The organism is Erwinia persicina, from assembly GCF_019844095.1.
Taxonomy (GTDB): Bacteria; Pseudomonadota; Gammaproteobacteria; order Enterobacterales; family Enterobacteriaceae; genus Erwinia; species Erwinia persicina.
In genome coordinates, this window is record NZ_CP082141.1 from 4,540,630 (window position 1) to 4,655,972 (window position 115,343).

103 protein-coding genes, 1 tRNA gene and 3 rRNA genes (1 of these 107 running past the window's edge) are annotated in these 115,343 nt (G+C 53.7%); 65 read left to right on the top strand and 42 right to left on the bottom strand.

Going from position 1 to position 115,343, the window contains the following annotated elements:
- The 3 genes in view from rfaQ to K6L24_RS20980 are tightly spaced (each overlapping or abutting the next) and all read left to right on the top strand, a layout consistent with a single transcriptional unit that may run on beyond the window.
- Positions 1 to 735, top strand: partial view of a putative lipopolysaccharide heptosyltransferase III gene (rfaQ, locus tag K6L24_RS20970; RefSeq protein ID WP_222681805.1) — the 3' portion only. Its footprint begins 333 nt before the window's first position; 735 of the gene's 1,068 nt are visible here — the last part of the coding sequence; its start codon lies off the left edge, out of view; the stop codon is at positions 733 to 735.
- Positions 732 to 1,862, top strand: a complete 1,131-nt coding sequence (locus K6L24_RS20975; RefSeq protein ID WP_191928190.1) for a glycosyltransferase family 4 protein — start codon at positions 732 to 734, stop codon at positions 1,860 to 1,862. The genes rfaQ and K6L24_RS20975 overlap by 4 nt, the downstream gene beginning before the upstream one ends.
- Entirely contained in the window at positions 1,859 to 2,962 is a 1,104-nt protein-coding gene (locus tag K6L24_RS20980) for a glycosyltransferase (protein ID WP_062746907.1), read from the top strand. The genes K6L24_RS20975 and K6L24_RS20980 overlap by 4 nt, the downstream gene beginning before the upstream one ends.
- A 42-nt stretch (positions 2,963 to 3,004) precedes the next feature.
- Here K6L24_RS20980 and K6L24_RS20985 read toward each other — a convergent pair whose 3' ends face one another.
- Entirely contained in the window at positions 3,005 to 4,021 is a 1,017-nt protein-coding gene (locus K6L24_RS20985) for a glycosyltransferase family 9 protein (RefSeq protein WP_191928191.1), read from the bottom strand.
- Between the two features lie 288 nt (positions 4,022 to 4,309).
- Between K6L24_RS20985 and K6L24_RS20990 the strand changes: the two genes are divergently transcribed.
- From K6L24_RS20990 to coaD, 4 genes are all read left to right on the top strand, one after another.
- Positions 4,310 to 5,311, top strand: coding sequence for a glycosyltransferase (locus K6L24_RS20990; RefSeq protein WP_222681806.1), 1,002 nt, complete (start codon positions 4,310 to 4,312; stop codon positions 5,309 to 5,311).
- 161 nt (positions 5,312 to 5,472) lie between these two features.
- Positions 5,473 to 6,747 (top strand): lipid IV(A) 3-deoxy-D-manno-octulosonic acid transferase, encoded by a 1,275-nt coding sequence (waaA, locus tag K6L24_RS20995; protein ID WP_222682350.1) that lies wholly within the window; start codon positions 5,473 to 5,475, stop codon positions 6,745 to 6,747.
- The gene (locus tag K6L24_RS21000) at positions 6,748 to 7,524 is read left to right on the top strand and encodes a glycosyltransferase family 2 protein (RefSeq protein ID WP_118665096.1); all 777 of its coding nucleotides are present in this window, start codon (positions 6,748 to 6,750) and stop codon (positions 7,522 to 7,524) included.
- The gene (gene coaD / locus K6L24_RS21005) at positions 7,521 to 8,000 is read left to right on the top strand and encodes a pantetheine-phosphate adenylyltransferase (RefSeq protein WP_062746918.1); all 480 of its coding nucleotides are present in this window, start codon (positions 7,521 to 7,523) and stop codon (positions 7,998 to 8,000) included. Before K6L24_RS21000 ends, coaD begins: the two co-directional genes overlap by 4 nt.
- Positions 8,001 to 8,008: 8 nt before the next feature.
- On the opposite strand, the gene mutM is transcribed toward coaD, so the two are convergent.
- The 4 genes from mutM to radC all read right to left on the bottom strand — a co-directional run bounded on the left by mutM (position 8,009) and on the right by radC (position 10,322).
- Positions 8,009 to 8,818 (bottom strand): bifunctional DNA-formamidopyrimidine glycosylase/DNA-(apurinic or apyrimidinic site) lyase, encoded by an 810-nt coding sequence (mutM, locus tag K6L24_RS21010; protein ID WP_062746920.1) that lies wholly within the window; start codon positions 8,816 to 8,818, stop codon positions 8,009 to 8,011.
- Between the two features lie 115 nt (positions 8,819 to 8,933).
- Positions 8,934 to 9,101, bottom strand: coding sequence for a 50S ribosomal protein L33 (gene rpmG / locus K6L24_RS21015; RefSeq protein WP_001051798.1), 168 nt, complete (start codon positions 9,099 to 9,101; stop codon positions 8,934 to 8,936).
- Positions 9,102 to 9,117: 16 nt separating this feature from the next.
- The gene (gene rpmB, locus K6L24_RS21020; protein ID WP_062746922.1) at positions 9,118 to 9,354 is read right to left on the bottom strand and encodes a 50S ribosomal protein L28; all 237 of its coding nucleotides are present in this window, start codon (positions 9,352 to 9,354) and stop codon (positions 9,118 to 9,120) included.
- Positions 9,355 to 9,650: 296 nt separating this feature from the next.
- Positions 9,651 to 10,322 (bottom strand): RadC family protein, encoded by a 672-nt coding sequence (gene radC, locus K6L24_RS21025; protein WP_062746925.1) that lies wholly within the window; start codon positions 10,320 to 10,322, stop codon positions 9,651 to 9,653.
- A gap of 191 nt (positions 10,323 to 10,513) precedes the next feature.
- On the opposite strand from radC, the gene coaBC reads away from it, so the two are divergent.
- The 3 genes from coaBC to slmA all read left to right on the top strand — a co-directional run bounded on the left by coaBC (position 10,514) and on the right by slmA (position 12,876).
- Complete coding sequence (gene coaBC / locus K6L24_RS21030; RefSeq protein WP_222682351.1) at positions 10,514 to 11,725, top strand: bifunctional phosphopantothenoylcysteine decarboxylase/phosphopantothenate--cysteine ligase CoaBC; 1,212 nt, start codon at positions 10,514 to 10,516, stop codon at positions 11,723 to 11,725.
- On the top strand, positions 11,703 to 12,161 hold the full coding sequence (gene dut / locus K6L24_RS21035; protein ID WP_062746929.1) for a dUTP diphosphatase: 459 nt from the start codon (positions 11,703 to 11,705) through the stop codon (positions 12,159 to 12,161). Before coaBC ends, dut begins: the two co-directional genes overlap by 23 nt.
- Before the next feature lie 118 nt (positions 12,162 to 12,279).
- A complete protein-coding gene (gene slmA, locus K6L24_RS21040) occupies positions 12,280 to 12,876 on the top strand; it encodes a nucleoid occlusion factor SlmA (RefSeq protein WP_062746931.1) in 597 nt (198 codons plus the stop codon).
- Between the two features lie 101 nt (positions 12,877 to 12,977).
- Here the strand turns inward: slmA and pyrE are convergent, their stop codons facing one another.
- Together pyrE and rph are read right to left on the bottom strand one after the other, a co-directional pair.
- A complete protein-coding gene (gene pyrE, locus K6L24_RS21045) occupies positions 12,978 to 13,619 on the bottom strand; it encodes an orotate phosphoribosyltransferase (protein ID WP_062747037.1) in 642 nt (213 codons plus the stop codon).
- A 57-nt stretch (positions 13,620 to 13,676) separates the two neighbouring features.
- Positions 13,677 to 14,393, bottom strand: a complete 717-nt coding sequence (rph, locus tag K6L24_RS21050) for a ribonuclease PH (RefSeq protein ID WP_062746934.1) — start codon at positions 14,391 to 14,393, stop codon at positions 13,677 to 13,679.
- Positions 14,394 to 14,604: 211 nt separating this feature from the next.
- Here rph and K6L24_RS21055 point away from each other — a divergent pair, with 211 nt between their 5' ends.
- Positions 14,605 to 15,789 (top strand): NupC/NupG family nucleoside CNT transporter, encoded by a 1,185-nt coding sequence (locus K6L24_RS21055; protein ID WP_062746936.1) that lies wholly within the window; start codon positions 14,605 to 14,607, stop codon positions 15,787 to 15,789.
- 48 nt (positions 15,790 to 15,837) lie between these two features.
- Here K6L24_RS21055 and K6L24_RS21060 read toward each other — a convergent pair whose 3' ends face one another.
- Positions 15,838 to 16,266 carry a DUF3574 domain-containing protein gene (locus K6L24_RS21060; protein WP_062746937.1) on the bottom strand — a complete coding sequence of 143 codons (429 nt, stop codon included), beginning with the start codon at positions 16,264 to 16,266 and terminating at the stop codon, positions 15,838 to 15,840.
- A 155-nt stretch (positions 16,267 to 16,421) separates the two neighbouring features.
- On the opposite strand from K6L24_RS21060, the gene K6L24_RS21065 reads away from it, so the two are divergent.
- The gene (locus tag K6L24_RS21065; protein ID WP_062746939.1) at positions 16,422 to 17,285 is read left to right on the top strand and encodes a YicC/YloC family endoribonuclease; all 864 of its coding nucleotides are present in this window, start codon (positions 16,422 to 16,424) and stop codon (positions 17,283 to 17,285) included.
- A gap of 30 nt (positions 17,286 to 17,315) precedes the next feature.
- Here K6L24_RS21065 and K6L24_RS21070 read toward each other — a convergent pair whose 3' ends face one another.
- Positions 17,316 to 18,239: a LysR family transcriptional regulator gene (locus tag K6L24_RS21070; RefSeq protein WP_118665100.1), complete on the bottom strand. Its 924-nt coding sequence runs from the start codon at positions 18,237 to 18,239 to the stop codon at positions 17,316 to 17,318.
- Between the two features lie 213 nt (positions 18,240 to 18,452).
- Here K6L24_RS21070 and K6L24_RS21075 point away from each other — a divergent pair, with 213 nt between their 5' ends.
- From K6L24_RS21075 to K6L24_RS21110, 8 genes are read left to right on the top strand one after another with little or no spacing between them, the layout of a single operon-like run.
- Positions 18,453 to 19,064: a hypothetical protein gene (locus K6L24_RS21075; RefSeq protein WP_118665102.1), complete on the top strand. Its 612-nt coding sequence runs from the start codon at positions 18,453 to 18,455 to the stop codon at positions 19,062 to 19,064.
- A 12-nt stretch (positions 19,065 to 19,076) separates the two neighbouring features.
- A complete protein-coding gene (locus K6L24_RS21080; RefSeq protein WP_118665104.1) occupies positions 19,077 to 19,853 on the top strand; it encodes an AfsA-related hotdog domain-containing protein in 777 nt (258 codons plus the stop codon).
- Complete coding sequence (locus K6L24_RS21085; protein ID WP_222681807.1) at positions 19,846 to 20,676, top strand: hypothetical protein; 831 nt, start codon at positions 19,846 to 19,848, stop codon at positions 20,674 to 20,676. The genes K6L24_RS21080 and K6L24_RS21085 overlap by 8 nt, the downstream gene beginning before the upstream one ends.
- A 10-nt stretch (positions 20,677 to 20,686) precedes the next feature.
- Entirely contained in the window at positions 20,687 to 20,917 is a 231-nt protein-coding gene (locus K6L24_RS21090) for a tautomerase family protein (RefSeq protein WP_062746952.1), read from the top strand.
- Positions 20,914 to 21,564 (top strand): HAD family hydrolase, encoded by a 651-nt coding sequence (locus tag K6L24_RS21095; protein WP_222681808.1) that lies wholly within the window; start codon positions 20,914 to 20,916, stop codon positions 21,562 to 21,564. Before K6L24_RS21090 ends, K6L24_RS21095 begins: the two co-directional genes overlap by 4 nt.
- Positions 21,565 to 21,584: 20 nt before the next feature.
- The gene (locus tag K6L24_RS21100; RefSeq protein ID WP_062746955.1) at positions 21,585 to 22,796 is read left to right on the top strand and encodes an MFS transporter; all 1,212 of its coding nucleotides are present in this window, start codon (positions 21,585 to 21,587) and stop codon (positions 22,794 to 22,796) included.
- Positions 22,793 to 23,200: a carboxymuconolactone decarboxylase family protein gene (locus K6L24_RS21105; protein ID WP_187510341.1), complete on the top strand. Its 408-nt coding sequence runs from the start codon at positions 22,793 to 22,795 to the stop codon at positions 23,198 to 23,200. The genes K6L24_RS21100 and K6L24_RS21105 overlap by 4 nt, the downstream gene beginning before the upstream one ends.
- The gene (locus K6L24_RS21110; RefSeq protein WP_062746960.1) at positions 23,193 to 24,368 is read left to right on the top strand and encodes an acetyl-CoA C-acetyltransferase; all 1,176 of its coding nucleotides are present in this window, start codon (positions 23,193 to 23,195) and stop codon (positions 24,366 to 24,368) included. Before K6L24_RS21105 ends, K6L24_RS21110 begins: the two co-directional genes overlap by 8 nt.
- Before the next feature lie 74 nt (positions 24,369 to 24,442).
- On the opposite strand, the gene K6L24_RS21115 is transcribed toward K6L24_RS21110, so the two are convergent.
- Positions 24,443 to 25,441 carry an aldo/keto reductase gene (locus tag K6L24_RS21115; RefSeq protein ID WP_062746962.1) on the bottom strand — a complete coding sequence of 333 codons (999 nt, stop codon included), beginning with the start codon at positions 25,439 to 25,441 and terminating at the stop codon, positions 24,443 to 24,445.
- A 171-nt stretch (positions 25,442 to 25,612) separates the two neighbouring features.
- Here K6L24_RS21115 and K6L24_RS21120 point away from each other — a divergent pair, with 171 nt between their 5' ends.
- Together K6L24_RS21120 and K6L24_RS21125 are read left to right on the top strand one after the other, a co-directional pair.
- Positions 25,613 to 25,951, top strand: a complete 339-nt coding sequence (locus tag K6L24_RS21120) for a zinc ribbon domain-containing protein YjdM (RefSeq protein WP_062746964.1) — start codon at positions 25,613 to 25,615, stop codon at positions 25,949 to 25,951.
- A 153-nt stretch (positions 25,952 to 26,104) separates the two neighbouring features.
- Positions 26,105 to 27,472 (top strand): MFS transporter, encoded by a 1,368-nt coding sequence (locus K6L24_RS21125; protein ID WP_118665110.1) that lies wholly within the window; start codon positions 26,105 to 26,107, stop codon positions 27,470 to 27,472.
- A gap of 302 nt (positions 27,473 to 27,774) precedes the next feature.
- Here K6L24_RS21125 and K6L24_RS21130 read toward each other — a convergent pair whose 3' ends face one another.
- Positions 27,775 to 28,419 carry a response regulator gene (locus K6L24_RS21130; RefSeq protein WP_062746969.1) on the bottom strand — a complete coding sequence of 215 codons (645 nt, stop codon included), beginning with the start codon at positions 28,417 to 28,419 and terminating at the stop codon, positions 27,775 to 27,777.
- Positions 28,420 to 28,831: 412 nt separating this feature from the next.
- Between K6L24_RS21130 and K6L24_RS21135 the strand changes: the two genes are divergently transcribed.
- Positions 28,832 to 29,449, top strand: coding sequence for a trimeric intracellular cation channel family protein (locus K6L24_RS21135; RefSeq protein WP_062746971.1), 618 nt, complete (start codon positions 28,832 to 28,834; stop codon positions 29,447 to 29,449).
- Here the strand turns inward: K6L24_RS21135 and ligB are convergent, their stop codons facing one another.
- Positions 29,450 to 31,114, bottom strand: a complete 1,665-nt coding sequence (gene ligB, locus K6L24_RS21140; RefSeq protein ID WP_118665112.1) for an NAD-dependent DNA ligase LigB — start codon at positions 31,112 to 31,114, stop codon at positions 29,450 to 29,452.
- Positions 31,115 to 31,371: 257 nt separating this feature from the next.
- Here ligB and gmk point away from each other — a divergent pair, with 257 nt between their 5' ends.
- From gmk to recG, 5 genes are all read left to right on the top strand, one after another.
- Complete coding sequence (gene gmk, locus K6L24_RS21145) at positions 31,372 to 31,995, top strand: guanylate kinase (protein WP_062746974.1); 624 nt, start codon at positions 31,372 to 31,374, stop codon at positions 31,993 to 31,995.
- A 56-nt stretch (positions 31,996 to 32,051) separates the two neighbouring features.
- Positions 32,052 to 32,327 (top strand): DNA-directed RNA polymerase subunit omega, encoded by a 276-nt coding sequence (gene rpoZ / locus K6L24_RS21150; protein ID WP_062746976.1) that lies wholly within the window; start codon positions 32,052 to 32,054, stop codon positions 32,325 to 32,327.
- Between the two features lie 19 nt (positions 32,328 to 32,346).
- The gene (gene spoT / locus K6L24_RS21155; protein ID WP_062746978.1) at positions 32,347 to 34,473 is read left to right on the top strand and encodes a bifunctional GTP diphosphokinase/guanosine-3',5'-bis pyrophosphate 3'-pyrophosphohydrolase; all 2,127 of its coding nucleotides are present in this window, start codon (positions 32,347 to 32,349) and stop codon (positions 34,471 to 34,473) included.
- 86 nt (positions 34,474 to 34,559) lie between these two features.
- Complete coding sequence (gene trmH / locus K6L24_RS21160; protein WP_062746979.1) at positions 34,560 to 35,255, top strand: tRNA (guanosine(18)-2'-O)-methyltransferase TrmH; 696 nt, start codon at positions 34,560 to 34,562, stop codon at positions 35,253 to 35,255.
- Positions 35,255 to 37,336 (top strand): ATP-dependent DNA helicase RecG, encoded by a 2,082-nt coding sequence (recG, locus tag K6L24_RS21165; protein WP_222681809.1) that lies wholly within the window; start codon positions 35,255 to 35,257, stop codon positions 37,334 to 37,336. Before trmH ends, recG begins: the two co-directional genes overlap by 1 nt.
- A gap of 13 nt (positions 37,337 to 37,349) precedes the next feature.
- Here the strand turns inward: recG and K6L24_RS21170 are convergent, their stop codons facing one another.
- On the bottom strand, positions 37,350 to 37,517 hold the full coding sequence (locus tag K6L24_RS21170) for a hypothetical protein (RefSeq protein WP_162900998.1): 168 nt from the start codon (positions 37,515 to 37,517) through the stop codon (positions 37,350 to 37,352).
- Between the two features lie 166 nt (positions 37,518 to 37,683).
- Between K6L24_RS21170 and K6L24_RS21175 the strand changes: the two genes are divergently transcribed.
- From K6L24_RS21175 to rluF, 3 genes are all read left to right on the top strand, one after another.
- Positions 37,684 to 39,072: a nucleobase:cation symporter-2 family protein gene (locus tag K6L24_RS21175; RefSeq protein ID WP_062746985.1), complete on the top strand. Its 1,389-nt coding sequence runs from the start codon at positions 37,684 to 37,686 to the stop codon at positions 39,070 to 39,072.
- A gap of 119 nt (positions 39,073 to 39,191) precedes the next feature.
- Positions 39,192 to 40,874, top strand: coding sequence for an AsmA family protein (locus K6L24_RS21180; RefSeq protein ID WP_062747040.1), 1,683 nt, complete (start codon positions 39,192 to 39,194; stop codon positions 40,872 to 40,874).
- An 84-nt stretch (positions 40,875 to 40,958) separates the two neighbouring features.
- Positions 40,959 to 41,831, top strand: a complete 873-nt coding sequence (gene rluF, locus K6L24_RS21185; protein ID WP_062746988.1) for a 23S rRNA pseudouridine(2604) synthase RluF — start codon at positions 40,959 to 40,961, stop codon at positions 41,829 to 41,831.
- 10 nt (positions 41,832 to 41,841) lie between these two features.
- On the opposite strand, the gene fabY is transcribed toward rluF, so the two are convergent.
- The 5 genes from fabY to typA all read right to left on the bottom strand — a co-directional run bounded on the left by fabY (position 41,842) and on the right by typA (position 46,710).
- Entirely contained in the window at positions 41,842 to 42,783 is a 942-nt protein-coding gene (gene fabY / locus K6L24_RS21190; RefSeq protein ID WP_062746990.1) for a fatty acid biosynthesis protein FabY, read from the bottom strand.
- Positions 42,784 to 42,842: 59 nt separating this feature from the next.
- Positions 42,843 to 43,280: a D-aminoacyl-tRNA deacylase gene (gene dtd, locus K6L24_RS21195; protein WP_062746993.1), complete on the bottom strand. Its 438-nt coding sequence runs from the start codon at positions 43,278 to 43,280 to the stop codon at positions 42,843 to 42,845.
- Positions 43,277 to 44,149, bottom strand: coding sequence for a virulence factor BrkB family protein (locus K6L24_RS21200; RefSeq protein WP_062746994.1), 873 nt, complete (start codon positions 44,147 to 44,149; stop codon positions 43,277 to 43,279). Before K6L24_RS21200 ends, dtd begins: the two co-directional genes overlap by 4 nt.
- On the bottom strand, positions 44,150 to 44,746 hold the full coding sequence (gene yihX / locus K6L24_RS21205) for a glucose-1-phosphatase (protein WP_062746996.1): 597 nt from the start codon (positions 44,744 to 44,746) through the stop codon (positions 44,150 to 44,152). It abuts the gene before it with no gap.
- 140 nt (positions 44,747 to 44,886) lie between these two features.
- Entirely contained in the window at positions 44,887 to 46,710 is a 1,824-nt protein-coding gene (typA, locus tag K6L24_RS21210) for a ribosome-dependent GTPase TypA (RefSeq protein WP_062746998.1), read from the bottom strand.
- Positions 46,711 to 47,145: 435 nt separating this feature from the next.
- Here typA and glnA point away from each other — a divergent pair, with 435 nt between their 5' ends.
- The 3 genes from glnA to glnG all read left to right on the top strand — a co-directional run bounded on the left by glnA (position 47,146) and on the right by glnG (position 51,304).
- Positions 47,146 to 48,555, top strand: coding sequence for a glutamate--ammonia ligase (glnA, locus tag K6L24_RS21215; RefSeq protein WP_062747000.1), 1,410 nt, complete (start codon positions 47,146 to 47,148; stop codon positions 48,553 to 48,555).
- A 282-nt stretch (positions 48,556 to 48,837) separates the two neighbouring features.
- Positions 48,838 to 49,887, top strand: a complete 1,050-nt coding sequence (glnL, locus tag K6L24_RS21220; RefSeq protein ID WP_062747002.1) for a nitrogen regulation protein NR(II) — start codon at positions 48,838 to 48,840, stop codon at positions 49,885 to 49,887.
- A 7-nt stretch (positions 49,888 to 49,894) separates the two neighbouring features.
- Positions 49,895 to 51,304, top strand: coding sequence for a nitrogen regulation protein NR(I) (gene glnG, locus K6L24_RS21225; protein ID WP_062747003.1), 1,410 nt, complete (start codon positions 49,895 to 49,897; stop codon positions 51,302 to 51,304).
- Between the two features lie 116 nt (positions 51,305 to 51,420).
- On the opposite strand, the gene hemN is transcribed toward glnG, so the two are convergent.
- The gene (hemN, locus tag K6L24_RS21230; protein WP_187510346.1) at positions 51,421 to 52,794 is read right to left on the bottom strand and encodes an oxygen-independent coproporphyrinogen III oxidase; all 1,374 of its coding nucleotides are present in this window, start codon (positions 52,792 to 52,794) and stop codon (positions 51,421 to 51,423) included.
- 250 nt (positions 52,795 to 53,044) lie between these two features.
- Positions 53,045 to 53,572, bottom strand: coding sequence for a Der GTPase-activating protein YihI (yihI, locus tag K6L24_RS21235; RefSeq protein WP_062747005.1), 528 nt, complete (start codon positions 53,570 to 53,572; stop codon positions 53,045 to 53,047).
- Positions 53,573 to 54,122: 550 nt separating this feature from the next.
- On the opposite strand from yihI, the gene yihA reads away from it, so the two are divergent.
- On the top strand, positions 54,123 to 54,755 hold the full coding sequence (gene yihA / locus K6L24_RS21240) for a ribosome biogenesis GTP-binding protein YihA/YsxC (protein ID WP_062747008.1): 633 nt from the start codon (positions 54,123 to 54,125) through the stop codon (positions 54,753 to 54,755).
- 187 nt (positions 54,756 to 54,942) lie between these two features.
- On the opposite strand, the gene spfP is transcribed toward yihA, so the two are convergent.
- The 5 genes from spfP to K6L24_RS21260 form a co-directional block, all read right to left on the bottom strand.
- On the bottom strand, positions 54,943 to 54,990 hold the full coding sequence (gene spfP, locus K6L24_RS22555) for a small protein SpfP (protein ID WP_071892919.1): 48 nt from the start codon (positions 54,988 to 54,990) through the stop codon (positions 54,943 to 54,945).
- 269 nt (positions 54,991 to 55,259) lie between these two features.
- On the bottom strand, positions 55,260 to 58,049 hold the full coding sequence (gene polA / locus K6L24_RS21245; protein ID WP_191928199.1) for a DNA polymerase I: 2,790 nt from the start codon (positions 58,047 to 58,049) through the stop codon (positions 55,260 to 55,262).
- Positions 58,050 to 58,451: 402 nt separating this feature from the next.
- Positions 58,452 to 59,081 (bottom strand): thiol:disulfide interchange protein DsbA, encoded by a 630-nt coding sequence (gene dsbA / locus K6L24_RS21250; RefSeq protein ID WP_062747013.1) that lies wholly within the window; start codon positions 59,079 to 59,081, stop codon positions 58,452 to 58,454.
- Positions 59,082 to 59,129: 48 nt separating this feature from the next.
- Positions 59,130 to 60,122: a serine/threonine protein kinase gene (locus K6L24_RS21255; RefSeq protein WP_062747016.1), complete on the bottom strand. Its 993-nt coding sequence runs from the start codon at positions 60,120 to 60,122 to the stop codon at positions 59,130 to 59,132.
- A gap of 82 nt (positions 60,123 to 60,204) precedes the next feature.
- Positions 60,205 to 60,474: a YihD family protein gene (locus K6L24_RS21260; protein ID WP_222681810.1), complete on the bottom strand. Its 270-nt coding sequence runs from the start codon at positions 60,472 to 60,474 to the stop codon at positions 60,205 to 60,207.
- Between the two features lie 52 nt (positions 60,475 to 60,526).
- Between K6L24_RS21260 and mobA the strand changes: the two genes are divergently transcribed.
- The gene (gene mobA, locus K6L24_RS21265) at positions 60,527 to 61,108 is read left to right on the top strand and encodes a molybdenum cofactor guanylyltransferase MobA (protein ID WP_222681811.1); all 582 of its coding nucleotides are present in this window, start codon (positions 60,527 to 60,529) and stop codon (positions 61,106 to 61,108) included.
- Positions 61,109 to 61,224: 116 nt separating this feature from the next.
- Here the strand turns inward: mobA and rrf are convergent.
- The 4 genes from rrf to K6L24_RS21285 form a co-directional block, all read right to left on the bottom strand.
- Positions 61,225 to 61,340, bottom strand: a 5S ribosomal RNA gene (gene rrf / locus K6L24_RS21270).
- Between the two features lie 206 nt (positions 61,341 to 61,546).
- Positions 61,547 to 64,452 (bottom strand): 23S ribosomal RNA (locus K6L24_RS21275).
- A gap of 221 nt (positions 64,453 to 64,673) precedes the next feature.
- Positions 64,674 to 64,749, bottom strand: a tRNA-Glu gene (locus K6L24_RS21280).
- 72 nt (positions 64,750 to 64,821) lie between these two features.
- Positions 64,822 to 66,362 (bottom strand): 16S ribosomal RNA (locus K6L24_RS21285).
- Together the 16S, 23S and 5S rRNA genes with 1 tRNA gene alongside form the textbook arrangement of a ribosomal RNA operon.
- 551 nt (positions 66,363 to 66,913) lie before the next feature.
- On the opposite strand from K6L24_RS21285, the gene mdtD reads away from it, so the two are divergent.
- A complete protein-coding gene (gene mdtD, locus K6L24_RS21290) occupies positions 66,914 to 68,326 on the top strand; it encodes a multidrug transporter subunit MdtD (RefSeq protein WP_187510228.1) in 1,413 nt (470 codons plus the stop codon).
- Positions 68,327 to 68,330: 4 nt separating this feature from the next.
- Here the strand turns inward: mdtD and rbsR are convergent, their stop codons facing one another.
- The 9 genes from rbsR to budA all read right to left on the bottom strand — a co-directional run bounded on the left by rbsR (position 68,331) and on the right by budA (position 77,607).
- Positions 68,331 to 69,341: a ribose operon transcriptional repressor RbsR gene (gene rbsR / locus K6L24_RS21295; RefSeq protein WP_369414859.1), complete on the bottom strand. Its 1,011-nt coding sequence runs from the start codon at positions 69,339 to 69,341 to the stop codon at positions 68,331 to 68,333.
- A gap of 2 nt (positions 69,342 to 69,343) precedes the next feature.
- The gene (gene rbsK, locus K6L24_RS21300) at positions 69,344 to 70,273 is read right to left on the bottom strand and encodes a ribokinase (protein WP_222681812.1); all 930 of its coding nucleotides are present in this window, start codon (positions 70,271 to 70,273) and stop codon (positions 69,344 to 69,346) included.
- 61 nt (positions 70,274 to 70,334) lie between these two features.
- Entirely contained in the window at positions 70,335 to 71,216 is an 882-nt protein-coding gene (rbsB, locus tag K6L24_RS21305) for a ribose ABC transporter substrate-binding protein RbsB (RefSeq protein ID WP_062744125.1), read from the bottom strand.
- Between the two features lie 21 nt (positions 71,217 to 71,237).
- Positions 71,238 to 72,206: a ribose ABC transporter permease gene (rbsC, locus tag K6L24_RS21310; protein ID WP_062744124.1), complete on the bottom strand. Its 969-nt coding sequence runs from the start codon at positions 72,204 to 72,206 to the stop codon at positions 71,238 to 71,240.
- Positions 72,203 to 73,714, bottom strand: coding sequence for a ribose ABC transporter ATP-binding protein RbsA (gene rbsA / locus K6L24_RS21315; RefSeq protein WP_062744123.1), 1,512 nt, complete (start codon positions 73,712 to 73,714; stop codon positions 72,203 to 72,205). The genes rbsC and rbsA overlap by 4 nt, the downstream gene beginning before the upstream one ends.
- Before the next feature lie 7 nt (positions 73,715 to 73,721).
- Entirely contained in the window at positions 73,722 to 74,141 is a 420-nt protein-coding gene (gene rbsD / locus K6L24_RS21320; protein WP_062744122.1) for a D-ribose pyranase, read from the bottom strand.
- 178 nt (positions 74,142 to 74,319) lie between these two features.
- Positions 74,320 to 75,093, bottom strand: a complete 774-nt coding sequence (locus K6L24_RS21325; RefSeq protein ID WP_062744121.1) for a (S)-acetoin forming diacetyl reductase — start codon at positions 75,091 to 75,093, stop codon at positions 74,320 to 74,322.
- Positions 75,094 to 75,125: 32 nt separating this feature from the next.
- Positions 75,126 to 76,805, bottom strand: a complete 1,680-nt coding sequence (gene alsS, locus K6L24_RS21330) for an acetolactate synthase AlsS (RefSeq protein ID WP_062744120.1) — start codon at positions 76,803 to 76,805, stop codon at positions 75,126 to 75,128.
- Positions 76,806 to 76,824: 19 nt separating this feature from the next.
- Entirely contained in the window at positions 76,825 to 77,607 is a 783-nt protein-coding gene (budA, locus tag K6L24_RS21335) for an acetolactate decarboxylase (protein WP_062744119.1), read from the bottom strand.
- Between the two features lie 104 nt (positions 77,608 to 77,711).
- On the opposite strand from budA, the gene K6L24_RS21340 reads away from it, so the two are divergent.
- Complete coding sequence (locus K6L24_RS21340) at positions 77,712 to 78,593, top strand: LysR family transcriptional regulator (protein ID WP_062744118.1); 882 nt, start codon at positions 77,712 to 77,714, stop codon at positions 78,591 to 78,593.
- Here K6L24_RS21340 and K6L24_RS21345 read toward each other — a convergent pair.
- The gene (locus tag K6L24_RS21345; protein ID WP_274598514.1) at positions 78,590 to 78,991 is read right to left on the bottom strand and encodes a YgiW/YdeI family stress tolerance OB fold protein; all 402 of its coding nucleotides are present in this window, start codon (positions 78,989 to 78,991) and stop codon (positions 78,590 to 78,592) included. The two genes, K6L24_RS21340 and K6L24_RS21345, sit on opposite strands and share 4 nt — an antisense overlap.
- Before the next feature lie 213 nt (positions 78,992 to 79,204).
- On the opposite strand from K6L24_RS21345, the gene qseB reads away from it, so the two are divergent.
- Together qseB and qseC are read left to right on the top strand one after the other, a co-directional pair.
- A complete protein-coding gene (gene qseB, locus K6L24_RS21350; protein WP_062744117.1) occupies positions 79,205 to 79,867 on the top strand; it encodes a quorum sensing response regulator transcription factor QseB in 663 nt (220 codons plus the stop codon).
- Positions 79,864 to 81,207: a quorum sensing histidine kinase QseC gene (gene qseC / locus K6L24_RS21355; protein WP_222681813.1), complete on the top strand. Its 1,344-nt coding sequence runs from the start codon at positions 79,864 to 79,866 to the stop codon at positions 81,205 to 81,207. The genes qseB and qseC overlap by 4 nt, the downstream gene beginning before the upstream one ends.
- Positions 81,208 to 81,327: 120 nt before the next feature.
- Here qseC and kup read toward each other — a convergent pair whose 3' ends face one another.
- Entirely contained in the window at positions 81,328 to 83,196 is a 1,869-nt protein-coding gene (gene kup, locus K6L24_RS21360; protein ID WP_062744115.1) for a low affinity potassium transporter Kup, read from the bottom strand.
- Positions 83,197 to 83,455: 259 nt separating this feature from the next.
- Between kup and ravA the strand changes: the two genes are divergently transcribed.
- From ravA to K6L24_RS21455, 19 genes are all read left to right on the top strand, one after another.
- Positions 83,456 to 84,949: an ATPase RavA gene (ravA, locus tag K6L24_RS21365; protein WP_062744141.1), complete on the top strand. Its 1,494-nt coding sequence runs from the start codon at positions 83,456 to 83,458 to the stop codon at positions 84,947 to 84,949.
- Complete coding sequence (gene viaA / locus K6L24_RS21370) at positions 84,946 to 86,406, top strand: ATPase RavA stimulator ViaA (RefSeq protein ID WP_222681814.1); 1,461 nt, start codon at positions 84,946 to 84,948, stop codon at positions 86,404 to 86,406. The genes ravA and viaA overlap by 4 nt, the downstream gene beginning before the upstream one ends.
- Positions 86,407 to 86,468: 62 nt before the next feature.
- Entirely contained in the window at positions 86,469 to 88,628 is a 2,160-nt protein-coding gene (gene ovoA, locus K6L24_RS21375; RefSeq protein WP_062744113.1) for a 5-histidylcysteine sulfoxide synthase, read from the top strand.
- 123 nt (positions 88,629 to 88,751) lie between these two features.
- Positions 88,752 to 89,213: a transcriptional regulator AsnC gene (gene asnC / locus K6L24_RS21380; protein WP_062744112.1), complete on the top strand. Its 462-nt coding sequence runs from the start codon at positions 88,752 to 88,754 to the stop codon at positions 89,211 to 89,213.
- A gap of 258 nt (positions 89,214 to 89,471) precedes the next feature.
- Positions 89,472 to 89,912 (top strand): FMN-binding protein MioC, encoded by a 441-nt coding sequence (gene mioC / locus K6L24_RS21385; protein WP_062744111.1) that lies wholly within the window; start codon positions 89,472 to 89,474, stop codon positions 89,910 to 89,912.
- A 466-nt stretch (positions 89,913 to 90,378) separates the two neighbouring features.
- On the top strand, positions 90,379 to 92,268 hold the full coding sequence (mnmG, locus tag K6L24_RS21390) for a tRNA uridine-5-carboxymethylaminomethyl(34) synthesis enzyme MnmG (RefSeq protein WP_118665135.1): 1,890 nt from the start codon (positions 90,379 to 90,381) through the stop codon (positions 92,266 to 92,268).
- A gap of 44 nt (positions 92,269 to 92,312) precedes the next feature.
- Entirely contained in the window at positions 92,313 to 92,933 is a 621-nt protein-coding gene (rsmG, locus tag K6L24_RS21395; RefSeq protein WP_062744109.1) for a 16S rRNA (guanine(527)-N(7))-methyltransferase RsmG, read from the top strand.
- An 824-nt stretch (positions 92,934 to 93,757) separates the two neighbouring features.
- Positions 93,758 to 94,138: a F0F1 ATP synthase subunit I gene (gene atpI / locus K6L24_RS21400; protein ID WP_062744108.1), complete on the top strand. Its 381-nt coding sequence runs from the start codon at positions 93,758 to 93,760 to the stop codon at positions 94,136 to 94,138.
- Positions 94,139 to 94,146: 8 nt separating this feature from the next.
- Positions 94,147 to 94,962 carry a F0F1 ATP synthase subunit A gene (atpB, locus tag K6L24_RS21405; RefSeq protein WP_062744107.1) on the top strand — a complete coding sequence of 272 codons (816 nt, stop codon included), beginning with the start codon at positions 94,147 to 94,149 and terminating at the stop codon, positions 94,960 to 94,962.
- 49 nt (positions 94,963 to 95,011) lie between these two features.
- On the top strand, positions 95,012 to 95,251 hold the full coding sequence (gene atpE, locus K6L24_RS21410) for a F0F1 ATP synthase subunit C (RefSeq protein ID WP_003849523.1): 240 nt from the start codon (positions 95,012 to 95,014) through the stop codon (positions 95,249 to 95,251).
- 102 nt (positions 95,252 to 95,353) lie between these two features.
- On the top strand, positions 95,354 to 95,824 hold the full coding sequence (atpF, locus tag K6L24_RS21415; protein WP_062744106.1) for a F0F1 ATP synthase subunit B: 471 nt from the start codon (positions 95,354 to 95,356) through the stop codon (positions 95,822 to 95,824).
- Between the two features lie 11 nt (positions 95,825 to 95,835).
- On the top strand, positions 95,836 to 96,369 hold the full coding sequence (gene atpH / locus K6L24_RS21420; protein WP_062744105.1) for a F0F1 ATP synthase subunit delta: 534 nt from the start codon (positions 95,836 to 95,838) through the stop codon (positions 96,367 to 96,369).
- A gap of 14 nt (positions 96,370 to 96,383) precedes the next feature.
- Positions 96,384 to 97,925 carry a F0F1 ATP synthase subunit alpha gene (gene atpA, locus K6L24_RS21425; protein ID WP_062744104.1) on the top strand — a complete coding sequence of 514 codons (1,542 nt, stop codon included), beginning with the start codon at positions 96,384 to 96,386 and terminating at the stop codon, positions 97,923 to 97,925.
- A 54-nt stretch (positions 97,926 to 97,979) separates the two neighbouring features.
- Complete coding sequence (atpG, locus tag K6L24_RS21430; RefSeq protein WP_062744103.1) at positions 97,980 to 98,849, top strand: F0F1 ATP synthase subunit gamma; 870 nt, start codon at positions 97,980 to 97,982, stop codon at positions 98,847 to 98,849.
- A gap of 63 nt (positions 98,850 to 98,912) precedes the next feature.
- Entirely contained in the window at positions 98,913 to 100,295 is a 1,383-nt protein-coding gene (atpD, locus tag K6L24_RS21435) for a F0F1 ATP synthase subunit beta (RefSeq protein ID WP_062744102.1), read from the top strand.
- A 24-nt stretch (positions 100,296 to 100,319) separates the two neighbouring features.
- On the top strand, positions 100,320 to 100,739 hold the full coding sequence (locus K6L24_RS21440) for a F0F1 ATP synthase subunit epsilon (RefSeq protein ID WP_062744101.1): 420 nt from the start codon (positions 100,320 to 100,322) through the stop codon (positions 100,737 to 100,739).
- A 374-nt stretch (positions 100,740 to 101,113) separates the two neighbouring features.
- Positions 101,114 to 102,484 carry a bifunctional UDP-N-acetylglucosamine diphosphorylase/glucosamine-1-phosphate N-acetyltransferase GlmU gene (glmU, locus tag K6L24_RS21445; protein WP_062744100.1) on the top strand — a complete coding sequence of 457 codons (1,371 nt, stop codon included), beginning with the start codon at positions 101,114 to 101,116 and terminating at the stop codon, positions 102,482 to 102,484.
- A 268-nt stretch (positions 102,485 to 102,752) separates the two neighbouring features.
- Positions 102,753 to 104,582: a glutamine--fructose-6-phosphate transaminase (isomerizing) gene (gene glmS, locus K6L24_RS21450; RefSeq protein ID WP_222681815.1), complete on the top strand. Its 1,830-nt coding sequence runs from the start codon at positions 102,753 to 102,755 to the stop codon at positions 104,580 to 104,582.
- Between the two features lie 136 nt (positions 104,583 to 104,718).
- Positions 104,719 to 106,038 (top strand): serine hydrolase domain-containing protein, encoded by a 1,320-nt coding sequence (locus tag K6L24_RS21455; protein ID WP_118665137.1) that lies wholly within the window; start codon positions 104,719 to 104,721, stop codon positions 106,036 to 106,038.
- A gap of 104 nt (positions 106,039 to 106,142) precedes the next feature.
- On the opposite strand, the gene mdlD is transcribed toward K6L24_RS21455, so the two are convergent.
- On the bottom strand, positions 106,143 to 107,459 hold the full coding sequence (mdlD, locus tag K6L24_RS21460) for an NAD(P)-dependent benzaldehyde dehydrogenase MdlD (protein WP_222681816.1): 1,317 nt from the start codon (positions 107,457 to 107,459) through the stop codon (positions 106,143 to 106,145).
- Between the two features lie 13 nt (positions 107,460 to 107,472).
- Positions 107,473 to 108,588, bottom strand: coding sequence for an NAD(P)-dependent alcohol dehydrogenase (locus tag K6L24_RS21465; protein ID WP_062744096.1), 1,116 nt, complete (start codon positions 108,586 to 108,588; stop codon positions 107,473 to 107,475).
- Between the two features lie 387 nt (positions 108,589 to 108,975).
- Between K6L24_RS21465 and pstS the strand changes: the two genes are divergently transcribed.
- From pstS to K6L24_RS21495, 6 genes are all read left to right on the top strand, one after another.
- A complete protein-coding gene (gene pstS, locus K6L24_RS21470; protein ID WP_062744095.1) occupies positions 108,976 to 110,016 on the top strand; it encodes a phosphate ABC transporter substrate-binding protein PstS in 1,041 nt (346 codons plus the stop codon).
- A gap of 99 nt (positions 110,017 to 110,115) precedes the next feature.
- Entirely contained in the window at positions 110,116 to 111,078 is a 963-nt protein-coding gene (gene pstC / locus K6L24_RS21475; protein WP_062744094.1) for a phosphate ABC transporter permease PstC, read from the top strand.
- A complete protein-coding gene (gene pstA / locus K6L24_RS21480; protein WP_062744093.1) occupies positions 111,075 to 111,962 on the top strand; it encodes a phosphate ABC transporter permease PstA in 888 nt (295 codons plus the stop codon). The genes pstC and pstA overlap by 4 nt, the downstream gene beginning before the upstream one ends.
- A 43-nt stretch (positions 111,963 to 112,005) precedes the next feature.
- Positions 112,006 to 112,773, top strand: a complete 768-nt coding sequence (pstB, locus tag K6L24_RS21485) for a phosphate ABC transporter ATP-binding protein PstB (protein ID WP_062744092.1) — start codon at positions 112,006 to 112,008, stop codon at positions 112,771 to 112,773.
- 17 nt (positions 112,774 to 112,790) lie between these two features.
- Positions 112,791 to 113,528, top strand: coding sequence for a phosphate signaling complex protein PhoU (gene phoU / locus K6L24_RS21490; protein ID WP_062744091.1), 738 nt, complete (start codon positions 112,791 to 112,793; stop codon positions 113,526 to 113,528).
- A gap of 135 nt (positions 113,529 to 113,663) precedes the next feature.
- Positions 113,664 to 114,902: an MFS transporter gene (locus K6L24_RS21495; RefSeq protein WP_222681817.1), complete on the top strand. Its 1,239-nt coding sequence runs from the start codon at positions 113,664 to 113,666 to the stop codon at positions 114,900 to 114,902.
- The last annotated feature ends 441 nt before the right edge of the window (positions 114,903 to 115,343 follow it).

Genomic DNA, 115,343 nt, shown 5'->3' on the forward strand with positions numbered 1-115,343 from the left:
TGGACCGGTGCAAGGATCAGACTCGGCTTTGATTTCCCCAAACGGCAGGGAGCATTATGGCGCTTCTGCCATACAAAGCGGGTCACGGTTGCCGGACATGGTCAGTTGCATACCGTTGAGCAAAACCTTTCGCTGCTTAAACCCTTGGGCGACCTGGCGTACACCACTCAGGTCACAATGAGTTATGAGGCCCGCGACTGGCAGCACGTTGAAAAATTACTTCATCAACACGCTGTTGTGGATCATTTCATTGTGGTTCAGCCGACTTCGCGGTGGTTCTTTAAATGCTGGACGGAAGCTAAAATGGCGGCCACTATCACCGCTCTGCAAAAAGAAGGCTATACGTTGGTGATCACATCAGGCCCTGACAAGCGAGAGCAGGAAATGGTCGCGGCCATTATGGATAATTGTCCGAAAGAACGGGTGATTTCACTGGCAGGCCAACTCACTTTACGCCAGCTCGCAGCGCTCATTGATCATGCACGTCTTTTCCTTGGGGTAGACTCTGTTCCGATGCACATGGCCGCTGCGCTAAACACGCCTTACGTGGCCCTTTTCGGCCCAAGCAAACTGACGCTATGGCACCCGTGGCAGGGAAAAGGGAAAACCATATGGGCAGGTGACTATGGCACCCTGCCCGACCCGGATAATGTGGATACAAAAACCAGTGAACGTTATCTTGATTTAATCCCCACTGAAGCCGTAATCAATGCAACAAGGGAGCTCCTGAAATGAAGCCGTTTCGTCTGGCGCTGGTACGCCAAAAATATCGTCCGGATGGGGGCGCCGAACGCTTTATTTCTCGTGCGTTACTCGCGCTGGAAAAAAAAGACCTTGAGCTTAATGTGATTACGCGCGAATGGCAGGGTGACATTCATCCTGACTGGCATATCCATTTATGTAACCCGCTGAAGCTGGGCCGCATCAGCCGGGAACGGGGCTTTGCCTCAGCAGCAAGAGCGATCTGGCAGCGTGAGAATTTTGATCTGGTACAGAGTCATGAGCGTATCGCTGGCTGTGATATCTATCGTGCAGGGGATGGGGTACACCGCAACTGGCTTCTTCAGCGGGCGCGTCAGCTTCCCGCCTGGCGTCGTACTCTTATGTTTAACAGTCCCTATCATCGTTTCGTGATGCAGGCAGAAAAAGACATGTATTCAGCCCCAGAGTTGAAAGCAGTGATCTGTAACGCGGAGATGATTAAACGCGAGATAGTTGAGCAGTTTCAGGTGGCGCCAGAAAAAATCACCGTTATCTACAACGCTATCGATCACCACACCTTTCAGCCTGCAGATATCGCCCTTAAGCGTCAGTTGCGCCAGGCATATCAGTTACCAGAACAGGCGCATTGCCTGATTTTTGTCGGCTCTGGTTTTGAAAGAAAGGGACTGGAAGCCGCTATTCGTGCGATTGCACCGACAGAGAGTTACCTGATGGTGATCGGGCGGGATAAAAATCAAAAAGCCTATCAGGCGCTTGCCGGATCTCTGGGCTGCCAGTCGCGGGTTCGTTTTATGGGCGTTCAGAAAAGCACCCTGCCATTTTATCAGGCCGCAGATGCCCTGTTATTACCCACCCTTTATGATCCTTTTCCCAATGTCATTCTCGAAGCCATGGCCTGCGGTTTACCCGTTATTACCAGCGATACCTGCGGTGGTGCTGAATTTATCAACGAGGGCATCAATGGTTTTGTCACCGATGCGCTGGACGTTCCCTCGCTGACGGCGGCAATTCGGCAGTTGCCACTTGAGGCGCTTGGCTCTGCAATGGGCCACTCTGCGCGGGAGAAAATTCTGCCTTACCATCCTGCGAGCCTTTCGTCACAATTGATCGACCTTTATCAAAGAGTATTAACTCAATGAAAAGCCATATTTTGTTTATCATCGATGGGCTGCCCGGTGGCGGCGCAGAAAATGTCACCCTCACGCTGGCAAAAGGTATAGCGCAGCGCGGCCACACCGTCACGCTTCTCTCTTTAAGTGACCGACTTGACTATGAAATACCAAAAGAAATCAATTATATAGTTGATAAAGATGCCGGAGGGAAAGGGCCATTACGTAAACTTTGTGAATTGAGAAGGCGTGCTGCTTCAGTGGACCGTTTATTACCTGCGCTTTTTCTTCAATATGGCAAACCCAGCCTGGTGATCAGCAGCCTGCACAAAACAGATCGCATTGTGGTGCGCTCTCGCGTACTCAGAGCCTGTAATCTGTGGTTATGTGTTCACGGCATGTTCTCACGATCGTATCTGGGTAATAAAACCGGTTTCAGCCGCTGGCTAAAAACAAACAAAATAAAAAAAGTATATAAAAACCGCAATGTTATCTCTGTCTCAGATGCCGTTGGTGAAGATTTAGTCAGCAATATAGGACTGAAGCCCAACACGATAATGACTATATACAATCCGTTCCATCTTGATGAAATTACTGCGCGTGCGGCTTTAAGCAATCCCTATGAACACGAATCCTATATTACTCATGTGGGCCGATTTCATCAGGTGAAAAGGCACGATCGTTTATTAGAAGCTTTTTCGCTGGCCAATCTGCCCTGCAAGTTAATTATCATTGGCCAGGGAGAAGCTGACGTCACCCAAAAAATTCAGGACAAGGTATTACAACTCAATTTGCAGGATAACGTTATTTTCACCGGCTTTATCAGCAATCCGCTACCGGTGATTAAAGGGGCTAAAATGGTCGCCCTGAGTTCAGATAGCGAGGGATTACCATCTGTACTTATTGAAGCACTCATTTGCCATACGCCGGTCGTCAGTACAGCCTGTCCGGGTGGCGCTTCTGAGATTATGACCGGTGAACTTCAACCTTTCCTGGCAGAGTTAACCAGTTCCTCACTGGCAGAGAAAATGCGCCAGGCATGGTATTCGCCTCCGGTTATTCGCGAAGAGATGTACAATAAATTCAGTTATGACATCATTATTGATCGATACTTATCACTACAAAAATGATAAGTATCGTTTACTGATGACAGCCGTTCAGCATGCTGATTTTTAATGCTGCAACTGGATTTTATCCCACACTTCGTCAACAGATATATCGCTGCAGTTCCCTGAGTCTGTTTGCATGATCTCATATCGACCAGACCAGGGATGCCACGCGTTGCGGTCGGTATCACCAAAGAAGACGACCTGCTTTTTATTCATCGCGGCCGCAAGATGCATCTGACCGCCATCACTGCACAGTATCAGGTCGCAATGCTCGTAGGCGGCAAGCAGTTCACGCACTGAAGCGGTAGGGTAAAGTGATACGCGGGGATCCTGACATGCCGCCAATAGCTGCTCGGCACGATGCTGGTCACCGACATCATCCGGGGCCAGCGTGCCCTGAGGTGACCAGAAAATGCAGACGCTGCTGTGGCTGTTTTCCTGCAGATAACGTTGGATGATTGCCGCGTAGCGCTCCAGCGGCCATCGACGCTTTTCACTCCGGCTACTGATATGGACCGCTAATCCGATCGGGTAATCTGATGGTCGATTTTTCAGCCGGCTGACAGCCTGTTGCTGTTCATCCAGGGTCAGCCAGACACGTACCGGAGGAATGGCGATCTGCCTGTCGGTCAGTGCCGATAAATAACTGAATGTCCGCTCCACCTGGTGCTGGCCCTGGAAATCTTCCGGGCTGAAAGGGATGGTTATGCCGCGATCGCCCTTCGAAGCGCCAATGATATTTTTCGCCCCAATCATTTTTGCCATTCTCAGGCTGTATTTACAGGGTTCCGGATTAGCCAGAATCACCGCATCAAACGCAATCCGCCGCAGTTGCAAAATGATTTTTACCCTTTCGACATAGATGCCGAGTTTCGTTTCATTTTCTGTTCGGTGTTTGGCTTTACGGTAAATAAAAACCTGCTTAATAAAAGGGTTATTTTTTACCACATCGTGGCTGACGGTATTAATCAAAAGGTAGATGTTAGCATCCGGAAAGGCGGTTTTTGCCCCCTCAATCAACGGGGTGGTACACACCAAATCGCCAATATTGTCACGGCGTATAATTAAAATATTCTTCATTACCAACCTGCTAACAAACAGTCTGCTTATGTCTACTGGAGTTCCGTCCTGCTGAACGAGACTCGCCTGATAACACTCCATGTCCTGATCAAAACCACCTTTACAGCTCACTTTTCCTGAGGGATGGCAAAGTCATGCCTGTAACGCGGTGACGTCCTGTCATGCTCTGACACTCTTAGGGTATGAATTGCACACTTAAAGTTAATAAAAATCCAGCAAATCATTTAAAATTAATTAACTTATTGAATTTCAATGGATTGTTATTTTTTTGGATGAAAGGAATCTGTCATGCCGACCGCTCCACTGCTTAGTGTTGTTGTTCCTCTCTATAACGCAGGTGCATTATTTGCCCCTTTTATGACCTCCCTGCTAACACAGACCTTTCGCGATCTGGAAATCATTATTGTGGATGATGGGTCGACGGATGGTTCAGCAGTCAAAGCAGATGAGTATGCCAGCAGGGCTTCTCATATCAGGGTTATCCATCAGGAGAATGGTGGTGTTTCGCGGGCGCGTAACACCGGGATGAAGTACATCAGGGGAAAATATGTCACTTTCCCCGATGCGGACGATATCCTTGAACCGGAGATGTACAGCACGTTAGTGGCCATGGCCACCGCCGACGATTTGGATGCCGCACAGTGTAATGCCTGGCGAACCAGTACCCCCGGGAGCAAGGAACAGGTGCTCATTCCTGCCAGCCGGCTACATTCCACACCGGTCCTCAGTGGTGCCACCTGGTTAAATCGGGCGCTGAAAACGCATCGCTATCTGCACGTCGTGTGGCTGGGTATATACCGTACCTCTCTCATCCGGCAGCGTGACCTGACCTTTATACCCGGGCTTCATCATCAGGATATCCTGTGGACCACTGAGTTTATGCTGAATGCACGCCGGGTCAGGTATAACGAGCGTCCCCTTTACAGCTATCTGTCACACGAACAATCCATCAGCCATCGCCCAAGAACAGGTCTGTCAAATGTTGAGTACCAACGACATTACCTGAGGATTTGCCAAAAACTGGAGGAGATCAATCAGCAATATAGTCGCTGTGTTAACATTCACCGCTCATTTTATGCACAGATCACCCGGGAAGCACTTACTGTCTGTCACGCCATACGTCGTGAGCCCGATGAAGCCGCCAGACAAGCGATGATTGCAGATTTTTGGGCGGCTGAGATGCCCCTCCGAATGCAACGCAATGCACGGGGTTTGCAGCAAAAGTATCATTTATTGCTCTGGATGAGCCGCCTGCGCCGCTGGCGAAAATCTGCGCCAGCGCAGACCTGAACGGATAAGCACTCCTTAATCGCGTTGTACATTCAGTAAACCCACCGGGATGGCTATGAAGTAGCGTGAGAGAGCCAGACTTATCTGCTAACATGCCCCATTATTTCTCTTTTTTCGGCCATCTCTGGACGTAAGTCTCTGTTCACCTGAAAAACAATGTGATGATTACCATTTATACCGCTCTGCTCTATCTCATTCAGCCTCTTATCTGGCTGCGTCTCTGGCTGCGCGGCAGGAAGGCACCCGCCTACCGAAAACGCTGGGCGGAACGTTATGGTTTTTGTGCGGGGAAAGTGAAACCAGACGGTATTCTGCTGCACTCCGTATCTGTGGGCGAAACACTGGCCGCGATCCCCCTGGTTCGCGCACTGCGTCATCGTTATCCTCATCTGCCCATCGTGGTTACCACCATGACTCCGACAGGGTCAGAACGTGCCAGCTCCGCCTTTGGAAAAGATGTCCACCACGTTTACCTGCCCTACGATCTGCCGGGAGCCATGAATCGTTTCTTCGATACCGTGCGCCCTCGCCTGGTGATCATCATGGAGACCGAACTGTGGCCGAATATGATCACCCAGTTGCATACGCGCAAAATCCCGCTGGTGATTGCCAATGCCCGTTTGTCAGAGCGCTCGGCGAAGGGCTATGCGAAAATTGGCAAATTCATGAAACGTCTGTTGCAGCGCATCACTCTGATTGCCGCACAGAACCAGGAGGATGGTGAGCGGTTTATCAGCCTGGGAGTAAAACGCTCGCAGCTGGCCGTCACCGGCAGCCTGAAATTCGATATCTCCGTCACACCAGAGCTGGCGGCACGAGCCATCACACTTCGTCGCCAGTGGGCGCCGCGCCGTCCGGTATGGATTGCCACCAGTACGCATGAAGGCGAAGAGAGTATTATTCTGGATGCCCACCGCAAGCTGCTGGTCCGGTTCCCTAACCTGCTGCTGATTCTGGTGCCCCGCCATCCGGAACGTTTTGATGTGGCACGAACGCTGACCCAGAAAGCCGGGTTCAGCTTTACCCTTCGAAGCAGCGGCGAGATCCCGTCTGGCAGTACTCAGGTCGTGATTGGCGATACCATGGGCGAGCTGATGCTGCTGTATGGTATTGCTGATCTGGCCTTCGTTGGTGGTAGCCTCGTCGAACGCGGCGGCCACAATCCGCTGGAGCCCGCTGCCCATGCCATTCCGGTGCTGATGGGACCACATATCTTTAACTTCAAAGATATCTGTGCCCGCCTGCAACAGGCCGATGGTCTGATCACCGTAACCGACGCCGACTCGCTGGACAAAGAGATCGGTACATTGCTGACGGATGAAGACTATCGCCTCTATTACGGCCGCCATGCCGTAGACGTACTGCATCAAAATCAGGGCGCACTTCAGCGCCTGCTGCATTTACTTGAACCTCACCTGCCACAGCGGAATCATTAAATGAGCGTACGCCAGAAAATATCGGTCGTGATGATAGCGAAAGATGCAGCTGACGTGCTGCCCGAATGCCTGGCGTCGGTGAACTGGGCGGATGAGATAGTCCTGCTCGACTCCGGCAGTAGCGATGGTACGCCGGACATTGCCCTGCGTCACGGCGCACAGGTTTTTCACTCAGACCAGTGGCACGGGTATGGTAAACAGCGCCAGCTGGCGCAGAGTTATGCCACTCACCCGATGATTTTGATGATCGACAGCGACGAGCGCGTCACACCCGAGTTAAAGCAGGCCATTGAAGTCATACTGTGCCAGCCGCCGTCGGAAAAAATCTACAGCATTGCACGACGTAACCTTTTTCTTGGGCGTTTTATGCGCCACAGCGGCTGGTATCCTGATCGCGTCACACGCCTCTATCCCCGGCAATATCAGTACAACAATCATCAGGTGCATGAATCACTGGAAACGGGTCCGGTGAAAGCCACTCCGTTAAGCGGCGACCTGCTGCACCTGACCTGCCGTGACTTCTCCGCCTTTCAGTGGAAACAGTTTGCCTACGCAGAAGCCTGGGCAAAGCAGCGTCATCAGCAGGGAAAGCGCTGTGGTATCGCCGCTATTTTTGGCCATACCGCTGGGGCGTTCCTGAAAACGCTGGTGCTGCGGGCAGGATTTCTGGATGGCAAACAGGGCTGGCTACTGGCCGTGGTCAACGCGCAGTATACTTTCAATAAATACACGGCCCTCTGGGCTCTGAATCACGCATCCAGGAGCGGCAGACTATGAGTACCAAAGCCATCTACCCCGGTACCTTTGACCCGATGACCAATGGCCATCTCGATATCGTTACGCGCGCCGCGTTGATGTTTGATCATATCGTTCTGGCTGTCGCAGCCAGTCCGAGCAAGAAACCGCTGTTCTCGTTAGACGAGCGTGTCGCCCTGGCCTGTGAGGTGGTGGCACATCTGCCCAATGTAGAGGTCGTAGGCTTCAGTGACCTGATGGCTAACTTTGCGAAAGCGCAACAGGCCAACGTACTGGTGCGTGGCCTGAGGGCAGTTTCCGACTTTGAATACGAGCTCCAGCTGGCGCATATGAACCGCCACTTACTGCCTACGCTTGAAAGCGTATTCCTGATGCCCTCTGAAGCTTATTCCTTTATTTCATCATCCCTGATGAAAGAGGTGGCCCGCCATGGCGGAGAAGTTCAGGCATTCCTGCCAGCCCCGGTTTACAAGGCGCTGAAAGAAAAGCTCGGATAAAACGCGGTTTACTTCTGGCAGTGCCGACAGAAAAAGGTGCTGCGCTGCGCGTGTTTACTGCTTTCTATCGGCATCCCGCACTGGCGGCAAGGTTCACCCGCACGGCCATATACCTGCAATTCCTGCGCAAAATATCCCGGCTTACCGTCGCTTTGTAAAAAATCGCGCAGCGTTGTGCCGCCCTGTTCAATAGAGCGCAGCAGTACCGCTTTGATGGTGGCGACCAGCAGCCCGCAATCTGATTCGGTCAGCGCCATGGCAGGCCGATCGGGCAGGATCCCTGCGACAAACAGTGATTCACTGGCATAAATATTTCCGACGCCGACCACCACTTTGTTATCCATCAGCCAGGGTTTCACGGGCGTGCGTTTACCCCGCGATTTTTCAAACAGATACTGCGCACAGAACCCTTCACTGAGTGGTTCTGGCCCAAGATGCGACAATACGGAACTGGCAGCAAGGTCGGGCGCCCACAGCCAGGCACCGAAACGGCGGGGATCGGTATAGCGCAGCACCTTGCCATTACTCATCACCAGATCAACATGATCGTGCTTTGCCGCAGGAAGATCTTCCGGTAACACTCGCAGGCTGCCCGACATCCCCAGGTGAATGATGATCCATCCCGTTGGCAGTTCCAGCAGCAGGTATTTAGCCCGACGCTGCACGCTCAGTACGGGCTGATCGCTCAGGGCATGGATTTCCTGAGATACCGGCCAGCGCAGGCGGGAATTACGCACCACAGCATGTAAAATCGTCGCCCCGACCAGATGCGGCTCAATGCCGCGTCGACTGGTTTCAACCTCTGGTAACTCTGGCATTGCCCTGTCTCCGTCTCGCGCTGTCAGCGCTTCGCTTTAACCACGTATTCTATAAGAAAAGCTGAAAACAAAAAAACCCGGCCGGGGCCGGGTTTTTTTTATCCACTCAGATTAATTACTTAATCTTAGCTTCTTTATAGATCACGTGCTGGCGGACAACTGGATCGAATTTCTTCAGTTCCAGTTTCTCCGGCTTAGTACGCTTGTTCTTCGTGGTGGTATAGAAGTGACCTGTACCAGCAGAAGAAACCAGCTTGATCTTCTCACGAATACCTTTAGCCATGTTTCAGTTCCTTACCTTAGTACTTCTCACCGCGGGCACGGAGATCGGCCAAGACCGTATCAATACCCTTTTTATCAATTACACGCATGCCATTGGCAGATACGCGCAGTGTAACGAAGCGCTTTTCGCTCTCAATCCAAAAACGATGAGAGTGCAGGTTCGGCAGGAAACGGCGTTTCGTCGCGTTCATTGCGTGGGAACGGTTGTTACCCGTTACCGGACGCTTGCCAGTTACTTGGCAGACTCGTGACATGTCTATTCTCCAAAAATCAAATCAGCTCGAGCTTTAAAAATAAGGTTCTGGCCGCCTCGTCAGGCTTATAGCCCATCCAGGCGAGTTCTATGTGAACCCGCTGAGTAGGCTCAACGCCAAACCCGAGATTCTCAAAGGTGGCGTAGTATACGCCCTGTAGCGCGAGTGCTCAAGTCCCGAACAGATAAAGATCCCTCAGGATCGCGTACTATTGTCTCTTTTGTACGGGAATTGCACTGTTCAGACGGTAAAAAAGTGAAATTAAACCGCAACATGGTTAAATAGCACCCAATCCGTTATAGCCAACTTCGCTCCGCAAAAGAGACATATTCACCCCGGCCAATCACAATATGGTCAAGTACCCGAATATTCATCAGGGAACAGGCACGCACGATTTGTTGCGTAATATGGCGATCGGCACGGCTGGGTTCAGCCAGTCCAGACGGATGATTATGCGCCAGAATGAGCGCCGCTGCATTCCGTTTTAGCGCTTCACGTACAATCTCACGCGGATGCACCTCTACGCTGTTGAAAGTGCCGCTGAACATTTCGCTGGTATGAATAATCCGATGCTGATTATCAAAAAAAACCACCTGAAAGATTTCCCGTTCCCGATGCGCCAGCGAACTGTTGAAGTAATCCAGCATCTGTCCCGTACTGCTGACCACGCGATTTTCCAGCGCTTCCCGACAGGTAAAGCAGCGCCGCGCCAGTTCCGCCACCGCATTCAGCTGTGCATACTTTGCGGTGCCCATCCCGTAGATCGCTTTTAAATCCTCAGGCGGCGCGGTCAGCAGTCGATGGAGTGAACCAAACTTATCCAGTAACTGCTCCGCCAGTGCCATCACATGGACCCCGCGAGAACCAATGCGCAGGAAAATAGCGAGTAGCTCAACATCACTTAACGCTTGTGCGCCGCATTCTGACAATTTTTCTCGCGGGGGGAGACCCAGCCAATGCTCGTTCATTTTTTCTTCTCCTTCCTGAATGAGAAAAAGCATGTCATTATATACAGTAGTTTCCTATCAGAACGTGCCAGCTTTACGTGCTGGCTCGCAAATATTGTGCAGTACTCACCCCAACGTAGGAGTGTGATAAAATACGGGGATGACGGCGCTACGGCACCGGGCGGGCTTAACAGAAGGCGAACAGCAAAATGATGGGATTAACCGGAAAGCGTATTGTCCTTGGCGTCAGCGGCGGCATTGCGGCCTATAAAACACCGGAACTGGTACGCCGTCTGCGCGACCGCGGTGCGGATGTTCGGGTCGTGATGACCGATGCAGCAAAAGCCTTTATTACCCCGCTCAGTCTGCAGGCGGTATCGGGTTATCCGGTATCCGACGATTTGCTCGACCCGGCGGCCGAAGCCGCAATGGGTCATATCGAACTGGGGAAATGGGCTGATCTGATCATACTCGCCCCGGCAACCGCCGACCTGATTGCGCGCGTCGCCGCCGGTATGGCCAACGACCTGTTGACCACCGTCTGCCTCGCAACACCGGCGCCTGTGGCCATTGTCCCGGCAATGAATCAGCAGATGTATCGCGCCCTGCCAACACAGCACAATATCAACCTGCTGGCACAGCGTGGCATGTTGATCTGGGGCCCGGACAGCGGGAGCCAGGCCTGTGGCGATATCGGGCCGGGGCGAATGCTTGATCCGCTGGCGATAGTGGACCTGGCCGTAGGCTGGGCGACCCCGATCAACGATCTGCAACATCTCAATATTATGATCACCGCTGGCCCGACCCGGGAAGCCCTCGACCCGGTGCGTTTTATCAGTAACCACAGCAGTGGAAAAATGGGATTTTCCCTTGCTGCCGCCGCTGCAAAGCGCGGCGCAAAAGTGACGCTTATCGCCGGCCCGGTAGGGTTAACGACACCCTCAGGTGTTGATCGCATTGATGTGATCACGGCGCTGGAGATGGAGCAGGCGGTGATGGCACAGGCCAGGAACCAGCACATTTTTATTGGCTGTGCTGCGGTTGCAGACTACCGGGCGGCGGCTGTGGCGGAAGAAAAAATCAAAAAGCAGGGGGATGAAATCACTCTGCGAATGATAAAAAATCCGGATATTGTGGCCGGTGTAGCAGCAATGCAGCAGGGCAGGCCCTATGTGGTAGGATTTGCCGCTGAAACCCAGAATGTGGAAGAATACGCGCAAGAAAAACGGACACGTAAAAACCTGGACGTGATCTGCGCTAACGATGTTTCCAAAACCGGGCAGGGTTTCAATAGTGATACCAATGCTCTCCACCTTTTTTGGCAAAAGGGAGATAAGGTCTTACCGCTGTGCGATAAGTCACTCCTTGGCCAACAGTTATTAGACGAGATTGTCAGCCTTTATGATGAAAAAAATCGACGTTAAAATCCTTGATGCGCGTGTCGGTACAGCTTTTCCCTTACCGACCTATGCCACATCGGGATCGGCCGGGCTCGATCTGCGCGCCTGCCTGGATGAAGCTTTCGTCCTCGAGCCCGGCGTGACCACGTTGGTACCAACGGGTTTAGCGATTCATATTGCTGACCCACAGCTCGCTGCCGTTATCCTGCCACGTTCGGGATTGGGCCATAAACATGGCGTTGTGCTTGGTAACCTGGTGGGCCTGATCGACTCCGATTATCAGGGCCAGCTGATGGTTTCCGTCTGGAACCGTGGGCAGGACTCCTTTACTATCGAACCGGGCGAACGTATTGCACAAATGGTTTTCGTGCCCGTCGTCCAGGCAGAGTTCAATCTGGTCAACGACTTTGATTCCAGCGTACGCGGCGAAGGTGGTTTCGGCCATTCTGGTCGCCAGTAGCTCTCCACTGCTCTCACAATGACGATAAACTGCATTTTACGTCCGTGAACCTCGTGCTCACGGACGTTGAGTGGGCCTTTGCCCGTTTATGGTGATGTTTTCAGGGGTCTTTTAAGACATGGTTGAAAAAAAGAGTGCGAAACGGAATCGCCGTGAAGAAATCCTGCAGGCGCTGGCACAAATGCTGGAATCCAGCGATGGAAGTCAGCGAATTACTACGGCCAAACTGGCGGCCAGTGTTGGGGTTTCTGAAGCGGCGCTTTACCGGCATTTTCCCAGTAAAACCAAGATGTTTGACAGCCTTATCGAGTTTATCGAAGATAGCCTGATTACGCGCATCAATCTGATTCTGAAAGACGAAAAAGAGACGCTGCCGCGCTTACGTATGATCACTCAGTTAATTCTGGGCTTTGGTGAGCGTAATCCGGGTTTAACACGCATTTTGACCGGGCATGCGCTGATGTTCGAACAGGATCGCCTGCAGGGACGTATCAACCAGCTTTTTGAGCGCATCGAAGTTCAGCTACGCCAGGTGATGCGTGAAAAGAAAATGCGCGAAGGTGAAGGGTTCATTACGGATGAAACCCTGCTGGCCAGTCAGCTACTGGCCTTCTGCGAAGGGCTGCTGTCACGCTTTGTTCGTTCAGAGTTTCGTTATCGCCCTACCGTTGATTTCGATGTGCGCTGGCCGCTACTGGCCGCTCAGCTCGTCTGACATTACGCATCAATCGTCAAAGGGCAGTCCGGAGAAAAGGATCAGCCCCTACGTTATGGCGGGCTTATTTTCCGGCCCGCCCGCATCATCGGGAATGCTTCTTAAATGCCAAATTCGCTGCGATAAGCACGTACCGCCACGAGATGATCGGCCATTTCGGGCTTTTCTTCGAGGTAAGCAATCAGCTCTTTAAGCGTAATGATCGAAATCACTTTGCAGCCGTAGTCCCGTTCCACTTCCTGAATCGCAGAAATATCCCCCTGTCCCCGCTCCTGACGATCGAGAGAAATCAGCACGCCGGCCAGCGTCGCCTGATGGGCCGCGATAATTTCCATTGATTCCCGGATCGCCGTTCCCGCCGTAATCACATCGTCCACCAGCATAATCTTACCCTGCAGTGGGCTGCCCACCAGCGTGCCGCCCTCGCCATGGGTTTTGGCTTCTTTGCGGTTGAAGCAGTAAGGCACATCACGATCGTGGTGATCGGCCAGCGCCACCACGGTGGTTGTGGCAATCGGGATGCCTTTGTAAGCCGGACCAAAGACCAGATCGAAATCAATACCTGAATCCACCAGCGCCTGGGCATAGAAACGCCCCAGCAGGGCGAGGTCACGCCCGGTATTGAACAGTCCGGCGTTAAAGAAATAAGGGCTTTTACGCCCTGATTTCAGCGTGAACTCACCAAACTTCAGCACCTGCTTGTTGATGGCGAATTCGATAAATTGGCGCTGCCAGGCTTTCATGTCATCTTCCTCAAAATAATGGCGTAAAAAAGGCGACTTCATCGTCGCCTGATATAATCAGTTGGCCAGCGCCGCTTTTTGCGCTGCAACCAGCGTATCAATACCGCCCCGCGCCAGCGCCAGCAGTTTCAGCAACTCGTCGTGGCTGAACGGCTCACCCTCTGCCGTACCCTGTACCTCTATCATGCGGCCATCTTCAGTCATCACCACATTCATATCGGTTTCTGCAGCAGCATCTTCCACATACTCGAGATCGCAGAGTGCTTCACCCTTAACGATACCCACAGAGATAGCGGCTACCATGCCTTTCATCGGGTTGGCTTTCAGTTTGCCGATAGAGACCAGGTGGTTCAGCGCGTCGGTCAGCGCCACACAGGCACCGGTAATGGAGGCTGTGCGGGTACCGCCGTCGGCCTGCAGCACGTCGCAGTCGAGGGTGATGGTGAACTCCCCCAGGGCTTTAAGATCGATGGCAGCACGCAGTGAACGGGCAATCAGACGCTGGATCTCCAGGGTACGTCCGCCCTGCTTCCCTTTGGCCGCTTCACGCGCGTTACGGCTGTGAGTGGCTCGGGGCAGCATACCGTATTCCGCAGTGACCCACCCCTGGCCCTGGCCTTTCAGAAAGCGTGGTACACCTTCTTCGATGGTGGCGGTGCACAGGACTTTGGTATCACCGAATTCAACCAGCACAGAGCCTTCTGCGTGTTTGGTGTAATGACGGGTCAGGGTGACGGGACGCACCTGTTGTGCGCTACGACCTGATGGACGCATAATTTCTCTCCGGCTAGCTAAACATAATTGGCTGCGCATTATACGGATTTCGCCGCGGATTGCCTATCACAGGTGGCCATCTGAGCAGGTTGTTATGCGAATGCCGTCTGTTTAAACGTTAAAACAGCAAGATAGCCTGCTACAGGGTGTAAAGCATACCGAAATATGGCTAAATGCTCCTCTTCGATAATTCCTCATGCCGGACCTGTGTATGACTTCTGTTTTCCATTTTATTCTGGCGCTGGCCATTATCTTCGGCCTGGCGTTACTGTTCAGTAATGACCGTAAAAAAATTCGCCCGCGCGTACTGCTGCAGCTGGTGGTAATTGAAGGCGCTCTGGCCTGGTTCTTCCTGCACGCCTCTGCCGGACTGACCATTGTTACCGCATTTTCCGGTTTCTTTGAAGTGCTGCTTAAGTACGCGGCGAAGGGCACCGACTTTGTCTTTGGCGGCATGGCGGCACAGGGAATGGCCTTTATCTTCCTCGGCGTGCTCTGCCCGATCGTGTTTATCTCCGCGCTTATCGGCATCCTGCAGCATGTCAAAATTCTGCCAGTGCTGATCAGAATCGTCGGTACCGTGCTGTCGAAAATCAACGGCATGGGCAAGCTGGAGTCATTTAACGCCGTCAGTACCCTGATCCTCGGGCAGTCAGAAAACTTTATTGCCTACAAAGGCATCCTGGCCGATATTTCTCCGCGCCGCCTCTATTCGATGGCCGCAGCGGCGATGTCCACCGTCTCGCTGTCAATTGTCGGTGCCTATATGTCGATGATCGAGCCACGCTACGTCGTGGCCGCGCTGATCCTCAACATGTTCAGTACCTTTATCATCCTGTCGATCATCAACCCGACGCCGGTGGGTGATGAGCCGGAAATCCGCCTGGAAAAGCTGCATGAAGACCAGAGCTTCTTTGAAATGCTCGGTGAATACATCCTGGCAGGCTTCAAAGTAGCGATGATTATCCTGGCGATGCTGATTGGCTTTATCGCCCTGATTTCCGCCGTCAATGCGGTGTTCCTGGCCGTATTTGGCATCAGTTTCCAGCAGATCCTGGGTTATGTGTTCTGGCCATTTGCCTGGCTGATTGGCATCCCGACCGCGGACGCGCTGTCTGCGGCCAGTATTATGGCGACCAAGCTGGTCACCAACGAGTTTGTTGCGATGATTGAGCTGAAGAAAATCGCCGCGGAACTGACACCGCGTGGTCTGGGTATTCTGTCGGTGTTCCTGGTTTCCTTCGCCAACTTTGCCTCCATCGGCATCGTTGCCGGGGCGATCAAAGGGCTGAATGAGCAGCAGGGGAATGTCGTCTCACGCTATGGCCTGAAGCTGATTTACGGATCCACGCTGGTCAGCCTGCTGTCTGCAGCTTTCGCCGGGCTGGTACTGTAATCACTGAACCCGGCGCCGTCGCGCCGGGTCTCTTGACGGGCAAACACCTCAGAATGCCACGCACACCGGGGCATCCACCCGCATCACCGAATCCTGGGCAAAACGCTGCTTATAGCGCGCACGCAATGCTTCGATTCCCTGTTCGCTCGCCTGATTAACTGGATGAATCAGTAACAACGCCTTACTGTTTTCTCGCGCCAGCTTGCCGTCATCTCCCTGCCATTGTCCTTTCGCCGCGAACACGGTCAGGCCCTGTTTAAAGCGCGGGGTAACCTCATTATCGATGAATGCCTGCCATTCCCCTTCGGTGATCGCGGTTCCCTGGGGACGATTAAGACCGAAATAGAGCGTGGTCTGGCTCATGGCGTCACCTACCGCGCAGACCGGCTGCACAGCGGGAGGGGACGGCCGATCTGTCACGGTACAGCCTGACAGCGCCAGTAGTACTAAAGAAAAAGTGAGGGCACGCGAGGTCATGTTTACTCCTGAAGGTATGGTTGTACTGACGTTCAGCATCTTAAGCTGCTGACCACAAAACGTCAGCCAAAACACCGCCTTTTGACCGAATTCCTGTTAAGCCGCCGTCAGCACCGCTATAATCGCAGCTACTTTTCTTTAAAACGGTACGCAAAATGATCCGCAGTATGACCGCCTACGCCCGGCGCGAGACCAAAGGCGAATGGGGCAGCGCAGCCTGGGAGCTGCGTTCCGTCAACCAACGCTATCTCGAAACCTACATCCGCCTGCCAGAACAGTTCCGGGGTCTGGAACCGGTGATCCGTGAACGCATCCGCAATCGCCTGACGCGCGGCAAAATCGAAGTCAATCTGCGGTTCGACGCAGATCCAAGCGCTCAGAGCTCGCTGGTCCTGAACGAAAAGCTGGCCATCCAGCTGGTGCAGGCGGCCAACTGGGTGAAAATGCAGAGCGATGAGGGTGAGATCAATCCCGTCGATATTCTGCGCTGGCCAGGCGTCATGTCGGCTGAAGAACAGGATCTGGACACCATTTCTGCCCAGTTGCTGACCGCACTGGATGCCGCTATCGACGAATTTATTATCGCCCGGGAAAGCGAAGGTGCCGCCCTGAAGACGCTGATTGAACAGCGCCTGGAGGGGGTCAGCGCCGAAGTGATTAAAGTGCGCACGCACATGCCAGACGTGCTGAAATGGCAGCGTGAACGTCTGCTTACGCGTCTGGAAGAGGCGCAGGTGCAGCTGGAAAATAACCGCCTGGAACAGGAACTGGTGATGCTGGCACAGCGGGTCGACGTGGCAGAGGAGCTGGACCGCCTGGAAGCGCACGTGAAAGAGACCTACAACATCCTGAAGAAGAAAGAAGCGGTCGGCCGCCGTCTCGACTTTATGATGCAGGAGTTCAACCGTGAGTCGAACACCCTGGGGTCTAAATCCATTAATGCTGAAATCACCGCCTCAGCGATAGAGCTGAAAGTGCTGATTGAGCAGATGAGAGAACAGATTCAGAACATCGAATAACACTCTTCTCATGGCACTAAAAAGCCCTGTTTACAGGGCTTTTTTTTCACTATTTTTCTCTGTCAGAGCCTCAACGCCGTTAATGACCGGCTGCCGTCGTTCATGCTTCCGCGTTGCCACGTAAACATCAATATTCAGCGACGACTGTGCATCGTCGTCCAGCGCGCGATAACATAATCCCTGCTGATTAAACGTACACATCGACTGCGGCATCAGCGTCATTCCTTTACCCCGTGCAATGCTGGCAAGCAGTACAAGAGAGTCGTCCGGCTCTTTTATGCGCCTGAGCGCCAACGGCAGGCGCTGAAAATAAGCCTCACATTTATCGTAATAGACGGGGTTAGCATGGCGGGGGAACCAGAACAGCGGCAGATCAGCAATGTCAGCCAGCGCCACCTTCTCTTTTAAACTGGCCGGGTGAGAGGACGGCATTGCCAGCAGGAGTGGTTCGCGGTAGATCCAGTGAAAACTAAAATCCTGATCGCTGTGCAAACTCTTTTCACCGATGATGACCATATCCATCTGCCCCTTAGAGAGGGACTGCAGAAGCTGACTGGATGTCTGATTCTGTATCTCGATCTCTTCGGCGCACATCAGTTTTTTTATTTTGTCATTCACCGAAGGAATGTTATCGAAACTGAGCGTGCGGGTCAGACCAATTCGAAGATGGGATGGCTCTTTATTCATTTCACGAACGAATTTGGTGAATTCATTAATCAGGTGCGTTGCTTTATCCACCAGCAGGGCGCCGGCTTCTGTCAGGCGAACTTCATGAGTATTACGGGTAAACAGCTCACACCCCAGCGCATCTTCCAGGGATTTAATCTGCCGGGTTAACGGTGGCTGAGTCATTCGCAGCCGTTCAGCGGCCCGTCTGAAGTTAAGCTCCTGAGCAACCACAAGAAAGCATTGCAACTGCTTTATGCTGGGTAACTTACTATTAATGCTGTCCACAAATTCTCCGCAGCTGTTGGGGCATTATTCAGTTTTTTGGCATCGATTTAATGGTTAACATATTATCTCACCATGAAGTCTTTGTAAATTAATCAATATGTTACAGATAAAACCTTCTTGTGATACCTAAATCGTATTACAAAATTAACAATTCTCATAAAAAATCCAGATGATATTTTTATTCCCGAAATTCACCTACTAAGGATAAATATCATGTCTGCTAAATACGTTTTGATTTCCCGCTTTCCACTCAAAAACAACGTAACCCCTTCTTCAATTACCGGACTAAAATCCACCTCAGAGAAAAAATATTTTTTCTCTGAAGAAAATGATATCCATGAACTTCTTGAACTTCGTTCATTTAACGATATAAAAGAGATCCCGTGGGTAGAAGGTGAGCTTGAGGCAGCCTTCCATAATATGGCATCGCTTCTTTCAGGTGATATTCGCCGCGAGTTGGTGAAATACGTAGAAGCCCCTATCGAAACTGATAAGTCGCTACCTGACACTAAATATATTCAACTTCGTCACGTTGAAGTTCCTGCTGATAATTATGCGCAATATCGCCACTGGCGTGAAGAGACCATTTTTAATGTTGTTCGCGACAACAGAGATAAGATCTCCAGCTTTGAGGCTTTTCACTCTCTCATTAGTGGTCTGCCCGGCGTTATGTTTATCTCATCATTTAATGGTGACAAAGATGAGTATAAAGACGCATTCACAAACGCTCGTTATCAGAACATTATCCAACAAGCCGGTGATAATTACATTACCGGAGGTAATGAAGGTCTTTACACTCGTATCTACAGCGCCTTTTCTTGTTGAAAGTGAGATTATATGAAAATTAAGAAAATTTTTGTTGTCGGTGATAAATTCAGTGAATTTACAAATGGTAAAAACGTTTTAACCATTTCACAACTGGAACTGCTTACACAAATACCGGCAAAAATAATCGATACTGAACATGAAATCATTGTTGGCCAGGGGGTCAGAGATGACTTTGCAAGAAAAGTCATCAAAAACCAGAAGCGTAATGAGATACATGATAACAAATTAAACATCATCTCATTAGAAAAACTGGCAGAGGCAAAGAAGAACTGTTACGCACATAAAAAAATAAAACACAATGTGCTGATTGGTGCTGCTGAAAAAGTAGAACATAACGATAAGTTATACGCGCTTCCCTTATTGATTGATGAGCGCTGCGAACTGATGGCTGACCATCAAACCGGGCAACATATTCAGGGCATGCTTTTAGTGGAAGCATGCAGGCAAACCTTTATTGCCGTAACAGAAGAGTTCTTCTTTAGCGGCAATAAAAACCGCTATTACGTGATAAACGGCATGGCTATTAATTTCAGCAATTTCCTTTTTCCGCTGCCCGCAGTGATGCATTACGAAATTCTGGATCAGGATATTAATGATCGCCGCGCGCGTTTTAAAGCGCAAATTCGTGTCACTCAACACGAGACGCCATGCGCGACGATGGATGTATCATTTACTGTTTATCCTTCCGAGGTGATCAGCAGCAAAGAGAGTGAACTGGCAATGACAGCGACACAAAACGCCTTCATTGCTGCACAGCAGACTCCGGTAGAGGCTATCCATGCCTGAAAACAGCCGGAAGTATGAACTGGCTGCCACCACGCAGGGGCCGCTTTACCCCCCTGCGGAGGTGATGGATAGTCAGGGTAACTTTGTTGTAGAGGGTATGATACCCGGTCAACACGGTGTTCGATGGGGTCGCGCCCTCGTGTCACCACAGAGCCCGCTACCCGCTTTTGGCCAGGTCGCACCCTACACGATAGTGCGCTTTCTGGAAAAAGTAACGCCTCAAGAACTTGAAGAGATTGTGTTATTCACACTGCCTTTACCGATCCCTTTAAATAACTACAATATGTTATTCGCACCTGACCAGCGACCAAAGGCCAACTCAGAGCAGCGTGATAGTCTTCCGCTGCATCAGGGACATATCTCTGATTACCGCGACAGCGATGGCAGGCGGAAAATCTCTCCAGTCACATTACGTCACTGGCTGGCTGCCAGAGGAGAACTGGTTGTCCGTGTCGCTGGCGACAGGAAAAGTGCCCGGTTCGAGTTTGTGTTCCATCATCTGGTACCGAACAGTCTGTATACCATAATGAGTCTGCGCGAGCGCGACCTGGACCCGGAAAATACCAGCAGACCTGGCCCACTAGGCATACCGAATGTATTTATTACCGATGAATTGGGCCACGCAAGTTTCTGGGCAGAGTTGCCTAATCCATTTCCAAAACGTCACCACCACAGCAATCGTATTATTAATGTCGTGGTGCTTTATATGAGTACTCAACAAAGTTATGGCGGCGCTATCGGTCTTTATGGACTGGGCGGTGATATACACGCTCAACTAAAACTTAAATTTCGCTCATTTGATGAATTTACAACAACCCCGTAAGGAAAAAACAATGCCTTTTATTCAAATTTCAACCTGGAAAATGAGTAATGAAGCACAGGTACAAAATATGATGGAAGCCGTCACACTCGCCGTTCACCAAACCAGTGGGGCACCACTGGATAAAATATCTGTAGTTATCAATGAAATTTTACCTTCACGTTGGAGTGATGCCGGCATTTGCGGCAATGACCCTCAATTTCCCATAAAAAGCAGAAGAAAAAATTACAAGGAGTCAGTGTGAATGAAGTCGCTGCTTTCTTTGATGTTGATGAAACCATCATAAATTTTAAAAGCATGTTTATTTTTTATGAATACTGGTGTAAAGAAAAAGGACTTTTAACTCAATATAGTGAATATACCTCCAGGCTTAAGCAAGACATTCAAAGTGGAAAACGAAGAGAGCTGTTAAATAAGGATTATTACCAGCAATTTACTCATGTCCATCTCGATGCGCTGAAGAAGTCTGGTCAGGAATGGTTCCAACAGTGCCTTAATAAAAATATATTTATTAGCGAGACGATTTCTGAGCTACGTTTTCATCAGAAAAATGGAATAACACCCGTTTTTGTTTCCGGATCGATGTTGCCTGTTCTGCAGCCTATTGCCGATCATTTAGGTGTTAAAAATATTATTTGCGCCCCCTTAATAATCAATGAAGAGGGTGTGCTAACAGGGAAGATTGGCACGCCACAAACAATTGGAAGCGGAAAAAAAGAGGCATTACTTTCCTTCTGCGATGAGAACGATATTCGGGCTGAAGATTGCTATGCCTATGGTGATGATATCTCCGACATACCGATGCTGGAAGCAACAGGACATCCTGTTTGCGTAGGGAAGAACATCAGGCTAATGGATTATGCAGCACTGAAAGGCTGGCGCAACATTTAAACATTCACAAGGAAATTATCATGGTCTCTGATATCAAAGAGTCAACGATGTCCATCAGGACATGGGTGGCATTATTTATTCTGGCTTTATCCACTTTTACCATTGTAACGACAGAGCTGGCGCCGGTAGGTTTACTCACGCCTATCGCCAACGGGCTTCATGCCTCTGAATCTGAGATTGGTATGACCGTATCACTCTATGCCTGGATTGGCGCATTGAGTGCACTCTTTGCCTCGGTATTTTTGGGTAATTTCCCTAAAAAGATCCTCCTCCTGTCACTCACCGTCGTCCTGTTCATTTCGAACGTATGGTCTGCAACAGTGGGCTCTTATGAGGTATTGCTGGCGGCTCGTGTCGTCGGCGCACTGGCCCATGGCGCCTTCTGGGCGATGATTGGAGCCACGGCGGTGGCCATGGTTCCAACTAAGTACCTCGGAGTAGCCACTTCCATTGTGTTTGGCGGTGTTTCGGCCGCCAGCGTGTTTGGCGTGCCTCTCTCAAACTATATTGGTCTGAACTTCGGTTGGCGTCAGGCCTTCTGGCTGATGTCAATTCTGAGCATGGTTGCCTTTGTTGGCATGATGTGGGTTGTCCCGAATATCAGCGTCAAAAGTACGATTGGTCTGGGCGCACTGAAAAATGTTTTACGCTCCTCCACATTGTGGAAAATCTACTCCGCGACGTTGCTGGCTATTACCGCGCACTTTGCTGCCTTCACCTTTATTGAACCCTGGCTGCAAACCCAGCCAGCACTCTCCGCAGCTTTCATACCGGTCGTGTTATTCATTTACGGCATCGCTGGTCTGGCCGGAAACTTCCTCACCGGTATGCTGATCGATAAATACCTTAAAATGACCGTCTCTCTCTCCGTTCTGCTGATTGGTATCGTACTGGTCGCGCTGGGTCTTGAGGCTCAGTCATTGTCCCGACCTTTGGTACTGGCCGCGGTCATGCTATGGGGAATTGCCGTTTCAGGCATCTTTGTTGGTTTCCAGACATGGGTACTCCGTGTGGCTGGAGAAGAAGCGTTTCCTGCCTCAGCAATTTATGTCTCTTTCTTTAACGCCGCAATCGGTATCGGGGCCTCTGTTGGTGCCTGGATGGTTTCTGCCCTGTCACTTCCGGCACTTTTTGTGACCGCAGGCGTGGCTATCGCTCTTTCCTTCCTCCTCGTTGTGTTCATTCCGTCCGACAAGCTTGTTACGAAAAAAATGATGGAGAATATTGCATGAAACACGATGCTGAACTGACCCGCTATGGCCGTGAAATTATGGACCGCCTCGAAGACGGGCTCGCCGATTCGGTGACATCCCGGCTGGCAGAACTGGATGCAGACCTGCCAAATCTGATTACCGATTATGCTTTTGGGGCCATCGTTGGGCGCCCCGGTCTGGACCTCAAAACACGCGAAATGTTAACGGTGGCCTCGCTGATAACATCCGGTAATGCGCAGCCTCAGCTTGAGTTGCACATGCGTGGCGCACTGAATGTCGGTGTCACACCGCAAGAGTTGCTTGAGATAGTCATCCAGATGGCGGTGTACGCCGGTGTTCCTGCCTGTATGAATGGCTTGACGGCCTATCGCGCAGCAACTGCACGCTTCTCTTCTCAGAAGAGTGGAGAAAGAAATGAATGAGATTGTGGTTGTTTCGGCGAAAAGAACGGCAACAGGCGCATTTATGGGCGGTTTGGCCGAACATTCGGCCACGTCGTTGGGTAGCGTAGTGATTCAAGCGCTGCTGGCCGACAGTAAATTACCCGCAGAGGATGTGGACCAGGTCATTATGGGTCAGGTTCTGACTGCTGGTTGCGGCCAGAATCCCGCCAGGCAGTCAGCATTAAATGCCGGCCTTCCTGTCGCGGTCGCTGCGCTAACAATTAACAAAGTGTGTGGTTCAGGATTGAAAGCCGTACACCTTGGCATGCAGGCACTCATCTGTGGGGAGGCCGAGTTTGTGATTGCCGGGGGCCAGGAAAGCATGTCGAATGCCCCACATATCCTGTCAGGCTCCAGGCAGGGCATTCGGCTGGGTGACGGTGCGCTACAGGACAGTCTGATTGCTGACGGTCTGTGGGATGCGTTCCATCATTACCATATGGGCGTGACCGCTGAGAATGTCGCTGCTGACTATAATATTTCCCGTTCAATGCAAGATGAGTTCGCCCTGAGCTCTCACCGCAAGGCGTTAAAAGCTCAGGAAGCAGGACTGTTCTTTGAAGAAATTGTTCCCGTAAAATGGGTGACCAGGAAAGGCGAACCACGGAGTGTGATTCAGGATGAATGTCCTCGTCATACCAGCATTGAAAAGCTGTCTGGCTTAAAAACCGTATTTAAAAAAGAGGGAACAGTGACAGCGGGTAACGCTTCGTCTCTGAATGATGGTGCAGCTGCAGTGCTGCTTTGTCGTCGGGAAACTGCAGAAAAACGGGGAATGGCTGTTCTCGCCTCACTCGGTGCCTTCTCCAATGCCGGTATTGAGCCCGAACTGATGGGGGCTGCACCGATTAAAGCTATTGAAATGAATATCAAGAGCATGAAGTGGTCACCTCAGGAGGTCGATATTCTGGAGTCAAATGAGGCTTTTGCTGCCCAGGCATTGGCTGTAGCACACGCTTGTGGCGTCCCCTCAGAGCGTATTAACCCACACGGTGGCGCGATCGCTCTGGGACATGCCATTGGTGCGTCCGGCTGCCGTATTCTGGTCACGTTAATTCATGGCTTAATTCGTGAAGACCTTCATAAAGGTATCGCTGCGCTATGTATCGGCGGGGGGGAAGGTGTCGCGCTCAGCGTAACGCGTTAACATGCGCACAGAACAAATACTCAAAAAAAAACCGCCGGATAGTTGGCGGTTTTTTTTACTGGCTCATTAGATGGTTAAGCATTAACGCCTTTCATCCCTTCTTCGGAATAACGGCTACCTTTAATCGAAATCGTTCTGTGAATATTATTCAGCGCCACGACATCTGACGCTTCCAGTACCAGATCGGCAGCGGCAGCATTCTCTGCCAGATAATTTACATTCTTGGTTCCGGGGACAGGCACCGTTTTATCATACTGCGCCAGTAACCATGCCAGCGCAATCTGCCCCGACGTGCAGTGGTACTTTTGCGTGAGCGGTGCAATAGCGTCTAACAGCTTAAGATTATGATCGATATTATCCTGCTGAAAACGCGCGTTGTTCCGGCGGAAGTCCCCTTCCGGGAAGTCCGCGTTCTTCAGATATTTACCCGTCAGAAAACCCCGGCCCAGCGGCGAATAGGGCACTAACCCAATCCCCAGCGACTTCACCATCGGCAAAATGCTCTCTTCAATATCGCGCGTCCACAGCGAGTATTCGGTTTGCAGCGCCGTCACTGGAAACACGGCGTGCGCTTTTTGCAGGGTGGCAGCAGAGACTTCGCACAGCCCGATATGACCAATTTTCCCTTCCTGCACCAGGCGGGACAAACAGTGCATACTCTCTTCAATGTCTGCCTCTTTATCCACGCGGTGAAGATAGAAAAGGTCTATTTTTTCCACGCCCAGACGCTGTAAAGATTCATGGCAGCAGCGAACAATATAATCCGGGTGATTATTTATTTTTCGCGCATAGGCAGCATCAGGATCGCGGTCGATGCCACATTTAGTGGCCACTTTAAACTGACTGCGCGTATGAGGATCAAGCTGGGCTAAAAAATGGCCGATAAGCCGCTCGTTATGACCCCGCCCGTATAAATTTGCACTATCAATGAAGTTCACGCCCGCATTCGCCAGTTGGCCGAGCAGTGCCAGAGACTGACTGTCGTCTGTTTCACCGTAAAATTCACTCAGCCCCATCGCACCGTAGCCGATAGCACTTACGCTCAGATCCTGACCCAGCTGTCTTGTTTTCATAACCCCTCCATAAAATGAAATCGTATTCTTTCATGGTTGAGTGATGCGCTGAATTTCAAACCAGGCGATACCTTTTAGGTATCATCGCTGCGGGCAAACAGCGGTAGGAAGAAAGTCGCTGACAGGGTAAACTATTCCCTTACTTTATTATGGATTTACTTGAGGATGATAATGGAAACTTTACCTCCCTGCCCAAAATGTCACTCAGAATACAGCTGGCAGGATGGCGCAATGCTGAACTGCCCCGAGTGCGGACATGTCTGGGCTGACGGCGCAGATGCAGCCACCGAGGATATGCTGATGGTGAAAGATGCCAACGGTAATCTGCTGGCCGATGGCGACAGCGTCACGGTGATTAAAGACCTCAAGGTCAAAGGCAGTTCCACGCCGCTGAAGATGGGCACGAAAGTGAAGAGTATTCGCCTGGTGGAAGGCGACCATAACATCGACTGCAAAATCGATGGCTTTGGTCCCATGAAGCTGAAGTCTGAGTTTGTGAAAAAGAACTGATCCCGGCCAGTAGCCGCCGCGCTACTGGCACTCTCTTTGCCCACCTGATTTGCCCTCACGTCTGAAACTGCTAGTATCACAAGGCACAATCTTCATGTGTTAAGGGCGTGCGGCGCTCAACGGACCGGCTCAATATTTCCCCAGGGGGGCAGAGTGAATAAGACGTTAGGCGTGTTTTTCCCGCTTTATACCACGACGCTGTTAATGCTGCTCGGCTCCGGGCTGCTGACCACCTACGTATCGCTACGACTGACCTCGGCCCATGTGTCCGGAGGGTTGATCGGGGCGATTATTGCTGCCAACTACATTGGCCTGGTCATCGGTGGCAAAGTCGGCCACTTTCTGATTGCCCGCGTCGGCCACATTCGCACCTATGTCTCCTGTGCCGGCATCATTACCGCCGCGGTGCTGTGCCACGGGTTAACCGGGTTTATCCCGGTCTGGGTCGGCCTGCGGTTGATTATCGGCCTGTGTATGATGTGCCAGTATATGGTGCTGGAAAGCTGGCTCAACGATCAGTCTGAATCGGAACAGCGCGGCAAAGTCTTTGGCTGCTATATGGTAGCGACCTATCTTGGCATGTCACTCGGGCAGGTGGTGCTGATGCTGCAAACCGACCTTGGCCTGAGTACATTACTGCTGATCGCACTCTGCTTTTCACTCTGCCTGGTGCCTATTGCGCTGACTACACGTACGCACGCCCGTCAGCTTTCTCCCGCCCCGATGGAGCTGCGTTATTTCGTTGGCGCTATCCCGAAGGTGCTGGCTACCACGCTGGCCATTGGAATGCTGGTCGGCTCTTTTTACGGCCTTGCGCCCGTATACGCCAGCCAGCAACAGCTCACAACCGGGCAAACCGGTCTCTTTATGGCTATCGCTATTTTTGCCGGGCTGGTGGCGCAGTTCCCGCTCAGCTGGCTGTCTGACCGCTATAACCGAACCCTGTTGATGCGCCTGAATGCCATTGTGCTGATTGTTGCCGCGCTGCCGCTGGCGATCCTGCCGCAGATCAGTTTTTCGCTGCTGCTGGTGCTCGGCTTCGTTGTCAGTATGCTGCAATTTTCACTCTACCCGCTGGCGGTAGCACTGGCCAATGACCTGGTTGAACCGGAACGACGTGTATCACTGGCCGCGTGTCTGCTGATGGCCTTTGGCGTGGGAGCCAGTATCGGACCGTTAGTGGTGGGGCTGCTGATGGAACCGCTGGGCGGCAATACCCTGTACGCCTTTTTTGCCCTGTGCGGACTGATGATTGTGGGTCTGAGCAGAACAGTGAAAGAAGATGCGGCACAGTTCGTGGAGGATGCACCGGTTCCCCATATTGCGATGCCAGACAGCCTGATGAGTTCTCCGCTGTCTCCTGCACTGAATCCCGCATTCGATGAGCAGATGATCGAGGAAACCATGCCGTCATTTGACAGTGAGACTGAAAGTGAGGCGGAAGAGGAAGAAACCCCGCCAGTACAGGGTGCCGACCCCGATGAAGAGACCGGTCTGAAGAAAGCCTGGGAAAGGCTGTAAGCGATCAGGCTTAACGAACGCCTTCTCTGAAAATTCCGGTTGCAGCTAAGTCGGTTGGAACGCAGCAAACCTGCGATTCCCCCGACTTAGGCTCACTTTTCCAGTTTTACGTATTTATACTTAAGAAATTCAGCAAGATAACGGCATGTCGAGGAACGATGTCACCCACAAGCTGTGCGGGCGGGCAAAAAAACGAGCAAACAGGGAAGCCCCTTATGTCACGTCTTATTAGCCAGTATCAACATAACACGCTGTTGTGCAGATATTAATGACTTCAGCGAGCCCTGTTAGTCCTTCAGAACTTAAATTAAACCCTGCGCATAAGCATAACGAATCAACTCAATGTTTGATGAAACACCCAGCCGTCGCATTGCATTATATTTTTGCGTGGAAATGGTGCTTATCGTTCTGTTCTGTCGCTGTGCAATTTCAGACAAGGTATATCCGGAAGAAAACAGCCTAATTACCTCTAACTCTTTTGGGGTAAGTGGACTTCCTTTCTCCTGACCTTTTACCAGGTAGTTCTTAATGTATCTTAAAGAGGATGAAAAATAATATCCAGACTGAGTAGTAATATGTTGACACGCCTGTAAAGTTTCTTCCACCGGGTCAGCTTTGCTAATAATTGACTTAACACCATAATCACAGGCACCTCTGAGAATTGCCGTATTATTTTGTGATGTCAAAAGAATCACTTTCACATCAGGAAAGCGCCCCTGTAACGCGCGAAGCTTGGTAAAACCATCCATTGCTGAACGATCGGAGCTCAATGAAAAATCAGTAATGACGATATCCGTTGGTGCAGAAGCCAAAACCGCAAGCAAACTCTTTCCACAAACCGTCTCACTGGTTATGGAAAAGCGATCGCTATTTGCTAAAAGCATTTTTATTGAATTAATGATATGCGGGTGGTCGTCAGAGATAGCCACTGTGTATCTGTTGTACATACATCCTCCATGTGGGTTTTCATCCCGAATCAATAAACGAACTATTAAAGATCGAATACGAAAATTATCTTAATTGCGAGATATACGTCATGGCAAGCATTTGCGTCAAATAAACAAACATGACACTTGCATGGGGCTATAAAAGAATGAAAAAACCCTAAAAAAGAGTCGCCAATCATCACAACTCATAAAATTACGATAATTTTAAATTAATATTGACTAATAAACGATTTCAAAAACACTTATCATTTATTTACGCAATTAAAATTCACAGAAAGAACCATCACGTTAAGAAGACACGTACGAATACCTTTTGAAGAAAATTTGTCATCAAAATCCCCCCTGCGAAAATTTCAGTCGCCGTTTGGGCCTGAACCCCTTAGCATTGCCGCCAGGTTTTGAGGAGAAGGCTATGCTACTCACTGTACTTTACATCATCGGTATCACCGCAGAGTCCATGACCGGGGCGCTGGCCGCTGGCCGCCGTAAGATGGATATGTTTGGCGTTATCATCATCGCATCTGTTACTGCAATTGGTGGGGGATCGGTACGCGACATGCTGCTGGGCCATTATCCGCTTGGCTGGGTCAGGCACCCCGAATACATTATCATTGTGGCCGCTGCCGCCGTGATAACCACGCTGGCTGCCCCGTTGATGCCGCACCTGCGCAAAGTTTTTCTGGTGCTGGATGCATTAGGTCTGGTGGTATTTTCCATCATTGGGGCTCAGGTTGCACTGGATATGGGACATGCCGGGATCATTGCGGCTATCAGCGCGGTCGTCACCGGGGTCTTTGGCGGCGTACTTCGCGATATGTTCTGTAATCGCATTCCTCTGGTTTTTCAGAAGGAGCTTTACGCCGGGATCGCCTTCGCCTCCGGCTGGGTCTATATCCTTCTGCTGAAAACGACGATGGCAACCGAAACCGTTATTATCATCACGTTATTCGCCGGGTTTAGCGCGCGTCTTTTAGCACTGCGTTTCAAACTGGGGCTACCGGTATTCAATTACCCCCACGGTGACCACTAGTTACGGGCTGGCTGATGCTTCCAGCCATTTGATTAGCCATTCCACTTCCTGATGATGCAGATAAGCATAAATTTTCTCCGCCCGTCCGGGACCCACGCCAGGCTGCTGCTGCCACTCCTGCACGCTGCGTGACAGTAAAGGGGCCCAGCTATCGTCTAAGATCGAATGCATTGCCCGGACGGGTATGGGCACGCCCAGTGCCCTGACCCAACGTTTAAAAGGAAGCTGACGGCTTAAACGAAACTGTTGCCTGAAAGCCTGCGCTTTTGCCTTGCCGATTCCCGCAATAGCCTGTAGCTGCTCCTCTGACAACGTCAGCCATGAAAACAGGTGACTCAGGCTTCCTGACTGCATTAACTGCTGCCAGCGCTGTCGCCCCATCCCCGTCAGGTTAAGTACTGATTTTCCGCTTAACCACTCCAGCCTTGCCAGAAACTGCTGACGGCAATCCGGTGTGGGATGAAAACAGCTCAGTGCATGGAACAGGGTGCTATCAGGCGGGCGGGGCGGGTCGCGCTGCGCAACGCGCCAGAGTACGCTATCCAGTCGCGGGATCCCCTGTCCGGCCAGGCTGATACGAACCTGATCGCCTGCGATGACGTCACGTTGCCGCCAGCGGGCCACTGACCCCACGCTCACCCGGGTGATACGTTTATCATCCAGTTGTACCGGCTGAAGCGTTAACACCACACTGATTTTTCCCGTGCGACCTACGGAAAATGATACTGACTGCACTTCGCCGGACACCTGCGGCGGGGGATATTTCCATGCCACCGCCCAGTCTCCGGCATCTGGCATCCAGCTATTGCCTTTCAGATCGGGAATGGCGTGTACAACAACCCCATCGGTGACGAACGGCAGTGCCTGATGAAACCAGCGCTCACGCCACGCCTCCACCTCTTCCGCATCCTTCACCCTGCGTGTCCAGTCGCTGATATCAGGGAAGCCAGCGTTACGCAGCCCGGACAGCCGTTGTGCCAGCGTTTTGGGTCCGTCCGGCCAGGCCCAGACAAACAGCCCGATGTTGCGCAGCACGCCGCCCGGGTTTTTGGCTCTCATTGCTCCAGCCACGATGGCGCGGGCATTTTTTCCCCCATCAGCAGCCTGGTGGTGATCGTTCATCATCAGATACAGCTCCCCCTGAAAAACCTGTTGCCCGGAGGAAAGCGGTATAACGCCGGGAATAGCCCCGATCGCCCTGGCGCTGGCCGTCCAGTCTTCGCCGGTAATCCCATCCCCCCTGCTGATCATTTTCGCCAGAATACCGTCCCGATAAACCAGCGTGACCGCCACACCATCCACTTTTGGCTGTACCACCAGGTCCTGCTTATTCTCCATCCATTTCGCCACCGCCGCTTTTCCCGCCAGCTTCCTGACGCCAACGTGGGCAACAGGGTGCAGCACGTGTCCATCGGTGCTCAACTGCGGCCGACGGTCACTGGCAGGATGAAAACAGCGCTGCCACTGCTCCATTTTGCCCTGCAACGCATCGTAATCAGCATCACTTATCTGACTTTTTCCCTGCCGGTAATAAGCGTCATCCCACTGCGTTAACTGCGCACCCAGTGCGCTGATCTCCGCCTCTGCACGTGCAGGCGTCCAGACCGGGCATCCGGCAATGGCCGCAGAACTGAACATCCACACCAGCCCTATGACGTAATGCATCCTTTGCTCCTGCTTTCCTGTTGGTAAGGACAGCAGTACAACGCAGCTCCGGACGTATAGCGAGGAGGGAAATGGTCATCTGGGAAACGGCTTCAGAACTTCCGCTTTCAGCCCACATCAGCTGGCAATAATTTGCGGGATGCTGTCTGTTTTTTAGAAAAAACGGGTTAACACACCCTAAACGCTGCATGACAGGCTGCACCTGTGTATACTGTGCAGGAAGTAGACTCCGCTTTATTGGCATATCAAGAATAATCATGGCTCAAGGCACACTTTTTATTATTTCCGCCCCCAGCGGCGCGGGTAAATCCAGCCTGATTCAGGCACTGTTAAAAACGCAACCGCTGTACGATACCCAGGTCTCTATCTCACACACCACGCGTGGCGTCCGGCCCGGTGAAAATCATGGAGAGCATTACTACTTCGTCAATCACGACGAGTTCCGCTCCATGATCAGTGAAGATGCGTTTCTCGAACATGCTGAAGTGTTCGGTAATTATTACGGAACCTCGCGTAAGGCGATTGAGCAGGTGCTGTCGACCGGCGTTGATGTGTTTCTTGATATCGACTGGCAGGGTGCAAAACAGATTCGTGAGAAAATGCCGTCCGCACGTAGCATTTTTGTGCTGCCACCGTCGAAGGACGAACTGGACCGCCGCCTGCGAGGGCGCGGCCAGGACAGCGAAGAAGTGATCGCTAAACGTATGGCGCAGGCCGTTGCAGAAATGAGTCATTACGCAGAGTACGACTATCTGATTGTGAATGATGATTTCGACCTGGCGCTGTCCGACCTGAAAAATATTATTCGCGCAGAGCGTTTGCGCATGGCTCGTCAAAAAGCCCGTCATGATGCTTTAATCAGCAAACTATTGGCAGACTGAGGACAACTCAGTATGATGCCCAGTCATTTCGTCACCACCCGTGGAGTATCACACTTATGGCACGCGTAACCGTACAGGACGCAGTAGAAAAAATTGGTAACCGTTTTGACCTGGTTCTGGTAGCAGCACGTCGCGCACGTCAGATGCAGGTTGGCGGCAAAGACCCACTGGTTCCGGAAGAGAACGACAAATCTACCGTTATCGCGCTGCGTGAAATCGAAGAAGGCCTGATCACTAATCAGATCCTCGACGTTCGCGATCGCCAGGAGCAGCAAGAGCAGGAAGCCGCTGAAATGCAGGCTGTTACCGCTATTGCTGAAGGTCGTCGTTAATTCGCTTTGAAGGCCCGCCTTGTATCTGTTTGAAAGCCTCAATCAGCTGATTGAAAGATACTTGCCTGAGGAGCAAATAAAGCGCCTCAAGCAAGCTTACCTTGTCGCACGTGATGCTCACGAGGGACAGTCACGCTCCAGCGGTGAGCCTTACATCACCCATCCGGTTGCCGTAGCCTGTATCCTGGCTGAAATGAAGCTCGACCATGAAACACTGATGGCCGCCCTTCTGCACGACGTTATCGAAGACACCCCTGCCACCTACCAGGATATGGAACAGCTGTTTGGTCAGACTGTTGCGGAACTGGTAGAAGGGGTTTCCAAACTCGATAAGCTGAAATTCCGCGACAAAAAAGAAGCGCAGGCTGAAAACTTCCGCAAGATGATCATGGCGATGGTGCAGGATATCCGCGTCATTTTGATCAAGCTGGCTGACCGTACGCATAACATGCGTACTCTGGGTGCGTTGCGTCCCGATAAAAAGCGCCGCATTGCCCAGGAAACCCTCGAAATTTACAGCCCGCTGGCACATCGTCTGGGTATTCACCACCTTAAAACCGAGCTGGAAGAACTGGGCTTTGAAGCTCTGTATCCGAACCGCTATCGCGTGATTAAGGAAGTGGTGAAAGCGGCACGCGGCAACCGTAAGGAGATGATTCAAAAAATCCTTTCCGAAATTGACGGTCGTCTCGAAGAAGCCGGCATTACCCGTCGCGTCAGCGGACGTGAGAAGCACCTCTACTCCATCTACTGCAAAATGCACCTGAAAGAGCAGCGATTCCATTCCATTATGGATATCTACGCTTTCCGGGTCATTGTGCGTGATGTCGATACCTGCTACCGCGTACTGGGCCAGATGCACAGTCTGTACAAGCCGCGCCCTGGCCGGGTCAAAGACTATATTGCGATCCCCAAGGCCAACGGCTATCAGTCCCTGCACACCTCAATGATCGGCCCGCACGGCGTGCCGGTTGAGGTACAGATCCGTACCGAAGATATGGATCAAATGGCAGAGATGGGGGTCGCCGCGCACTGGGCTTATAAAGAGCAGGGCGAAAGCAGCACCACGGCACAGATCCGCGCCCAACGCTGGTTACAGAGCCTGCTTGAGCTGCAACAGAGCGCCGGCAGTTCGTTTGAATTTATCGAAAGCGTTAAATCCGACCTGTTCCCGGATGAAATTTACGTCTTCACTCCGGAAGGGCGTATTGTCGAACTCCCTGCCGGTGCGACACCGGTGGACTTCGCCTATGCCGTCCATACCGATATCGGTCATGCCTGCGTCGGCGCACGCGTCGATCGCCAGCCTTATCCGCTGTCGCAGTCGCTGACCAGTGGCCAGACCGTAGAAATTATTACCGCACCGGGTGCCCGCCCGAATGCGGCGTGGCTGAACTTTGTTGTCAGTTCCAAAGCGCGCGCCAAGATCCGCCAACTGCTGAAAAATCTCAAACGCGATGACTCGGTCAGCCTGGGCCGTCGCCTGCTCAATCACGCTCTGGGCGGCAGCCGCAAGCTGGCCGAAATTCCAGAAGCTAACGTTCAGCATGAGCTGGAGCGTATGAAGCTGGCCACGCTGGACGATCTGCTGGCTGAAATTGGCCTTGGCAATGCGATGAGCGTGGTGGTGGCGAAAAACCTGCAGCAGAGTGACCAGAGTACGGCGCCAGCAACGGGCACATCCCCTGCCAGCGGGGCACGCAGCAAGCTGCCAATCAAAGGTGCCGATGGCGTCCTGATCACTTTCGCCAAATGTTGCCGTCCCATCCCCGGTGACCCGATTGTGGCGCACGTCAGCCCGGGCAAAGGCCTGGTGGTACACCATGAATCCTGTCGTAATATCCGCGGTTACCAGAAAGAGCCTGAGAAATACATGGCGGTAGAGTGGGATAAGGTGACCGAGCAGGAGTTCGTGGCTGAAATTAAGGTGGATATGTTTAACCACCAGGGCGCGCTGGCTAACCTGACGGCGGCCATCAACACCGCGGGTTCCAATATTCAGAGCCTGAACACCGAAGAGAAAGACGGTCGTGTGTACAGCGCCTTTATCCGTCTGACGGCACGCGATCGCGTTCATCTGGCAAATATCATGCGTAAAATTCGCGTGATGCCGGATGTGATCAAGGTGCACCGCAACCGCAATTAAGTCAGAGACGGCGCACCGCTCCGTCTCTTGCTGCTCCCCGATCGCCGGTCTGACGGAATGACTAATTTTTAGGGAGTCTGCTTCTCATGAATGCTCAACGTTATGCCCGCATCCGCGCAATGCTTGCCGCCCGTCAGCATGACCTGACGGTCTGTATGGAGCAGGTGCACAAACCTCATAACGTTTCCGCAGTGATCCGCACCGCTGACGCCGTTGGCGTGCATGAAGTCCACGCCGTATGGCCAGGCAGCCGTATGCGCACCATGGTCTCTTCCGCCGCAGGCAGCAACAGCTGGGTACAGGTGAAAACTCACCGGACCATATCGGATGCCGTTACCCATCTCAAAGATCAGAACATGCAGATTCTGGCTACCCACCTCTCTGACAAGGCCGTTGATTTTCGTGAAATCGACTACACCCGCCCCACCTGTATCTTAATGGGGCAGGAAAAAACCGGGATCACCCAGGAGGCGCTCGACCTCGCCGATCAGGATATTATCATTCCGATGATCGGGATGGTGCAGTCGCTGAATGTCTCTGTGGCGTCAGCACTGATCCTCTATGAAGCCCAGCGCCAGCGGCAAAATGCCGGCATGTACCTGCGTGAGGAAAGCACACTGGACTATGCAGAGCAGCAGCGCCTGCTGTTCGAAGGGGGTTATCCGGTTCTGGCCCGCGTGGCCAGGCATAAGGGACTGCCCTACCCGGAAATTAACGATCGGGGTGAAGTGGTGGCGGCGCCGGAATGGTGGGCCACCATGCAGTCGAAGGCGCATAAATAATGCAGGGCCGTCTGCTCGATGCCGTCCCGCTGAACACGCTGTCCGGCGTGGGTGCCAGTCAGGCGGCAAAGCTGGCTAAACTCGGCCTGCTGACGGTACAGGATCTGCTGCTGCACCTGCCGATGCGCTACGAAGACCGTACTCAGCTGTATGCCATCAACGACCTGCTGCCGGGTATTTACGCCACAGTAGAAGGGGAAGTGCTGCATTGCGACATCTCGTTTGGCCGTCGTCGTATGCTCACCTGTCAGATCAGCGACGGTAGCGGCATACTGACCCTGCGCTTCTTTAACTTCAATGCGGGAATGAAAAACAGCCTTGCCGCCGGCCGCCGCGTTACCGCTTATGGCGAGATTAAACGCGGTCAGCGTGGCGCAGAGATTATTCATCCCGAATATAAGGTTCAGGGTGAAAGCAGCGTGACAGCGCTCCAGGAGACGCTGACGCCCGTCTATTCCACCACGGAAGGTGTCCGCCAGGCCACGCTGCGGAATCTCACTGACCAGGCGTTAACCCTGCTGGACACCTGCGCCATTGCCGAACTGCTGCCGCCGGAGTTAAGTCAGGGCCTGATCAGCCTGCCCGCGGCCCTGCGCACCCTGCACCGGCCACCGCCGGATATGGCCCTGGCCGATCTGGATAGCGGCACCCATCCGGCACAGCGACGCCTGATTATGGAAGAGCTGCTGGCGCACAATCTCAGCATGCTGGCGGTGCGTGCTGGTGCCCAGCGCTATCACGCCCTGCCGATGGAGGCCCGCCACAGTCTGAGTGACAAGCTGCTGGCTGCCCTGCCCTTCAAACCGACTCATGCCCAGGCACGCGTGGTGCGTGAGATCGAAACCGATCTTGCCCGCGACTACCCGATGATGCGTCTGGTTCAGGGTGATGTGGGCTCAGGGAAAACGCTGGTTGCGGCGCTGGCCGCGCTGAATGTCATTGCCTTTGGCAAACAGGTGGCGCTGATGGCCCCCACTGAGCTGCTGGCCGAACAGCACGCGAATAACTTTCGTCAGTGGTTCGCTCCGCTGGGGCTGGAAGTCGGCTGGCTGGCGGGTAAGCAAAAAGGCAAAGCCCGTATCGCTCAGCAGGAGGCCATTGCCAGCGGCCAGGTTTCGATGATTGTTGGCACTCATGCAATTTTCCAGGAGCAGGTGCAGTTTAACGGCCTGGCGCTGGTCATTATCGATGAGCAGCACCGCTTTGGCGTCCACCAGCGTCTGGCGCTGTGGGAAAAAGGCGAGGAGCAGGGTTTCCATCCGCATCAGCTGATTATGACTGCGACGCCCATCCCCCGTACCCTGGCGATGACCGCCTATGCAGACCTGGATACCTCCACCATCGATGAAATGCCGCCGGGCCGCACGCCAGTGACTACCGTGGCGATCCCGGATACGCGCCGGGCCGATATCATTGCCAGAGTGAAACAGGCCTGTGGCAGCGAAGGCCGCCAGGCCTACTGGGTGTGTACGCTGATTGAGGAGTCTGAGTTGCTGGAAGCGCAGGCGGCAGAGGCCACCTGGGAAGAGCTGAAACTGGCCCTGCCCGAGCTGAATATCGGGCTGGTACATGGCCGCATGAAACCACAGGAAAAACAGGCCGTGATGCAGGCCTTTAAACAGGGTGATATTCACCTGTTAATTGCCACCACGGTTATTGAAGTCGGCGTGGATGTTCCCAATGCCAGCCTGATGATTATTGAGAACCCGGAGCGCCTGGGCCTGGCACAGCTGCACCAGCTGCGCGGCCGCGTCGGCCGCGGGGCGATCGCCTCTCACTGCGTGCTGCTGTATAAAGCACCGCTGAGTAAAACGGCTCAGAAGCGCTTACAGGTACTGCGCGACAGCAACGATGGTTTCGTGATTGCCCAGTGCGATCTTGAAATTCGCGGTCCGGGCGAGCTGCTCGGCACCCGACAGACCGGGAATGCCGAGTTCAAAGTGGCCGATCTGCTGCGCGACCAGGCGATGATCCCTGAAGTCCAGCGCGTGGCGCGTCATATCCACCAGCACTATCCTGAGCAGGCCGTCGCACTGATTGAACGCTGGCTGCCGGAAACCGAACGCTACACCAACGCCTGATCCGACGGGTTGTTCACGTCGCGCGAATAAAGTCGGCAGCAAAGCGCTGCACCAGACGGATCAGCTCGTCTTTATCCTGCCGTGGCCACTGGCTGAGATACCGCTGACAGTGGCGTTCACGCACCACATCCACACGCTGAATTATCTCTTTTTCCGCAGGGGCGACGACGGTTTCCTGCACGCACCGATCTTTTTCGCCTTTCTGGCGTACAACCAGCCCAGTCCGATCCGTTTTGCCACCGGTACAGGCTGCCGGTACAGGGAAAAAGGCCAGACGATGGCAAACGATTGCTTTTGCGCTAAAGAAGATTAAAATCGCCCCTTTATTGCCCCCGGGAAACCTGAAGATGTCCGTTAAAACCCAAGATGCTGCCACCGACCGTAGCCCTGTTGCTACCGCCAAAAGCGAACTGATTTACCGCCTCGAAGATCGCCCGCCATTACCACAAACCCTGTTTGCAGCCTGTCAGCATCTGCTGGCGATGTTTGTGGCGGTCATCACCCCTGCCCTGCTGATTTGTCAGGCCCTGGGTCTGCCCGCGCAGGACACGCAGCACATTATCAGCATGTCGCTTTTTGCCTCCGGCGTGGCGTCGGTTTTGCAGATAAAAACCTGGGGGCCGGTGGGTTCCGGCCTGCTGTCGATTCAGGGTACCAGCTTCAACTTTGTCACCCCGCTAATCATGGGTGGCCTGGCGCTGAAAAATGGCGGCGCAGACGTACCCACCATGATGGCGGCCCTGTTCGGCACGCTGATGCTGGCTTCCTGCACGGAAATGGCGCTGTCGCGCGTGCTGCATCTGGCGCGCCGGGTCATTACCCCGCTGGTGTCCGGGATTGTAGTAATGATCATCGGTCTGTCACTGATTCAGGTCGGCCTGACGTCCATCGGCGGTGGCTTTGCCGCGATGAACGATCACACCTTCGGGGCGCCAAAAAACCTGCTGCTGGCCGGTGTGGTGCTGGCGGTGATCATTCTGCTGAACCGCCAGCGTAATGCTTACCTGCGCGTGGCCTCCCTGGTGATCGCGATGGCGGTAGGATACCTGCTGGCCTGGGCCATGGGCATGCTGCCGGAAAATACGTCACCCGCGAATACCGCGCTGATCACCCTTCCTGTGCCCTTTTATTACGGACTGGGCATCGACTGGAACCTGCTGATCCCTCTGATGCTGGTGTTTATGGTCACCTCGCTGGAAACCATTGGTGATATCACTGCCACCTCTGATGTCTCCGAGCAGCCGGTCAGCGGCCCGGTTTATATGAAACGCCTGAAAGGCGGCGTGCTGGCCAACGGCCTGAATTCGTTTGTTTCCGCACTGTTTAATACCTTCCCTAACTCCTGCTTCGGCCAGAACAACGGTGTGATCCAGTTAACCGGCGTGGCCAGCCGCTACGTGGGCTTTGTTGTCTCGCTGATGCTGATTGTGCTGGGGCTGTTCCCGGCGGTGAGTGGCTTCGTGCAACATATTCCTGAACCGGTACTCGGCGGTGCAACGATTGTCATGTTCGGTACCATCGCCGCGTCCGGCGTGCGAATTGTGTCGCGTGAGCCGCTTAACCGCCGCGCCATCATGATTATTGCGCTGTCACTGGCCGTCGGCCTTGGCGTGTCGCAGCAGCCGCTGATACTGCAATTTGCCCCTGACTGGCTTAAAACGCTGCTCTCCTCCGGCATTGCCGCCGGGGGTATCACTGCGATCATTCTGAATCTGGTGTTCCCGCAGGAAAAATAAACCGGTTCCTGCCATTCTGGAGACGTGTGGAAATTTCACCCGGTCGCCGCATGCAGGTTGAGATGCGGCGATAAATCAGGCATAACAAGCCATTACCAGAATTCATAGGGATGGATACGATGAAGTTTCTCGGAAAAGTTTTGCTCACGCTGCTGCTGTTTCTACTGCTGGTGGTCGTGGCCCTGTATGTTTTGCTGCAGACTCAGTGGGGCGCGGGCTGGATCGGTCGCCAGGTCAGCGCCGACAGCGATTATCAGCTGTCACTCAGTAAAATGGAGCATAACTTTTCTGATCCCAGTCATCTGCTGTTGAATAACGTTTCCTTTGGCCGTAAAGGTCAGCCCGCCACGCTGGTCGCTAAGCGCGTTAACCTGGGCCTGGGTCTGGTCCAGTTCAGCAATCCCCTGCACTTTGCCAGCATCCGCCTTGAGCAGGGGACGCTGAATCTTAGTGAAAAAAGTGCGCCGCTCTCATTACAGGCTGACCGCCTGCAACTCAGCCAGATGGCGCTGAACCGCAACGAGGGTCAATGGCCACTGCAGGCACAACGCGTCGATGGCGGCGTCATGCCGTGGAAGCCGGAGGCCGGTAAGCTTCTCGGCAATGAGGCCCGCTTCCAGATGAGTGCCGGTTCGCTGACGCTTAATGGCGTTCCGGCCGCTAACGTGCTGATCCAGGGAGATCTGAAGGGACAACAGCTGCAGTTCAGTAATCTGGGTGCCGATATGGCGCTGGGCTCCGTGACCGCCAGCGCGCAGCGCGATGCAAACGGCACGTGGCAGGTTTCTACTCTGCGACTGAACAGCATCCGCCTGCAAACGGATAAAACACTACGCGATTTCCTGCAGCCGCTGGGTGAGCTGCCGCCGGTGCATTTTGATCGCATCGATGTGACCGATGCCCGCCTTGAAGGCCAGGACTGGGCGGTGACCGATCTCGACCTGAATTTAAAAGATCTGAGCCTGAGTCAGGGTGACTGGCAGAGCGATAACGGTTCGTTGTCAATGAACGCCAGCAGTTTTGTGAATGGCAGCCTGCAGTTGAACGATCCGATTGCCAATATGGACTTCTCCCCCCAGGGCATCGCCATTACGCAGTTCAGCTCACGCTGGGTCAACGGTCTGGTGCGGGCGCAGGGTAACTGGACCCGCAGTGACAGGAAACTGACGCTGGACGAACTGGTAATTGCCGGGCTGGAATATACCGTGCCGCTCAACTGGCGCGATCGCTGGATGCAGCCGCTGCCCGCCTGGCTTGACAGCGTGGAGGTAACGAAATTTAGCGCCAACCGTAATCTGATCATCGATATCAATCCGGATTTCCCTTTCCAGATGACCGCCCTGGACGGCACCGGCAGCCGTCTGCTGATGGCGCGTGAGCATCAGTGGGGTTTCTGGGCAGGGAATCTCAGCGTCAATGCCGCCGAGGCGACGTTTAATCGCGTCGACCTGCGTCACCCGTCGCTGACCCTGAATGCGGATGATAACCATATCAACGTGACGGAAATGAGCGCCTTCAGCCATGAGGGAATGCTGGAGGGACTGGCAACCGTGTCGCAACAGCCCCAGCGCGCCCTCTCCCTGACGCTCACTGGCCGTCAGGTGCCGGTTAATCTGCTGAATGACTGGGGCTGGCCACAAGTCCCCTTACAGGGCAAAGGTAATCTCCAGTTAAAACTGCAGGGGGCGTTGACGGCAGATCGGACCTTGAGATCCTCGGCTAACGGGACGCTGGCAGTCAGCACCGGAGACAGAACCGTTCAGCAAACCATGCAGGCAGGCCAGGTGCCCGGCGCGCAGTAAATTCCGATCGGGGCATTATCTGCCCCGTCCGGGCTTCGCAACCTCACGCGGGTAAGGTATAGTCCGTTTTTTTACGGGGGAACCATGCTGACCAATTCATCCATTCGTCTGAACAAATACATTGGCGAGAGCGGTATCTGCTCACGCCGCGATGCCGACCGGTATATCGAACAGGGAAACGTTTTTATCAACGGCAAGCGTGCCTCCGTCGGCGACCAGGTATTTGCCGGCGACGTGGTAAAGGTCAACGGTCAGCTGATAGAGCCACGTAACGAAGATGATCTGGTACTGATTGCGCTGAATAAGCCAGTCGGCATCGTCAGCACGACGGAAGACGGTGAGCGGGATAACATTGTCGATTTCGTTAACCACAGTAAGCGGGTGTTCCCTATCGGACGCCTGGATAAAGACTCGCAGGGGCTGATCCTGTTGACCAACCACGGCGATCTGGTGAACAAGATCCTGCGGGCCGGGAACGATCACGAAAAAGAGTATATCGTGACCGTTAACAAGCCAGTGACCGAAGAGTTTATTCGCGGGCTGGGCGCAGGTGTACCGATGCTGGGCACGGTGACCAAAAAATGCAAAGTGAAGAAAGAAGCGCCCTTTGTGTTTCGCATTACGCTGGTGCAGGGGCTGAACCGTCAGATCCGCCGTATGGCAGAACACTTTGGCTATGAAGTCACAAAGCTGGAGCGGGTTCGAATTATGAACATCAGCCTGAAAGGCGTGCCGCCGGGGGAATGGCGGGATTTGACCGATGATGAGCTGATCGCACTCTTTAAGCTGATTGAGGACTCCTCCTCCGAAGATAAGTCCGCGAAGAAGGCCCCGGCGAAAAAACCCGCGGTGAAAAAGCCCGCCAGCAGTGGAGCGAAAACGCCGGATAAAGTAGCTGCCAGCCCGGCGGGTCGTAAACGCTTTAACCAGCCGGGTCGCAAGAAAAAGGGCCGCTAAGGCACTTTTTTTATTGCCCGCTGCCCACGCCCGGCTCTAACGGGCCGTCCGGGTCGGCGGGCAGTACAATGTACACCCCTTCAAACACCGCACCCGACTCATCGTTACCAAACAGCTCCACTTCAAGCTGTACCCGTGCCTTGCGGCCTCGCGCCAGCCGATCAAGATCGCCACTCAGAGAACCCAGGTCAGCAATCGCGCCCGGCCTGCCGCTGATCGGTTTGCTGTAGCGAATATGAGCATCAGCCAGAATGATCGTCCCGCCCAGATGCCGCTCACGCAGCAGCAGCCAGATCAGTCCCCAACCGGTCAGCGTCGCCAGCGAAAACAGGCTGCCCGCGAACAGGGTGTGGTGAGGATTCTGATTGCCGGTTTCCGGCATGGTCGTGATAAATTTCTGGCCGGTATACTGCAGTATGCGCACACCCATTTTTTCACTGAGCGGGATGTGCTGATACCATGCCTGCTGGAGCTGGCCACACCAGTCAGCGCGATGCAGAATATCATCCAGCGTCACCACTGGCTTAATCATCAGGAAATGGCGTACCGGCGTGGTCTGCGGTGCGGTGATCTCCCCCTGATTGAGGTAGCCGAGCTTGGAAAAGAACTCAACGGCATCTTCACGCGCACTGCAGACGACGCGCTTAACCCCTTCCTGACGCGCTACCGACTCCAGGGTCATCGCCACCAGCGTACCCAGGCCTTTGCCCTGCACAGAGGGATGGACCGCCAGAAAACGGATAGCAGCTTCGTTGTCGGCATTAATATACAGACGCCCGATGGCCACCGGGTCCCCTTTCTCATCCACCACCATCTGATGGTGGGCCAGCGCATCCCAGGCGTCACGCTCCGACCCCATCGGCTGATGCAACGGCTTGCGCAGCATTTCCCAGCGGAACTGGTAATAGATATCTAACTCTTCTGCAGTTTCTGGCACACGGAGGTGATACATAAAATGGTTCTCTCTTTCAGGTCCCGCAAGGTCACTTCTGTGCCGTCCGGCTAATGACTTCACACCTGCAGCCAGAAGGTTACGGGGCCATCATTAATCAGCGCCACTTTCATATCAGCGGCGAAACGCCCGGTTTCCGTGGCGATCCCTTTATCACGACAGCAGGCGGCGAAATACTCATACAGCTCTTCAGCGTCGGCCGGCGCGGCACCGCCAGAAAAACTCGGACGCATCCCTTTTTTCGTGTCGGCCGCCAGCGTGAACTGGGACACCACCAGCACGCTGCCTCCCGCCTGCTGCACGTTCAGATTCATTTTGTCGTTGTCATCGGCAAAAATACGGTAACCCAGCACCTTATCCGCTAACTTTTGTGCGGTCTCCGGGGTATCCCCTTTCTCTACGCCCAGCAAAATCAGCAAACCTGGCCCGATTTCGCCGAGGGTTTCCCCCGCCACGGTAACGCTGGCGGAAAGCGCCCGTTGAATTAAGGCAATCATGATCCCTCGTTTTCTCTTTCTTGTTCTTCTTGTTTAAGCCGGCGGTAGTCGCCCAGCGTGGCGGTCACTTCCGCCCCTAATAAAACGATACACCATGTCCAGTACACCCATAAAAAAAGAATGGGGATAACGGCAAGCACGCCGTAAATCAACTGGTACGAGGGGAACATCGTAACATACAGCGCAAAGCCCTTTTTACCGAGTTCGAACAGGGCGCCTGCCACGACAGCCCCCACCAGTGCATCGCGTCCTGCTACCTGCGTGGTGGGGACAATGCTGTACAGCAGCCAGAACGACAGGCAGGAGAGCAGGAGCGGGAAAATACGCAGCCCGATGTCGACCAGCATGCTGACACCACTGACGGTTGCCCAGTGCAGCGACAGCAGATAAGAGCTGATCGCCAGACTTGCCCCCGCCAGCAGCGGCCCCAGCGTTAAAATCATCCAGTAGACCGCAAAGGAGTAAACCAGCGGCCGCTTACGTTTACTGCGCCAGATAACGTTGAGCGCGGTATCAATAGAATACATCAGCAACAGCGCGGTAAAGACCAGCCCGCCGACGCCCACAGCCGTCATCTTGCTGACATTGGCAACAAACTGCTCCAGATAGTTCTGGATAGTGGCGCCTGCCGCTGGCACGAAATTGTTAAAGACGAAGTTTTTCAGCTGAACACTGACATCTGAAAACATCGGAAAGGCGGCAAACAGCGCAAAAACAACGGCAATCAGCGGCACCAGCGACAGCAGTGACACATACGCCAGATGCCCGGCCAGCATCGTCATGCCGTCCTCGTCAATACGCTGCCAGAGCAGCTTTATCCACGCCCAGAAGGCCCGCAGACGGTGTCGGTAATGGTTTAAAACAGACATTCAGCGACGATCGGCAAAGAAAGCAGGCAGCACGCTGGCATCGGTGACAAGCAAACTGTGTATGCCCGCCTGGCGTGCGGCTTCGATATTATCGGGATTATCATCAAAGAAGATCGCCTCTTCGGCGGAGAAATCTTCTTCGTTTAACAGACGCTGAAAAATTTCCGGCTCAGGTTTCCGTACACCCATCTCCTGCGACAGATAAATTTTATCTGCGGCAGCCTGAACTTCAGGATACTGCGTTGGCCAGAACTGGCAGTGCAGGCGATTAGTATTGGACAGGATAACGACGCGTTCTCCCTGCTCACGCAGCCGCTGCATAATAGCAATCACCTCCGGGCGAACGCCAACGAACACGGCCTGCCAGCCGGCAGCAAACTGCTCATAGCTTAAGGGCAGCTCAAGCTCTTCACACATTTTATGCGCAAACTCTTCGTCACTGATTTCACCCCGTTCGTGCTGGTGAAAGCTCTCCCCCATTTTGAACCGGCTTTGCAGGGTCGCTAACGGTACACGGCTCAGATCGCTCCAGACACCGAGAACCCGGTTGAAATCAATATCAACAATGACGTTACCTAAATCAAAGATATACAGCATGGTCATCTCCTTTTGTTCCGGTGAGTTATTCACTCTAGCGGTAAATTGGAAGACTGAACAGGTGAGGGCTTTGAAAACTGCGGGGAAGATGAAACAGGAAGGACAGGGCCGGAGAAAACTCCGGCCCTGAGCAAGCGTGATTACGCTTCTTTTGGACCGCGGCTTGCGCGCTTACGGTCGTTTTCAGTCAGGTGACGTTTACGGATACGCACCGACTGCGGCGTCACTTCGACCAGTTCGTCATCATCGATGAACTCAAGCGCCTGCTCAAGGGTCATCTTCTGTGGCGGAACCAGCGTAGTGGCTTCATCCGTACCGGAAGCACGCATGTTGGTCAGCTTCTTACCGGTCAGGCAGTTTACGGTCAGGTCGTTTGAACGTGAGTGAATACCGATGATCTGGCCTTCATACACTTCAGCACCGTGGCCGAGGAACAGCTTACCGCGATCCTGCAGGCTGAACAGGGCGAACGCTACCGCTTTACCCTGGCCGTTAGAGATCAGTACGCCGTTCTGACGCTGGCCCACTTCGCCCTGACGCACGTCGTCATAGTGGCTGAAGGTGGAGTACAGCAGACCGGTGCCGGAGGTCATGGTCATGAATTCGTTACGGAAACCAATCAGACCACGGCTTGGGATCTCGTAGTCGAGACGCACACGGCCTTTGCCATCCGGATCCATGTTTTTCATGTCACCTTTACGCTCGCCCATCGCCTGCATCACAGAACCCTGATGCTGCTCTTCGATGTCGAGGGTCACGTTTTCGAATGGCTCTTGCTTACGGCCTTCGAATTCACGGAAGATAACTTTAGGACGGGAAACCGCCAGCTCGAAACCTTCACGACGCATGTTTTCAATCAGTACTGACAGGTGAAGCTCACCACGACCTGAGACGCGGAAGGCGTCAGCATCAGGGGTTTCTTCAACACGCAGTGCCACGTTATGCACCAGTTCTTTGTTCAGACGGTCAAGGATCTGACGTGAAGTCACATACTTACCTTCTTTACCGCAGAACGGAGAGGTGTTAACGCAGAAGAACATGGTAACGGTTGGTTCATCAACGCTCAGGGCTGGCAGCGCTTCCACATTCTGCGGGTCGCAGATAGTGTCAGAGATGTTCAGCTCGCCCAGACCGGTGATAGCGATGATATCGCCAGCTTCCGCTTCAGTGGCTTCGATACGCTCCAGGCCCATATGGGTCAGGACTTTACCGACTTTCGCGTTACGGGTTTTGCCTTCGCTGTTGATCACAGTGATCTGCTGGTTCGGGCGAACCTTACCGCGTTTGATACGGCCGATACCGATAACACCCAGGTAGTTGTTGTAGTCCAGCTGAGAGATTTGCATCTGCAGCGGAGCTTCCAGTTCAACCTGTGGTGGTGAGACGTGCTGAACAATCGCTTCGTACAGCGGGGTCATGTCTTCCGCCATATCGTTGTGATCCAGGCCTGCGATGCCGTTCAGGGCAGACGCATAGATCACCGGGAAGTCGAGCTGTTCGTCGGTCGCATCAAGGTTAACGAACAGATCGAAGACCTGATCAACAACCCAGTCAGGACGCGCACCAGGGCGGTCAACTTTGTTAATTACCACGATCGGCTTCAGACCATTAGCAAACGCTTTTTTGGTCACGAAACGGGTTTGCGGCATCGGGCCATCCATTGCATCCACAACCAGCAGCACCGAGTCGACCATAGACATCACACGCTCTACCTCACCGCCGAAGTCGGCGTGTCCTGGGGTATCCACGATGTTGATGCGGTAGTCATTCCATTTAATGGCGGTGTTTTTTGCGAGGATGGTAATCCCACGCTCTTTCTCCAAATCGTTGGAGTCCATTACGCGTTCGGTTGCTTCGGTGCGGGCATCAAAGGTCCCGGACTGCTGCAGCAACTTATCAACCAGGGTAGTTTTACCATGGTCAACGTGGGCAATAATGGCGATGTTACGCAAATTTTCGATCACAGCTTTGCCTCAGGCATTTAGAAATAGCGCGCTATTGTACACGGATTAATCGAAGGACTGAACAGGATCACATATTTCATATAAAGATAACTGTCCGGATTGCTTTTATAGCCATTTTCAGTGCAAAGAATGCACTGTGACGAAAAATTGCACCAAAACAGTGCCCATTAATCACTCAATAGCACCAAAATGGTGCGCGACTTCCATTGTGGTGCAGTCCCCGTTGTACGAGAGAGTGCATCATAGCGCTTTTTTCATGAAATAAAAAAGTTGGCATAGATTTCGCAATTACTCATTAAGCGAAAAACACCAGTTTCCACAACGGTTGATAGCGCGGCAGAGATCTTTATTATCGGAGTAAGCGCCCTGAAACGCAAAGCGCAACCGTGAAGTTCACTGTCACGACGACAATGACAAAATCCAGGAGAGTTAAGTATGTCCGCTGAACACGTTCTGTCGATGATGAACGAGCATGAAGTCAAATTTGTTGACCTGCGTTTTACTGACACCAAAGGTAAAGAGCAGCACGTGACTATCCCCGCTCATCAGGTTAATGCTGACTTCTTCGAAGAAGGCAAAATGTTTGACGGCTCCTCTATTGGTGGCTGGAAAGGTATTAACGAATCCGACATGGTTCTGATGCCTGACGCCACCACGGCAGTCATTGACCCGTTCTTTGCAGATTCTACCCTGATCATCCGTTGTGACATCCTCGAGCCAGGCACGATGCAGGGCTACGACCGTGACCCGCGCTCTATCGCGAAACGCGCTGAAGATTTCCTGCGCTCTTCCGGCATTGCAGACACCGTTCTGTTTGGGCCAGAGCCAGAGTTCTTCCTGTTTGATGATATCCGTTTCGGCAGCAGCACCTCCGGTTCTCACGTCGCTATCGATGATATCGAAGCTTACTGGAACTCCGGTAAAGAGTACGAAGGCGGTAACAAAGGCCACCGTCCGGGTCTGAAAGGCGGCTACTTCCCGGTGCCACCGGTTGACTCCTCGCAGGACATTCGTTCTGCCATGTGTCTGACGATGGAGCAGATGGGCCTGGTGGTTGAAGCTCACCATCACGAAGTCGCGACTGCGGGTCAGAACGAAGTGGCCACCCGCTTCAACACCATGACCAAAAAAGCTGACGAAATTCAGATCTACAAATATGTGGTACACAACGTCGCTCACGCATACGGTAAAACAGCGACCTTTATGCCAAAACCGATGTTTGGCGATAATGGCTCTGGTATGCACTGCCACATGTCTCTGTCAAAAGGCGGCACTAACCTGTTCGCCGGCGACAAATACGGCGGCCTGTCTGAAATGGCACTGTTCTACATCGGCGGTGTCATCAAACATGCTAAAGCCATCAACGCCCTGGCGAACCCGACCACCAACTCATACAAGCGTCTGGTACCAGGCTATGAAGCACCGGTGATGCTGGCTTACTCTGCCCGTAACCGCTCTGCTTCCATCCGTATTCCAGTGGTTGCCAGCCCGAAAGCCCGTCGTATTGAAGCGCGCTTCCCGGACCCAGCCGCTAACCCGTACCTGTGCTTCGCTGCACTGCTGATGGCTGGCCTCGACGGCATCATCAACAAAATCCACCCTGGCGATGCGATGGACAAAAACCTGTACGACCTGCCACCAGAAGAAGAAGCAGAGATTCCAAAAGTAGCAGGTTCTCTGGATGAAGCCCTGGCGGCCCTGAACGAAGACCGCGAGTTCCTGACCCGTGGTGGCGTGTTCACTGACGATGCAATCGAAGCGTACATTGAACTGCGTAAAGCTGAAATGGACCGCGTTCGTATGACACCGCATCCGGTTGAGTTCGAACTGTACTACAGCGTTTAACATCGCATTTAAGTTTGAAGTAAGCCCGACGCACTTTTCGTTGCAGTAAGGCGGCCAAAGAAAGTCGGATGCGCTGAGTAAAATCAGGTCATTCGGTTAACGGAGGAAAGCCATTCATGCTGCGACGAGAAAGGCGGCCGGGGTTTTGTTGCCGTGGAAACTTTCAGCCCATCTCAGGATGGGCTTTTTTCACCGCAAATTCCCCGTTTAACGGGGTAGTTTTCGGGTTATATGGCTATAATGCACTAATTTGGTGCAAAAAATTCTTCAGGAGAACGCTGTATGGCTACCGGCACGCCGCCCGATGCTGGGCAGATTCTTAATTCACTGATCAACAGTATTTTGCTGGTTGATAGTGAGTTGGTGGTCCATTACGCCAACCCCGCAGCACAGCAGTTGCTGGCTCAAAGTTCCCGTAAGCTGTTTGGAACGCCTCTGCCGGAGTTGATGGGTTATTTTTCCCTGAATATTGAGGTCATGCTCGAAAGTCTGGACGCAGGACAAGGCTTTACCGACAGCGAAGTGACCCTGGTGGTCGACAGCCGGGCGCACGTGATGTCGCTTACCGCGCAGCGTCTGCCTGATGGACTCGTTCTGCTGGAAATGGCGCCCATGGACAATCAGCGCCGCCTTAGTCAGGAGCAGCTTCAGCATGCGCAGCAGGTCGCCGCGCGTGATTTAGTGCGTGGCCTGGCACATGAAATTAAAAACCCGCTGGGGGGATTACGCGGCGCGGCGCAGCTGCTGGCCAAAGCGCTTCCCGACCCGGCGTTAACGGAATACACAAAGGTCATCATTGAGCAGGCCGACCGCCTGCGCAATCTGGTCGACCGCCTGCTGGGCCCGCAACAGCCGGGGATGCATGTGACACAGAGCATCCATCAGGTCGCGGAACGGGTGGTCAATCTGGTGTCGATGGAGCTGCCCGACAATGTGTCGCTGGTTCGTGATTACGACCCAAGCCTGCCGGAGCTGCCGCACGACCCCGATCAGATAGAGCAAGTCCTGTTGAATGTCGTACGTAACGCCCTGCAGGCGTTGGGTGAGGCAGGTGGCACCATTATTTTACGTACCCGGACGGCGTTCCAGCTTACGCTGCACGGCACACGCTATCGCCTGGTGGCGCGCATCGATATTGAAGATGACGGCCCCGGCATTCCGGCACAGCTGCAGGACACGCTGTTTTATCCGATGGTGAGCGGTCGCGAGGGCGGCACCGGGCTGGGATTATCCATCGCCCGCAGCCTGATCGATCAGCATTCGGGAAAAATAGAGTTCCACAGCTGGCCCGGACACACTGAATTCTCGATTTACCTGCCTATTCGCCAGTGAGGTTTCTATGCAACGAGGGATAGTTTGGATCGTCGATGACGACAGCTCCATCCGCTGGGTGCTTGAACGCGCGCTCACTGGAGCGGGTTTAACCTGTGCAACGTTTGACAGCGCCAGTGAGGTGCTTGAGGCGCTTGCGAGCAAAACCCCGGACGTTTTACTGTCCGATATTCGCATGCCCGGGATGGATGGTCTGGCTCTCCTGAAGCAGATCAAGCAGCGGCATCCGATGCTGCCGGTCATCATTATGACCGCGCACTCCGATCTGGATGCTGCCGTCAGCGCGTATCAGCAGGGTGCCTTTGATTATCTGCCCAAGCCTTTTGATATTGATGAAGCGGTGGCGCTGGTGGAACGTGCCATCAGTCACTACCAGGAACAGCAGCAGCCCCGTAATCAGCCAGTCAGCGGTCCTACCACCGACATTATTGGTGAAGCCCCGGCGATGCAGGATGTGTTTCGTATTATCGGTCGCCTGTCGCGCTCGTCGATCAGCGTACTGATTAACGGCGAGTCGGGTACCGGTAAAGAGCTGGTGGCCCATGCGCTGCACCGGCACAGCCCGCGTGCTAAGGCACCGTTTATTGCCCTTAATATGGCCGCGATCCCCAAAGACCTGATCGAGTCTGAACTGTTTGGTCATGAGAAAGGCGCCTTTACCGGTGCCAATCAAATCCGCCAGGGACGCTTTGAGCAGGCCGACGGCGGTACGCTGTTCCTTGACGAAATTGGCGATATGCCACTGGATGTCCAGACCCGCCTGCTGCGCGTGCTGGCCGATGGCCAGTTCTATCGCGTCGGCGGCTACGCCCCGGTGAAGGTGGATGTGCGTATTATTGCCGCCACGCATCAGAACCTTGAGCTGCGCGTGCATGAAGGGAAATTTCGTGAGGATCTCTTCCACCGCCTGAACGTGATCCGCGTGCATCTGCCGCCGCTGCGCGAACGGCGCGAAGATATTCCGCGTCTGGCCCGTTATTTCCTTCAGGTCGCTGCCCGTGAACTGGGCGTGGAGGCCAAAATCCTCCATCCGGAAACAGAAACTGCACTGACGCGTCTGCACTGGTCCGGTAACGTTCGTCAGTTGGAGAATACCTGCCGCTGGCTGACCGTGATGGCCGCCGGTCAGGAAGTGCTGATTCAGGATCTGCCGCCGGAGCTGTTTGAAACCTCGACGCCGGAAAGTCCGGTACAATCGCTGCCGGACAGCTGGGCCACGCTGCTGGCACAGTGGGCTGACCGTGCGCTGCGTTCCGGTCATCAAAACCTGCTGTCAGAAGCCCAGCCGGAGATGGAGCGGACGCTGCTTACCACCGCTCTGCGTCATACTCAGGGCCATAAGCAGGAAGCGGCACGTTTGCTGGGCTGGGGGCGCAATACCCTGACGCGTAAGTTGAAAGAGTTGGGAATGGAATAACCCGTTGACCTCATCGGGGCAGGCCGGAAAAAGAAGGTCTGCCCCGAAAAATCCTCGCACGTCACTCTTTGTGAGATCGCTAAAGGGATCGACCTTGTCCCGGTCGACACATCCAGTCAGATCACCCGTGAGAATTGCGCACCAGACGCTTTCTCCCGCAGGTAGCGATCAAAGCACATACAGATGTTCCTTATCAGCAATCGTCCCTTAGCAGTGACCACAAGGCCATTATCGTGGTATTCCACCAGCCCGTCCTCAATCAGCGGCAGCAGCGCTGAAAGATCGTCGGCAAAGTACCGGCGGAAATCGATGCTGTAACGGGCTTCTATCTCGCTGAATGACAGCGAAAAATTGCAGATCAGGTTTTTAATCACGTCACGACGCAGGCAGTCATCCTCGCTGAGCTGCAGGCCGCGCCACAGGGCCGTTTTTTCTGCCCTGAAAGCCGCATAATAGTGCTTCAGCTCTTTTTGATTCTGTGCGTAAGTGTCCCCGATCATACTAATGGCCGACACGCCCATGCCCAGCAGATCGCTATCGCCCTGCGTGGTGTAGCCCTGGAAATTACGATGCAGCTCACCCGCACGCTGGGCCATCGCCAGTTCGTCGTCACGGCGGGCAAAATGGTCCATACCAATAAACTGATATCCCTGAGCCGTCAGCGTGGCGATGGTTTGCCGTAAGATATCCAGCTTTTCCCGGGCCTCGGGCAGATCCTGATCTTTAATTTTACGTTGCGCGGGGAAGAGTGCCGGCATATGGGCATAGTTAAAAACACTGAGGCGGTCAGGGTTAAGCTCAACGACCTTTTGCAGGGTGAAGGCAAAACTCTCCGCCGTCTGCAGGGGCAGACCGTAAATCAGGTCAATGTTGGTGGAGGCATAGCCCAGCTCACGCGCCCGGGCCATCAGGGCAAAGATCATCGCCTCATCCTGCACGCGATTCACCTTCTCCTGCACCTGCTTATTGAAATCCTGTACCCCCATGCTCAGACGGTTAAAGCCTTCCGCACGCAGATGATTAAGTACGTCGAGTTCAATTTCTCGCGGATCGACTTCAATCGATATCTCTGCGTCCGCGGCAAAGTGAAAATACTGACGCAGGCAGGTCATCAGGCGGCTAATTTGAGCCGGGGTGAGAAACGTTGGCGTACCGCCGCCCCAGTGCATCTGGCTCACCGTGCGCTGGCGGAACAGCGGCGCGCGTGCGGCAATTTCCTGTATCAGCACATCCAGATACTCATCCGCTTTGTGCTGCTGGCGTGTCACCTGCTTATTACAGCCGCAGAAATAACAGAGTTTGTGGCAAAACGGAATATGCAGATACAGTGACAGAGGGCGATCGGGATAACGTTGCGTTGCCTGCATAAAGACAGACTCATCGTAATCCTGACGGAATTCGAGTGCGGTCGGATAAGAAGTATAGCGAGGGCCGGCGATGTTGTACTTCTGGATCAGTGGGAGATCCCACTCGGTGGTCTGTAATTTCATGCTCACTTCCTTATCGTCGTCGCATAGACCGCCGCGTGACAGGAAGCTGCTGGCTGACGATCCTGCTGCGCAGCCGGGTTTTCAGCCGCGATAGCCGCTGTAGTTTAACGAATAACCACCCCAGCCAGCACAGCAGAATCAGCGCGATAATTGATCCAGGCCAAATCATCACCAAATACCCTGTAAAGATAAAGCAGCGCTCATTTGCGCTGCCTCAAGGAACGTCAGAGAAACAGGATATCGCCGGCGATCAATCTTTGCCCTTCAGCAGACGGTACATATCTTCTTCCGCCTGCTCATCTTCAGCGCCATCGTCCAGGGCAATGCCTAGCTGCTCCATCAGGACATCAATGCGGTCCAGTGAAGCATCCAGCCAGGCCTGATCTTCTGCCGACAGGGCGTCACCATTTTCCAGACGATCGAGCAGGGTATCCAGACGTTCATCATTTTCCAGCTGCGCCAGTTCTTCTTCCGGCGACAGGATCACTTTTTTCTCAGGGGCAGGTTTCGCGGCTTTAACCGGCTTTGGCTTGCTGGCCACCACATCGCTACCCAGCGCGACCGGTTTTTTACTGCCGATACGCGGATCTTTGGCAGGTTTGCCGTTGGCGTTTTTCTGACTTTCGGTGACCGGGTTCGCGCGGCTGCCGGAAGCATGACCACTGTGCTTTTTATCACGTTTGCGGTCACGTGCTTCCTGGTTGATCTCATCACGCGTTTTACGTTTCACTTTAGCTCCCGGTTTTTTATCCTGGGGCGTGCGTGCGGGTTGCTTCATGGTTTCTGCTCTCAGACGTTTATCTTCAGTATAGAATTGCCGCGAAATCTAGCAGAAAGCAGGCAAAGAAAAAAGGCGCCAGGTCACCCTGTCGCCTTTTTTCGCACCTTCCGCGGAAGGACTGACAATGTCAGCATCCTTATTAGCAGCCAGCATCCCTGTTTTCCGTTGCCATTGCTTAATCCTGTTAGCATTCCTGATTCCCTGTCGCGCACACCTGTGCACATCTCCTTCCCCGCCCGGGATCGTCCTGATACTCCTTGAGCGCTTCATCCTGAAGTGAAATATCCTGTTTCTGCCTACAAATGTAGACTAACCAGTCCAGCAAACAAGGTGACAAAGGTAATTTTTACTCTGTTTTTTTAGGACTTTTCTCAAGCCACTGAAAATTAGTAAAAAATCCATTTTTATAGAAACAAAATGCAGAGTCCGCTGGCAATCCGAATGGTCAATGTCTCACAAGCACCGTTCAGGCAGTGTCTTACCGGGCGCTTTGCTGCCATACAGGGTATAATCAGCGCAATTGCCCTTTTTATCTGGAGTATCTATTTTGTCTGGCTGGAATTATCACGTCACCCATTTTGTCACCAGCGCCCCTGATATCCGCCACCTGCCTGCCGATACCGGCATCGAGGTTGCTTTTGCCGGACGTTCTAACGCGGGTAAATCCAGCGCGCTGAATACGCTGACCAATCAGAAAGGCCTCGCCCGTACCAGTAAAACCCCGGGTCGAACCCAATTAATTAACCTTTTCCAGGTGGCTGAAGGCTATCGTCTGGTCGACCTGCCAGGTTATGGCTACGCGCAGGTTCCGGAGGAGATGAAGTTAAAATGGCAGCGTGCGCTGGCAGAATATCTGCGCGATCGTAACTGTCTGAAAGGGCTGGTCGTGCTGATGGATATCCGCCATCCGCTGAAAGATCTCGACCGTCAGATGGTGATGTGGGCAGTGCAGAGTGGAATTGAAGTGCTGATCCTGCTGACCAAGGCCGACAAACTGGCATCCGGCGCGCGTAAAGCACAGCTGAATGCAGTTCGTGAAGAAGCGAAAACCTTCCTCGGTACGGTGGATGTTGAAGCGTTCTCATCCCTGAAGAAGATTGGCGTGGATAAACTGAGTCAGAAGCTGGACAGCTGGTATCGCGATATCCCGCCGGCAACAGAAGAAGAAAGCGACAGCTGAGAATAGTGTGTTCTTTCGACCTGAAACGGGCGTAACAGTCAGACGGCCAGAACATGAGCCCCTGAGCAGAGTGTGCAGTCAACGATCGGGGCGCGTGAGCGCCGCTGATACAGTCACGACGTCAGGGATGCTGGTAACAGACAATAAAAAACGCCCCAGTCATTACTGACTGGGGCGGCTAAAATATTCAGCCAAATCCGATTACGTGAAGTAAAAGGTCTGAAAGATAGAACATCTTACCTCTGTACCCTACATCTGAAACTTTACATCATTTTTTGAGCGCTCAAAAGCGTTTTTTGTAGTTAATTTTCAGAAAACGACATCCATTATCCAACTCAAGTCACAGAAAACCACCTAACGTGTAGCTTAATTACTAAAAAAGTGTTTTAGCAGAAACGCTTAGCCGGGGTGGCGCTATCCAGCGTAAACAGGGAAGTGCTGAACCGTTTAAAGCGACAGGCTGATGATGTGATTAAACTCAGCCTGTCGCGTCAGGTCTAAATGTTAATGAGCTTCGTCCCAGTTATCTCCTACACCAATATCAACACGTAGCGGGACATCCAGTTTCATACTCCCTTCCATTAATTCACGGATTTTCGCTGATGCCACGTCGACGGCACCGGACTGAACCTCAAACACCAGTTCATCGTGTACCTGCATGATCATTTTTACGTCCCCGCTGGTCTGAGGCTTCAGCCACTCATCAACAGCGATCATCGCGCGCTTAATGATATCCGCCGCGGTCCCCTGCATAGGGGCATTGATCGCCGCTCGCTCTGCCGCCTTACGGCGCATTGCATTGCTGGCTTTAATATCCGGGAGGTAAAGACGTCGGCCATCCAGCGTTGAGACATAACCTTTTTCGGCGGCCAGCTCACGAGTGCTTTCCATGTACTGCAGCACCCCTGGATAACGCTCGAAATAGAGATCCATATACTTCTTCGCTTCTCCGGCTCCAATATTGAGCTGACGCGACAGACCAAAGGCGCTCATCCCGTAGATCAGACCAAAGTTAATGGCCTTGGCGCTTCGGCGCTGCTCTCCGCTGACCTTATCCAGCGCCACGCCAAACACTTCAGACGCGGTGGCACGGTGGATATCCTGTTCGCTGGCAAACGCTGTAAGCAATCCTTTATCCTGTGACAGGTGCGCCATGATACGAAGTTCGATCTGGGAGTAGTCAGCCGCGACAATGCGGTATCCCTTCGGTGCAATAAAGGCCTGCCGGATACGTCGTCCTTCATCGTTACGCACCGGAATATTCTGCAGATTTGGATCGCTGGAAGAGAGACGGCCCGTGGCGGTGACCGTCTGATGATACGAGGTATGTACCCGGCCACTGTGGGGATTAATCATCAGCGGCAGCTTGTCAGTATAGGTAGACTTCAGCTTGGACAGGCCGCGATGTTCCAGAATCACTTTCGGCAGCGGATAGTCCAGCGCCAGCTCGGCTAGCACCTCTTCGCTGGTCGACGGTGCGCCACCCGGCGTTTTCTTCGTCGGCTTAATACCCTGCTTTTCAAACAGAATAGTTTGTAGCTGCTTCGGGGAAGAGAGGTTAAACGGTTCGCCTGCCAGCTCATGGGCTTTCAGCTCCAGCTCCGCCAGACGGCTCCCCAGCTCCTGCGAGTGCGTCGCCAGTATATTCTGGTCAATCAACACGCCGTTACGTTCAATACGTGAAATGACCGGTACCAGCGGCATCTCAACCTGCTCAAAGACCGTTTTCGGTCCCGCTTCTTTTTCCAGCTCTGGCCACATTTTCAGATGCAGCTGCAGCGTGACATCAGCATCTTCGGCTGCATAGTGTGCCGCCTGCTCCAAAGCAATCTGGTTGAATGTCAGCTGATTTTTGCCTTTGCCGGCAATCTCTTCAAAGGTCACGGTTTTATGATTCAGCCAGCGGGCTGCAAGCGTATCCATATCATGGCGACCCGCTACGCTGTTCAGCGCATAGGACTCCAGCATGGTGTCGAACGCAATCCCCTGCAGTTCGATACCATAGTTTGCCAGCACGCCGCGATCGTACTTGAGGTTCTGCCCGACTTTATGTGCTTTCGGGTCCTCCAGCAGCGGCTTAAGACGCGCCAGTACCGCTTTCCGATCTAACTGCTCCGGGGCATCAAGGTAGTCATGCGCCACCGGCAGGTAGGCCGCCTCTCCGGGAGCGGTGGCAAATGACAGCCCGATAATATTGGCGCTGAGAGTATCCAGCGAGTCCGTTTCCAAATCGAAGGCAAACAGCGTGCACTGCTGTAATTTTTTCATCCAGCCGTCGAACGTTGCTTCGTCCAGAATGGTGACATAGCCTTCTGAAGAGAGCACGCGGGTGGATTCCTCCACGGCAAGCTGGCTTTCAGCCACAGCGACTTTTTTCGCAGCAACGTTGCCTTTATTACCCTGAAGCCATTTTCCCTCTTCCAGATCGACAATCCAGCGTTTGAATTCGTAATGCCTGAACAGCCCGAGCAGTTCTTCCACTGCAGGCTCTTCTACCGTCAACTGTTCGCTGGTTAATTCCAGCTCAACGTCGGTTTTAATTGTTGCCAGCTGATAGGAGAGGAAAGCCATCTCCTTATTTTGCTCCAGCTTGGCCGCCATGGTTTTCGCGCCACGAAACGTCAGCGTTGCCACTTTATCCAGATTGTCATAGATATCTTTTACACCGCCCAGTCCCTGTAACAGAGCCTGCGCTGTTTTTTCCCCCACCCCTGCCACGCCAGGAATATTATCGGAGGAGTCGCCCATCAGGGCGAGGAAATCAATGATCAATGACGGTGGGATACCGTATTTCTCCACCACCTCATCCGGGCCGAGAATTGCATTATTCATGGTGTTGATCAGCGTGATATTGGGTGACACCAGTTGAGCCATGTCTTTATCACCTGTACTGATCAGTACGGGTTTTCCGGTCCTTTCTGCGGCCAGTGCCAGCGTACCGATGACATCGTCGGCTTCCACACCGGAAACCGCCAGCAACGGCAACCCCATCGCTTTTACCATCGCGTGTAGCGGCTCAATCTGTGCACGCAAATCGTCCGGCATCGGCGGGCGATGAGATTTGTACTCTTCAAATAATTCGTCGCGGAAGGTTTTACCCTTGGCATCAAATACCACTGCCACATGACTTGGCTTATATTGCAGCAGCAGGCTGCGCAGCATATTTAATACGCCGTACATTGCACCGGTGGGTTCGCCCGCGCTATTGGTCAGCGGAGGGAACGCGTGATAAGCACGGTACAGGTAGGAAGAGCCATCTACCAGAATCAGCGGGTTTTCTGCAATTTGAGCCATAAGTCGTCACGTTCTTCTTTGGTTTTTGATTAGGGGTAAGGATGCCACAGCTGACCCTGAAAGATGAAATCTCAACGACGATTAATCTTCAGTCAGTAGCCATTTTGCGCAGCGCTTCGCATGAACAGATTGTGGATAAGTTTGTGTGTAAATTTACTAACATGGAATAACTTATGTGGAAAACCGAAAAGATAAGATTATTTTTTGTTTATAATCATTCGGTTATTTATACAAACCAGGATTTTCTTCAGGATTTACGGAATAAGAGTGATGTGGATATAAATTAATGCCCGAGCGTTTAGATACGCGATCTCTCACTGTGGAAAGCACATTTTTACGGTAATAATTTCGTAGCGAAGAAAAAACGCCGGGCTGGCCGGCGTATTGAAAATCTTCAGAGGGTTACTTTTTAGAAACCAGGAACTTCACTACGTTGGCGTACTGCTGAACAAAGTTATCCTGTGAGCTGGTATCCAGGCCACCGTTGTTCACCATATATTTACCATTAACGAACATCGCAGGCACGCCACGCAGATCCAAATCGGCGGCAGCTTTCTCCTGCTGGGCGACCAGTGATTTCACCACGAAGCTGTTCCAGGCGGCATCATATTCTTCAGGCTTGATACCCGCCGCTTTCACAAATACCGCTTTCAGACTGGCTGGATCGGTGATGGTTTGTGTCTGCTGAACACCTTCAAAAATAGGAGCTGTCACTTTATCTTCCACACCCAGTGCCATCGCCACAGCCCAGGCCTGCGTCACGGTTTTACCCATTTCGCCACCGAGGAACTCGACGTGGTACTTGGTAACTTTTGTATCAGCCGGCAGAGCTTTCTTCACGGCATCACTTACGTGCCATACATGCTCAAACTGATAGCAATGTGGGCAGAAGAATGAGAAGAACTCGAGAACCTGAGGTTCGCCAGTCGCCGGTTTATCCAGCGTAACGTATTGCTGACCATCGGTAAATTGTGCGGCTGACGCGCTGAATGCCAGAACCATACCAACGAGCGCAAACAAAATCTTTTTCATCGTGAAACTCTCTCCTAATTACATCTCAGTAGGCGAACCAAAGGGTGATCACACCTGGAAAACAGGCGCAAGCTGGAGCGGGGGCTCCTGTAGAAGCTTGTTCTGTTCATTAAAAGTGGAAATCTGTCGGCGCCAGAAATCCTCATCCGTCATCCACGGAAAACTGGCCGGGAAAGCCGGGTCTTGCCAGCGGCGGACAACCCACGCAAGATAATAAACCATCCTCATAGCACGTAAAGGCTCAATCAGTGACAATTCATGAGTGTCGAACTCACAGAATTCCTCATAGGCCTCCAACAGAATATCCCATTGCAGCCTTTGCTCCTGACGGTCGCCATTAATCAGCATCCACAGATCCTGTACTGCCGGGCCATTACGCGCATCGTCCAGGTCCACAAACAGCGGACCGTCACGCCATAAAATATTCCCTGGATGGCAGTCACCGTGCAGTCGCAAAGGTTGCCACTGAGTATGCCAGCAGTTTTGTAAAGTTGTGCGCAGGCGGCCAATACTGGCCAGTAAATCGCTTTTTAGCTTAGACGGAACCAGCGGACTGTCTGTCAGAACCTGTAACGGCTCATCGATATACTCCTCTAAACCGATAGTGGGTCGGGCAGCAAATGTCTGGCGACGGCCAACCTGGTGAATGCGTCCGAGAAAACGGCCTACCCACTCCAGATGGTCATAATTATCGGTTTCATATTGACGTCCCCCCAGGCTGGGGAAGACGGCAAACCAGTAACCCTGATGCTGGTGAAGCGTTGAGCCCTGCAGGATCAGCGGTGCAGCAAGCGGGATCTCATCAGCAAACAGTTCTGTGGCGAACTGATGCTCTTCTTCTATTTGCCCTTGAGACCAGCGCTGCGGTCGATAAAATTTGGCCACATAACGGCGTTTATCGTCATCCGAGAACTGATACACGCGATTTTCGTAACTGTTGAGCGCCGTCAGGCCGGATTCAACCCGCAGCCCGGTTTCCCACAGCGCATCAAGGATAGTATCAGGCGTGAGGGCGTGGAAGTTAAAGGCAGGTTCTTTCATCCGGGAGGCTCGCTGATAATCAGTGAAGAATAGCGTGCAAGAATATCATTAAATGGTCTCAGCGACCGGGCGGCAGGCTGATTTAATCCTTAATCACTCCGCGCGCACGCAAGAGTGCCGTCTTGAAATCGTCCTCATAATCTTTCTTCATACCGGGGATTTCAGCATTCTTGTCGCTGCCGCGCATCTTAAGATGGTAGATCAGTACATCATCCGTTAATTCATTCATTGATTGCTTAAAGCCGGCTTCATCGGCTAACTTCTGTAAAAATTCGAGCAGATTCAAATCCGGGTCCTGCTGCCATGCGGGTTGCAGCAGGCTGATTAATTCGTTGAGGCGATGGCATTTCATGCTGTTGTCCCTGTATAAAGAAACCCTGAATAAAGCATAGGGTATAAAACCAATGAAGATCGACTCACCGCCAATCCCTGTAGCAATAACCGGCGTGATCCTGGCCGGTGGGCGAGGCAGTCGGATGGGCGGCGAAGATAAGGGACTGATACCGTGGCAGAACAAGCCACTGTACCAACACGTCTTAGAACGTTTACAGCCCCAGGTCACTACTGTATGGATTAATGCCAACCGCAATATTGAGGTATATCAACAGAGTGGATTTCCAGTCATATCGGATACGCTGTCTGACTTTCAGGGTCCGTTAGCGGGGATGCTGTCCGCCTTGCAGAAAGCGCACACAGAATGGGTCATTTTTACATCTTGTGATACGCCCTGTCTGCCCGAGGATCTGACTCAGCAGCTCTGGCAGCATAAAAAGGAGGCTCAAGTAGTGTGGGCGCGTACGGAAGATCGTGAACATCCCACTATGGCGCTGCTGCACCGCGGTCTTGCGGGTTCACTGCAACGCTACCTGACTGGTGGGGATCGTAAATTGTTGCTGTTTCTCAAGCAGGCAGGAGGGCATAGTGTTTTATTTGCCCATGCAGAGTCTTCATTTCGCAATATTAACCGCCCGGAAGACCTTATCTGAGGGTTTATTACGCGCAGTATCTTCAAAAAAGAACGCTTTGCACGGTTTTGCGTCTTTTCCGGAGCCAGAACGCAAAAAACCCCGGCCTTTCGGTCGGGGTTATTGCTTTATTTGATGCCTGGCAGTTCCCTACTCTCGCATGGGGAGACCCCACACTACCATCGGCGCTACGGCGTTTCACTTCTGAGTTCGGCATGGGGTCAGGTGGGACCACCGCGCTAAAGCCGCCAGGCAAATTCTTTGTGCTCTGTCCTGTGTCTTTTGTGCTCTGACGGCGTTGCCTGCGCTCGTAAGCTCAGTCACATACTTCTGTATGCTCCTTCTCTCACTTCACTGGCCGCCTTGTCACAGCGCAAAATCCTTCGGACTTAATTCCGGGAACAGGCTGAAAATTGTTTTGCGTCTCTCGAACGCGCGCCAGAACGCTTCTGGCGTTGTAAGGTTAAGCCTCACGGGTCATTAGTACCGGTTAGCTCAACGCATCGCTGCGCTTACACACCCGGCCTATCAACGTCGTAGTCTTCAACGTCCCTTCAGGGGTCTCAAGGACCCAGGGAGAATTCATCTCGAGGCAAGTTTCGCGCTTAGATGCTTTCAGCGCTTATCTTTTCCGCACTTAGCTACCGGGCAATGCCATTGGCATGACAACCCGAACACCAGCGGTGCGTTCACTCCGGTCCTCTCGTACTAGGAGCAACCCCTCTCAATTCTCCAGCGCCCACGGCAGATAGGGACCGAACTGTCTCACGACGTTCTAAACCCAGCTCGCGTACCACTTTAAACGGCGAACAGCCGTACCCTTGGGACCTACTTCAGCCCCAGGATGTGATGAGCCGACATCGAGGTGCCAAACACCGCCGTCGATATGAACTCTTGGGCGGTATCAGCCTGTTATCCCCGGAGTACCTTTTATCCGTTGAGCGATGGCCCTTCCATTCAGAACCACCGGATCACTATGACCTGCTTTCGCACCTGCTCGAGCCGTCACTCTCGCAGTCAAGCTAGCTTATGCCATTGCACTAACCTCACGATGTCCGACCGTGATTAGCTAACCTTCGTGCTCCTCCGTTACTCTTTAGGAGGAGACCGCCCCAGTCAAACTACCCACCAGACACTGTCCCCACGCCGGATTACGGCGCCAGGTTAGAACATCAAACGTTAAAGGGTGGTATTTCAAGGTTGGCTCCACGCAGACTGGCGTCCACGCTTCAAAGCCTCCCACCTATCCTACACATCAAGGCTCAATGTTCAGTGTCAAGCTGTAGTAAAGGTTCACGGGGTCTTTCCGTCTTGCCGCGGGTACACTGCATCTTCACAGCGAGTTCAATTTCACTGAGTCTCGGGTGGAGACAGCCTGGCCATCATTACGCCATTCGTGCAGGTCGGAACTTACCCGACAAGGAATTTCGCTACCTTAGGACCGTTATAGTTACGGCCGCCGTTTACCGGGGCTTCGATCAAGAGCTTCTCCTTGCGGATAACCCCATCAATTAACCTTCCGGCACCGGGCAGGCGTCACACCGTATACGTCCACTTTCGTGTTTGCACAGTGCTGTGTTTTTAATAAACAGTTGCAGCCAGCTGGTATCTTCGACTGCCTTCAGCTCCGTCCGCGAGGGACTTCACCTGGTGGCAGCGTGCCTTCTCCCGAAGTTACGGCACCATTTTGCCTAGTTCCTTCACCCGAGTTCTCTCAAGCGCCTTGGTATTCTCTACCTGACCACCTGTGTCGGTTTGGGGTACGATTCGATGTTACCTGATGCTTAGAGGCTTTTCCTGGAAGCAGGGCATTTGTTACTTCAGCACCGTAGTGCCTCGTCATCACGCCTCAGCCTTAAAGAGTTCCGGATTTGCCTGGAACTCAAGCCTACACGCTTAAACCGGGACAACCGTCGCCCGGCTAACATAGCCTTCTCCGTCCCCCCTTCGCAGTAACACCGAGTACAGGAATATTAACCTGTTTCCCATCGACTACGCCTTTCGGCCTCGCCTTAGGGGTCGACTCACCCTGCCCCGATTAACGTTGGACAGGAACCCTTGGTCTTCCGGCGAGCGGGCTTTTCACCCGCTTTATCGTTACTTATGTCAGCATTCGCACTTCTGATACCTCCAGCAGACCTCACAGTCCACCTTCGACGGCTTACAGAACGCTCCCCTACCCAACAACACTTACGTGTCGCTGCCGCAGCTTCGGTGCATGGTTTAGCCCCGTTACATCTTCCGCGCAGGCCGACTCGACCAGTGAGCTATTACGCTTTCTTTAAATGATGGCTGCTTCTAAGCCAACATCCTGGCTGTCTGTGCCTTCCCACATCGTTTCCCACTTAACCATGACTTTGGGACCTTAGCTGGCGGTCTGGGTTGTTTCCCTCTTCACGACGGACGTTAGCACCCGCCGTGTGTCTCCCGTGATAACATTCTTCGGTATTCGCAGTTTGCATCGGGTTGGTAAGCCGGGATGGCCCCCTAGCCGAAACAGTGCTCTACCCCCGAAGATGAGTTCACGAGGCGCTACCTAAATAGCTTTCGGGGAGAACCAGCTATCTCCCGGTTTGATTGGCCTTTCACCCCCAGCCACAAGTCATCCGCTAATTTTTCAACATTAGTCGGTTCGGTCCTCCAGTTAGTGTTACCCAACCTTCAACCTGCCCATGGCTAGATCACCGGGTTTCGGGTCTATACCCTGCAACTTAACGCCCAGTTAAGACTCGGTTTCCCTTCGGCTCCCCTATACGGTTAACCTTGCTACAGAATATAAGTCGCTGACCCATTATACAAAAGGTACGCAGTCACCTAACAAGTAGGCTCCCACTGCTTGTACGTACACGGTTTCAGGTTCTGTTTCACTCCCCTCGCCGGGGTTCTTTTCGCCTTTCCCTCACGGTACTGGTTCACTATCGGTCAGTCAGGAGTATTTAGCCTTGGAGGATGGTCCCCCCATATTCAGACAGGATGTCACGTGTCCCGCCCTACTCATCGAACTCACAGTAAGTGCATTTTTGTGTACGGGAGTATCACCCTGTACCCTGCGACTTTCCAGACGCTTCCACTAATGCACAAACTGATTCAGGTTCTGGGCTGTTCCCCGTTCGCTCGCCGCTACTGGGGGAATCTCGGTTGATTTCTTTTCCTCGGGGTACTTAGATGTTTCAGTTCCCCCGGTTCGCCTCATGCCACTATGTATTCATGACATGATAGTGTGACGTATCACACTGGGTTTCCCCATTCGGGTATCGTCGGTTGTTGCGGTTCATATCACCTTACCGACGCTTATCGCAGATTAGCACGCCCTTCATCGCCTCTGACTGCCTAGGCATCCACCGTGTACGCTTAGTCGCTTAACCTCACAACCCACAAGCGTCCCATACGGAACACGTGTTGTCGTTGCGAGCATTTGAGAGACTCGAACATATCGTAGATTTCATTCTTATTACGGAGAATGAAAACGACATGTCGTTTCAATTTTCAGCTTGTTCCGGATTGTTAAAGAGCAAATATCTCAAACGTGACTCGTTAAAGTCAGTTTTGAGATACGGTGATAACGACTTTCACTTCGTTACCGGTATGGCGTCCCCAAGGGGATTCGAACCCCTGTTACAGCCGTGAAAGGGCAGTGTCCTGGGCCTCTAGACGATGGGGACTCTGATACTACTATTGCTCGTTACTTCTATCAGACAATCTGTGTGGACACTGCGCGGGAAGGTATCTTCAGGTAAGGAGGTGATCCAACCGCAGGTTCCCCTACGGTTACCTTGTTACGACTTCACCCCAGTCATGAATCACAAAGTGGTAAGCGCCCTCCCGAAGGTTAAGCTACCTACTTCTTTTGCAACCCACTCCCATGGTGTGACGGGCGGTGTGTACAAGGCCCGGGAACGTATTCACCGTAGCATTCTGATCTACGATTACTAGCGATTCCGACTTCACGGAGTCGAGTTGCAGACTCCGATCCGGACTACGACGCACTTTATGAGGTCCGCTTGCTCTCGCGAGGTCGCTTCTCTTTGTATGCGCCATTGTAGCACGTGTGTAGCCCTGGCCGTAAGGGCCATGATGACTTGACGTCATCCCCACCTTCCTCCGGTTTATCACCGGCAGTCTCCTTTGAGTTCCCACCATTACGTGCTGGCAACAAAGGATAAGGGTTGCGCTCGTTGCGGGACTTAACCCAACATTTCACAACACGAGCTGACGACAGCCATGCAGCACCTGTCTCACGGTTCCCGAAGGCACTAAGGCATCTCTGCCAAATTCCGTGGATGTCAAGGCCAGGTAAGGTTCTTCGCGTTGCATCGAATTAAACCACATGCTCCACCGCTTGTGCGGGCCCCCGTCAATTCATTTGAGTTTTAACCTTGCGGCCGTACTCCCCAGGCGGTCGACTTAACGCGTTAGCTCCGGAAGCCACGCCTCAAGGGCACAACCTCCAAGTCGACATCGTTTACGGCGTGGACTACCAGGGTATCTAATCCTGTTTGCTCCCCACGCTTTCGCACCTGAGCGTCAGTCTTTGTCCAGGGGGCCGCCTTCGCCACCGGTATTCCTCCAGATCTCTACGCATTTCACCGCTACACCTGGAATTCTACCCCCCTCTACAAGACTCTAGCCTGCCAGTTTCGAATGCAGTTCCCAGGTTGAGCCCGGGGATTTCACATCCGACTTGACAGACCGCCTGCGTGCGCTTTACGCCCAGTAATTCCGATTAACGCTTGCACCCTCCGTATTACCGCGGCTGCTGGCACGGAGTTAGCCGGTGCTTCTTCTGCGGGTAACGTCAATCGACGAAGTTATTAACTTCATCGCCTTCCTCCCCACTGAAAGTACTTTACAACCCGAAGGCCTTCTTCATACACGCGGCATGGCTGCATCAGGCTTGCGCCCATTGTGCAATATTCCCCACTGCTGCCTCCCGTAGGAGTCTGGACCGTGTCTCAGTTCCAGTGTGGCTGGTCATCCTCTCAGACCAGCTAGGGATCGTCGCCTAGGTGAGCCGTTACCCCACCTACTAGCTAATCCCATCTGGGCACATCCGATGGTGTGAGGCCCGAAGGTCCCCCACTTTGGTCCGAAGACGTTATGCGGTATTAGCTACCGTTTCCAGTAGTTATCCCCCTCCATCGGGCAGTTTCCCAGACATTACTCACCCGTCCGCCACTCGTCACCCGAGAGCAAGCTCTCTGTGCTACCGTTCGACTTGCATGTGTTAGGCCTGCCGCCAGCGTTCAATCTGAGCCATGATCAAACTCTTCAATTAAAAGTTCGATTTGCTGCAACAAGTGCAGCGATGCTCAAGTGTAAAACGTCATAATGAATTTCATTATGTGTTCACTCTTAAGACTTGATATTTTTTGTCACCCGGAGGTGACTGATATCAATCCTGCGAGTGCCCACACAGATTGTCTGATAAATTGTTAAAGAGCGTTGCGAGCAGTGCCGGAGCTTCCTGTCGCGAGGTGGCGTATATTACGCTTTCCTCCTTCGGAGTCAACTTCTTTTTGAGAAGTTTTTCCGGCGGTTCAGATGCTTCCTGAACCTCCTGAGCCGCTGGCCTGTAAGCCGTTGTGCCGTCTCAGTGGTTGCGCATTATAGGGAGTTCTGGGCGGGTGACAAGGGTTTATTGCAAAAAAATGACCGAGCGCGTTATTTTTCACCAGAAGCGTTAAAAGCATACGTATTCGGCGCAATAAATCAGCATTTCTGCCCATAAAACTGAGAAAGGACCACGCTGAACGCTGAAAGGGAATGCTATGCTTTCTCTACTACAGGGGCCTGCCCTGAACTTTTTTCCAAAATAAAGGGATAACAATGATCAAATCCGCGCGCAGTATGGCCGGACTCCCGTGGATTGCCGCTATGGCCTTCTTTATGCAGGCGCTGGATGCCACCATCCTGAACACCGCCCTGCCCGCCATCGCTCACAGTCTGGAACGTTCTCCGCTGGCGATGCAGTCCGCCGTTATCAGCTATACCCTGACCGTGGCAATGCTTATTCCGGTCAGCGGCTGGCTGGCAGACCGCTTCGGAACTCGTAAGGTCTTTATTGCCGCCGTGTTTCTGTTCTCCCTGGGATCGCTGGCCTGCGCACTGTCCGGCTCGCTGACGATGCTGGTTACGTCCCGCGTCATTCAGGGTGTGGGCGGCGCGATGATGATGCCGGTGGCGCGCCTTGCGCTGCTGCGGGCCTATCCACGCAGTGAACTGCTGCCGGTGCTCAACTTTGTCACCATGCCGGGGCTAATTGGCCCGGTACTCGGGCCTTTGCTGGGCGGTGTGCTGGTCACCTGGGCCACATGGCACTGGATTTTCCTGATCAACATTCCTATTGGTGTTCTCGGCATCATTTATGCCCGTAAATATATGCCGGACTTCACCACGCCGAAGCGGCGTTTCGATATGCTGGGCTTCCTGCTGTTTGGCTTAGGTCTGGTCGGTATCTCAAGCGGTATTGAGCTGTTCGGTGAGCAGGTTGTTTCCAGCCTGATTGCCCTGGGCGTTTTACTGGCCGGCATTGTGCTGTTGCTTCTCTATATAGTGCATGCCCGTCGCCACCCTTCTCCCCTGCTGCCGTTACCGATGTTTAAGACCCGAACCTTCTCGGTAGGCATTGTCGGCAATATCGCCTCACGGCTGGGTACGGGCTGTATTCCTTTCCTGATGCCGCTGATGCTTCAGATCGGCTTTGGTTATACGGCCCTGCTGGCCGGGTGCATGGTCGCCCCTACCGCCCTTGGTTCCATTCTGGCGAAATCAACGGTCACACAGGTACTGCGCTGGTTTGGCTACCGTAAAACGCTGGTCGGGATCAGTATGATTATTGGCGTGCTGATCGCCACCTTCGCCCTGCAGGTGCCGGGCTGGAATATGCTGGCGCTGCTGATCCCGCTCTTTATTCTGGGAATGGCGATGTCCACACAGTTTACCGCGATGAACACTATCACCCTGGCTGATCTGACGGATGCTAACGCCAGCAGCGGTAACAGTATGCTGGCGGTGACGCAGCAGTTGGCCATCGGCTTTGGCGTGGCGGTCAGCGCAGCCGTACTGCGCTTCTATCAAAACTTTGATGGCACCACGCTCCAGCACTTTCACGCCACCTTCCTGACGATGGGGGGGATCACGGTACTTTCCGCGCTGGTATTCCTGCTGCTGAAACCGGGAGATGGCCGCAATCTGATCAGCGACCGGGAGAAGAAGAAGCGCGTCGACGGCGCGCCTTAAGCGTTTACGCTCCGCGCAGATCGCCGACTGAGGCGCGTTCCATCAGCTCCGGCGTCAGAATCAGTAGTTGGGGGCCGGCAGCCGGATCGGCCAGACGGTGCAACAACGCATCGATCGCCAGTTCGCCTAATTCATCTTTAGGCTGATGAACGGTGCTGAGGGGCGGTGTCATGTAGCGCGCCAGCTCGATATCATCGTATCCCACGACGGCGATATCCTGCGGAATAGTCATCCCGGCCTGATAGAGCGCGTGATAAACCCCGACGGCCATCGCATCATTACTGGTAAATACGGCCTGTGGCCGTGGGTTAAGCGCCAGCAGCATATTCATGGCGTTAAATCCGCCCTGAAACTCAAAGTCACTGCTGACAATATACTCTGCAGGAACCGTTAAACCGGCGCGAGCCATGGCCTGCTGATAGCCTTCAAGGCGCAGACGCGCGGGCGTTTTGTCCTGAGGGCCTGCAATACAGGCAATGCGTGTATAGCCACGAGCGATCAGATGCTGCGTGGCCATTTCGCCGCCCAACAGGGAGTTATCCTGGATAATGTCGCTACTGCCTTCGAACGGTGCCCAGTCCATCATCACCGAGGGAATAGTCGGATAGCGGTGCAGCAACTCTGCGGAAGGAGGATGGCTTTCAGTACACATAATCAGCAGGCCATCGACGCGTTTTTGCAACAGTGTCTCCAGGCTGCGGTTCATCCGATCTTCATCACCCTCGGTATTACACAATACCAGGCTGTAGCCGCGTTCATAACAGCTACGCTCCACCCCCCTCACCACCTCAGAATAGAACGGGTTGCTGCTGGCGGTCAGTAGCATGCCGATGGTGTGAGTCTGATTAAGCTTGAGGCTACGCGCCAGTGCCGAAGGCGCATAGTTCAGCTGGCTCACCGCTGAGGTCACTTTTTCACGTACCGCTTCACTGACGAAGCGGTTGTTGTTTATGACGTGCGACACGGTGGAGGTTGAGACGCCCGCCAGGCGGGCGACATCTTTCATTGTTGCCACATCTACTCCTGCTGCTGCAAGAAGCGATCTATCTCTTCACGCCAGGGGACGGAAGGTTGTGCACCGTGACGCGTTACGGCAATCGCGGCCGCCGCATGGGCGAAACGTACCGCTTCCGCCATCGGGCGCTGTTCCAGTAGCGCGGTGATCAGCGCACCGTTGAAGGTATCGCCCGCCGCAATGGTATCCACCGCTTCCACACGGAAGCCGGGAATACGCTGACCTTCACCCTGCTCACTTAACCATACCCCCCGACTGCCGAGCGTGATCAGCACCGTACGGATACCTTTATCATGCAGCACCGCAGCGGCACGGGCCGCGTCTTCTTCACTGTTGACCGCCACACCGGTAAGGATCTGCGCTTCCGTTTCATTCGGGGTGATCATATCCACCAGCGAGAGCAGTTCATCAGAGAGCGCTGTCGCCGGGGCGGGATTTAATATCACCTGGGTCTGATGCTGATGCGCAATACGCGCGGCTGACAGTACGCTTTCCAGCGGTGACTCCAGCTGCATCAGCAAGGCGGAAGCATCGGCAATCACCTGCTGATGCTGCTCAACGCGGACAGGCGTCAGGGCGGCATTGGCACCGGCGTGAATACCAATGGTATTTTCACCGTCTCCGTTGACGAAGATCAGCGCCACACCGGTTGATTCACCGGGTACCGCTTCGATCGGACTGATATCAATCCGGTCATTCATCAGCTGCTGGCGAATACGCTCGCCGGTATCGTCATCACCGACACAGGCAATAAAAGCAATGTCTGCACCACTGCGACCTGCGGCCACCGCCTGGTTAGCGCCTTTCCCACCAAATGCGACCTGATACTGCTTCCCGATCACCGTTTCACCCGGACGCGGAAAATGCGTCAGATTCAGAATGTGATCGGCATTAATGCTGCCGAGGACAGCCAGTTTGCCCGTTTTCATCATAAGGGGAGTGTCCAGATAAGTGCGCCACCCGAAGGTGGCGCGTGCCATGCTTTTCTTTGATTTATTGGGTGACCAGCTTCAGGTCAACCGGATTGATAGCTTTCACTTTCTCGCCTTTCAGCACTTTATCAGCCGTCTGAACGCCGATAACGCCAATCTGCTCCGGTAACTGAGCAACGGTCGCGGCCAGTTTTCCGCCTTCAACGGCTTTAATCCCGTCAGGAGTGCCGTCGAAGCCCACGACTACCACATCAGATTTACCTGCAGTTTGCAACGCACGCAGGGCACCCAGCGCCATTTCGTCATTCTGAGCAAATACCGCCTGCACGTCCGGGTGAGCCGTCAGCAGGTTCTGCATCACGTTCAGGCCCTTGGTACGGTCAAAGTCAGCCGGCTGGCTGGCAAGGATATTGAATTTGTGTGCATCAGCAGCCTGTTTGAAGCCTTCGCCACGTTCACGTGCAGCAGAGGTACCGGCAATACCCTGCAGTTCAATGATTTTGGCGTTATCGCCGACTTTCTTGGCGATGAAATTACCCGCCATTTTGCCGCCAAAGCGGTTATCAGAAGCGACGTGGCTCACCACGGTGCCCTGTGAAGCAACGCGGTCCAGGGTGATCACCGGGATGTTGGCCTGGTTTGCCATTTTCACGGCATTCCCTACCGCGTCAGAGTCGGTGGGGTTGATCAGCATCAGCTTAGTGCCGCGGACGGTGAGATCCTGCACGTTAGCCAGCTCTTTCGCCGGGTTGTTCTGAGAATCAAGCACGACCAGGTTGTAACCCAGTTTGTCGGCTTCCTTCTGCGCACCGTCTTTCAGCGAGACAAAGAACGGGTTATTCAGGGTCGATACCACCAGAGCAATCGTGTCCTTTGCCAGCGCGTTAGCACTCAGGGTGGCGCCTAACAGTACAGCCAGTGCAGTCAGTTTTTTCATGTTCATATCCTGTAAGGGTAAAGAGTTTTATTTACTGCTTTTGTTATCTACCAGCACCGCCAGCAAAATCACCACAGCTTTGACGATCATTTGGTAGTAAGAAGAAACACCGAGTAAATTCAGACCGTTGTTCAGGAAGCCTAAGATCAATGCACCTATCAGCGTGCCCATAATCCGGCCTTTACCGCCAGCGAGGCTGGTTCCCCCCAGCACCACAGCTGCAATGGCATCCAGCTCATACCCGGTCCCGGCGGTCGGCTGCGCCGAAGAAAGACGCGCGACTTCAATGGTGCCCGCCAGTGCCGCTAACATGCCAGACAGCGCATAAACGGTGATCTTGACGCGATTAACGCTGATACCGGACAGGCGAGTCGCTGCTTCGTTACCCCCCAGGGCATAAATATAACGACCAAGACGGGTGTGATGCAGCATGTACCAGGCCGCAAGGAACACCAGGCCCATTAACCACACTGGCGTCGGGATCCCTAACGGGCGACCTATACCAAACCAGCCAAACAGATCGGCGTTCTCACTGAAACCGGTATTCACCGGGCTGCCGTTGGTGTAGACCATCGTTACCCCACGCAGCAGTAACATCATCACCAGCGTGGCGATAAACGCCTGCACTTTGCCTTTCGCCACAATTGAACCGGTAATCGCGCCAATAAAGGCACCCAGCGCCAGCGAAGCAGCAACGGCAACCAGCGCATTCACTTCCAGCCCGACAATAGAAGCTGCAACCGCGCCAGTCAGCGCCAGCAGCGACCCGACAGAGAGGTCAATGCCGGAGGTGAGGATCACCAGCGTCATGCCCACAGCCATAATGGCGTTAACCGAGGTCTGTTGCAGAATATTGAACAGGTTCGCCACAGTGAAGAAATTCGGACTCATGCTGGAAACGATGGCAATCAGTACCACCAGCGCAATCAGCGATTTCTGCTCAAGCAACCATGCCTTACTGATCAGGCGGCGTGAAGGAATTGTTTGCGTACTCATAGTGTTGCCAGCTCCGCGCTGTAATGTTTACCCACTGCCGCCGCCATCAAAATTTCCTGCGAGGCTTGTTCAATCGGGAAGTCACCGCTCAGACGACCTTCGTGCATCACCAGCACGCGGTCACTCATGCCCAGCACTTCCGGCATTTCGGACGAGACGAGAATGATGCTCAGCCCTTCCTGTTTAAACTGGTTTATCAGCTGATAGATTTCTTTTTTCGCCCCCACGTCGACGCCGCGCGTCGGCTCATCAAGGATCAGCACCTTAGGACGCGTCATCAGGCCGCGGGCTATCGCGACTTTTTGCTGATTACCGCCGGAAAGCAGGCCAATGGGCTGGTTCATTGACGGGGTTTTAACGTTAAACAGCTTGATAAAGTCCCCGACCGCCAGCTGCTCTTCCGCATGTTTTAAACGGCCGCCGCCATGGCTGAAGTAGTTAAGCGCGGTCAACGACATGTTCTCTTTAACCGTCATCCCCAGTACCAGACCATCACGTTTACGATCTTCCGAGATATAGACGATGCCGTTAGCCAGCCCCTCTTCCGGAGAACGGGCCACCACATTTTTGCCGTCCAGCGTCACCGTACCGCTGCGACGGGATAATGCTCCGTAAAGCACTTTCATCAATTCGGTACGCCCCGCGCCCATCAGCCCGGCCACGCCCAATATTTCACCTTTGCGCAGCGTAAAGCTGACGTCCTCCACGCCGGAACCACAGAGGTGTTCAACGTTAAGACGAACCTCGCCCGGTGCTTTATCCAGACGCGGATACTGCTCTTCCAGCTTGCGGCCGACCATCATTTCAATCAGCGACTCTTCAGTCAGGGTGGCCACTTCACGTTCCGCGATAAATTGTCCGTCGCGGAAAATAGTGACATCGTCGCAAACCTCAAAAATCTCTTTCATACGGTGGGAGATATAGACAATGCCGCAGCCCTGGGCTTTCAGTTCATTGATCACCCGGAACAGCGAGGCGGTTTCGGTATCAGTCAGCGCATCCGTCGGTTCGTCCATGACGATCACCTTCGACTCGAAGCTCAGTACCTTAGCGATCTCCACCATCTGCTGGTCACCAATCGACAGGTCACCCACCAGCTTATGGCTGTTGAAGCGCAGATTAAGACGTTTCAACAGGGCGTCTGCTTCTGCATACATTTTCTTCCACTGAATGCCGCCAAAACGATTAACAAACTCGCGGCCAAGGAAAATATTTTCAGCAATACTCAGCTGCGGGATCAGGTTAAGTTCCTGATGGATAATGCCAATCCCGGCCGCCTGCGACGCTTTAGGCCCGTTAAAGGTGGTTTCCTTGCCCAGCCATACAAAAGTGCCTGCATCACGGGCATAGATCCCGGTCAGCACTTTCATCATGGTGGATTTTCCCGCGCCGTTCTCACCAACCAGCGCCATCACACGCCCCGGATAGACCGAGAGCGCCGCGCCCGACAGCGCTTTAACGCCCGGGAAGGATTTGTCGATACCTTTTAATTGCAGTAAAGGTTGCATAACCGCCTCAGAAGGTCACGCCAGCGATCAGGATGACATTCGCATACGGGGAACACTCCCCGCTGCGAATGACTGCCTGACTGCGCTGTGTTTGTTGTTTGAACTGTTCGTGACTGACATAACAGATACTTATGGTATTACCCTGGTGTTGTTGCAGTAAGTCGAGCAGGGCGATCAGCTCACTATGAAGCTGCGGATTGTGCTGCTTAATCTCTTCCGCAATGATGGCACTCTCAACCTGCATCTCATGGGTGACCGCATGGACGACCTGTAAAAACGTCGGAATACCCTGCATTACGGCCAGATCAATCCGCTGCGGACCTTGTGGGATCGGCAGACCAGCATCGCCAATCACGATACTGTCGGTATGACCAAGACGTGAAATCACGGACGAGATAGCAGAATTTAGTAAGGTGCCTTTTTTCATTATTCACTCCAGAGCGAAACGTTTCGCTGACAGGGAGTGTAAGAAATGCACAGGGGAAAACAATCATCGAATGTTGAAATTGTGATCGCCATCGAAACGTTTCGCTGACGCAGAGGAGGGATTTGTTTTAAGGCTGAAAATGGCCCTCTACTGTTACCGGTAAAGGGCCAAAACAGGACTAATTAAAGACCATGCCGCCATCAATAAGCAGTGACTGGCCGGTCATATAGTCCGAGTCCGGCCCGGCAAGGAAGGCCACACAGGCGGCAACATCTTCCGGTTCAGACAGACGGCCCAGCGTGATGTTTTTGGCAAACTCCGCCGTACCATAGCCGGCGGGTTTGCCTGCCGCTGCAGAGAACTGGCGGTCGATCTCGTCCCACATAGGGGTTTTTACTATGCCAGGGCAGTAGCCATTGACGGTTATCCCCAGCGATGCAAGATCCCGTGCCGCGGTTTGCGTCAGGCCGCGCACAGCGAATTTACTGGAGCTGTAGATCGCCAGCTCCGGGTTACCGACGTGGCCCGCCTGAGAGGAGGCATTGATGATTTTGCCGCCGTGACCTTCTGCTTTGAACGCATTCACTGCCGCCTGGATGCCCCAGATCACCCCTTTAACGTTCACGGCATAAACCTTATCGATCACCTCTTCCGTAATCTCTTCGATAAGCGTAGTAGGCGCCACGCCGGCATTGTTGACGATAACGTTAAAGCCTCCCAGGGTTTTACGTGCCTCCTCAACGGCGGCAAAGACCTCATCGCGCTTTGAAACATCCACGGCAACCGCCAGTGACTTACCGCCTGCGCTGGCAATCTCATCAGCCACCCGGCGTGCCGTGTCCGGGTTAAAATCGGCGACGGCAACGGCAAAACCCTCCTTTGCCAGACGCAGGGCAATTGCACGTCCTATCCCCTGACCCGCACCGGTCACCAGGGCTACGTTGTTTTTCATATGAACTCCTTCTCGTTTAGGATTAACACAATTTACAAAATCTGGCTGAGGTGCAGCTGTCCCATCAGCAGCGGGTTATCGGCATAATCCACCGGGATCGCTACCACCGCCGGGCCCTGCACATCCATGGCTTTCCGCAGCGTGGGCTCCAGCATTTCTGCACTTTCAACAGCGAATCCCGCCGCACCAAAGGACTCCGCATAGGCTTTAAAATCGATGGGCCCGAACTTCACCCCGGAAACGCGCTGGTATTTTTTCTCTTCCTGCATCGCCACCATGTTGTAGCACTCATCTACCCAGATGATATGCAGCAGGTTAGCGCCCAGCCGTACCGCCGTTTCCAGCTCCATGCTCGACTGCAGGAAACCGCCGTCACCGGAGACCGACACCACTTTGCGGGACGGGTCTACCAGCCAGGCACCGATTGCCCAGGGTAACGCCACCCCCATGGTTTGCTGACCGTTAGAAATCATGATCTGACGCGCACGAAAGCTGTAGAGATAACGTGCGATCCAGATATGGAAGCTGCCCATGTCAACCGTCAGCGTAACGTCACTGTTAATGATGTCCTGCATGGCACGGACGATACGTAACGGATGCAGGGCAAACTGATTAAGCTGATGGCCACGCAGCGCCAGCAGTTCGCGCTGCTGCTGACGATCCTGCAGGATGGCTGCCGCCTGTGGGCTGAGGGTTAAAGGTCCACCGATGCGTGCCGTCAGTTTGTCGAGCGTGGCAGCAATATCGCCGACCAGCTCGGCATCCGGCTGGTAGCAGTTGTCAGTATCCGCCGGCAGCACGTCGATATGAACCAGAGTAGCCTTGCCGCTGTTCCACATGGCAGGCTCATATTCCACCGGGCTGTAGCCAATGGTGATAATCAGGTCGGCCTCACGCAGCAGCCGGTCACCGGCCTGGTTATTAAACAATCCGACGCGTCCGGCGAAGCGGGAAAAGTGTTCCTGGCGCACCGCACCGGCAGCCTGGTAGGTACTGGTGACCGGAATATGGCTGCGCTCCAGCAGCCGGTGCAGCGCATCACTGTTAGCGGGCTGGCTGGCCATCAAACCCAGCAAGAGCACCGGATTTTTCGCCTGTGCGATTTGCTTTGCCACCGCTTCGATGGCCACATCAGGCGCCGCCCCCAGCAGCAGCTGGCCGTTGGCATTCAGCAGGTGACCCCGCGCGGGCTCATTGACAATATCCTGGGGCAGGCTGACAAAAGCCCCGCCGGGGCGTCCCTGTTCAGCGCTGCGAAACGCATTGGACAACACTTCGGCGATGGCATCAGACGATCCCACCTCAACGGCGTATTTGCTGACCGGACGGAACATCGCCACGGTGTCCATGCTCTGGTGAACCTGTTTCGCACTGTCGGCGCGTTTAACCGCCCCACCCAGTGCCACCAGCGGGTCCCCCTCGGTGGTCGCGGTTGCCATCCCGGTGATCAGGTTGGAGCAGCCCGGCCCGGAAGTCACCAGCGCCACCCCGGCTTTGCCGGTGAGTCGACCGACTGCCGCCGCCATAAAGGCGGCATTGGCCTCGTGCCGCACCGGTATCGTCTGGATAGAGGTATCCAGCAGCGAATCAAACACTTTATCAATTTTGGCGCCGGGGATGCCAAAGACATGTTTTACCCCCTGAGCTTCTAATTGTGCCACCACCAGGTCGGCACCGTGTGCCCACTGCTGAACGTCGGTTACATTTTTCATCTGTCTGCTCTTCCTTATTTCAGCTTTCTACGGAACGAATGGCGGAATCCAGATTGTCCGGGCTGAGATCGGCCCGCAGGAAATCGCTGTCTTCGGGCAGGTCAATCACCAGCTTACTGATCTCACCAAAGGTGAGCGTGCCGTGATCGAGCTGATAATCCAGCAGATGCCCGCCCCCCTGGCGATCGTCAGTAATAAAGTGTTCGTGATAACCGGCCACATTGATGCCCTGCATGTACTGCGGGGTGCGAAAACCAATCAGCACGCCGTTGCGCTGCTCGAAGTGAAAGGTTGGTTGCTGGCCCAGGACTTCCGGCATCGATTTGTACGGGCGGTGCTGGCAGGGAACGGTACGGGTTTCCGCACGACTGAAGAGACCATCAATGCGCAGAGCACAGAACTGGTTGTCGGAACGCACCTGCTGGTCGATCACCCGATGCACCTCAGCCCGGTCGGCCGGACCGGTGAAATGGTGCCGGTACTGAGGATGAAAGAACGTCATTACCGCAAACGGCGATTTCTGATCGGGACTGGCCGCACGCGCGCTGCCATCCGAGCGCAGCTGGTACACTTCACGGTTAAAAGCGATCATCTCGCCGTCCAGTTGATTAAATGTTCCCAGGCCGAAATCGCCTTTCTTCAACAGGTCGGCCACGGTAGTGGTGCCGTCGTAAACACCGCTGAGTAACGCGCTCATTAAAGAGGTCTGATAGATTACGCTTTCTGGCCTTTCTCTCTGCATCTCTTTGACCGTACTGGTCAGCTGTTCCGTACATGAACAATCAGTTACAGAATGTGTCATTACCCTCTTCCCCGCTAAACTGTTAAGAAGTATTGAATCAATGTTGACTCGATTCAGTCCGGGATTCCAATATAGAACACCCCCCACTTTGAGACGTTTTCGATATGGAACTGCGGTATCTACGTTATTTCGTTGCGGTCGCTGAGACGAAGCACTTCACAAAGGCGGCGGAAAGACTCGGCATCTCACAGCCGCCGCTGAGTCAGCAAATTAAAAAACTGGAAGAGGAGATTGGTACGCCGTTGCTGAAAAGGCTGACGCGCGGGGTGGAGCTGACAGATGCGGGAGAGGCCTTTTATCAGGATGCGTGTCAGATACTGGCATTAACCGGCCATGCGCTTGAGAAAGCCAAAGGGATAGCGCGCGGTATCAGCGGACAGCTGTCGATTGGTTTCGCCAGTTCCAATGCTTTTCATCCGCAGATATTCCGGCTGCTGCGCCGTTTTCAGCATCGTTTTCCGGCCATCACTTTGTTGCCGCAGGAAGAGAGTATGGCAACGCTGATGCACAATCTGGAGGAGGGTTTACTGGATGCGGCCTTTGTCCGTCTGCCCTGTGAAAGCAGTAAGGCATTCAATCTGAAGGTGATAGCGACAGAGAAGATGGCGGTGGTGCTGCCAGCCGGGCATCCGCTGGGCACTATGCCCTGCCTGCCGCTGTCGCAGCTGCGGGAGGAACCGCTGATCCTCTTTCCGCGAGAGGTCGCCCCCAGCCTGTACGAAGTGATTATCAGCGCCTGCCTGCGCGCCGGGTTCCAGCCGGATGGCGTCCAGCAGTCTCCGCAGATTTCATCGGGCATCAGCATGGTCGCTGCCGGGTTTGGCATTACCATCGTGCCCGATTCCCTGCGCTGTATCAGCCTGCCCGGCGTCAGCTTTCATCAGATTGAAGATGCTGCGCTGGGCAGTGATATCGCCCTGGCCTGGCGGCGCTGGGATCGCTCCCCCGCCGTTCATCACCTGGTATCGATGCTGGCGGATGATTAACCGCCGATTTTACGCACCTGCTTAACGTCGAGTTCCAGCGAGTTGAAGTCTTTATCCAGCTTGCCCTGCAGCTCAACGTTATCTTTCGGGCCAATGCTCTGACCATCCCAGCGCTTATCGTCGATCTCAACGGTCATGGTGCCGGTCGCATCGCGGAACTGATAGTTTTCATCACCCACGCGTTTTTCAATGTGACCGCGCATTGTCACCCAGGCATCGTCACTCATATCCTGAGCCTGTTTTACCGTTGCTACCGTGCCGTTCGGGCCGCTGAAGCCACCTTTCTGTACCTGGGCTGTCGGCGCATTGGGGTCAACGAAACCGCCGGTCTGTGTGGCCAGTACGGGCATTGACATCAGGGCTGTGATCGCCAGTAACGTAGCTGTCTTCTTCATCATGTTCAATTTTCCTTATGGCAGTGGGCCGTTCGTTCTGCCCGTGAATGTCTGTCGGTAAGTATTACAGCAAAAGGTTCTTAACAGGATCTTAAGACTTCCGTCATCACCACTTTATTGTTTAAAACTGACGAAAAGTCAGGAATATCGCCGATCCTTTCTGTACAAGCCGCATCATGATTCCGTATAACTCGGTGAACTGCGAGGGATAAGCCAATGCGAATTTTATTAATTGAAGATGACCGCCTGATTGGCGACGGTATTAAAGCCGGGTTAAGCAAACTGGGCTTTAGCATTGACTGGTTTACCCAGGGTAAAGAAGGGCTGCGGGCGCTGAGTGCCGCCCCCTACGATGCGGTGGTACTGGATCTCAGCCTGCCGGAGATCGACGGGCTGGATATTTTGCGGCAGTGGCGACAGCAGGGTCAGGATGAGCCGGTGCTGATCCTGACGGCGCGCGATGCCCTGGAACAACGTATTAACGGGTTACAGATGGGAGCGGATGACTACCTGTGCAAACCCTTTGCCCTCAGCGAAGTGGCCGCTCGCTTACAGGCGCTGATCCGCCGTCGTCACGGCCAGCTACAGCCGACGCTGAAACACGGGGGCGTGATCATGGAACCTGGCTCACATACCGTGACGCTGAACGGCGAACCGCTGGTATTGAAAGCGCGTGAAATCGCGCTACTGGAATTGTTTCTGCTGAATGCCGGGCGCGTCCTGACCCGCTCCCAGCTGGAAGAGAAACTCTATGGCTGGGATGATGAAGTGTCCAGTAATGCCGTAGAAGTTCACATTCATCACCTGCGTAAAAAACTGGGCAGCGAGTTTATCCGTACCATTCACGGCGTGGGATACACCCTGGGAGCAGCGCCATGATCCAGCGCAGCCTGCGTGTGCGCCTGATGCTGGGATTTTTACTGCTCAGTCTGCTGTGCTGGGGGGCGGCGGCCGTGGGTTCCTGGTGGCAGACGCGTAACAATATCAACGAACTGTTTGATACCCAGCAGATGCTGTTCGCGAAACGCCTTCTGCGCCTGACGCCTGAACAGTTCAGCCCGCAGCTGCCACTGCCCAAAAGCAAAAAAATGCTGCGTCACCACCACGGCGACCAGGATGATGATGTGCTGGCCTTTGCCGTCTTTACCCGCGAGGGAAAAATGGTGCTCAATGATGGCGATAAGGGTAAGGATTTTATCTTTAATTATCAGCGTGATGGATTCTCTGACGGGCGACTGAAAGATGACGATGACCGCTGGCGTATGGTCTGGTTACATACGCTGGATAACCGGTATGTGGTGGTGGTCGGCCAGGAGTGGGAGTATCGCGATGATATGACCCGCGACCTGGTCAAAACCAATCTGAGGCCGTGGCTGGCGGCTCTGCCCGTGATGTTGCTGCTGATGCTGTGGCTGGTCACGCACGAACTCTCCCCGCTGAAACACATTGCCTGCCAGCTTCGGCAGCGCGCCCCGGATGATATCTCCCCCCTCACCGCCCGCCGCGTCCCTCAGGAAGTGCGTCCCCTGCTGTCGGAGCTCAATCAACTGTTTGGCCGTATCGGCGATCTGCTGCTGCGCGAACGCCGCTTTACCTCGGATGCGGCCCATGAGCTGCGCAGCCCGCTGGCCGCGTTGAAAGTGCAGACTGAAGTCGCACAGCTAGCCCATGATGATGCGGTCGTGCGTCACCATGCCCTGTCCAGCCTCGATGCAGGGATCGACCGTGCCACCCGGCTGGTGGATCAGCTGCTGACACTGTCGCGCCTGGATGTCGGCGAGGATCTGGAAAAACAGAGCGTGCAGTGGCAGCAGATCGTCCGGCAGGCAGTGGTCGATCAGTATGCTGCCGCGCAGGCGGCTGGCGTGGAGCTGGCCCTGGATGCCCCCGATACGCCCATCGTTCAGCAGGGTAACCCGCTGCTACTGACGCTGCTGGTACGCAATCTGCTCGATAACGCCATTCGCTACAGCCCGCCGGGCAGTGAAGTCTGGCTGAAACTCGAACCGGGCCGTTTACAGGTGCTGGACAGCGGCCCCGGCGTGACGCCTGAAGCGCTGGCACGCATTGGCGAACGCTTTTACCGTCCTCCCGGTCAGCAGCAGTCTGGTAGTGGTTTAGGTCTGTCGATCGTTCATCATATTGCGCACCTGCACGGCATGAAGGTGACCATGAATAATCGGGCCGAAGGCGGGTTTGCGGTGACCGTCAAACTGTAGGGTCGGACCTTCTGTTTCGGTCCGGCTTTTTCAGCAGGATGCCGGGCGGCATCGTACGGAGATAACGTCCGCCGCGACAAACGAAGTGAATGTCGGGGGGCTGCCGCCCCCCGTTGCGGATTAAATCTCGACCTGGGTGCCCAGCTCAATGACGCGGTTAGGCGGGATTTTGAACTGGTCAGGTGCGCGCAGGGCGTTACGCTGCAGCGCAAGGAACAGCTTGCCGCGCAGGCGCAGATACCACGGACGTTTACCGATAATCAGTGATTCATGCGACATAAAGAACGAGGTTTCCATCATCCGGCAGCTTAAGCCTTCCAGCCCGCAGCGGTGGAATATCTCCTCGACGTTAGGCGTTTCACGCCAGCCATAGCTTGCCACCACGCGCCAGAAGGTCGGCGAAAGCTGCTCGATGGTCACGCGCTTCACATTGTGCACATAAGGCGCATCTTCAGTGCGCAGCGTCAGCAGCACCACCCGTTCATGCAGCACTTTGTTGTGCTTCAGATTATGCAGCATGGCAAACGGGATCACATTCAGCGCGCGGGACATGTACACGGCGGTACCCGGCACGCGCACCGGCGGGGATTTCTCCAGGGAAGCGATCATCGCCTCCAGGGAGTTACCGTGCTCATGCATCCGGCGCAGCAGACGGAAACGCTCGCTTTTCCAGGTGGTCATCACCACAAACATCACCAGCGCCAGCGACAGTGGCAGCCAGCCTCCGGCAAACACCTTCACCAGGTTGGCAGAGAACAGGGACACGTCGATACACAGCATGCCGATCAGCAGTGTGATGACCAGATAGCGATTCCAGTGCCAGTTTTTAATCGCCACCACGCTGCACAGGATCGCGGTCAGCACCATGGTTCCGGTCACGGCAATGCCGTAAGCGGCGGCCAGATTGCTGGAGTGTTCAAAGCCGACAATGACAATCACCACCGAGACAAACAGCAGCCAGTTAATTACCGGGATGTAGATCTGGCCTGACTCCTCTTCTGAGGTGTAAACAATACGCATGGGCGGCAGATAGCCCAGGCGCACGGCCTGACGTGTCAGGGAAAAGACGCCGGAAATGACCGCCTGAGACGCAATGACTGTCGCCAGCGTAGCCAGAATTAGCATCGGGATCAGCGCCCAGTCAGGTGCCAGCAGGAAGAAGGGGTTTTTTATGGCTTCAGGATTTTTCAGCAGCAGGGCACCCTGACCAAAATAGTTCAGCACCAGCGACGGCAGCACCACAATAAACCAGGCCAGGCGAATGGGGTATTTGCCAAAGTGCCCCATGTCCGCATACAGCGCCTCGACCCCGGTGATCGCCAGCACCACCGCGCCCAGCGCAAAGAAGGAAACCATTTTATATTCAATGAAGAAATGCACTGCCCAGTAAGGGTTCATCGCGTGCAGCACTTCAGGATTGCTGATGATGCCACGGGCACCCAGTACGGCCAGCACAATAAACCACAGCAGCATGACGGGCGCAAACAGCTTCCCCACCAGCCCTGTGCCGTGTTTCTGGATCACAAACAGCAGCGTCAGTACGCCAATCGCCAGCGGCACGATGAACCGATCGAGCGACGGCGCGGCAATCTCCAGACCTTCAATCGCCGACAGTACCGAAACCGCCGGGGTGATCACCACCTCACCGTAAAAGAAGCTGCCGCCAATCAGTCCCATAATCACCAGCACCGCCGTAGAACGCGCGCCGGTATGACGTCCCGCCAGCGACATCAGCGTCAGGATCCCGCCTTCCCCGGCATTGTCGGCGCGCATGACGTAACTGATATATTTCAGCGATACGGTAAGCAAAAGCAGCCAGAAAATTAGCGAGAGGAAGCCAAATACTGCATCACGCTCAACGCCAAAACCAAACTGCCCGGAAAGACACTCGCGCAGGGTATACAGCGGGCTGGTACCAATATCACCATACACGACACCAATGGCTGCCAGCGTAACGGCGCCCAGGGACTGCTTCTTTTCTGAACTCATAGACTTGTCTTTTGTTGCGGTAGACTGACGCGGGATTGCGCACGGCTCAATGGCCCGTCAAAACGCGCACAGTATGCATGATTAAGCATGAATGCCTATCCTTAATTGCCGGTTATATGACAACATCAATGGTCAGTGTCACCCTTTGATAATAAAAAAGCTGACTGCAATCAACTCTTTCAAGCATCATAGCCAGTAGTGTTTGCGCTCGCCAGACAGCAATCTGGCCTGACCGTAGAAAAAGGATGAATGTTTGATTATGGCCCACTCTCAATTACTGGCGGAACGCATCGCCCGCCTCAGCAATGCCTTAGAGAAAGGACTTTACGAACGCCATCATGCGATTCGCCTTTGCCTGCTCGCCGCGCTGTGCGGTGAAAGTGTCTTTTTACTCGGCCCACCGGGCATTGCTAAAAGCCTGATCGCCCGTCGACTCAAGTTTGCTTTCCAGCATTCACGCGCTTTTGAATACCTGATGACGCGCTTTTCCACCCCGGAAGAAGTGTTTGGCCCCCTCTCTATTCAGGCACTGAAAGACGAAGGCCGCTACCAGCGTCTGACGAAAGGTTATTTGCCGGATGCGGAGATCGTGTTTCTCGACGAAATCTGGAAAGCCGGCCCGGCCATCCTGAACACGCTGCTGACGGCGATTAACGAGCGCCGCTTCCGTAATGGTGACAGCGAAGAAAAAATCCCGATGCGTCTGCTGGTCACTGCCTCCAATGAGCTGCCGGAAGCCGACAGTGGGCTGGAAGCCCTGTATGACCGTATGCTGATCCGGCTGTGGCTGGACAATGTTCACGAGAAACAGAACTTCCGCAGCCTGCTGACCCACCAGCAGGACGAGAATCAAAATCCGGTCTCTGATTCACTCTGCATCAGCGATGAAGAGTATCTTGAATGGCAGCAGGGTATCAGCAAAGTCAGCCTGCCCGATGATGTTTTTGAGCTAATTTTTCAGCTGCGTCAGAGCCTGGAAAACCAGCCAGAAGCCCCCTATATCTCGGATCGCCGCTGGAAAAAAGCCATTCATCTGCTGCAGGCCAGCGCGTTCTACAGCGGCCGTAACGCCATCGCGCCCATCGACCTGATCCTGCTGAAAGACTGTCTGTGGCATGATGTCGGATCAATGAAACTGCTGGATCGTGAGCTGGATAATCTGATCACCCAACAGGCCTGGCAGCAACAGCCTATGCTGTTCAGACTCCAGCAAATTAATACCCGCCGTCTGGCCCTGCAGCAGCAAAAAAGCGTCGAGCAGGCGATCCGCCTGGAGAAACATGGCGGGATGTTCAGCCGCAAACCGCATTTTGACCTGCCCGCGACGCTGGCCGCCGATGCCTTAACGCTGATGCTGCAAAAACCGCTGACCCTGCACGAGATTCAGGTCACGCATATCACCCTCGCCCGTGAGGCGCTGCACCACTGGCTGCAGAAAGGGGGGGAAGTCCGCGGGAAACTTAACGGAATTGGCTTTGCCCAGACGCTGGATCTGCACGTCGATGGCCAGGACTGTCTGACGCTACGCGATGTCAGCCTGCAGGCCACCCGCCTGATGTTGCCGGGCAAACCTCAGCAGGGGCTGCCAGAAGAGATTGTGCTGGCACTCGATGAATTAGAAACCCAGCTTCGCGCCCAGCGTACGCTGTTCAGCCAGCATCACCGCTGCCTGTTTATCAGCGATGACTGGCTGGCACGCGTGGAAGAGAGCCTGCAACAGGTGGCAGAGCAGCTGAAGCAGGCGCGGCAGTGATCTCCCTTGATACGCTGAGTATGTTTCTGGCGGTCAGCGAAAATGAGCTGATCGAAGAACTGGTGATCGGGCTGCTGGCCTCCCCCCAGCTGGTAGCCTTTTTTGAAAAGTTCCCTAAACTCAAAAACGCGCTCACCCGCGACCTTCCCCACTGGAAAGCAGAAATCCTGCAACAGATAAAATCCACTGCGGTGCCAGAGAATTTAGCCGCTGAGTTCAGCCGCTTCCAGCAGTGTCAGACGCTGAGTCCGCCTGATTTCAGCGCGCAGATGCCCGCTCTTCTGGCCTGGCTCGAACAGCAGCGCTCGCCATTTGCCGAAAAGGCGCAAACCCTGATCGACAGTTATGAAGACCCGTCGCTCACCAGCGCCCGGCAGACACTGTTTTTACAGCGCTGGCGGCTGAGCCTGACGCTGCAAACGCTGACGCTTAACCAACAGTTACTCGATCGGGAACGCGACAGGCTGCTGGCTGAACTGCAACAGCGACTGGCGATGAGCGGCCAGCTTGCGCCGGTGCTGACCGGTGATGATGATGCCGCCGCAGGCCGGCTGTGGGATCTGACCCGCAGTTCGCTCCAGCGCAGTGACTATCAGTTGATCGTGCAGTATGGCGATTTTCTCGCCAGCCAGCCGGAGCTGCTTAAGCTGGCAGAACAGCTGGGTCGCAGCCGGGAAGCGAAGGCGGTGCGGTCAGAAGAAGCGCCGCCCGAGGTGTTCCACCAGCTGGTACGTGAACCGGAAAGCGTACCGGAAGAGGTCAACGGCCTGCATCAGAGTGACGATATTCTGCGCCTGCTGCCGCCGGAGCTGGCGACGCTCGGCATCAGCGAGCTGGAGATGGAATTTTACCGACGTCTGGTGGAAAAGCGCCTGCTGACCTACCGTCTGCAGGGCGAAAGCTGGCATGACAAAGTCACGCTGCGTCCGGTGACTCACCAGCATCACGATGAACAGCCGCGTGGTCCGTTTATTATCTGCGTTGATACCTCCGGCTCAATGGGCGGCTTTAACGAGCGCTGCGCCAAGGCGTTCTGCCTCGCGCTGCTGAAAGTTGCGCTGGCAGACAACCGACGCTGCTACATCATGCTGTTCGCTCACGAGGTCATTGGCTATGAGCTGACGGGAGAGGACGGTATCAGTCAGGCGATTCGTTTTCTCAGCCAGCGTTTTCGCGGCGGCACCGATCTGGCCGCCTGCCTCGATGCGGTACTGCAAAAACTTTCCGGCCCGCTGTGGCAGGATGCAGATGCGGTTATCCTCTCTGACTTTATCGCCCAGCGCCTGCCCGAAACGCTGGTGAAACGCGTACGCGATCACCAGAGTCAGCAGCTTCAGCGCTTCCATGCCATTGCCATGTCCGATCATGGAAAACCCGGCATCATGCGTATCTTCGACCATATCTGGCGTTTCGATACCGGGCTGAAAAGCCGCCTGCTTCGCCGCTGGAAACGTTAACCCCGTCTTTCGCCTCGTCCCGTAAAGCTTCTTTGCTATAGTGATGTATACGCTTTAGCCAGATGGCAAGATGGGAGCACCACGTGACTTTGCAACAACACCAGACAGGATTACCAGCGCCAACCTGCACGCCGCTGTTAAGCGGCAACGATCCAGAACAAAAACGTCAGGAGCTGCTCAACTACTTCCACCAGACGTGGGAGCTCTATGAAAGCCTGTTCGACTGCCTGGCAGATGAACAGGCTTGGACGACCAAGGCGATATCGCTGCGCCACCCGCTGATCTTTTATTACGGTCATACCGCCACCTTCTATATCAATAAGCTGATGGCAGGCCGTCTTATTGACAGCCGTATCGACGACAGTATTGAAGCCATGATGGCGATTGGCGTTGACGAGATGAGCTGGGATGACCTTGATAACAGCCATTACGCCTGGCCATCAGTTGCTGAACTCCGCGACTACCGTGGCAAAGTGCGTACTCGCATTGAACAGTTTATTCGTGAAATGCCCCTGACGCTGCCCATTGGCTGGGACAGCCCGGCCTGGGTAGTGCTGATGGGGATTGAGCATGAGCGCATCCATCTGGAAACCTCCAGCGTACTGATCCGCCAGCTGCCGCTGGCATGGGTAAAATCTCAGCCTCACTGGCCGGTGTGCCCGGATGCCCGACGCGATCGTCAGACTGTGCCGCACAACAGCCTGATCCCGGTGGCTGGCGGACAGGTTGTCCTGGGTAAAACCGATGACACTTACGGCTGGGATAATGAGTATGGCAGCCGTATCAGTCATGTTAACGCCTTTGAGGCCAGCAAAATGCTGGTCAGCAATGCAGAGTACTATGCGTTTGTGGCGGCAGGAGGCTATCAGACGCCGCACTGGTGGGATGATGAAGGCTGGAACTGGCGTGAATTCGCTCAGGCCAGCCAGCCCACCTTCTGGGTCGGCAGTGCTGCACAGCCTGAGGCGCTTAAGTTAAGGCTGCTGGCTGAAGAAGTGCCAATGCCCTGGGACTGGCCTGCTGAAGTCAACCAGCTGGAAGCGGCCGCATTCTGCCGCTGGAAGGCAGAAGTCACCGGCCAGTCAGTCCAGCTGCCGGCAGAGAGCGAATGGATGCTGCTGCGGGAACAGGTGGACGGCGATCAGCCCGACTGGAAAGACGCGCCGGGCAATATCAACCTTTCCCGCTGGGCCTCCTCCTGCCCGGTTGATCGGTTTGCTCAGGGAGACTTTTACGATCTGATTGGCAACGTCTGGCAGTGGACCACCACACCGATTAACGGCTTTGAAGGCTTCCGCGTTCATCCCTTATACGACGACTTTTCGACGCCGACGTTCGACGGCAAACACGCGCAGATTAAAGGAGGAAGCTGGATTTCAACCGGCAACGAAGCCCTGAAATCAGCACGCTATGCGTTCCGCCGTCACTTTTTCCAGCATGCCGGTTTCCGCTACGTGGTATCAACCCATCAGGAAAGCATGGTCAGCAATCCGTACGAAACCGACAGTATGGTGTCGCAGTATCTCGACTTCCAGTACGGGCCGGAATACTTCGGCGTTGCCAACTATGCGAAGGCGCTGGTGGACATCGCCTGTGACGTCACCAGCCGTCGCGAGCGGGCGCTGGATATTGGCTGTGCCACCGGTCGGGCGAGTTTTGAACTGGCACGTCATTTCGACCAGGTGGTGGGCATGGACTACTCGGCACGCTTTATCGATGTGGCGCTACAGCTGACCAGTGGCGAAGACTTCCGCTATGTCACCCAGGAAGAGGGCGAGCTGGTGGAGTACCGCCAGGTACGGCTGAAAGATATTGGTCTTGGCACTGAACAGGCCAGCCGCATTCAGTTCCTGCAGGGTGATGCCTGTAACCTGAAACCCCAGGCGCAGCCTTACGACCTGGTGCTGGCTTCCAACCTGATTGACCGTCTGCGCCAGCCACAGCGTTTCCTGCAGGACATTACGCGGATGATCCGTACAGGCGGCGTGCTGGTCCTCTCCTCGCCGTATACCTGGCTGGAAGAGTTCACGCCGAAGGAGAACTGGCTGGGCGGTATTCGTGAAAATGGCGAGGCACTCTCGACATATCAGGCCCTTCAGCGACTGCTGGCCGCAGATTTCGAAGAGATCGCACCGGCGCAGGACGTGCCGTTTGTCATTCGTGAAACCGCGCGAAAATATCAGCATACCGTCGCTCAACTGACGCTGTGGCGTAAACGCTAACCCTGCCTCACAGCGGGCGCCATCCGGTGCCCGCTGTCATATTCTCACTGCGATTGCCATTACGTTCACGATCCCGCACATTATCATGCTGTTCATTGTGAAAATTTCATTTAGAGAGCCACCATGCCTGACAATATGCAGCCCGACAGTCTCGACCGGGGGATCCTGAACGCGCTGATGGAAAATGCCCGAACCGCCTATGCAGAGCTGGCCAAACAGTTTAACGTTAGCCCGGGGACCATTCACGTCCGCGTCGAGAAGATGAAACAGGCAGGGATCATCAAAGGCACGCGCGTGGAGATCGACCCTAAACAGCTGGGCTATGATGTCTGCTGCTTTATCGGCATCATCCTGAAAAGCGCCAGAGACTACCCCGCTGCCGTAGCGAAGCTGGAGCAGCTGGAAGAAGTGGTGGAAGCCTGGTACACCACCGGTCACTACAGCATCTTTATTAAAGTGATGTGCCGTTCGATCGATGCCCTGCAGCTGGTGTTGATCAATAAGATCCAGACCATCGACGAAATCCAGTCAACCGAAACGCTTATCTCCCTGCAGAACCCGATTATGCGCACGATCAAACCGTGATCGGTGCATAAGGTTATCCACAGCAGAATGTGTTCTCTTTTTCCTCATGACGTATATCGCCGCAGTCAGTGTGGAGACGGCCAGCGCACAAGAATCTGAGCATACATGCGTACGTGAGGATTTTGAGCACTGCCCGGCTCGAAAATGGTCAGTCAGATCGCCCCCCATCATTCATCGTAAATCCCCTACTTTTCCACAGGTAGATCCCAGGCAGATCACAGAGTACAATGCTGCCCTTAATGACTCAGGGATCCCATCATGGCCGACATTACCTTAATCAGTGGCAGTACCTTAGGCAGCTCAGAATATGTAGCCGATCATCTGGCTGAGAAGCTGGAAGAGGCGGGGCATACCACGGAAACCCTGCACGGGCCTGAGCTGGAAGAACTGAAGACGGAAGGCATATGGATTGTGGTCTGTTCAACGCACGGTGCAGGTGAACTGCCGGACAACATTCAGCCGTTGTTTGATGCCATAAAGGAACAGCAGCCCGATCTGAGCCATCTTCGCTTTGGCGCGGTGGGTCTGGGTAACCGGGAATACGATTTATTCTGTGGTGCCATTGAACAGTTTGACCAGTTGCTGACCTCTCTGGGTGCACAGCGTATTGGTGATCGCCTGGATATTGATGTACTGCAACATGAGATTCCGGAAGATCCTGCAGGTGTGTGGGTAGAAAGCTGGGAAAAAAGGATCTAATCCCACCGGGGATCGGACAGCGATCGTCGGTACGATCAACAAAAAGAGGCTTTTCCGATCCTGAGTTTTGTAAATATTGCTCTTTTTTGCCTGGTTTTACCGCAGTCGACTGTGGATAACATGACTCAATACCCGGTAATAACCGGTGTTTATCCCAATAACAACTTTGCTTCTTGCCGGTACCTGTGGATAACATGCCATTTAGATCCCAGCTTATACGGCGCAGGATCACCGATCATTCACAGCTAATGATCCTCTCTAATCAGTTGATCCTTATCAGCAAAAAAGGCTTATCCACAGAGATCGTCGATCCTAATAGAAGATCTAATAAAGAGATCTCTAAATAAAAAAGATCTTCTTTTTAATACACGAAGATCCCGGCGCTTTCGCCATCGTCTAAAGTTGAGTAGAATCCACGCCCTCAGCAACACTCCCTTAATTCGCACAAACCGCGAGGTGCAGTACCATGTTTTATCCAGATCCTTTTGACGTCATCGTAATCGGTGGTGGTCATGCGGGAACGGAAGCCGCGATGGCCGCTGCCCGTATGGGTCAACAAACCCTGTTATTAACCCATAACATCGACACGCTGGGACAAATGTCCTGCAATCCGGCGATCGGCGGCATCGGGAAAGGACATCTGGTAAAAGAAGTGGATGCACTGGGTGGGCTGATGGCCCATGCCATTGACCAGGCCGGTATTCAGTTTAGGATACTAAACGCCAGCAAAGGACCTGCGGTACGGGCGACCCGAGCTCAGGCCGATCGCGTGTTGTACCGACAGGCTGTGCGTACCGCACTGGAGAATCAGCCTAACCTGATGATCTTCCAGCAGGCGGTCGAGGATCTTATTGTCGAAAACGATCGTGTCGTGGGTGCTGTTACCCAGATGGGTCTGAAGTTCCGTGCCAAAGCCGTCGTGCTGACGGTTGGTACCTTCCTCGATGGTAAAATCCATATCGGAATGGATAACTACAGTGGTGGCCGTGCGGGTGATCCGCCGTCGATCTCGTTATCACAGCGTCTGCGTGAGCTGCCTCTGCGTGTCGGACGTCTGAAGACCGGTACACCGCCACGCATTGATGCCCGTACCATTGATTTCAGCGTACTGGCTCCGCAGCATGGCGATACGCCAATGCCCGTATTCTCGTTTATGGGCAATGTCAGTCAGCACCCTCAGCAGGTGCCGTGCTACATCACCTACACCAACGAGAAAACCCATGATGTGATCCGCAATAACCTCGATCGCAGCCCGATGTATGCCGGTGTGATCGAAGGCATTGGCCCACGTTACTGCCCGTCGATCGAAGACAAAGTGATGCGCTTTGCCGATCGTAACGCGCATCAGATCTTCCTGGAGCCGGAAGGCCTGACCAGCAACGAAATCTATCCTAACGGCATTTCTACCAGCCTGCCGTTTGATGTTCAGATGCAGATCGTCCGCTCAATGCAGGGAATGGAAAACGCCAAAATTGTGCGCCCGGGCTATGCCATTGAGTATGATTTCTTCGATCCCCGCGATCTGAAGCCCACACTGGAAAGCAAATTTATTGAGGGTCTGTTCTTTGCCGGACAGATCAACGGCACCACCGGCTACGAGGAAGCGGCTGCTCAGGGCCTGCTGGCGGGCCTGAACGCCGGTCGTCTGTCTGCAGACAAAGAAACCTGGGCACCGCGTCGTGACCAGGCCTATCTCGGCGTGCTGGTTGATGACCTCTGCACCCTTGGTACTAAAGAGCCCTACCGTATGTTCACCTCACGTGCTGAATATCGTCTGATGCTGCGTGAGGATAATGCCGATCTTCGTCTGACCGCGGCAGGCCGTGAGCTCGGTCTGGTGGACGATGCCCGCTGGGCACGCTTTAACGAGAAGCTGGAAAGCATTGAGCTGGAACGTCAGCGCCTGCGCGATATCTGGGTGCATCCAAAGTCAGAGTGTGTGACAGAGGTCAATACGCTGCTGAGTGCGGGACTGACGAAAGAGGCCAGCGGTGAAGACCTGCTGCGCCGTCCGGAGATGACCTATCAGAACCTGATGACACTCAGCAGCTTTGGTCCGGCGCTGGCCGATCCGCAGGCCGCTGAGCAGGTTGAGATTCAGGTGAAATACGAAGGGTATATTGTCCGGCAGCAGGAAGAGATTGACCGCCAGCTGCGTAATGAAAATACCCTGCTGCCGGTGGATCTCGATTATCGTCAGGTGAGTGGCCTTTCTAACGAAGTGATCGCTAAACTTAACGATCATAAACCGGGATCGATTGGTCAGGCATCACGGATTTCCGGTATTACACCAGCCGCTATCTCGATTTTACTTATTTATCTAAAAAAACAGGGCCTGCTGCGCAAAAGCGCCTGACCTGAAATACGGGTCGGGCCTGCCCGACCCTACGGGACCTCTTTGTGATTAATAAACTCTCCGCCCTGCTGAAAAGCGCGCAAATATCGCTGTCCGATCAGCAGAAAGAACAGCTGGTCGGGTACGTTTCTATGCTGCATAAATGGAACAAAGCCTACAACCTGACATCAGTGCGTGACCCTGAGCAGATGCTTATTCGCCATATTCTTGACAGTATCGTGGTGGAACCTCATCTGTCAGGCGATCGGTTTATTGATGTCGGCACCGGGCCGGGTCTGCCCGGCATCCCGCTGGCCATTGTCCGCCCTCAGGCGCACTTTACGCTGCTGGACAGCCTGGGGAAGCGTGTCCGCTTCCTGAAGCAGGTACAGCATGAGTTGAAGCTGAGTAACATTGAGCCGGTACAGAGCCGGGTAGAGGACTTTCCCGCCGAGCCTCCCTTTGATGGTGTCATCAGTCGGGCTTTTGCCTCGCTGACGGATATGGTCAACTGGTGCCACCATTTACCGGGCAGTCAGGGCCGTTTTTATGCGTTAAAAGGGGTGATGCCAGCAGAGGAAATTGCCGCCTTACCTGACGGTTATCGGGTGGAAAATGTCACTCAGCTGCGCGTTCCACAGCTGGAAGGTGAGCGTCATCTGGTGGTCATTGCCCCTTCCCGTTGATTCAGGCTGGCAAAATAAAGGCCCGTCAGCGTGTTTTATCGTCGCTGGCGGTTTTTTTGCCGGAAAAGCCTCTTTTGCGCTGTCACTGCATCTGGATTAAGGAGGGTAGTTAACCTCTGAAACTATATGGTTTTCTGCGTTAAAGCCGCCTGATATCCATGCGAGTATTCTTAATGTGCGTGCCTGCCGATCTTTTTTGTGAAAATTTGCCTGGACGGAGCTGTTACCATCAGGTTAAATCATTCGTCAGTCATTATCTGACAATCTCTGTTACATTTAACGTTAATTTCACATTTTGTTATCACTTGAGTCATATTTTCCGCAATATTTTAGGGTGCAAATAGTCACACATGAAAATATCTCCTCCTAATAAATTGGCGCAAGTCATGGCCTTGTCGATGTTAAATATTTGCTACAGATGTCAATAATACCTTTTAATCATTAAAAGTGCCTTTTTCCACAAATTACGCGGCTATCTTGATGAATTTACGGAGTTTTTAAATCGGTTATTACTCAAATTCATCCAGATGTTTGTTTAATTGTTCTCCGTTACATTGCTAATTTGTGATCTTCCGCACGCTTTGCGAGCAAGGAATGTCGCGCATTGCCGTAAAAAGTCGATAAGCTTCCTTTGTCATTGGTTTTGGAAAATAGGTTTCCGGAAAGAAATTTAAATAATTGTTCACCTTTTCTCTACTTATCGATTGAAATCACAGGTGCGCACCGTATAATTTGCACGGTTTTTGCTGCTTGACTCAAAAGAGCAAAGGCAGTTTTATACGACACGCGACATACCCCCATCGGGGCAGGAGAGTTTCAGCGTCATGTCAGTGTCCCTTTACAGAGTGAAATTTGCCCGAACCATCCTGTTGTTACAGTTGGTGACCTTCGTCGTAATCGGTGCGCTGTTTGCCCTTAAAGATCTGACGTGGGGCGTGTCCGCCCTTGCGGGTGGACTGGCAGCCTGGCTGCCAAACGTGTTGTTTATGATTTTTGCCTGGCGTCACCAGGCGGGGCACGAAGTGACGGGGCGGCTTGCCTGGACTTTTGCGTTAGGTGAAGCGCTAAAAGTTCTCGTTACGATTCTCGTGATTATTGTGGCGCTGGGAGTGTTTAAGGCGGCGTTTACGCCGCTGGGACTGGCCTGGTTATCGGTGCTGATTGTGCAAATCGTCGCACCGGCTGTAATTAACAACAAAGGGTAAGAGGCATCATGGCTGCAGGAGAAATCTCTACGCCGCAAGAATACATAGGTCATCATCTGAAAAACCTTCAGCTTGACCTGCGTACCTTCGAGCTAGTGAATCCGCACGACGCTCCGTCGTTCTGGGTATTAAATATCGACTCCATGTTTTTCTCTGTGGTGCTGGGACTGGTGTTCCTGGTGCTGTTTCGCAAAGTGGCGAAATCAGCGACCAGTGGCGTACCAGGTAAATTACAGGCCGCTGTTGAGTTAGTTGTTGGTTTCGTTGACGACAACGTGCGCGACATGTACCACGGTAAAAGCAAACTTATCGCTCCGCTGGCCCTGACGATTTTTGTCTGGGTGTTCCTGATGAACTTCATGGACTTGCTGCCTATCGATTTGCTGCCGTATATCGGTGAGCATTATCTGGGTCTGCCAGCGTTGCGTGTGGTGCCTTCTGCTGACGTGAACGTCACGTTGTCGATGGCCCTTGGCGTATTTATTTTGATTCTGTTCTACAGCATCAAGATGAAAGGCATTGGCGGCTTTACGAAAGAGCTGACTTTGCAACCCTTCAACCACCCTGTGTTTATTCCGATCAACCTGATTCTGGAAGGTGTGAGCCTGCTGTCCAAACCGGTATCTCTGGGTCTGCGACTGTTCGGAAACATGTATGCGGGGGAATTGATTTTTATCCTGATTGCCGGTCTGTTGCCGTGGTGGTCACAGTGGATTCTGAATGTGCCTTGGGCCATTTTCCACATCCTGATCATTTCGCTGCAGGCTTTCATTTTCATGGTCTTAACGATTGTCTATCTGTCGATGGCATCTGAAGAACATTGATTTTTTCTCAACACTACTGCGTTTTAACTGAAACAAACTGGAGACTGTCATGGAAAACCTGAATATGGATCTGCTGTACATGGCTGCCGCTGTGATGATGGGCCTGGCGGCAATCGGTGCTGCGATCGGTATCGGCATCCTCGGAGGCAAATTCCTGGAAGGCGCCGCACGCCAACCGGATCTGATTCCTCTGCTGCGCACGCAGTTCTTTGTTGTAATGGGTCTGGTGGATGCAATCCCGATGATCGCTGTTGGTCTGGGTCTGTACGTGATGTTTGCTGTCGCGTAAAACCGTTTGTTCATCGCTGTGTGTAATGTACGGCGATGAACGGCTTCTGCCGCTGTTAATGACAGCGGCAGAAAACGTTAACTTAACAAGAGGCATTGTGCTGTGAACATTAACGCAACAATCCTCGGCCAGGCTATCGCGTTCATCCTGTTTGTAGCGTTCTGCATGAAGTACGTATGGCCGCCGCTTATGGCCGCTATCGAAAAGCGCCAGAAAGAAGTTGCCGAAGGCCTTGCTTCCGCTGAACGTGCCAAGAAAGATTTGGATCTCGCGCAGGCTAATGCGACCGATCAGCTGAAGAAAGCGAAAGAAGACGCTCAGGTCATCATCGAGCAGGCGAACAAACGCCGTGCGCAGATCCTGGACGAAGCGAAAGCTGAGGCTGAGCAGGAACGTAGCAAGATCGTCACTCAGGCGCAGGCAGAAATTGATGCCGAACGCAAACGTGCACGTGAAGAGCTGCGTAAGCAGGTCGCGATGCTGGCTGTTGCCGGCGCCGAGAAAATCATTGAACGTTCCGTGGATGAAGCTGCTAACAGCGACATCGTTGATAAACTGGTCGCTGAACTGTAAGGGAGGGGCTGATGTCTGAATTTACTACCGTAGCTCGCCCCTACGCTAAAGCCGCTTTTGACTTTGCGGTTGAACACCAAAGTATTGATCGCTGGCAGCAAATGCTGGCGTTTGCGGCCGAAGTGGCTGGCAATGAACAAGTATCCGAACTTCTTTCCGGCGCTCTGGCGCCGGAAGCGTTGTCTGGAGCGTTCATCGCAATCTGTGGTGACCAACTCGACGAAGCCGGTCAGAACCTGATCAAGGTGATGGCCGAAAACAAACGTTTGCCGGCGCTTGCCGATGTTTTGGAACAGTTCATCCATCTGCGTGCCGCACATGATGCGACCGCTGAGGTTGAAGTTATCTCTTCCGCAGCATTGAGCGACGAACAGCTGACCAAAATCAGCAGCGCGATGGAGAAACGTCTGTCACGCAAAGTTAAGCTGAATTGCAAAATTGATAAGTCTGTAATGGCGGGCGTAATCATCCGAGCGGGTGATATGGTCATTGACGGCAGCGTACGCGGTCGTCTTGAACGCCTCGCAGACGTCTTGCAGTCTTAAGGGGACTGGAGCATATGCAACTGAATTCCACCGAAATCAGCGAACTGATCAAGCAGCGCATTGCTCAGTTCAATGTAGTGAGCGAAGCTCACAACGAAGGTACTATCGTTTCTGTAAGTGACGGTATCATCCGCGTCAACGGCCTGGCCGATGTGATGCAGGGTGAGATGATTGCCCTGCCGGGCAGCCGTTACGCAATCGCACTGAACCTGGAGCGTGACTCTGTAGGTGCAGTGGTGATGGGCCCATACGCTGACCTCGCCGAAGGCATGAAGGTGAAGTGTACTGGCCGTATCCTGGAAGTACCGGTTGGCCGTGGCTTGTTAGGTCGCGTGGTGAACACCCTGGGTGCACCTATCGATGGTAAAGGCGCTATCGACAACGACGGTTTCTCACCGATCGAAGTGATTGCTCCTGGCGTTATCGATCGTCAGTCAGTAGACCAGCCTGTACAGACCGGCTACAAATCTGTCGATGCAATGATTCCTATCGGCCGTGGCCAGCGTGAGCTGATCATCGGTGACCGTCAGACCGGTAAAACCGCGATGGCGATCGATGCGATCATCAACCAGCGCGACTCAGGCATCAAATGTGTATACGTCGCTATCGGCCAGAAAGCCTCTACTATCGCTAACGTGGTACGTAAGCTGGAAGAACACAACGCGCTGGCTAACACCATCGTTGTGGTAGCGACCGCATCTGAGTCTGCTGCACTGCAATACCTGGCACCGTATGCCGGTTGCGCGATGGGCGAATATTTCCGTGACCGCGGTGAAGATGCACTGATCGTATACGATGACCTGTCTAAACAGGCTGTTGCTTACCGTCAGGTTTCTCTGCTGCTGCGCCGTCCACCAGGCCGTGAAGCCTTCCCTGGCGACGTGTTCTACCTCCACTCCCGTCTGCTGGAGCGTGCTTCTCGTGTGAGCGCCGACTATGTTGAGCGTTTCACTAACGGTGAAGTGAAAGGTAAAACCGGTTCACTGACTGCACTGCCTATCATTGAAACCCAGGCGGGTGACGTTTCTGCGTTCGTTCCAACCAACGTAATCTCGATTACTGATGGTCAGATCTTCCTGGAAACCAACTTGTTTAACTCCGGTATTCGTCCGGCGGTTAACCCGGGTATCTCGGTATCTCGTGTTGGTGGTGCTGCTCAGACCAAGATCATCAAGAAACTGTCCGGTGGTATTCGTACCGCGCTGGCACAGTATCGTGAACTGGCTGCGTTCTCTCAGTTCGCATCCGATCTGGATGAAGCCACCCGCAAACAGTTAAGCCATGGTCAGAAAGTGACCGAGTTGCTGAAACAGAAACAGTATGCGCCGATGTCTGTCGCACAGCAGGGTCTGGTACTGTTTGCTGCTGAACGCGGCTTCCTGAATGACGTCGAACTGGCGAAAATCGGTAGCTTCGAAGCGGCACTGCTGGCATTTGCGGATCGCGATCACGCAGAGCTGATGGCTGATATCAACCAGTCTGGTAACTATAACGGCGAAATCGAAGAGAAGCTGAAAGGCCTCCTCGAAACGTTTAAAGCAACCCAGTCCTGGTAATGTCTGGCGGCCTGTCCTTTCGGGGGCAGGCCGCAAGGCTTTGAGGAGAAGCTTATGGCCGGCGCAAAAGAGATACGTAGTAAGATCGGCAGCGTGCAAAACACGCAGAAGATCACCAAAGCGATGGAAATGGTCGCCGCCTCCAAAATGCGTAAATCGCAAGAACGCATGGCGGCCAGCCGTCCTTATGCAGAGACCATGCGCAAAGTGATTGGTCACATTGCGTTAGGTAATCTGGAATACAAGCACCCATACCTGGAAGAGCGTGACGTTAAACGCGTTGGCTATCTGGTCGTATCTACCGACCGCGGGCTGTGTGGTGGTTTGAACATTAACCTGTTCAAAAAAGTGCTGGCGGATATGAAAGCCTGGGCTGATAAAGGCGTCGAGAGCGATCTGGCGATTATTGGTTCTAAAGGTCTGTCATTCTTCAGTTCTGTCGGTGGCAACATTGTTGCTCAGGTAAACGGTATGGGCGATAAACCTGCCCTGTCTGACCTGATTGGTCCGGTCAAAGTGATGCTGCAAGCTTACGATGAAGGCCGTCTCGACAAGCTGTTCATTGTCAGCAACAAATTTATCAACACCATGTCTCAGTCTCCACAGATCGTACAGCTGCTGCCGTTACCGCCAGCAGATGATGCGGAAGGCGTTGTGAAGAAGAGTACCTGGGATTATCTGTATGAACCCGATCCGAAAGCGCTGCTGGACACATTACTGCGTCGCTACGTCGAGTCTCAGGTTTACCAGGGTGTTGTTGAAAACCTGGCCAGCGAGCAGGCCGCGCGAATGGTGGCGATGAAAGCCGCGACCGATAACGGCGGAAACCTGATCAAAGAGCTGCAGTTGGTATACAACAAGGCTCGTCAGGCCAGCATCACCCAGGAACTTACCGAGATTGTCGGTGGGGCCTCCGCGGTTTAACCAGGTATACCCTGCTGCGTTGCATGCGGGCGGGGTATAAACGAATTAGGTAGAGGATTCAAGATGGCTACTGGAAAGATTGTCCAGGTAATCGGCGCCGTAGTTGACGTCGAATTCCCTCAGGACGCAGTACCACAAGTGTACAGCGCCCTTGAGGTTAAAAATGGTGATGTTCGTCTGGTGCTGGAAGTTCAGCAGCAGCTGGGCGGCGGCGTGGTTCGTACCATCGCCATGGGTTCTTCCGATGGCCTGAAGCGTGGCCTGGAAACGGTTGACCTGAAGCACCCGATCGAAGTACCTGTTGGTGTGGCAACACTGGGCCGTATCATGAACGTGCTGGGTGAGCCAATCGATATGAAAGGCGACATCGGCGAAGAAGAGCGTTGGGCAATTCACCGCGCAGCACCTTCATACGAAGATCAGTCTAACTCGCAGGAACTGCTGGAAACCGGCATCAAGGTTATCGACCTGATGTGTCCGTTTGCCAAAGGCGGTAAAGTGGGACTGTTCGGTGGTGCGGGTGTGGGTAAAACCGTAAACATGATGGAGCTGATCCGTAACATTGCGGCAGAGCACTCAGGTTTCTCGGTATTTGCGGGCGTAGGTGAGCGTACTCGTGAGGGTAACGACTTCTACCACGAAATGACCGACTCCAACGTTATCGATAAAGTGTCCCTGGTCTATGGCCAGATGAACGAGCCACCAGGAAACCGTCTGCGCGTTGCGCTGACCGGCCTGACTATGGCTGAGAAGTTCCGTGACGAAGGTCGTGACGTGCTTCTGTTCATCGATAACATCTATCGTTACACCCTGGCCGGTACGGAAGTCTCCGCTCTGCTGGGTCGTATGCCTTCTGCGGTAGGTTATCAGCCAACGCTGGCGGAAGAGATGGGCGTTCTGCAGGAACGTATCACCTCAACCAAAACCGGTTCAATCACTTCTGTACAGGCCGTTTACGTCCCTGCGGATGACTTGACTGACCCGTCACCAGCCACCACCTTTGCGCACCTTGATGCAACCGTGGTACTGAGCCGTCAGATCGCTTCCCTGGGTATCTACCCGGCGGTTGACCCACTGGATTCTACCAGCCGTCAGCTGGATCCACTGGTTGTTGGTCAGGAACACTATGACACTGCACGTGGCGTTCAGTCACTGCTGCAGCGTTATCAGGAACTGAAAGACATCATTGCCATCCTGGGTATGGACGAACTGTCAGAAGAAGACAAACTGGTGGTAGCACGCTCTCGTAAGATGCAGCGCTTCCTGTCCCAGCCGTTCTTCGTGGCAGAAGTCTTCACCGGTTCACCGGGCAAATACGTGTCGCTGAAAGATACCATCCGTGGCTTTAAAGGCATCATGGAAGGTGAATTCGACCATATGCCAGAGCAGGCTTTCTACATGGTGGGTTCTATCGAAGAAGCCGTGGAAAAAGCGAAGAAACTGTAATTCTGGTTTCTCAGGAGGTTAACAATGGCTATGACTTTTCACCTGGACGTTGTCAGCGCAGAACTGCAAATGTTCACAGGCACTGTGCAGAGCATCCAGGTTTCAGGTAGCGAAGGTGAGTTGGGTATTCGTCCAAACCACGCCCCGCTTCTGACCGCCATTAAGCCTGGTATGATTCGCATCGTTAAGCAGCACGGCGACGAAGAGGTGATTTATCTCTCTGGCGGCGTACTGGAAGTGCAGCCTGGCGCGGTCACCGTGCTGGCTGACACAGCGATCCGCGGCAGCGATCTTGATGAAGCTCGCGCGCTGGAAGCGAAACGCAAAGCCGAAGAGCATATGAACAGCTCTCACGGTGACGTTGACTTCGCTATGGCGTCTGCGGAACTGGCTAAAGCGATCGCCAAACTGCGTGTGATCGAGTTAACCCGTAAAGCGATGTAATTCAGGTTTAAACAGTAAAATGCCAGTCAGGAAACTGACTGGCATTTTTTTATGCTTCACCTCAGCCATCCGTAGTCGTAAGTTTCCCTGCGATAGACTCGTCGGACATGTCACCATCGCCAGACCCCCTTACCTCCTGAACCGCATCAGACCATGAGGCTAGCCATGCAGGAATCGAAACCTCCTTTTTTTACGCCGCGCCTGTTCGGTTTAGTACTGCAGAACCGGAGCGATGAATTTGAAAAGTCCCCTTTTATACGGCGAAAAAACTGCACTGAGAGCGGCGGTTAAAGATGTTTTTTGCCGAAAAATATGTAGTAATTACGCCCTTAAACCGCTTAACTTCGTTTAACTCAGAATTAGTCAGGATGTCTATGTCAAACCGCCCGATGAGCGTGGTGATCCTTGCCGCCGGTAAAGGAACCCGAATGTATTCCGAACTGCCAAAAGTGTTGCACGAGCTGGCAGGCAAACCGATGGTTCAGCACGTGATTGATGCGGCAAAAGCACTTCATGCGCAGCGCATCAATCTGGTTTATGGCCACGGGGGGGATCTTCTGAAAAGCACCCTCAATGATGATTCGCTTAACTGGGTGCTTCAGGCAGAGCAGTTGGGCACCGGCCATGCTATGCAGCAGGCTGCGCCCTGTTTTGCCGATGACGAAGACATCCTGATGCTGTATGGCGATGTGCCGTTGATCTCTGTAGAGACGCTGAGTCGTTTACAGATGGCGAAGCCAGAGGGCGGCATTGGCCTGCTGACGGTGATCCTCGATAACCCAACCGGTTACGGGCGTATCATTCGTGAACAGGGTCAGGTCGTGGGCATCGTTGAACATAAGGATGCTACGCCAGACCAGATGCTCATCACTGAGATTAATTCCGGCATCCTGGTGGCCAATGGTGCCGATCTTAAACGCTGGCTCGGTAAGCTGAACAACAATAACGCCCAGGGTGAATATTATATCACCGATATTATTGCCCTTGCCCATCAGGAAGGCCGACAGATTAATGCGGTGCATCCCTCACGCGCGACGGAAACTGACGGCGTGAACAACCGCTTACAGCTGGCGACGCTGGAGCGTGTTTACCAGGCCGCGCAGGCAGAGAAGTTGCTGCTGGCCGGTGTAATGCTGCGGGATCCGGCGCGCTTCGATCTGCGGGGTGAGCTGGTGCATGGGCGTGACGTCATTATCGACACCAATGTCATTATTGAAGGCAACGTGACGCTGGGCGATCGCGTCATTATCGGCAGCGGCTGCGTGATTAAAAACAGCGTGATTGCTGATGACAGCGTGATCAGCCCTTACAGCGTCATTGAAGATGCGCAGCTGGCTCCGTGCTGTACCGTCGGGCCATTTGCCCGCCTGCGTCCGGGCAGTGAGCTGGCCGAAGGGGCACACGTCGGTAATTTCGTTGAGATGAAAAAAGCCCGGTTGGGCAAAGGTTCGAAAGCGGGCCATCTGAGCTATCTTGGAGATGCTGAGATTGGGGCAAACGTCAATATCGGTGCCGGTACCATTACCTGCAATTACGACGGCGTGAATAAATCGAAAACGATTATCGGTGATGATGTGTTTGTCGGCTCGGATACCCAGCTGATTGCCCCGGTGACCGTGGCGGCGGGCGCCACCATTGCCGCCGGTACGACCATAATGAAAAATGTCCCGGCAGCAGGCCTGGTGTACAACCGTAAAGAGCAACAGCTGAATACCGGCTGGCAGCGCCCGGAAAAGAAAAAATAAGTTTTCATCAGGCTGAACACGATTTCAGCCGGTAAAAAGCAGTAAATATAAAAATAATCCCCACTCTACAAGGCTCGGGGAACCGGAATAACGCGTCATCCTTCAGGCCGCACAGGCGCTGACTGCGCCCGTTTTCTCAGGCACAGGATCTTCTGTGCTGCAGGGACGTCACGAACGTGCCGCCTGAATGAATGAGCGTATTACCGGAATATTCAGGTCAGAAGACAACGCTGATGCCGCTGAACGGCATCATGTCAGGAAATTAACTATGTGTGGAATTGTTGGTGCTGTAGCGCAGCGTGATATTGCGGAAATCCTGCTTGAAGGGTTGCGTCGTCTGGAGTATCGGGGCTATGACTCTGCGGGTCTGGCCGTGGTTGATCATCAAGGGCATGCCACCCGCCTTCGTCGTCTGGGTAAGGTTCAGAACCTTGCTGAAGCGGCAGAAACCACCGCGCTGGTGGGAGGCTCGGGTATTGCGCATACCCGCTGGGCTACGCATGGAGAGCCATCGGAAGCGAATGCGCATCCGCATATCTCTGAGCAGATCATCGTTGTCCACAACGGGATTATTGAGAATCATGAACCGCTGCGCGAGCAGCTTATCGCCCGGGGTTATACCTTCGCTTCCGAAACTGACACCGAAGTGGTGGCACATCTGGTTCACTGGGAGCAGAAGCAGGGCGGCTCACTGCGTGAGGTTGTGCAGCGTGTGATCCCTGCACTGCGCGGCGCATACGGCATGGTTATTATGGACAGCCGCGATCCGTCGACGGTTGTGGCGGCCCGCTCCGGCAGCCCGCTGGTCATTGGCCGTGGCGTGGGTGAAAACTTTATTGCTTCTGACCAGCTGGCGTTACTGCCGGTTACCCGCCGCTTTGTCTACCTGGAAGAGGGCGACATTGCTGAAATTACCCGCCGTGATGTGACTATCTTCGACCGTAGCGGCACGCAGGTGAAACGCGCAGAGATCGAGTCTAACGCACAGTATGACGCCGGTGACAAAGGCGTTTACCGTCACTACATGCAGAAAGAAATCTACGAACAGCCGGTCGCCATTAAAAATACCCTGAGCGGTCGCTTCAGCCACGGCGAAGTTGACCTTTCCGAGCTGGGGCCGCAGGCGGATACCCTGCTGGCAAACGTTGAGCATATTCAGATCGTTGCCTGTGGCACTTCCTACAATTCCGGTATGGTTTCGCGTTACTGGTTTGAGTCACTGGCAAACGTACCCTGCGATGTCGAGATTGCTTCTGAATTCCGTTATCGCAAATCTGCGGTGCGTAAAAACAGTCTGCTGATCACCCTTTCTCAGTCGGGAGAAACGGCGGATACGCTGGCGGCACTGCGTCTGTCGAAAGAGCTGGGATACCTGGGCTCACTGGCCATCTGTAACGTGGCCGGCTCATCACTGGTGCGTGAGTCAGACCTGGCGCTGATGACTAAAGCGGGCACCGAAATTGGCGTCGCGTCCACCAAAGCGTTCACCACGCAACTGACCGTACTGCTGATGCTGGTGGCGAAAATCGGTCGTCTGAAAGGCGTTGACCCGCAGGTGGAACACGACATTGTCCACTCCCTGCAGGCCTTGCCAAGCCGCATCGAGCAGATGTTGTCGCAGGATGAGCTGATTGCTTCGCTGGCGGAAGATTTCTCTGACAAGCATCATGCGTTGTTCCTGGGCCGTGGCGATCAGTATCCAATCGCGATGGAAGGGGCGCTGAAGCTGAAGGAGATCTCCTATATTCATGCGGAAGCTTACGCAGCCGGTGAACTGAAGCACGGGCCGCTGGCACTGATCGATGCCGATATGCCGGTGATTGTGGTGGCACCGAACAATGAGCTGCTGGAAAAACTGAAATCAAATATCGAAGAGGTGCGTGCCCGTGGTGGCCTGCTTTATGTCTTCGCCGATATTGATGCCGGTTTTGCTAACAGCGAAGGGATGAGGATTATTCCGCTGCCGCATGTCGAAGAGGTTATCGCACCTATTTTTTATACCGTGCCGTTGCAGCTACTGTCCTATCACGTTGCCCTGATCAAAGGCACCGACGTCGATCAGCCGCGTAACCTGGCGAAATCCGTTACGGTAGAATAATCCGGCGTTCAGTACCGCTACCCCGCACAGCAGTCCGGCATTACTGTAACAAACAGTATGCCGGACTTTTTTTGTCCAAATATCCTTATTCGCTTTCTTTAAGATGAACGCTCACATCTGATGTTAAGGGAACAGGATGAAAAAGATGAAAACCGGATTATGTCTGATCACGCTCTGTCTGGTCGCTCAGGGGGTGGCGGGATCCACGTCTGCTGCCAGCTGCCCGGTGCCGCTGACCACCTGCCCAAGGCCACTGGATAAAAACCTCCCCGACGTAAAAAACATGCTTACCTGGACGCCTGAGGAGCGTGTTATCGGTTTTCGTAACGACTATCGCTCCTATCCTGGCGATATTTTCAGAGCGGGTAAACCCGTCCCCCTTCCCGTCGTTCACCATGCTCTTTCACGCGTGGCCTATGAATATCAGGGGCACAAATACACGTTGTTAAACTACCTTCACCGTAACAACGTGACCGGCTTCATGGTCATTAAAAACGGTCACATCGTCTGGGACCATTACGACAAGGGCAATACAAAAACCACCCTCTGGACGTCACGCTCGGTCGGTAAATCGGTCGTATCGACGCTGGTGGGCATTGCCCTGAAGCGGGGACAAATAGCCTCACTGGATGATGAGGCCGGTAAATACAACCCTGCTGTGCGGGGGACGGCGTGGGAACATGTACCCTTGCGCAGCCTGTTGCAACATACCTCCGGTGTGACATGGAACGAAGATTATACCGACCCGACCTCTGATTTTGCCCGGCTGACGCAGTGTGAGGCAGGCAAGGATACCTATGCGTGCGTCAGTAAGCTGATACTGGATCCTCAGCGGAAGGCCTATGCCAGACCTGGCGTGATCTGGTCTTACTCGTCTGGCGGCGCCTGGGTATTAGGCGACACGCTGGAAAAAGCCACTGGTGAAACGCTGGCCCGCTATCTGCAGGATACTATCTGGCAGCCTTACGGCATGGTGAATGATGGCGTCTGGCACAGCTACCTGCCGGGTAAACATGACGTCGGCGCTCACGGGTTTAATGCCACTCTCGAAGACTGGGGCAAGTTTGGGCTGTTCGTGATGAACGATGGTGTTCTGCCTGATGGCACCAGGACCCTGCCCGATGGCTGGGTAAAAGAGGCTACTCGCTGGACCCGTGCGCAAAACTCAGTGACACCCGATTATCCTCACGGACAGTTCGGTTTCCAGTGGTGGAACAGCAGCGTACCGCTGGACACCAAAAAAGCGCGTCCTGTGGAGGGGTTAACCCGCGATAAGGCGCTGTCGGCTGAGGGGATTTATGGTCAGATGATCGCCATCGATCGGCAGCAGAAACTGGTGATTGTGCAGTGGTCGACCTGGCCTCAGGCCGAGCCTGCAGCAAATAAGCAGCCGCTCGAAGCCTCTTTGATGTTTAATGCGATTGCGAATGCGCTGGCAGAACATAATGTTAACTAGCCTGACGGGAAAAAGCGGTCAGGCATCGGTAATACGCGTCTTCGGGTGACGTGACCGGGCTTGAGTGCGGGATGGCAAGGCAGACGGATACGCTGCCTCTTTCGCTATCCTGTTTTTTTTACGCGTAATGACTTCGGATGCGTAAAGGCCTGGTAAGAATACTCCCCATGATAACAGCCCATCCCGGAGATACCCACGCCGCCAAAAGGCAGATAAGGCGAAGCCGCATGAAGCAGCAGCGCGTTGATCCCGGCATCTCCCGACGGGATGGTGTCAATGAGGGCACGGGCGCGGTCAGTGTCGCGGGAAAAAACATAGGCTGCCAGCGGCTGTGGATGATAAGTATTAATAAGTGTCGCAATCTCCTGCTCGCTGTCGAAAGTCAGTACGGGAAAGATCGGACCAAACAACTCCTGCTGCATGGTGCTGTCGTGAAAGCTGACATTGTCCACGATAGCGGCGCCAAAAAAGCGCTGTGCCTTATCCGATGCTCCGCGCCAGACAATCTTTCCGTCGCTGCTGGCGAGGATTTTTTCCAGGCGTGTGTAAGCCGCGTTGGAAACTATCCTGCCGTGGCTGCCAGCCACACCAAACCTGCTATTTAGCGCCGTGCACAGTTGACTGACGATTTGTGGTTTAAACCGCCTGTCGATATAAAGGTAATCCGGGGCCACGCAGGTTTGACCACTGTTGATCATCTTACTGGCGACCAGCTCGGCCACCACTACTTCCGGGTCGGCATCCTCCAGCACAATCGCCGGACATTTACCGCCCATTTCCAGCAGTACCGGGGTGAGATGCTTCGCCGCGGCGGCCATCACGACTTTTCCCACCAGTGGGCTGCCGGTGAAGAAAATCAGGTTAAACGGCAGCGTAAGCAGAAACTCATTTTCTTCTTTTGCCCCCTGGCAGACGTGGATATAGTCTGGTTCAAAGGTTCTGTTGATGATTTTCTCAATCACCGCAGAGGCGGCGGGCGTGGCTTCAGAGGGCTTGATAATAGCGGTGTTGCCGCCGACAATAGCCCCAATCAGCGGACAAACGCTAAGGAACAGGGGGTAGTTAAACGGCCCGATGATATAGTTAACACCATACCCCTCCCGCGTAATATAGCTTTCACTGTTGCCCAGTGATGGTGGGGTCGGTACCTTTTTCTCGACGGACCACTCATCAAGATGGCTGATGGCGTAGTTGATTTCATTCACCAGCGGGGCGATTTCAGCCTGTTCCACGCCTGCTTCGCTGCGGCCGAGATCGGCCCACATCGCCTGATAAATCTCCTCTTTGTGGCCCAGTAGCGCGTTTTTTAATTTACCCAGCTGGTTTTTTTTAAACGTATTATCCCGGGTGATGCCGGATAAAAAGAGGGTTTTCTGCCGGTGAAAAATCTCGAGTAACGCTCCCTTCTCTTTCGACTCCATTGCGCCTGCTCCTTTATATCCGGTAGCTTTTATCGACGATCAGCACGGGCTTGATGGTGACGCCGCTGGCGGAGTCCGCTCTTGCCTGATTGATGTCTGCAAGGTCATAGAATTTCACTAACTTCTCAAACGGGAACTCCCCACGCTGATGCCACTCAATCAACTGCGGTACGGAAACCTGAGGAATGGCATTGCCCATGAGAATGCCGACGACACGTTTGCCGGAGGCGACCAGGCTGCGCATCGGATTAAAGGTTAAATCGTGGCGCGTGACGGCCAGCGGGGCCAGCGTACCGCCCGTCGCCAGCGCATCCAGCGCACTTTTCATCACCGCAGACAGGCCGGTGGTGTCGATGGCGTAATTGACACCCTTGTCCTGGGTGAGGCTGGCAATGGCGCTGACCACCTCGCTTTGGCTGCTGTTAATGGTATCGGTCGCACCCAGTTCGCGCGCCAGCGACAGGCGGGGATCATGGATATCAATCGCAATGATGTGCCGGCATCCGGCAATTTTTGCCGCCATGATCGCCGCCATACCGACAGCCCCGGTACCAAAGACAGCAATGTCAGAACCGGGCTGCGGTTTCAGTCCGTTGAATACCGTCGATGAACCCGTTAACAACCCACAACCCAGCGGTGCCATCAGACGCAGGTCTGCCGTTTTATCCACGACGATCAGGTTGTTGAGGCGGGTATGGCAATGGGTGGCAAAAGAGGACTGGGAGAACATCGTAGACACCTTCTCCCCATCGGGCTTCAGCAGCACGGCGCTGCCGTCATGGCGGAACCCTCCGGCGTTCATCATTCCCCAATCCTGGCAGCGAGAGGGTTGGCCCTGACGACACTGAGCGCAGCCACCGCAGTAAGCGTAAGACATCACGACGTGATCGCCCGCGTTAATCCCTTTCACCGATCGCCCCACCTCCTCAACGATCCCTGAACCTTCGTGGCCAAGTACGCCCGGAAAAAAATGTTCTTCATCACCCACGCGCAGCGCTTCGTCGGAATGACAGATCCCGGAGGCGACGACTTTTACCCGCACCTCATCGTCGCGTAAGGCCGTCAGCTCCAGCGTCTCCAGCTGGTAGGGGGCATTGACGTGGTTGATGACCGCAGCCGTTATTTTCATGGTGGTTATCTCCTGTCCTGTGGAAGGGAAAAAGTAGCACCATGAAAAACCAGCGCAGCGGCAGGAAGTGTGATCGCATTAAAAGCCTGATGCGGGCGCGGGGAAGCCATCTTGTGATGAGGGAATTCCGGTGGGGTGTGTCACAAAAGTGTCATATTTCGTACATTTTACTGTCACCAAACTGTCCTATTTTGCCTCCAGCAGCAATCATAATTATATCCTTCATACTTCAAGCTGCAGGTGCGTTGGCTACATTCGCTCACCCGAATCACTTACAACAGTAAGCTCATCGGGATTCGCTCATTTGTCGCCGGCCTGCAACCCGAATTATTTTGGCTATAGATAAACACGGCAACTGGCCTGACTTTTTAATCCCGTGGAGGGAACATGACACTGATGCACAAAACCCTGGCTCAATTCGTCGCAGTAACCCTGTCTCTCAGCGCCGTTTCTGCCATGGCCGCTACCAATCTCACTGGCGCAGGCGGGACATTCCCGGCACCGGTGTACAATAAGTGGGCAGCAGAGTACAACACCGCGACGGGTAGCCAGGTTAACTATCAGGGTATCGGTTCTTCCGGCGGCGTTAAGCAGATTATTGCTAAAACCGTAGATTTCGGTGCTTCAGATGCACCGATGAAAGACGAAGATTTAGAAAAAAATGGCCTGTTCCAGTTTCCGACAGTTATTGGCGGGGTGGTACTGGCGGTTAATATTCCTGGTATCAAATCTGGACAGCTGACCCTGGACGGCAAGACCGTGGGTGATATCTATCTGGGCACCATTAAAAAGTGGAATGACCCGGCGATCACCAAGCTGAACCCGGGCGTGAAACTGCCTGATTCCAACATCAACGTGGTACGCCGCGCTGACGGTTCCGGTACATCATTCGTGTTTACCAGCTACCTGTCTAAAGTGAACAGTGACTGGAGCAGCAAGGTCGGTAAAGGCAGCACCGTTAACTGGCCAACCGGTCTGGGCGGCAAGGGTAACGACGGCGTGGCCGCCTTCGTTCAGCGTCTGCCGGGCTCCATCGGTTACGTAGAGTACGCTTACGCTAAACAAAACAGCCTGGCGTACACCAAGCTGGTGGATGCGGATGGCAAAGCCATTGAGCCAGGTGAGAAGAGCTTTAGCGACGCAGCGAAAGGGGCTGACTGGAGCAAGTCATTTGCTCAGGACCTGACCTTCCAGAAAGGCGACAATGCGTGGCCGATCACCTCCACGACCTTTATCCTGGTGCACAAAGAGCAGGCTAACGCTGAGAAAGGCGCTGCCGTACTGAAGTTCTTTGACTGGGCTTATAAAAACGGCGGCAAAACCACCGCGAGCCTGGACTATGCTTCCCTGCCTGATTCAGTGGTAGAGCAGATCCGTAGCGCCTGGAAAAAAGAAGTGAAAGACAGCTCTGGCAAAGCCCTGTACTAAGCCACGGCAGTAACGCACCACCGCAGGTGGTGCGTATGACCCCCATGGGCAGGTTAGCCTTGCCCGATACGTATCTGCAGTAACAGACTCGAGAATTCTATGGCTGAAACCAAGCCGGCATTCAAGGCCCCCGGAAAACAGGGTGACATCATCTTCGGCGCACTGGTCAAACTGGCTGCGCTGATCGTGCTGTTGCTGCTCGGCGGCATCATTGTCTCCCTGATCATCTCCTCGTGGCCGAGCATCCAGAAATTTGGCTTCTCGTTCCTGTGGAACAAAGAGTGGGATGCCCCTAACGAACAGTTTGGTGCGCTGGTGCCGATTTACGGCACCGTCGTGACCTCCATTATTGCCCTGCTTATCGCTGTCCCGGTGAGCTTCGGCATCGCCCTGTTCCTGACGGAACTTGCACCCAACTGGCTGCGTCGCCCGCTGGGCGTGGCGATTGAACTGCTGGCGGCGATCCCCAGTATTGTTTACGGCATGTGGGGCCTGTTTATCTTTGCTCCGCTGTTTGCCACCTACTTCCAGCAGCCGGTCGGTGACGTACTGGCTAACGTACCGATTGTTGGCACCCTGTTCTCCGGCCCGGCTTTTGGTATCGGGATTCTGGCCGCCGGGATTATCCTCGCGATTATGATTATCCCTTACATCGCCTCAGTGATGCGTGACGTATTCGAGCAGACGCCGGTCATGATGAAGGAGTCCGCTTACGGTATCGGCTGTACCACCTGGGAAGTGATGTGGCGTGTGGTACTGCCATTCACCAAAAATGGGGTGATTGGCGGCGTGATGCTGGGTCTGGGGCGTGCGCTGGGCGAAACGATGGCGGTGACCTTTATTATCGGTAACACCTACCAGCTCGACAGCGCATCGCTGTTTATGCCGGGCAACAGTATTACCTCTGCGCTGGCCAACGAATTTGCTGAAGCCGAGTCGGGTGTGCATACCGCTGCGCTGATGGAGCTGGGGCTGATCCTGTTTGTGATTACCTTTATCGTGCTGGCCTGTTCGAAACTGATGATCCTGCGCCTGGCGAAAAGTGAAGGAGCACGTTCATGACCACGATGGAATTACAGTCGCGTGACGAACTGTTAGCCTCACGCCGCAAAATGCAGGCGTGGCGCCGGATGAAAAACCGGATTGCCCTGACCCTGTCGTTACTGACCATGGCATTTGGTTTGTTCTGGCTGGTATGGATCCTGTTTTCAACCGTCACACGCGGTATTGATGGCATGACGATGTCGCTGTTCACCGAAAATACCCCGCCACCGAATACGGCAGGCGGTGGTCTGGCGAATGCCCTGGCGGGCAGCGGGCTGCTGATCTTCTGGTCAACGGCCGTCGGTACGCCACTGGGCATTATGGCGGGCATCTATCTGGCCGAATATGGCCGTAAATCCTGGCTGGCCGAAGTCACCCGCTTTATTAACGACATCCTGCTGTCTGCGCCGTCGATTGTGGTGGGGTTGTTTGTTTACACCATCGTGGTGGCACAGATGAAGCACTTCTCTGGCTGGGCCGGCGTGGTCGCTCTGGCACTGTTGCAGATCCCGATAGTTATCCGTACCACAGAAAACATGCTGAGACTGGTACCGGACAGCCTGCGTGAAGCAGCCTATGCACTGGGAACGCCGAAGTGGAAGATGATTTCAGCGATCACCCTGAAGGCGTCCGTGTCGGGCATCCTGACCGGTGTGCTGCTGGCGATTGCCCGCATTGCCGGGGAGACAGCGCCCCTGCTGTTTACCTCGCTGTCGAATCAGTTCTGGAGCACCGATATGATGCAGCCGCTGGCAAACCTGCCGGTGACCATCTTTAAATTCGCCATGAGCCCGTTTGCCGAATGGCAGAGTCTGGCCTGGGCGGGTGTGCTGATTATTACGCTGTGCGTACTGTTACTGAACATCCTGGCACGCGTGATCTTCGCCAAGAGCAAACATTAATTGAGCAGCGCGGCGGTAGCGGCGCGGACTGAGTGAGATAAAAATGATTAATACTTCCGCTAAGATGATTCAGGTTCGTGATTTGAACTTCTATTACGGAAAATTCCATGCGCTGAAAAACATCAATCTGGATATTGCGAAAAACCAGGTGACGGCGTTTATCGGCCCATCAGGCTGCGGTAAATCCACCCTGCTGCGCACCTTTAACAAGATGTTTTCACTTTATCCTGAGCAGCGTGCTGAAGGTGAGATCCTGCTGGATGGTGAAAATATTCTGACCGCCAGCCAGGACATTGCCCTGCTGCGTGCCCGCGTCGGGATGGTATTCCAGAAGCCGACACCGTTCCCGATGTCGATTTATGACAATATTGCCTTCGGCGTGCGTCTGTTTGAAAAGCTGTCCCGTGCCGACATGGACGAACGCGTGCAGTGGGCGCTGACCAAAGCCGCGCTGTGGACCGAAACCAAAGACAAGCTGCATCAGAGCGGCTACAGTCTTTCCGGTGGACAGCAGCAGCGTTTGTGCATTGCCCGTGGTATTGCCATTCGCCCTGAGGTTTTGTTGCTGGACGAACCCTGCTCTGCGCTGGATCCGATTTCAACCGGGCGAATTGAAGAGCTGATTACAGAGCTGAAACAGGATTACACCGTGGTGATCGTGACGCACAATATGCAGCAGGCCGCGCGCTGCTCTGATCACACCGCGTTTATGTACCTCGGCGAACTGATTGAATTTAGCGATACCGACACGCTGTTCACCAAGCCGCATCAGAAGCAAACTGAAGATTACATCACCGGCCGCTACGGTTGAGTTGACTGGAGAATACAATGGATAGCTTGAATCTGAACAAACACATCTCCGGCCAGTTTAACGCCGAGTTGGAGCACATCCGCACCCAGGTGATGACCATGGGCGGCATGGTTGAGCAGCAGCTGACGGATGCCATCACTGCGATGCACAACCAGGATGGCGAGCTGGCGAATAAAGTGATTGAAGGCGATCACAAGGTCAACATGATGGAAGTGGAGATTGATGAAGCCTGCGTGCGCATCATCGCCAAACGTCAGCCGACCGCCAGCGATTTACGTCTGGTGATGGCAATCATCAAAACTATCTCCGAGCTGGAACGTATCGGTGATGTGGCCGAGAAGATTTGTCGTACCGCGCTGGAGAAGTTCACGCAGCAGCACCAGCCGCTGCTGGTGAGCCTGGAGTCGATGGGCCATCACACGATCCAGATGCTGCACGACGTACTGGACGCCTTCGCGCGTATGGATCTCAATGCGGCGGTAGAAATCTATCGTGAAGATAAGAAAGTTGACCAGGAGTATGAGGGCATCGTCCGTCAGCTGATGACCTATATGATGGAAGACCCGCGCACCATCCCCAGCGTGCTGACGGCGCTGTTCTGCGCCCGTGCTATCGAGCGCATCGGTGACCGCTGCCAGAACATTTGTGAAATTATCTTCTACTTCGTGAAAGGCCAGGATTTCCGTCACGTCGGCGGTGACCAGCTGGATAAACTGCTGACCGGTGACGACAGCGGCGAAAATAATCCGGGTTAAGATCTGCTGAGGCGTGCCCGGATTGCGGCACGCCTTACCTCCCCCCTGCATTCACCTCATTACTTTTTCGTCTGGATACCGCGCACCGTCCTACTTATACTTGCGGCAAAATTCTTATGAAAAGGTCAGTAAAGCATGTCAGTTTCCTCCCCGGATAAACGCAGCGTTACGCCAGGAAAGGCGATGGTTGCTGCGGTCAGCGGCTATGCAATGGACGGTTTTGATCTGCTGATCCTCGGCTTTATGCTGCCTGCGATCAGCCTGTCTCTGGCGTTAAACCCTTCACAGGCCGGTTCGCTGGTGACCTGGACCCTAATCGGTGCAGTGCTGGGGGGCATTATTTTTGGCCATATCAGCGATCGGTTTGGCCGTATCCGCGTCCTGACGTTCACTATTTTGATGTTTTCTGTCTTTACCGGGCTGTGCGCGGTGGCGCAGGGATACTGGGATCTGCTGGCTTACCGTACCCTGGCCGGAATGGGGCTGGGCGGTGAGTTCGGCATCGGCATGGCACTGATTGCCGAGGTCTGGCCTGCTAATAAGCGCAACCGTGCCTCGGCGTGGGTCGGCATGGGCTGGCAGCTGGGCGTACTGATGGCGGCATTTATCACCCCGCTTCTGCTGGATATTATCGGCTGGCGCGGTATGTTTCTGGTCGGGCTCCTGCCTGCGCTGGCATCGTTTGTAATTCGCCGCGGTATGGGGGAGCCGGATGCCTTCACCGAACATGTGGACGTCAATCAGGGGCTGTCATTCTCTGCCCGTATTAAGCTGCTGTTTGCCGATGTGGCGACCACAAAAGCCAGCATCGGCATTTTCATCCTCTGTTCAGTACAAAACTTTGGTTACTATGGCCTGATGATCTGGATGCCAAGCTACCTCTCCACGACATTTGGCTTTTCCCTGACCAAATCCGGGCTGTGGACGGCGGTAACGGTAGTCGGTATGACCTTCGGTATCTGGCTGTTTGGCCTGCTGGCCGATCGCTTTGCGCGCTGGAAAATTTTCCTGATCTATCAGGTCGGTGCCGTGGTGATGGTGGTGGTGTATGCCCAGTTGCAAAACCCAACGGTAATGCTCTTTACCGGCGCACTGATGGGGATGTTTGTTAACGGGATGATAGGTGGCTATGGCGCGCTCATCTCGGATACCTATCCGGTAAAAGTCCGCGCCACGGCGCAGAACGTTCTGTTTAATCTGGGGCGGGGCGTGGGGGGCTTTGGTCCGCTGGTGATTGGCCTGCTGGTGAGCCAGTGGTCGTTTGCTGCTGCGATTACGCTGCTGGCCCTGATCTACGTGCTGGATATCGTTGCCACGCTGTTCCTGCTGCCGAAAAAGCAGAGCAATGACGATGTTCTGGGGGCGATAGGCTGACCGACCGTCGTCCTGTGCGGGAGTCACCGCGCAGGACGACAAAGACAATACGCCCGCGTCATCCTTTTCTCTGCGATCGTATTATTGAGTACACCGACCTGATCTGACCCGTTCTTCTCCTCCTTCTGTGTAATGTTTACAAATAAAAACATTACAACAAACATGGCGCATAATTAATTTTTGCGATTTATTATTTTTTATATAACTGGCCATATGGGTGATCAGGTCGCTTTTATCAGTGTTATGCATATAAAATATCGATAAATTATTCCCATTAACGCTTTTTGAACATTTATTGTTGTTTACAGCCTAAAAGAAACTGGTTAACGTTACCCCCCGCAAGGTGGCAGACTGTTTTCAGCGAAGGAGCGATCTCTGCCCGCATCCTCCTGAGATATAGCCGTTATTCACCATCACTATTAAAAATATTTTTGTACTCTG

Coding starts and splice junctions, on each gene's coding strand:
- K6L24_RS20975 (WP_191928190.1), top strand. CDS start 732: ATGAAGCCGTTTCGTCTGGCGCTGGTACGCCAAAAATATCGTCCGGAT.
- K6L24_RS20980 (WP_062746907.1), top strand. CDS start 1,859: ATGAAAAGCCATATTTTGTTTATCATCGATGGGCTGCCCGGTGGCGGC.
- K6L24_RS20985 (WP_191928191.1), bottom strand. CDS start 4,021: ATGAAGAATATTTTAATTATACGCCGTGACAATATTGGCGATTTGGTG.
- K6L24_RS20990 (WP_222681806.1), top strand. CDS start 4,310: ATGCCGACCGCTCCACTGCTTAGTGTTGTTGTTCCTCTCTATAACGCA.
- waaA (WP_222682350.1), top strand. CDS start 5,473: ATGATTACCATTTATACCGCTCTGCTCTATCTCATTCAGCCTCTTATC.
- K6L24_RS21000 (WP_118665096.1), top strand. CDS start 6,748: ATGAGCGTACGCCAGAAAATATCGGTCGTGATGATAGCGAAAGATGCA.
- coaD (WP_062746918.1), top strand. CDS start 7,521: ATGAGTACCAAAGCCATCTACCCCGGTACCTTTGACCCGATGACCAAT.
- mutM (WP_062746920.1), bottom strand. CDS start 8,818: ATGCCAGAGTTACCAGAGGTTGAAACCAGTCGACGCGGCATTGAGCCG.
- rpmG (WP_001051798.1), bottom strand. CDS start 9,101: ATGGCTAAAGGTATTCGTGAGAAGATCAAGCTGGTTTCTTCTGCTGGT.
- rpmB (WP_062746922.1), bottom strand. CDS start 9,354: ATGTCACGAGTCTGCCAAGTAACTGGCAAGCGTCCGGTAACGGGTAAC.
- radC (WP_062746925.1), bottom strand. CDS start 10,322: ATGAACGAGCATTGGCTGGGTCTCCCCCCGCGAGAAAAATTGTCAGAA.
- coaBC (WP_222682351.1), top strand. CDS start 10,514: ATGGGATTAACCGGAAAGCGTATTGTCCTTGGCGTCAGCGGCGGCATT.
- dut (WP_062746929.1), top strand. CDS start 11,703: ATGATGAAAAAAATCGACGTTAAAATCCTTGATGCGCGTGTCGGTACA.
- slmA (WP_062746931.1), top strand. CDS start 12,280: ATGGTTGAAAAAAAGAGTGCGAAACGGAATCGCCGTGAAGAAATCCTG.
- pyrE (WP_062747037.1), bottom strand. CDS start 13,619: ATGAAAGCCTGGCAGCGCCAATTTATCGAATTCGCCATCAACAAGCAG.
- rph (WP_062746934.1), bottom strand. CDS start 14,393: ATGCGTCCATCAGGTCGTAGCGCACAACAGGTGCGTCCCGTCACCCTG.
- K6L24_RS21055 (WP_062746936.1), top strand. CDS start 14,605: ATGACTTCTGTTTTCCATTTTATTCTGGCGCTGGCCATTATCTTCGGC.
- K6L24_RS21060 (WP_062746937.1), bottom strand. CDS start 16,266: ATGACCTCGCGTGCCCTCACTTTTTCTTTAGTACTACTGGCGCTGTCA.
- K6L24_RS21065 (WP_062746939.1), top strand. CDS start 16,422: ATGATCCGCAGTATGACCGCCTACGCCCGGCGCGAGACCAAAGGCGAA.
- K6L24_RS21075 (WP_118665102.1), top strand. CDS start 18,453: ATGTCTGCTAAATACGTTTTGATTTCCCGCTTTCCACTCAAAAACAAC.
- K6L24_RS21080 (WP_118665104.1), top strand. CDS start 19,077: ATGAAAATTAAGAAAATTTTTGTTGTCGGTGATAAATTCAGTGAATTT.
- K6L24_RS21085 (WP_222681807.1), top strand. CDS start 19,846: ATGCCTGAAAACAGCCGGAAGTATGAACTGGCTGCCACCACGCAGGGG.
- K6L24_RS21090 (WP_062746952.1), top strand. CDS start 20,687: ATGCCTTTTATTCAAATTTCAACCTGGAAAATGAGTAATGAAGCACAG.
- K6L24_RS21100 (WP_062746955.1), top strand. CDS start 21,585: ATGGTCTCTGATATCAAAGAGTCAACGATGTCCATCAGGACATGGGTG.
- K6L24_RS21105 (WP_187510341.1), top strand. CDS start 22,793: ATGAAACACGATGCTGAACTGACCCGCTATGGCCGTGAAATTATGGAC.
- K6L24_RS21110 (WP_062746960.1), top strand. CDS start 23,193: ATGAATGAGATTGTGGTTGTTTCGGCGAAAAGAACGGCAACAGGCGCA.
- K6L24_RS21115 (WP_062746962.1), bottom strand. CDS start 25,441: ATGAAAACAAGACAGCTGGGTCAGGATCTGAGCGTAAGTGCTATCGGC.
- K6L24_RS21120 (WP_062746964.1), top strand. CDS start 25,613: ATGGAAACTTTACCTCCCTGCCCAAAATGTCACTCAGAATACAGCTGG.
- K6L24_RS21130 (WP_062746969.1), bottom strand. CDS start 28,419: ATGTACAACAGATACACAGTGGCTATCTCTGACGACCACCCGCATATC.
- K6L24_RS21135 (WP_062746971.1), top strand. CDS start 28,832: ATGCTACTCACTGTACTTTACATCATCGGTATCACCGCAGAGTCCATG.
- ligB (WP_118665112.1), bottom strand. CDS start 31,114: ATGCATTACGTCATAGGGCTGGTGTGGATGTTCAGTTCTGCGGCCATT.
- gmk (WP_062746974.1), top strand. CDS start 31,372: ATGGCTCAAGGCACACTTTTTATTATTTCCGCCCCCAGCGGCGCGGGT.
- rpoZ (WP_062746976.1), top strand. CDS start 32,052: ATGGCACGCGTAACCGTACAGGACGCAGTAGAAAAAATTGGTAACCGT.
- trmH (WP_062746979.1), top strand. CDS start 34,560: ATGAATGCTCAACGTTATGCCCGCATCCGCGCAATGCTTGCCGCCCGT.
- recG (WP_222681809.1), top strand. CDS start 35,255: ATGCAGGGCCGTCTGCTCGATGCCGTCCCGCTGAACACGCTGTCCGGC.
- K6L24_RS21175 (WP_062746985.1), top strand. CDS start 37,684: ATGTCCGTTAAAACCCAAGATGCTGCCACCGACCGTAGCCCTGTTGCT.
- K6L24_RS21180 (WP_062747040.1), top strand. CDS start 39,192: ATGAAGTTTCTCGGAAAAGTTTTGCTCACGCTGCTGCTGTTTCTACTG.
- rluF (WP_062746988.1), top strand. CDS start 40,959: ATGCTGACCAATTCATCCATTCGTCTGAACAAATACATTGGCGAGAGC.
- fabY (WP_062746990.1), bottom strand. CDS start 42,783: ATGTATCACCTCCGTGTGCCAGAAACTGCAGAAGAGTTAGATATCTAT.
- dtd (WP_062746993.1), bottom strand. CDS start 43,280: ATGATTGCCTTAATTCAACGGGCGCTTTCCGCCAGCGTTACCGTGGCG.
- K6L24_RS21200 (WP_062746994.1), bottom strand. CDS start 44,149: ATGTCTGTTTTAAACCATTACCGACACCGTCTGCGGGCCTTCTGGGCG.
- yihX (WP_062746996.1), bottom strand. CDS start 44,746: ATGCTGTATATCTTTGATTTAGGTAACGTCATTGTTGATATTGATTTC.
- glnA (WP_062747000.1), top strand. CDS start 47,146: ATGTCCGCTGAACACGTTCTGTCGATGATGAACGAGCATGAAGTCAAA.
- glnL (WP_062747002.1), top strand. CDS start 48,838: ATGGCTACCGGCACGCCGCCCGATGCTGGGCAGATTCTTAATTCACTG.
- glnG (WP_062747003.1), top strand. CDS start 49,895: ATGCAACGAGGGATAGTTTGGATCGTCGATGACGACAGCTCCATCCGC.
- hemN (WP_187510346.1), bottom strand. CDS start 52,794: ATGAAATTACAGACCACCGAGTGGGATCTCCCACTGATCCAGAAGTAC.
- yihI (WP_062747005.1), bottom strand. CDS start 53,572: ATGAAGCAACCCGCACGCACGCCCCAGGATAAAAAACCGGGAGCTAAA.
- polA (WP_191928199.1), bottom strand. CDS start 58,049: ATGGCTCAAATTGCAGAAAACCCGCTGATTCTGGTAGATGGCTCTTCC.
- dsbA (WP_062747013.1), bottom strand. CDS start 59,081: ATGAAAAAGATTTTGTTTGCGCTCGTTGGTATGGTTCTGGCATTCAGC.
- K6L24_RS21255 (WP_062747016.1), bottom strand. CDS start 60,122: ATGAAAGAACCTGCCTTTAACTTCCACGCCCTCACGCCTGATACTATC.
- K6L24_RS21260 (WP_222681810.1), bottom strand. CDS start 60,474: ATGAAATGCCATCGCCTCAACGAATTAATCAGCCTGCTGCAACCCGCA.
- mobA (WP_222681811.1), top strand. CDS start 60,527: ATGAAGATCGACTCACCGCCAATCCCTGTAGCAATAACCGGCGTGATC.
- mdtD (WP_187510228.1), top strand. CDS start 66,914: ATGATCAAATCCGCGCGCAGTATGGCCGGACTCCCGTGGATTGCCGCT.
- rbsK (WP_222681812.1), bottom strand. CDS start 70,273: ATGATGAAAACGGGCAAACTGGCTGTCCTCGGCAGCATTAATGCCGAT.
- rbsB (WP_062744125.1), bottom strand. CDS start 71,216: ATGAACATGAAAAAACTGACTGCACTGGCTGTACTGTTAGGCGCCACC.
- rbsC (WP_062744124.1), bottom strand. CDS start 72,206: ATGAGTACGCAAACAATTCCTTCACGCCGCCTGATCAGTAAGGCATGG.
- rbsA (WP_062744123.1), bottom strand. CDS start 73,714: ATGCAACCTTTACTGCAATTAAAAGGTATCGACAAATCCTTCCCGGGC.
- rbsD (WP_062744122.1), bottom strand. CDS start 74,141: ATGAAAAAAGGCACCTTACTAAATTCTGCTATCTCGTCCGTGATTTCA.
- K6L24_RS21325 (WP_062744121.1), bottom strand. CDS start 75,093: ATGAAAAACAACGTAGCCCTGGTGACCGGTGCGGGTCAGGGGATAGGA.
- alsS (WP_062744120.1), bottom strand. CDS start 76,805: ATGAAAAATGTAACCGACGTTCAGCAGTGGGCACACGGTGCCGACCTG.
- budA (WP_062744119.1), bottom strand. CDS start 77,607: ATGACACATTCTGTAACTGATTGTTCATGTACGGAACAGCTGACCAGT.
- K6L24_RS21340 (WP_062744118.1), top strand. CDS start 77,712: ATGGAACTGCGGTATCTACGTTATTTCGTTGCGGTCGCTGAGACGAAG.
- K6L24_RS21345 (WP_274598514.1), bottom strand. CDS start 78,991: ATGATGAAGAAGACAGCTACGTTACTGGCGATCACAGCCCTGATGTCA.
- qseB (WP_062744117.1), top strand. CDS start 79,205: ATGCGAATTTTATTAATTGAAGATGACCGCCTGATTGGCGACGGTATT.
- qseC (WP_222681813.1), top strand. CDS start 79,864: ATGATCCAGCGCAGCCTGCGTGTGCGCCTGATGCTGGGATTTTTACTG.
- kup (WP_062744115.1), bottom strand. CDS start 83,196: ATGAGTTCAGAAAAGAAGCAGTCCCTGGGCGCCGTTACGCTGGCAGCC.
- ravA (WP_062744141.1), top strand. CDS start 83,456: ATGGCCCACTCTCAATTACTGGCGGAACGCATCGCCCGCCTCAGCAAT.
- ovoA (WP_062744113.1), top strand. CDS start 86,469: ATGGCAAGATGGGAGCACCACGTGACTTTGCAACAACACCAGACAGGA.
- asnC (WP_062744112.1), top strand. CDS start 88,752: ATGCCTGACAATATGCAGCCCGACAGTCTCGACCGGGGGATCCTGAAC.
- mioC (WP_062744111.1), top strand. CDS start 89,472: ATGGCCGACATTACCTTAATCAGTGGCAGTACCTTAGGCAGCTCAGAA.
- mnmG (WP_118665135.1), top strand. CDS start 90,379: ATGTTTTATCCAGATCCTTTTGACGTCATCGTAATCGGTGGTGGTCAT.
- atpI (WP_062744108.1), top strand. CDS start 93,758: ATGTCAGTGTCCCTTTACAGAGTGAAATTTGCCCGAACCATCCTGTTG.
- atpB (WP_062744107.1), top strand. CDS start 94,147: ATGGCTGCAGGAGAAATCTCTACGCCGCAAGAATACATAGGTCATCAT.
- atpE (WP_003849523.1), top strand. CDS start 95,012: ATGGAAAACCTGAATATGGATCTGCTGTACATGGCTGCCGCTGTGATG.
- atpH (WP_062744105.1), top strand. CDS start 95,836: ATGTCTGAATTTACTACCGTAGCTCGCCCCTACGCTAAAGCCGCTTTT.
- atpA (WP_062744104.1), top strand. CDS start 96,384: ATGCAACTGAATTCCACCGAAATCAGCGAACTGATCAAGCAGCGCATT.
- atpG (WP_062744103.1), top strand. CDS start 97,980: ATGGCCGGCGCAAAAGAGATACGTAGTAAGATCGGCAGCGTGCAAAAC.
- atpD (WP_062744102.1), top strand. CDS start 98,913: ATGGCTACTGGAAAGATTGTCCAGGTAATCGGCGCCGTAGTTGACGTC.
- K6L24_RS21440 (WP_062744101.1), top strand. CDS start 100,320: ATGGCTATGACTTTTCACCTGGACGTTGTCAGCGCAGAACTGCAAATG.
- glmU (WP_062744100.1), top strand. CDS start 101,114: ATGTCAAACCGCCCGATGAGCGTGGTGATCCTTGCCGCCGGTAAAGGA.
- glmS (WP_222681815.1), top strand. CDS start 102,753: ATGTGTGGAATTGTTGGTGCTGTAGCGCAGCGTGATATTGCGGAAATC.
- K6L24_RS21455 (WP_118665137.1), top strand. CDS start 104,719: ATGAAAAAGATGAAAACCGGATTATGTCTGATCACGCTCTGTCTGGTC.
- mdlD (WP_222681816.1), bottom strand. CDS start 107,459: ATGGAGTCGAAAGAGAAGGGAGCGTTACTCGAGATTTTTCACCGGCAG.
- K6L24_RS21465 (WP_062744096.1), bottom strand. CDS start 108,588: ATGAAAATAACGGCTGCGGTCATCAACCACGTCAATGCCCCCTACCAG.
- pstS (WP_062744095.1), top strand. CDS start 108,976: ATGACACTGATGCACAAAACCCTGGCTCAATTCGTCGCAGTAACCCTG.
- pstC (WP_062744094.1), top strand. CDS start 110,116: ATGGCTGAAACCAAGCCGGCATTCAAGGCCCCCGGAAAACAGGGTGAC.
- pstA (WP_062744093.1), top strand. CDS start 111,075: ATGACCACGATGGAATTACAGTCGCGTGACGAACTGTTAGCCTCACGC.
- pstB (WP_062744092.1), top strand. CDS start 112,006: ATGATTAATACTTCCGCTAAGATGATTCAGGTTCGTGATTTGAACTTC.
- phoU (WP_062744091.1), top strand. CDS start 112,791: ATGGATAGCTTGAATCTGAACAAACACATCTCCGGCCAGTTTAACGCC.
- K6L24_RS21495 (WP_222681817.1), top strand. CDS start 113,664: ATGTCAGTTTCCTCCCCGGATAAACGCAGCGTTACGCCAGGAAAGGCG.